Source organism: Curtobacterium sp. SL109, assembly GCF_026672405.1.
In the GTDB taxonomy this organism is placed as follows: domain Bacteria; phylum Actinomycetota; class Actinomycetes; order Actinomycetales; family Microbacteriaceae; genus Curtobacterium.
In genome coordinates this window covers 2,843,413-2,958,755 of sequence record NZ_JAPPRB010000002.1, presented here as the reverse complement: position 1 = coordinate 2,958,755, position 115,343 = coordinate 2,843,413, and the positions used below count along the sequence as shown (strand labels likewise).

Here is a 115,343-nt window from a genome sequence, read left to right as displayed (position 1 = left end):
TGACGCGTGACGGCATCTCGCCGCTCGAGCTGCGCAAGCTCGGTCGCACCGAGGTCGAGCAGTACCCCGAGGCGACGGTCGTGCAGGCGATCGTCGACCGGGTGCACCCCGACGACGCGGGGTGGCGGTTGCACGGCACGTGGCGTGGCGCCGAGGTCGACGCGGTGGCACGCACGGTGGTCGTCGCCACGGGGCTCCGCGAGGAGTTCCCGGCGCTGCCGTCCCTCCGCGCCTTCTACGGCAGCGCGATGCACAGCTGTGTCGAGTGCGACGGGTACGACAAGGCCGGGCAGCCGCTGGCCTTCATCTGCGAGACGCCCGACCTGGTGGACCGCGCCCTGCTCATCGCCTCGTGGACGGACGACCTCGTGGTGTTCACGAACGGCGTCGCGCCGCTCGACGCCGACGGCCGTGCGCGACTGGCCGCTGCGGGCGTGCGCGTCGAGGAGCGTCCCGTGGCCGACCTCGAGGGGGACCGGTCCGGGATGACGGGTGTCCGGCTCGCAGACGGGCACGTGGAGCCGCGCACGGGGGTTTCGTCCGGCCCACGTGGCACGTCGACCTCGACTGGGTCGACGCCGCGCTCGACCGCGACGCCGAGGGCCTGGTGGTCGTCGACCGGGCAGGCCGGACCAGCGTGCCCGGGCTCTACGCGGTGGGGGACGTCACGCCGCCCGGACCCGAGCAGCTCATCGTCGCGGCGGGCCACGGCGCGACGACGGCCGCCGCGGTGCACCGCGACCTCGTCGGTGGTCTCACGGACCTCCGGGATCATGTACAGTAGATGACCGTGCCCCGGACAACGGGGCGCGAGGCCGACAGGCCTCTTGGGGTATGGTGTAATTGGCAACACAGCGGTTTCTGGTACCGTCGTTCTTGGTTCGAGTCCAGGTACCCCAGCCAGACTGACGAACAGCCCCCGGGTCTCCCGGGGGCTGTTCGCGTTTCTGCCGCCAGATCCTCCGAGCGACCGGTCGCCTCCGTCACGGCGCCCGAGTCTGCGCGATCTCGCAGCCCGTTCTGCGCTGTTCCGAAGGCCGTTCTGGCACGACCGCAGCGATGCGCAGAACCGCAGGATGTCCGCACGGGCCTCGGTACCCCTGGAACGAGGGTGACGATCCGACCTAGTGTCCGTTGGAGTGAGCCGGAGCGACCGGTCTCCTGACGATCCCTGAGGGCACCTCCTTGACGACAACAGCACCCGAGACCCGACACCCCTGGGCGTACACCGCTGCCGTCCCCGCCGCCGCGGACCACTCCGTCGTGGACCGCTGGGCGCGGGTCGTGGCAGCACACCCGGACGCACCGGCACTCGCGGGCGAGGGTCGGCAGCTGAGCTTCGTGCAGGCGGACGGGCTGGCTCGTTCGCTCGCGCTCCACCTCGGGGAACGCCTGCGCCCGGACGACCACACCGGCACCGGCACGGGCCCGACCCCGGGTGGCGCCCCGGTGCCGATCGGCGTGATGGCGGGTCAGACCACCGAGGCGGTCGTCGGGATCCTCGCGCTCGTCATGGCCGAGCGCCTCGTGGTGGTCCTCGACGACCACCTCCCCGCCGCCCGCCTGCGCCACGTCGTGGAGCTGGCCGGGGTCACCGAGGTGCTCGCCGACGGCGACCGCTCGGCTGCGGCTGCTGCCGTGCTCGGCGCCGACGGCGTGGTCCACGACCTGCACACGCTGCTGGCCGACGCCGAGGCCGGCCGGCCGGAGTCCACGGGCGACACGACCGTCGCCCCGATCGCCACGACCTCCGTGAGCGACGACGGGTCCCTCACCATGACCACGACACCGACCACGACCACCAGCACGACCACGACCACCAGCACGACCACGGCCGCGGGCCGCCCCGGCGCGAGCGACCCCCTCGTGCTCGCGTTCACCTCCGGCTCCACCGGGATGCCGAAGGGCGTCGCGATCACCCACCAGCAGCAGCTCGACAACGTCGAGCAGGACGCCGTCGCGATCGGCACCGCCCCCGGCGACCGGCTGGCGCTCGTGATGCCGCTGTCGTTCGCCGCCGGCTTCCTGTTCGGCTTCAGCACCCTGCTCAACGGCGGCGCGGTCGTGCTCCTCGACCCCCGCGACCTCGGCACGGACCGGGTCCTCGAGCGGATGTCCGCCGAGGACGTCAACGTCCTCGTGTGCACCCCGCACCTGCTCCGCTCGATCGTGTCGAGCGTGACGCAGGACCGGGTCCTGCAGGGCCCCGGCCAGGAGACCCGCATCGCCGCGACGAAGGCGCTCCGCGTCGTCGTCACGAGCGGCGAGGCCATCAGCGGCTCCGACGTCGTGGCCGCTCGTCCCGTCCTCAGCGACACCACGACGGTGTGGAACGCGCTCGGCGCGAGCGAGATGGGCTGTGTCGCGTTCTTCCCCGTGGCCCCCGGTGACGTCGCCCCGTCCGGTGTCGTCCCCGCCGGCTACGCGCTGCCGAACAAGCACGTGACGATCGTCCGCGAGGACGGCACCCCGGCACCCGTGGGGGAGGCCGGTCAGATGCTCGTCGAGTCCGCGGGCCTGACCGCCGGCTACTGGGGTGCGCCCGAGAAGACCGCGGAGCACGCCGGCGTCAGCGCCGACGGCGTCCCGACCTGGCGGCAGGGCGACCTGGCCCGCATGGAGCCCGACGGCTGCATCGTGCTGCTCGGCCGTGCCGACGACGCCGTCAAGGTGCGCGGGTACCTCGTCGAACCGAGCGAGATCGAGGCCGCCATCCGCGGGCTCGAGGACGTCCACGACGTGGCCGTCACCGCGCTCGTCGAACCGCCCGCCGTGACCCGACTGGTCGCCTACGTCGTGGGCCGTCCCGGACGTCGTACCCCGTCGCCCGCCGCGATCCGCCGAGCGCTCCGCGACGTCCTGCCCGAGTACATGGTGCCCGCGACGATCGTCCCGATGCCCGCACTGCCCCGCACCGAGCGCGGCAAGGTCGACCGGACGGAGCTGCCGAGCGCGCCGGCGATCGAGGTCGAGATGGTGGAGGGCGAGTACGACCAGTGGGAGCTCGTCGTCGGCCAGATCTGGGCCGAGGTCCTCGGCCTCCGCGGCGTGCACCTCGACGAGGACTTCTCCGCGCTCGGCGGTGACTCGCTGTCCGCCGAGGAGATGCTCGCGATCGTGCAGCAGCGCCTCGGCGTCGACCTCCGCGCCTCGGAGCTGCTCGAGCACCCGACGCTGCGCTCGTTCGCCCGGCACGTCCGATCCGGCGCCAGCGCCCTGCCGAGCCACCCCGACATCGTCAAGGTCGCCGGGGCCAGGAACCCCGGCCACCCGCCGGTGTTCTGCCTGTCCGGTGGCGGGGCCCTCGCGCTCACGTTCCTGCCGCTGTCCCGGTACCTGCCCGACCACGACGTCTACGCCCTGCAGCAGCACGGCATCGAGCGTCGCGGCCTGCCGGACTGGAGCATCGCCCGCGCCGCCCGTCGCTACATCGCCCTGATGCGCATCGTGCAGCCGCACGGCCCGTACCTGCTGGTCGGCCACTCCCTCGGCGGGCTCATCGCGCTCGAGGTCGCGACGATGCTGACGGAGGCGGGGGAGCAGGTCGACCACGTCGCCCTGCTCGACACCTACCTGCCGCGCACCCGCTCCGAGAGCGCGCAGCTGCACTTCGGACGGATCGAGCAGCGGGAGCCCCAGAACACGACAGTGCGGACCGTCAAGCGCGGGCTCGACCGGGTCACCAAGCGCATCATGCCGTCCGGCCTGCCGTGGGGCGGCCTGTTCGGTCGCCGCCTGCGGGCGTACGGTGCGGGCGTGCTGCGCTTCGGCGGGCAGAAGGACTTCGACGCCTTCTTCGACCAGGCGGAGCTCGTCACCCGACGGCACACGGCCACGCCGTACCACGGGCGGTCGACGTTCGTCCTGGCGGACGGCAACCCCGACGTGCAGGGCTGGTCCGCCGTCCTGCGCGGGGACACGCGCACCGTGCGCATCCAGAGCGAGCACAGCTCGCTCCTGCGCGAGCCGCACGTGGCCGAACTGGCGGCGGTGCTCCGCGAGGCGCTCGCGCCGGCTGACGCGCGGTCCTAGGGCCCACACAGCGCGGACTGGAGGCTCGTGGCGGCGCCGCCACGAGCCTCCAGTCCGTTGGTCGCGCCCCGCGCCCCGCGGGCCGTTGCGGGTTTCCGTATCCGCACTCGGTGGTCCGCAAGGGACCGCACATCGCATTGACCCTCACCTCCGCCGCCGCGATGGTGGGAATCACCAGGGAACGGCGTACCCCCGTTCCTGACCACCAGGCGGGGGCACTCGACTCCGCAGGCATCGTCGCCGACGTCTCAGCGTCTCGTCCTCCGTCACCCACGGACGACCGTTCGCTTCCCACGAACTCATCCGTATGCCCCCTGAACCCGACAGGAGCACCATGTCCGCCAGCACCTCCCGACCCCGAGACCCCCGCGTCTCAGTCGTCATCCCCGCTCGGAACGAAGCGAGGAACCTCGAGATCATCCTCCCGAAGCTCCCGCCCGTGTACGAGGTGATCCTCGTCGACGGCAACTCGGTCGACGACACGATCGCCACCGCCCAGCGCCTGATGCCGTCGATCAAGGTCGTGCAGCAGACCCGCAAGGGCAAGGGCAACGCCCTGGTCTGCGGTTTCGAAGCCGTCACCGGCGACGTCGTCGTCATGTTCGACGCCGACTGCTCCGCCGACCCCGACGAGATCCCGCGCTTCGTCGACGCCCTCGTCGCCGGCGCTGACGTCGCGAAGGGCACCCGCTACGCCCTCGGTGGCGGCAGCGACGACATCACGATCGTCCGAAGCCTGGGCAACCGTGGCCTGAACGTCGTCAGCAACGTCCTGCTCGGGGCGCGCTACACGGACCTCTGCTACGGCTACAACGCCTTCTGGGCCGACACGCTGCCGAAGATCGGCCTGCTGTCCTCGACGCTGCCGAAGCCGACCGACGGCTCGATGCTCTGGGGCGACGGCTTCGAGATCGAGACCATCCTCACCTGCCGCTGGTCCGCCGCGGACCTGGTCATCTCCGAGGTCCCGAGCCACGAGAAGCTCCGCGTGCACGGCACCAGCAACCTCAACGCCATCACGGACGGCATCCGCGTCCTGAAGTCGATCATGCACGAGCGTCGTCGGGCCACCGCTGCCCAGACCCGCGCGCGCATGGCTCCCATCACCCGCGCCGTGCCGACCGCCGTGCCGGCGCTCGACGAGGAAGCGGCGTGAGCGCCCCGACCGTCGCGGTCGTCATCTGCGCGTACACCCAGCAGCGCTGGGGCGACCTGCAGGACTCCGTCGAGTCGGCCAAGCGCCAGCCCGAGGCGACCGAGGTCGTCGTCGTGATCGACCACGAGCCCGAGCTGTACCTCCGCGCGAAGGCCCGCTGGCCCGAGCTGCGCGTCGTCGAGAACTCCGAGGACCGCGGCCTGTCCGGGGCCCGCAACACCGGTGTCGCCCTGACGGACGCCGACGTCGTCGCGTTCCTCGACGACGACGCCACGGCGGACGCCGACTGGCTGCAGCACCTCGTCGCAGCGCTCGAGCTCCCCGACGTCGTCGGCGTCGGCGGCCGTGCCACGCCGTCCTGGCCCACCACGACCGGTGCCGGCCCGTACCCCGCCGAGCTGCTCTGGATCGTCGGCTGCAGCTACGCCGGTCTGCCCACCGCGGCCGGCGACGTGCGCAACGTCATCGGGTCGAGCATGGCCTTCCGTCGCGACGTGCTGCTCGCCGCCGGTGGGTTCCGCTCCGGCATCGGCCGCGTCGGCAACCAGCCGCTCGGCTGCGAGGAGACGGAGCTCTGCATCCGCATCGCCCAGGCGAAGCCGTCCTCCCGCATCCGCTACGAACCGCGCTCCAACGTCTCGCACCGTGTGTCCCCGGACCGGGTCGAGATGCGCTACGTCCGTCGTCGCAGCTACTACGAGGGCATCTCCAAGGCCGTCCTCAGCCGTCGTGTCGGCACGGGCGACTCCCTCTCGAGCGAGTCGACGTACCTGACGAAGGTGCTCCCCGGCGCGCTGCTGCGGGAACTCGGTGGGCTCGGACGCGGCGGTGGGACCCGTGCGTTCGCGATCGCCCTGTCCGTGGCGTCGACGATCACCGGCTACGCCGTCGGTCGGGTCCTCGGTGGCGTCGTCGTGTCGCCGGCCGCCCCGGTCACGGCGCCGCAGACCGTCGGTGCACCGTGACCCGTTCCACCCTGGCGATGGTCATCTCGCCGGTCGTCCAAGGGCCGCTGTTCCCGACGTGGGACGGCGCCGTGTGGGTGGGCGAGGTCGACCGTGCCGACGTGCACGCCTCGAGCCACCGGGACGTCATCGCGCTCCGCGGGGCCGAGGGCTACCGGCGCGCACGGCTCCTCGTGCGTGACCACGGCGAGCCGCTCGGCTTCGTCGAGACGGAGGTCACCGAACGCCGACGCATCGGCGCGACGATCGACGTCCGCACGCTCCAGCGCGCGATCCGCCCGATGTCCGCACCCGTGACACGGCCGGCAGCAGACCAGGTGCTGCCGTCCGTCACCGTGGTGCTCTGCACCGACGGCGCCGCCGACCAGACGATGCGCTCGCTGCTCGCGGTGCGCCACGACGACTTCGACGTGCTCGTCGTCTCCCACGCGGCCGAGGCCGGGGACGCCACGGTCGTCACCATCGACGGTCGCCGCGTCACCACGATCGCCGCGCCGACGGGTGGCCTCGCCGCCGCCCGCAACGCCGGACTCCTCGCCGCGACCGGTGAGGTCGTCGCGTTCCTCGACGAGGGCGCGATCGTGGACGAGGGATGGCTCTCGGCCGTCACCGCCGCCTTCGCCGCCGACGCCGACGTGGCCTGCGTCACCGGGCTCGTCCCGAGCGCCGAGCTGCGCACCCCCGCGCAGCGCTGGCACGACGACCGCACACCGGCCGCCCGCACCGTCCGCCGCCGGGTCATCCGTCGCGACGACGAGCAGGACGACGGCCCGCTCCACCCCTTCGCGGCCTCTGCCTACGGCACCGGCGGCAACCTCGCCGTGCACCGCGCGACCGTCCTCCGGATGGGTGGGTTCGACACCGCCTTCGGTCCGGGGACCCGCGTCGGCGGTGGCGACGACCTCGACCTCTTCACCCGACTGCTGTTCGCGGGCTCCGCGATCGCCGTCGAACCGGCCGCCATCGTCTGGCAGCGCTCAGCGGACGACGTCGCGTCGCTCCGTGCGGCAGCTGCGGCGCACGGCCACGGACTCGGAGCATGGATGACCAAGAACGCCTTCGACCGGGAGACGCTCACCGCGTCGGTCGACGCCGCGCCCGGGGCCGTCAGCGCCTTCGCGCGGCTCGGTCTCGAGCAGGGTGACCACGCCTCCGACCTCGGCGCGCTCGCACGCCGTGCGACGGGTGTCGAGCCGGACGCCGACACCGGCGCCGTGCCGGCGGACGCCGTCGACGCGGAGTTCCGCGCGACGAAGCACCGCCTGCGCGGTGTCGAGCGACGCTCCGTGCTCACCGCACCGTTCCTCGCGCTCCGCGAACGCCTCGGAGGCGCCGGCACGATCGACCGCACCGCCCGCGGTCGTCACGAACTGGAGCGCGGCCTGAGCACGGCCGGTCCCGCACGGACCACCGAGAACGGTGCCATGGGCCCCATCGCGCGCCTCGTCGCCGCCGGCATCGTCCTGGCGACGCTGCTCCTCGCCGCGATCGGCACCCTCGCCGGGCTGCCGGTGCTGCGCGCCAGCGCCATCGCCGTCTACCTCTTCGCACTGCTCGGGGTCGCCCCGCTGCTGCTCGTCCGTCCGATGCCGCTGGCCCGGTTCGCGGCGTTCGCCGTCACCGCGTCGCTCGTCGGCACGATCGGCATCGGGTACACGATGGCGACGTTCCACATCTGGGCACCCGTCGTGCCGTTCGTCGGCGTCACGGTGCTGACGGCCCTCGCCCTCGCGATCGCCGTCCCGCGCGACGTCGCCGACCTCCGCCGCAGCCGCCTCGCCACTCCCGAGGGCACCCTCCGCGCCCGCTGGGGCACCACGGCGACGGTCACCACGCTGACGCTCGTCGGCCTGGCGATCGTGGTCGTCTCCGCACTCACGCACGTCGGCGACCCCGTCCCGGCCGGCCTGTTCGGCTCGCTCGGCCCGGGACTGGCCATCGGGCTGCTGGTGATCGTCGCGGCGGCCGTCGTGGCGCTCGTCCGTGGGCGTGGCGTGGCCGTGCCCGTCGTGGTCCTCGGCGGCGTCGTCCAGCTCGCCCAGGCGATCACGTACGGCATGCCGACCGTGACCGCGGCAGCGCGCCACATCGGCGTCCTCGAGTACATCCGTCGGTTCGGCGGCACGAACCCGACCGCCGACATCTTCCAGACCTGGTCGGGGCTCTTCGCCGCCGGTGCCTGGGTCGCCGACGTCGGCGGCATCGTCAACACGATGCTCATCGCCGCGTGGTTCCCCGTGCTCCTGGCGTTCACCACCACGATCGCCGTCGGCGTCCTCGCAGCCAGCTGGCTGCCCGGTGCCCGTCGCCCGTGGATCGCCGCGTTCCTGACCGCGATGACCGGTTCGCTGAACACGACGTACTTCTCCCCGCAGTCCACCGGCATCCTGATGTCGGTCGTGATCCTGGTGCTCGCCACCGGCCAGCTCCGCACCGCGGTCCTGACCGGACCCGACGGCGAGCCCGTGGAGACGCTGCGTGCCCGCAAGGTCGGGCTGTCCCGGCTCATCGCGATCGGCGGCATCGCGATCGTCCTCGCCGTGACGCACCAGATCTCGCCGTACCTGACGGTCGCGGCGCTCGTCACCCTGGTCGTCTTCCGCCTGCTCCGTCCGTGGTGGCTGCCGGTCGTGGTCCTCGTCCCCGCCGTGGTGTTCGCGCTGCTCAACGACGACGTCCTCGGCAAGTTCCTGTCGCTCGCCGCCGTCGGCCGGGTGCTCGACAACGTGCAGCCCCCGTCGCACGACATGACGGTCCTCCCGAAGCCACTCGTCACCCGCCTGGCGTTCGACATCCCGGCCGCCGCGCTCATCGTGCTCGGGCTGATCGCGCTCCTCACCGTCCTGCTCCGTCGGGACCGGCTGCACTGGGGCCTGCTGGCCGCAGCGGCGAGCCCGATCTCCCTGCTCGTCGCCACGAACTACGGCCAGGAGGGCATCTTCCGCGTCGTCCTGTTCGCCACCCCGTGGATCGCGATCCTCGCCGCGGCGCTCCCGGCTCCGGCCGGCCGCCTCGCCTGGTCGGGACGTCTGGTGGAACGCTCGATGCGTCCGACCGCCGTCAAGTACGCGGTGGCGGCCGCCGGGGTCGCGGCGCTCGTCGCGGTCGGGGCGTTCGGCCAGACCGCGCTCGACTGGAACCGCGTCCCGACGCGCAGCCAGTCCGAGGCGACGCAGCTCTACGACCGGACGGCACCGAAGGGCTCCCTGATGCTCCTGACGGGCTCCGCGAACGCCGTGCCGAGCAACACCGGCTCCCGGTACTTCGACGTCAACTACCTGTCGCGGGAGGTCCTCGGGGCGTACCCGGACCCGACCGGCTCGTACGACGCCACCGCTGACGTGTCGAAGATGACCCGGGACCTCGTCAGCACCTGGCCGGCCACGAAGTACTACGCCCTGGTGGCGGAGCCCTTCGGCGCCTACGACGAGCGCTACGGGTACCAGAGCGACGCCGACTACCAGCAGCTCGGCGCGGCGATGGAGAAGTCCCCGTACTGGGAGCGCGTCTGGTCCTCCGGCACCACCGCGATGTACCAGCTGACCCCGGCGGGACTGCGTCATGGCGCCGAGTAGGGCCAGGCACCGACGGGCTCGGCGAGGGATCGCCGCGCCCGTCGCGGCCGTCCTCGTCGCCGCGGTCGCCGTCGTCGGCCTGGTGGTCGGCCCCGTGGCCGCGAACGCGTGGACCGGTGCGACCAGGACGTCGTCAGCGTCGACGACGTCCGGCTCGACCACGTACGGCACGGCAGCGGTCACCCGGGCGACCGGCACCACGGCGAGCGGCGCGGCCGACTGCAGCGCCGGCCGTGTGCTGACCGTCGTGGCCCACGCCGACGACGACCTGCTCTTCGACGGCACCGCGCTCCGCACGGACGTCGACGCCGGGCGCTGCGTGCGCTCCGTCGTCGTGACCGGCGGCGACGCCGGCAAGCCCGCCTGGTACTGGCAGGGTCGCGAGGACGGCCTGATGGCCGCGTACGCGAACCTGGCCGGCGTCGCCCCGCAGTGGGCGTCCGGCACGCTCACCGCCGGCGGCAAGACGCTCCGCACCGCGACGCTCACCACGAACCCGCGTCTGAGCCTGGTCTTCCTGGAGCTGCCCGACGGCAACGTCGACGGCTCCGGCTTCGCCGCCGACGGCAGCGAGAGCCTGCAGAAGCTGTACCAGGGCGGCATCACGACGATGCACACGCTCACCGGAGCGGCCCAGCCCACGACGTACACCCTGCCGCAGCTCAAGGCCACGCTGCTCGGGGTCATGCAGGACTTCGCCCCGACCGACGTCCACACCCTCGACCACGTGGGCGGCTACGGCGACGGGGACCACAGCGACCACCACACGATCGGCTACCTGACCGACCAGGTGCAGAAGCAGTACACCGGCACGCACGCCTTCACCGGGTACATGGGGTACCCGATCGCGAACCGTCCGTCGAACCTCACCCAGGCGCAGACCGACGCCAAGGGCGCCGTGTTCTACACGTACGCCGCCCACGACGGGGAGACCTGCGCCTCGTGGCAGGCCTGCTCCTCGAAGCCGGAGGGCTCGTGGCTGAGCCGCCAGTACACCGCCGGTTCGAGCGTCCCGACGACCCCCGGCAACCCCACGAACCCGGGAGGCACCACGCCGACCGAGCCGACGAGCCCGACCCGCGGCACCGACGTCACCGGCACGGCCACCGTCACGGCCAGCGGCGAGAACGCGGCCGACGGGCAGACGGCGAAGAAGGCCGTCGACGGCGTCTTCAGCGGCTACCCCGACGCCCCGACCGCCGAGTGGGCGGTCCCGTGGGGCGGTGTCGGCACCTGGATCCAGCTCGGCTGGTCCGGCGCGACGACCATCGGCGAGGTCGACCTGGCCGACCGTCCCAACGCCGACGACCAGGTCACCGGCGGCACCCTCACGTTCTCCGACGGCTCGAGCCTGACCGTCCCGACGCTCGACAACGGCGGCGCCGTGACCCGCCTGGCGTTCACGGCCAGGAAGGTCACGTGGGCCCGGTTCACGGTCACGGCCGTCAGCGGCAGCACCCGGAACGTCGGCCTCTCCGAGATCCGCGTCTACGGTCCGGCCACGTCGTCCACGCCGAGCCCGACGCCGACACCGACCCCCACGTCGACCCCGACCTCGACGCCCACCGCGACCCCGACGTCGACCCCCACCGCGACGCCGACGGGGACGCCCACCGCGACACCCACCCCGACGCCCACGCCGACGTCCGCCGACATCACCGGCAGCGCGACCCCGACCGCCGCGTGGGACAACCCCGCCGACGGCCAGACCGTCGCCAAGGGCGTCGACGGCATCGTGTCCGGCTACCCGAAGAACTCGGCCGCCGAGTGGGTCGCACCGTGGGGCCGCACCGGCGTCTGGTTCCAGCTCGACTGGTCGTCGTCGGTCTCCCTGCAGCGCATCGTCCTGAACGACCGGCCGAACCTGTCCGACCGGATCACGAGCGGCACCCTGACGTTCTCGGACGGCAGCCAGGTGCAGGTTGGTTCCCTGCCGGACGACGGCTCGGCCCTGACGGTCGACTTCAGCGCACGGAACGTCAAGTGGGTCCGCTTCACCACGACCGGGGTGTCGAACAGCACCACGAACGTCGGGCTCTCGGAGATCCGCGCGTGGGGAGTCCGGTGACGGACACGTCACTCGACGACCCACCGGTCGACGACGACGCCGCCGCGGCGCACGGAGCCGCACCGGCCCACGGTGAGGGGCTCGCACGCCACCGCCCGACGCACCGCCCGACACACGGTCGCGGCGCCCGGCGTCTGGCGCTCGGCGTCGGCGCCCTGGTGCTGGTCGCCGGTGTCGTCGCCGCGTCGGTGACGAGCACCGCCGACCAGGACAGCCACGACCCGAGCGGAGTGACGATGCCGACCACCGACGGTGACGGGTGGAACCGCGTGTTCTCCGAGGACTTCGCCGACACCACGCCCACCGGCGCCTTCGAGGGCACGTACGCCGACCGGTTCTCCGTCTACCACGGCTTCGCGGACACCGCGGGGACCGGCCGCTACCAGGCCGACGTGCTCACGGCTCACGACGGCATGCTCGACATGCGGCTCCGCACCACGAAGGCCGGCACACCGCTCGCCGGCGGCGTCGTCCCGCTCATCGACGGCCAGTGGGGCGGCCAGACCTCCGGCCGCTACACCGTGCGCATGCGGAGCGACGAGGTCGCCGGGTACGGCGTCGCGATGCTCCTCTGGAGCGACCAGAACGTCTGGTCGGACGGCGAGATCGACTTCCCCGAGGGTGCGCTCGGCGCGCCGGCCTGGCTGAACGTGCACTGCCTCGCCGACCCTGCCGAGAAGTGCGTCCACCTCGAGACCGGGGCGTCCCTGGCCGACTGGCACACCTACACGATCGAGTGGACACCGACGCGGATGTCGTTCCTCATCGACGACGAGGTCGTCGGCTCCACCACGGAGAACATCCCGACGGCGCGGATGCACCTCGTCATCCAGGCGGGCTCCAACGACGGCAACCCACCGGCCGACGCCGACGGGTCCCTGCTCATCGACTGGATGACGATCGACGTCCCGGCCGACGGTGCGGCGCCGGAGGCGACACTGCCGACGCAGCCGGCGGCCGGCTGAGCGGTCACCGCGTCACGGACGGGAGGCTCGGTGCCAGCTGGCACCGAGCCTCCCGTCCGTCGTGTGGTGGCGACACGACGAGGTGGCCGGCCCCGACGGGACCGGCCACCTGACTGTGTCGTGCGTCGGGCTCGCGTCAGCGGCGTCCGTGGGCCCGGAGCGCGCGGAGCAGCCCGGTCAGGTGCGGCTCGGGGCCGTAGTGCTCACGGACCCACTCGCGGCACCGTGCGCCGAGGGAGGGGTCGTGCACGGCCTCGTCGAGGACGTCGAGCACCTTCTTCGCGAGCGCCGCGGTGTCCTCGGGGTCGACGGTGAACCGTGCCCACTCGCCCGCGAGGATCTCGCCGGTCCCACCGGAGGCGGCCGCGACGACCGGGCGTCCGGCGGACATGGCCTCGACGACGACGCGGCCGAAGCCCTCCGGCTCGATCGAGGGCACGACGACCAGGTCGGCCGCGTGCAGGAGCGGGACGACGTCGTCCCGCTCGGGCAGCACGAGGACCGAGCCGTCGGGGAGCGCGTCGATCGCCCGCTGCACGGCGGGGGCGTCGGCGGGGTAGAGCGCGCCGGCGAGCACCAGGAGGGGCTCTAGGCGCGGGGCGCTGGAGCTGCTGGAGCTGCTCGAGCCGCTAGAGCCGCTCGTGACGGTCGTCACGGGCAGGCGGTCGGAGGCCGCGGCGAGGACGCGGCCCCAGGCCTCGAGCAGGGCGAGCACGCCCTTGGACGGGGTGAGCCGTCCGTAGTACAGGACCGTGGGCGTGGCGTCGTCGATGCCGAGCGCCACGCGGGCGGCGTGCACCTGCGTCGGCGTCGACGCGGGGAAGGCGTCGGTGTCGACCCCGTTCGGGACGACCGTGATGCGCTGCGGCGGCACACCGGCTGCGGCCCAGGCACGCGCCATCGCGTGCGAGACCGCGAGGTACTCGGTGCGTCCGCCGGCCAGCAGCCCGAGGCGTGCGTAGTTCGGTGCGTGGTGCAGGTGGACCACGAGCGGGACGCGGGCGACCGTCGAGACCAGCCGACCCCACGGCAGGAACTCCGGCCGGTTCAGCCAGAGCACGTCGAGGCGGGCCCGGCGCAGTGCGAGGCCCTGGCGGACGAAGCGGACGGCGTCACCGAACGCGGACCGCAGCGTGAAGCGGTAGTCGCTCGCACGGTGCAGGCGGACGCCGAGACGGTCGTAGGGTGCACGGCCGGCGTCGGCGGGACCGGTGAGCGCGGGGCGGTGCCAGACCTCGACGTCGAGGCCGGCGGCGACGAGGTCGCGGGTGTCCTCGAGGACGCAGCGTTCCACACCGCCCGTGATCGCGAGGCCGTTCGTCACGACGCCGACCCGTGGGGGACGCGTCGCGGTGGTCTGGTGCCGTCGGCGCGGACGCCGACGGTCGATGCCGCGGTGGCTCATGCGACACCGCCGCGAGCCGCGCGCAGGCGGCGGAAGAACCAGGGCATGCAGGCGAGGACACCGGCGACCCGGACGCAGTTCCAGAACAGGTCCTGCGGCACGAACACCGAGATGCCGGCGACGAGGAGGGACCCGAGGACGACGAGGACCACGCGGAGCTGCGGGCCACGCCACTCACGGCGGTCGGACAGCGCCCACTGCTGCATGGCGGCGAGCCCGGCGTACGCCACGACGGTGGCGACGCCTGCCCCGGCGATGCCGAGGACCGGCACCAGGAGCAGGTTGGCGCCGATGTTCACGGCGCCGGCGATGGCACCGATCACCCCGACGGCGACACCGCGGCGCTCGACCAGCAGGAGCCTGCCGGTGGCACCGCTCGCGACGACCGGGAAGGCGGTGATGGCGACGACGAACACCACGACGGTGAGGTCCTGCACGCGGTAGGAGGCCGGCGCCAGGATCGGCAGCGCCACCGGCGACACCAGGGTCACGGCGAGGAGCACGGGGGCGAGGAGCTTGTACAGCTCGTCGCGGGAGTGCATCGCGAGCTGCCGACGGGCGACGCCGTCCCGGAGGGCGGCGAAGTGCGGCGCCCAGGCCTGGTTCGTGAAGGTCAGCAGGAGGATGACGGCCGACCCGACGACGTAGGCGATCTGGTAGCGGGCGACCTCGTCCGGGCCGAGCAGCCGCTGCACGACGAGGCGGTCCCCGGCGTTCAGCACGAAGTAGGACAGGCTGCCGAGGGCGATCGGGATGCCGAGGCGGAACGCCCTGGCGGTCGTCTTCCGGTCCAGGAGCCCGGCCAGGCGCGGCTTCGTCGCCGCGATGCCGATGACCATGGCCGCGCCCTGCGCGACGACGCCGCCCCACGCGTAGGTGGTGGCGTCGGCGCGCACGAAGGTGAGCAGCCCGAGCCCGATGATCGAGCCGCCGATGGAGGAGAGGAGGCTCGTCACGGCGAAGACCTTGATGCGGTCCTGCGCGACGAGGAGCGCGAGGGAGATCTGCACGATCGCCGCGGGGCCGGTCCACAGCACGGCGACGAGGAGCAGCGGGTGGTTGCCGATGAACCCGGCGGCGTCGCCCCAGAGCGGGATGGTCGTCAGGGCGATGACCGTGACGATGCTCGCCGTGATCATGCCGACGGCGAGCAGCCCGCGGGCACGGGTGTCGGCACCGTCCTCGGCGCGCTGGAGCACCGACGCCTGGTCGATGCCCATCACCGCGAGGACGACGAGCGCCTGGTACAGAGCGATCGCGGACGCCAGCACGCCGAACTCCGCGGGCGGCATGAGGTGCGCCAGCACGGGGGAGATGAGCGAGGAGACGACGAGCTGCATCGACCAGACGACGACGTACAGCAGGCCGCGGCCGAACAGGACCGACGCGCCCTTGCGGACGGCGACGCTGCCCGTGTCGAGGGACGCCGTCGCGTCCTCGGTGGGAGCGAGGTCCGGGACGGTGATGGTGCCGGTCGCGGTGGCGCCGGGGGCAGGAGCAGCGGCGGCACCGGGTGCCGGGGCAGCGGTCGGTGCAGCAGTGGTGGGGGTGCCGGCGGCGGCGTCGCGGGCGGCGCGGGCTTCGCGGCGGGTCTGGGGGCGCTCACGGTGCGACCACCTCGCGGGCGGCCGCGGTGCGCAGGTCGAACGCGGCGTCGACGACGTCGAGCAGGTCGGAGCTCACGGCGGTGGAGAACTTCCGCGCGAACACGTGCTGGGGCTGTTCGCCCGGCTCCGTCCGACGCTCGAGCAGGCGCCCGGCGTCGGCGGTGGTCAGCCACGGCGGGCTCTTCTGCGCGGTGCCGTCCCACCCGATCCACCAGAGGGCGTGCGGGACGTGCTCGTCGGCGAAGTCCGGCACGAGGGCGGGGGAGCGCAGCACCGACGGCACGAAGGTCTCGTCCGCGATCCACACGCGCTTCCAGAACCGGACCAGGTCCGGACGGCTGTCGACGACCTCGACGACGGCCTCGGCGTGGTGCCTGGCGAGGACCTTGAGCTGCGAACCACCGGCGAAGACCACGTCACGCGGGACCCGGCGCGGCAGCGGCACGCGGAGCATGTGCTTGCGCCACGCCCAGTGCGGGAAGCGGATCCGCGAGGTCCCGCCGTCCCGACCCCACGCGGGGTGCGGCAGCGGGCGGGCGTCGACGAACGACTCCTCGGGGTGCGCCGCGAGCAGGTCCCGGATCTCCGACGCGTTCGCCAGCGGGTAGTCGCTCCCGGTCAGGAGCGCGACGTGCGAGGCGTCCGTCTCGGCGAGTGCCGCACGGTACCCGGCGACCTCGGCGGCGACGTTCTCCCACTTCGCCCACCCGGTGCGGATCCGGGGCAGCACCCGGACACGGTCGGGCAGGCCGTCCGTCATCTCCCGGAAGACGGACTCCGGGGTGCGCGCGTCGCAGTGCAGGAACACCGGGAACGGATCGAGCGCCTCGACGAGTCGGCGCACGTGCCGTGGGTCCTCATGGGCGAGGACGATGCACGCGAGAGCGGCTGGGGAGATGGCCATGGACGCGACGCTAACGGCGGCGTTCCCGCGCCGACAAGGCGATCAGGGGCCGACTGCGGGGAAGCGGCGGTTTCCCGCACCCACCCGCCGATCCGGGGTGTGATCAGCGTTTCTTGCGGAACCGGGGGCAGTCGCACAGCGCGCAGTCACTGCCGCGTCGGTAGTGCTCGTGCGCCGCCTGCTGGTGGCCGCAGACGCAGGTCGCGGTGTCGGCCGCCAGGTCCAGCACGACGGGGGCGTCGTCGGACGCGCGGTCGGTGCCGTCGGTCGTGCTGATGACGCCGAGCTCGGTCGTTGGGCCCAGCGGCATGCGTCCTCCTCGTGCCCGACGTGCTGCCGTCGGGTCGTACGCTGATTCTAGGGGGAACACGCCGCTCACGTAGCGGCAAACCGCAAGAGCCGCGACCGTCGCCGCAACCGCCCGCCAGCGGCGTTGACCCCGCCCCCGGCCACCGGAGCATCGACGACATGACCGACCCCCAGGCGACCACGACCCGTGTGCTCACGATCACGCCCGCCATGCCCTCGCCCGACGCCCCGGCGTGGGCCGGTGCGGCCTGGGTCGGCGCCGTCGACCGGCAGGAGGCGCTCGCGGCGTCCGCCGTCGAGCTCGCCGGTGCCGCCGGCTTCCGCCGGGCCCGCCTGCTCGTCCGTGACGGCCGCGAGGTCGCCGGCTTCGTCGACGTGGCCGTCGACGCCAGCGGCGACGTGGACCTGGCCGAGCTGGGACCGGCCCTCGACGCGCTCCGCACCACGAGCCTCCCGTCCGGCCCCGCCGGCACGCCGGTCGGCCGCGTCTCCGTCGTCATCGGCACCCGCGACCGTCCCGACGACGTCCGCACCTGCGTGCAGTCCGTCCTGGCGTCGGCGTACGACGACTTCGAGGTCTTCGTCGTCGACAACGCCCCGTCCACCACCGCGACCCGCGACGTGGTCGCGTCGTTCGCGGACTCGCGCGTCCACTACGTCCTGGAGGCCCGACCCGGCGTCTCCCGCGCACGGAACGCCGGTCTCGCCCTCGCCTCCGGCAGCGTGGTCGCCTTCGTCGACGACGACGTCGTCGTCGACCGGTCCTGGCTCGCCGGCGTCGCCGACGCCTTCGCCCGCGACGCGGACGTCGTCTGCGTGACCGGACTCGTGCCGAGCGGCGAGCTGCGGACCCCCACGCAGCGGTACTTCGACGAGCGGGTGACCTGGGCGCGGAACCTCGAGCGCCGGGTGTTCCGCACCGCGACGCCGCCGGCCGACCTGCCGCTGTTCCCGTTCTCCGTCGGCGCGTTCGGCACCGGCGCGAACATGTCACTCCGACGCGAGCCCGCGCTCGCCCTCGGCGGGTTCGACGTCGCCCTCGGCCCGGGGACCCCGTCCCGCGCGGGCGAGGACCCCGACCTGTTCACCCGCGTGCTGCTCTCGGGCGGGGCGCTCGCCGTGGAGCCCTCCGCCTTCGTGTGGCACCGGCACCGTTCCGACCGGGCGGCCCTGCGGTCGCAGGCGCTCGGGTACGGCACCGGGCTCGGCGCCTGGGTCACGAAGCTGATGCTCCGCCCCGCGACGGCCCTCGCCGTGTTCCGCCGGGCCACCGGTGCGCTGAAGCAGCTCGGGGCGCTCGGCCAGGGTGCCGGGACCGACCAGGTGTCGGCCGCCGTGGACGCCGTGGGCGGGTGGCCCGTGGACGAGGAGTTCCGCGCTGCCACCGCCGGGCTCAAGCGGGTCGAGCTCGTCGCGGCGCTCGGCGGGCCGTGGCGGTACCTGCTCGGCCGACTGCGGTCGCGGCGGGGCTGAGGCGCGGGGCGGTCCGTCCGTCCGTCCGTCCGCTGACGGTCTGACTCGCTGGTCCGACTCGGAACGACATCGTGGTCGTCGTACGACAGCGATGGTGTCGTCTGATGCGTGCGCATGTGGTGCGTGCGCATGGTCCGACAGCGCACGCGTCATTCGACTCGTGCGATGTCGTCTGATGCGGGCGCATGTGGTGCGTGTGCATCGTCCGACACGGCATGCGTCGTTCGACTCGTGCGACGTCGGAGCATGCGCCCGGATCGACTCCGCGCGACATCGTCGACGTCGCACGACAGCGGTGGTGTCGCTGGCGTCAGGGGCCCGCAGCGCGATCCCCGCCGCGCGACATCGTGGACGTCGTACGACAGCGATGATGTCGCACGCGCGCGGCGCCCGCCGTCACGCCCGTGCCGGTCTCGACTCGGAACGACACCGTCGTCGTCGAACGACAGCCCAGCGCCACCGCCCGCCCCATGCACGACGACGCCGGGGTCACGAGGACCCCGGCGTCGGCCGGTCTACGCAGGGGCAGCAGCAGCGCTGCACGCGCCCTACGCGCGGAAGCGCCCGGCCTCCACGTCACGCCAGCGGCGACGGCTGCGGTACCAGGCGGCGGGACCGGCCGGGAAGCCGCGGAGCTCGTGGTACGCCAGGGACCGCGGGATGCGCGTGGTCGAGGCCTCGTTCGTGGTCTCGGCGGCCGCGTCACGACGACCGGCGAGCCGCGACGCCATCTGCTTCGCCTTGACCTTCGCGGCGAGCGGCATCAGGCGCGCGAGCACCGTCAGGTGGCGCTTGTCCTTCGCGGCGAGCGCGCACATGAGCGCGGTGAACCCGACGCCGTTGCCGTGGAGCTGCTTGTGCAGGTCCTCGACGGTCTGGCGGTGCCGGTGGTGCACGACGGCCTTCGGCTCGAAGCCGATGCGGCCACCGCGCCAGAGCGTCTCGATGAACATCGCCAGGTCCTCGCCGCCGCGGGCGGGGGAGCCGGCACCGAGCGTGGTGTCGAACCCACCGACGGTGTCGATGAGGGAGCGGCGGTACGCCATGTTCGCGCCGGCACCGTACGCACCGATGCCGTACACGGCGAAGGTCTTCCGGACGGTCCCGTCGGGACGCACGGCGGAGACACGGGCGTGCCGCATCGCGCCCTTGACGTCGTCGGGGACGATCGTGACGGGGGCGAAGGTGCGCTCGGCGCTGAAGCCGCCGTAGTACGCCTCGTACCAGATCTGCGCCGGGGTGGTCAGCTCGACGGGCAGGATGACACCGGTGACCGCGTCGAGGCCGGGCTCGCGGACGAACCGGGTGCCGATCGCGCGGAGCCACTGCGGGTCGACGCGGACGTCGTCGTCGGTGAACGCGATGACCTCACCGGTCGCGGCGGCCACACCGGCGTTGCGCCCGGCGGAGAGCCCCGGGCGTCGCTCGGTGACCAGACGGACGTTGCGGCCCTCGAGCATGCCGGGCAGCGCGTCGATGTCGGGGAGCTTCACGCGGTTGTCGACGAGGACGACCTCGTGGCGCGGGTAGTCGAGGTGCTCGAGCACGTCGAGCAGCTTCCCGAGGTCCTCGACGCGGTCGACGACGGTGGAGACCACGACGGAGATCGTCGGCAGGTCGTCGTCGGACACGGGGGCGTGGTCGTCGAAGGCGCCCTCCTCGACCATGGAGGAGATCAGCGGCGCGAGCGCACGGGAGGCGTCGGCCGGGTCCGCGGTGAGCAGGAGGTCGAGGGTGGTGACCGGGTACCCGTCGCGGTAGCCGATGACCAGCGCGGAGGCACCGGTCTCGTCCGCGACGAGCTCGGGCAGGGGAGCGTCGAGGTTGATGCCGATGACACGGCGCGGGCCGGGCACGTTGACGGCTGGGAGGGAGACCATGAGGGGGACGCTACGGTTCCCCCATCCTGCGGACAACGGAAGGCGGAGTCCGTGGCGGGGTTCATGCGGGGTTCCGCAGGCCCGTCCGTGGAGTGAGCGCTCACCGGCGAACTCCCCGCCGATCCGAAGGTCACACTCAGGTCACAGACCGCATGCAACCGGTTGCGCAGGGTGTGGACCGGGCGTAGCGTCACCGCCCAGCAGGCAGCGTCGCCTGCTCCAGGCCGGTGCCGTCGCGACTCGACGGGCGCTGCCTGGTGATCTCGATGAGGAGACAACGCCGTGAAGAACACACGCGAGAAGATGCGTCTTGCATCGGTGGCCGGGGTCGCCGTGATCGGCCTGGCACTGGCCGGCTGCTCGAGCGGGAGCTCGGCCTCGGACGACGCGAAGACCGGTCAGGACAGCCGCGGTCCGATCACCTACGTGCAGGGCAAGGACAACTCGAACGTGGTCCGTCCGCTGATCGCCAAGTGGAACAAGGCCCACCCCGACGAGAAGGTCACCTTCAAGGAGCAGTCCGACCAGGCCGACCAGCAGCACGACGACCTCGTGCAGCACTTCCAGGCGAAGGACGACGGCTACGACGTGGTGGACGTCGACGTGGTGTGGACGGCGGAGTTCGCCGCGAAGAGCTGGCTCACGCCGCTCACCGGCGACATGGCGATCGACACGTCGAAGCTGCTGCCGTCGACCGTGAAGACGGCGACGTACAACGACACCCTCTACGCGGCCCCGCAGACCTCCGACGGTGCGCTGCTCTACTACCGCAAGGACCTCGTCAAGACCCCGCCCACCACCTGGGCGGAGATGATGAAGGACTGCTCGATCGCGAAGGACGCCGGCATCGGCTGCTACGCCGGCCAGTTCGCCAAGTACGAGGGCCTGACGGTGAACGCCTCGGAGGCCGTGAACGGCTCCGGCGGCTCGATCCTGAACGCGAAGGGCGCCCCGGACGTCGACACGTCGAAGGCCAAGGCCGGCCTGCAGAACCTGGTCGACGCGTTCAAGGACGGCAACATCCCGGCCGAGGCGATCACGTACCAGGAGGAGCAGGGCCGCACCGCGTTCGAGGACGGCAAGCTCCTGTTCCTGCGCAACTGGCCCTACGTCTACAACCTCGCCAAGACCGACGGCTCCTCGAAGGTCAAGGACACCTTCGGCATCGCCCCGATCCCGGGCGCGGACGGCGTCGGTGCGTCGACCCTCGGCGGGCACAACGCGGCGATCAGCGTCTACTCGAAGCACAAGGCGACGGCGCACGACTTCCTCGAGTTCCTGATCTCGAACGACACGCAGAAGTTCTTCGCGACGCAGGGCTCGCTCGCCCCGGTCGTCGGTGACCTCTACACGGACTCCGAGCTGACGGCGAAGCTGCCGTACCTGCCCACCCTGCTGGAGTCGATCAAGAGCGCCGAGCCCCGCCCGGTGACGCCCTTCTACCCGGCGGTGACCAAGGCGATCCAGGACAACACGTACGCCGCGCTCAAGGGCTCGAAGAGCGTGGACGAGGCCATGAAGGACATGGACGCCGCCCTGAAGTCGGCGACCAGCAGCAACTAGCGGCTCACGCCGCATCGGACTGGAGGCTCGTGGCGACGCCGCCACGAGCCTCCAGCCCGGCCCCCACAGCGTTCCGACACCGGCAAGGAGGCCGTCAGTGTCAGCAGCAACCGAGATCCCCGCAGCCATCCCGAACCCCCAGGGGCTGGAGCCGCGGAAGCGGCGGAAGGGCGGGCTCAACGCGGAGCACGGCCGGTGGGCCGTGTACCTCATCGGCCCGACGATCCTGCTCCTCGCCATCGTCATCGGCTACCCCGTCGTCAGCGCGGTCATCCAGTCGTTCCAGCTCGACGCCGGCCTGGACAAGGCGACCGGCCTGTTCGTCGCCGGCGGCTTCGCGGGCGTCACCAACTACGTGCACTGGCTCGGACAGCGGTGCGGCGACGTCACCTGCCCACCCGGCAGCCTCGGCTCCCAGTTCTGGGTGGCGTTCGGCAACACGTTCTTCTTCACCGTCGTCACGGTCGTGCTCGAGACCGTGATCGGGCTGTGGATGGCCATCATCATGAACCGGAACTTCAAGGGCCGCGCACTCGTCCGTGCCGCGATCCTGGTGCCGTGGGCCATCCCGACCGCCGTCACCGCGAAGCTCTGGTACTTCATCTTCGACGCGAACGGCGTGCTCAACCACGTCATCGGGCACCAGGTGCTCTGGTTCTCCGACGAGTGGGCGTCCCGGTTCGCGATCGTCATCGCGGACACCTGGAAGACGACGCCGTTCATGGCGCTGCTCATCCTGGCCGGGCTGCAGCTCATCCCGGACGAGGTCTACGAGGCGAGCAAGATGGACGGCGCCTCGACGATGCAGCGCTTCCTGCTCATCACGCTCCCGCTCGTCCGGCCCGCGCTCATGGTGGCCGTGCTGTTCCGCGTGCTCGACGCGCTCCGCATCTACGACCTCATCGCCATCATGACCGGCGGCGGCGGTGGTTCCGGCAACGCCACGGTCTCCCTCTCGGTGCTCGTCGTGGACCAGATCCGGCAGGGCTTCAACGCCGCGTCGGCACTGTCCACGATCACCTTCGTCATCGTCTTCCTCGTCGCGTTCGTGTTCGTCCGGTTCCTCGGGGCGAACGTCGTGCAGACCCAGGCAGCCCAGCAGAAGGGTGAACTCAAGTGACCCTCGCAGCAGACCGACCCCGCGCCTCCGCCCGGTCCCGCGACCGCGCCGTCGACACCAGTGACGTGCGCGTCAAACGGCACACGGGCCCCCGGGTCCGCACGGCGATCCAGGCGCTCGTCATCGCCGTGTGGTGCCTCCTGCCCTTCTACTGGATGATCGTCACGAGCTTCCGGGACGTCGGGTACACGTTCGACCCGACGCCGTGGTTCACGCACGTGACGCTCGACAACTACGCGACGGCGTTCTCGACCGCCCTCGGCAACCACCTGGGCCGCGCGCTGCTCAACAGCGTGTTCATCGGCGCGGTCGTGACGGTCATCGCGCTGCTCGTCGGCACCACGGCCGCCTACGCCCTGGCCCGACTCGAGTTCCGCGGCAAGTCCCTCATCGCCGGCGCGATCCTGGCCGCGTCGATGTTCCCGGGCGTCGCGCTGATCTCGCCGCTGTTCCAGCTCTTCACGGACATCGGGTGGATGGGCTCGTACCAGGCGCTGATCCTGCCGAGCATCTCGTTCGTGCTGCCGCTGACGGTCTACACGCTGGCGTCGTTCTTCCGCGAGATGCCGTGGGACCTGGAGGAGGCCGCACGGATCGACGGCTGCACCCGCGTGCAGGCGTTCCGCCGGATCATCCTGCCGCTGGCCGCCCCCGCGGTGTTCACGACGGCGATCCTGGCGTTCATCTCGTCCTGGAACGAGTACCTCATCTCGTCCCAGCTCTCGAGCGACGCCACCCAGCCGGTCACCGTCGCGATCGCGTCCTTCGCCGGGTCGCAGCCGCACCAGGAGCCGTACACGGCGGTGATGGCCGCGGGGACGATCGTCACGATCCCGCTCGTCATCCTCGTGCTCGTGTTCCAGCGGCGCATCGTGGCGGGGCTCACCGCCGGCGGCGTGAAGGGCTGACGGCCGTGGCGCTGAAGGCACCCCGTCGCCCGACGGCAGCGATCGAGGAGGCCATGGGCTTCGTCGGCTTCTTCGGAGTCGTGTTCCTCGTCGTCACCGTCGCCTGCGAGCTGACCGGTCGGCCGGCGCTCGGTTGGGCGCTGACGCTCCTCGTGCTGGTCCTCGTCGTCGTCGTGCTCGACCGCTGGCGGGTCCGGGTGCTCCGGCGGACGGTGGTGACGTCGGACCCGTCGCCGGCGGCCGTGAGCCGGGTCGCCGCGGGCACGACGCGCGCGTCGGACGGCTGACGAGCCTCCCGGTCGGGGCACCGCGTGGGGATCCAGGAGATCGCGACCGTCACCGGACTGTCGAAGGCGACGGTGTCCCGCGCACTGCGCGGGCTGCCGTCGGTGGCGGAGACGACCGTCGACCACGTGCGGCGGGTCGCCGACGAGCTCGGGTACGTGCCGAGTTCCGCGGCGGCCGGCCTGGCCACCGGACGGCAGCGCGCGGTCGGCGTCGTCGTACCGGTCATCGACCGGTGGTTCTACGCCAAGGCCATCGGCGGCGTCGACGCCGAGCTGCGCCGAGCCGGGTACGACCTGGTGCTCTACAACCTCGGCGGCCCGGGCGGTGACCGGGACCGGGCGTTCCGACGGTCCATGCTGCGGCACCGGGTCGACGCGCTCGTGCTGCTGTCGCTCGTGCTCGACGAGACGGAGCGCTCCGAACTGGAGCTCACCCGGCACCCGATGATCGTGATCGGGGGACCGGCACCCGGACTCCGGAACGTCGGGGTCGACGACGTCGCGGTCGCGGCCACCGCGGTCGGGCACCTGCTCGGACTCGGACACCGGCGCATCGCCTACGTCGGCGGGCAGGACGAGGCCGGGATGAACGTCGCGGTGCCGTTCCGACGGAGGGACGGGTTCCTCGACGCCATGGCCGGCGCCGGCCTGCACGTGCCGCCGTCGTGGCTGGTGGACGGACGGTTCTCGTTCGCCGGGGGAGCGGCAGCCGGCGGGCTGTTGCTCGCAGGGTCTGGGTCCGGGTCCGGGTGCGGGTCTGGATCCGGATCCGGATCCGGGGCCGGGGCCGGGGCCGGGGCCGGGGCCGGGTCCGCGTCCGTGTCCGCGTCCGCGTCCGCGTCCGCGTCCGCGTCCGCGTCGGAGCGTCCCACCGCGGTGTTCTGCGCCTCGGACGAGATGGCGCTCGGGGTGCTGCTCGCGGCACGGCGACTCGGGATCGCGGTGCCCGGTGAGTTGTCCGTGATCGGCATCGACGGACACGAGTACGGCGCTGCCGTGGGTCTGACGACCATCGCGCAGGACCCCGAGGCGCAGGGGCGGACGGCTGCGTGCGCGGTGCTCGCCGAGGTCGACGGGGCTCGGCCCGGAGTCGTGCCGCCCGCGCTCGCGACGCTGGTGGTGCGGGGGACGACCGGGCCGCCGCCGCGGTAGGGCGTGGGCGTGGGCGTGGGGTGCCGGGGCCGTGGCGCGGGGTGCCAGGGTCGTGGCCGTGGTCGTGGCCGTGGCCGTGGCGCGGGACGGCGTCGCACAACCGAGGTCGGCTCGCGCCACCGAAGACCGTGGTTCGAGCCGACGCTCGTGGTGCGGCGCCAGCCAGCGCCACGGAGGCCGCAGGCAGCGCCGCGGCCGCCCGCCGCGCGTACGCTCGCCCGCCGCAGGCAGCCCCGCGGCCGCCCGCCGCGCGTCCGCGCCGCGTACGCTCGCCCGCATGGAGGTCACCAAGCTCGAGCACGCCTGCCAGGTCGTCAGCATCGGCGACGCCCGCCTGGTGATCGACCCCGGCGGCTTCACCCGCCCGGTCGAGGCCACCGGGGTCGTCGCCGTCGTCGTCACCCACGAGCACCCCGACCACGTCACGCCCGAACAGGTCGCCGGGATCCTCGAGCGCAACCCCGGCGCCGTCGTCCTCGGCCCGGCCGGGGTCGCCCGGGTGCTGCCCGACGTCGCCGTCGAGGTCGTCACCGACGGCGACCACCGCGCGGTCGGCCCGTTCGAGCTCACCTTCCACGGCACCCGCCACAACGTCATCCACAGCTCGGTCCCCGTCGTCGACAACACCGGGGTGCTGGTCAACGGGCACCTCTTCCACCCCGGCGACGCGTACACGGTCCCCGACGTACCCGTGGAGGTCCTCGCCGCACCCGTCGGCGCCCCGTGGCTCAAGGTCGCCGAGATGATGGACTTCGTCGTCGCCGTCGCACCCCGCCGCGCGTACCCGGTGCACGAGGCCACCCTCTCCGACGTCGGCTTCGCCATGCACCTCGGCCGCCTCCGCGACGCGGCCGCCCCGACCGGCTCGGTCGTCGTGCTCGCACCCGGCGAGTCGCTCACGATCTGACGCGGGTCGCCACCAGGACGGACTGGAGGCGCGGGCCGGCTCCGTCAGTCGACCCGGCTCCGCAGGCGCTCGCCGACGATCCGGTCGAGGGCGAGCGCGTCCCAGGGGGCGTGGCGCTCGGCGTCGTTGTCGAAGAAGACGTAGGTGTCCCGTCCGGCGTCGAGGTGCTCGAGGACCGTCGTCGCCCACGTGCCGAGCGCCTGCGCGGAGTAGCCGTCGTGGTACGTCCTGGGCGCTCCGTGCAGCCGGAGGTACGCGATCGGTGCACCGGTGTCGTGCCGGTGCCGCGGGAAGTCGCCGGCGTGTGAGTCCACGAGTGCGACGCGGTGCCGACGGAGGACCTCGAGGTGCTCGTCGGTGACGGCGTCCGCCGCGGCTGACCGGATCTCGAGCGCGTGCTGGATGGTGGTCTGCGGGGCGACGACCGGGTCCACCGAGGCCGTCGGCACCTTGTCGTCGTGCTGTGCGGCGAGCGCCGCGGCGGCAGCGTGGGTCGTCGGGAGCTCCGCGAGGAAGGTGTCGAGGAGCTCGGGGCTCGGCGCCAGACGCTCGGGCAGCTGCCAGAGCACGGGGCCGAGCGTGTCGCCGAGCTCGAGCGGCCCCGAGGCGAAGAAGTTCGCCAGCGCCGTGTGCACGTGCCGGAGCCGGAGCATGTGGGTCACGTAGCGGCCGCCCTTGACCGCGAACCGGAAGGGCCGGGCGCCCGTCGCCGTCCGCCAGGCGCGGTACCGCTCCGGCCGTTGCAGGGAGTAGAAGGAGCCGTTCAGCTCGACCGTCGGGAAGCGCTCCGCGACGTGCTCCAGCCACCGGCGCTTCGCGAGGCGCTCCGGGTAGAAGTCGCCGCGCCAGCCGTCGTACTGCCAGCCGGACAGCCCGATGCGGAGCATGGCCGGACGGACGCCGTCGACGCGGACCGCGTGTGCGCGGGCGTCCCGGTCCACCGTCATCGATCCACCGTAGGCGCTCGCCGCACCGTGGCGCACCCGGGCGACACACCGCGTTTTGGCAGGTTGCGCCGCTTGTGCCATACTTGTCGAGTTGTCGGAACGGCCCCATCGTATAGCGGCCTAGTACGCTGCCCTCTCACGGCGGTAACGCGGGTTCGAATCCCGCTGGGGTCACCACAGGTGACTTGCTCCGAGTCCGACAACAGGCATGGGAACACTGTTCCTCCGTGCCAGCCGCGGCCCCATCGTATAGCGGCCTAGTACGCTGCCCTCTCACGGCGGTAACGCGGGTTCGAATCCCGCTGGGGTCACCAGCACTGAACGCCCTCGTCCACACGGACGGGGGCGTTCGTCGTCCCGGGTGTCTCCGGTCGCGTGTCGATCAGGCGCCGACGGTGACGCTCCGCACGACGAAGCGCGGGACCTCCACGGCGAGCGTCGCCCGGCAGGTCGTGTACGTCGCAGCGGTCCGCACCCGCTCGAGGTCGACGCGGACCCTGTGCCCGTCGGTGTCGAGGTCGACGGACCAGTCGGTGCCGTCCATCGTCGGTTCGGACACCGAGACCGGTCGGAAGGCGTCGATGCGGTCGTCCCCGGTCTCGGCGACGGCCGCCGCGATCGCCGCCTGTTCGACGTGCGTGTGCGTCGACCGACCACGGAACCCGAGGGGCGCGATGCGTCCGCGGAGGTACTGGTCGGCGATGACGACGGGGTCGTGCTCGTCGACGCGGCCGTGGTTCAGCCCGTGCGGGAAGACCATGGTCGTCGCCGCGAACCGGTCCCCGCCGAGGTGGGAGCACTCCCACGTCTCGTCGGGGTACGCGGCAGCGAGCCGTTCCACCACCGAGCGCCCGCGGACCGCGCAGCACTCGTCGTGGCGGCCGTGGGCGCACACGGCGAACACCGGTCGCTCGGACAGCTCGCCCGTGCTGCCGTCGAGCGGGAGCGTCAGGAGGTCCCCGGGCCCGTCGACCTCACCCCAGCGCACCGTGGGCCGTGGTGCGTCCGAGTCGACCACGGCCCACCGCCAGCGTCCTGCACCGCGGAGGCGGCCGGTCCGACGGATCGCGAGGATGCGCATCCCCGCCCGCTGGGCACGGCGCGCCAACGCCGTCCCGATCTCGGGCGGGAGCGCCGGCGACTGGGTCCAGACGTCCCAGCCCCAGGCGCTCGCGACCTCGACGAGGAGCCACCGCCTCCCGGGGGAGGCGGTGGCGACCAGGTCCTCGTCGCTCGCGCGGGAGCGCGCGCTGCACGCCGGACCGCCCTGCGACCGGGGTGGTCCGAGCGCAGGGCCCGTTCGGCGCCACTCGGTCACGGGACGGGTACCAGGACGCCTTCCCGGAGGAGCCGGCGGACCACGACGACGGCGTCGTCCTCGTCGAGCGCGGGGAGCGACCCGACCGCGAGCGTCTCGCCGCCGTGCAGCGCCTGGACGGCGGAGAGTGCCACGACGGGCAGTCGGACCGTCTTCGACGGCAGCACGATGGCGACCTGTCCGGCGTCTTCGCGGACCACGGCGTGGAGTTCGTCGCGCCAGCGGACCCGGTCGGAGCCCGCCAGCCCTGCTGCGACCTCGACCGTGTGGAGCGGACGGACCGGCTCAGCACGGGTCGACCGGCGGAACCGGGACCCGACGCGCACCGCGACCTCGTCCACCGAGGACCCGTCGGCTGCACCCTGGAGGGACGCGATGAGGTCCTCCGCGGCTGCCCGGACGTCGTCGGCGATCTGGGCCGGGTCGGCGAGGTCGATGCCGAGGGGCAACGACGCACGCAGTCGGTCCGACCGGAGCGCTCGGCCGATGAGGTCCCGCGCCAGGTCGGCCCGGGTGACGGCGGGCATGCCGATCGTCAGGTGGATCGTGGTGCCGACGAGCGCCGTCGCCGAGTGCAGCCACCCGCGCGGCAGGTACAGGGCGTCGCCGGGGGAGAGCACGGTGTCGATCGCGGGTTCGCCGGCGGCCTGTGCGGCCACCGCGTCCCGTCGGTCGCCCCACGGCTCGTCGGCGAAGGGCAGCTCGTGGACCGGCTCGTGGATGACCCAGCGCTTCTGGCCCGCGATCTGCAGCACGAACACGTCGTGCACGTCGTAGTGGGGGTCGAAGCCGCGGGACGACGCCGGGGTGATGTAGGCGTTGACCTGCGCGGGGTGCCCGAGCTCGGCGACGAGCCGTCGGGTGAACTCCTGCAGCGGCGGCCACGTTCGGTGCAGCCCCTGGAGGACGATCGTCGACCCGGCGGCGAACTCCGCGAGCACCTTCTCGGAGCTGACCTGGTCACCGACCTCGGCGCCGTAGCCGCCCGGAGCGGTGAAGGCACTCGGTGCCAGCACCGAACCCTCCTTGGCCATCCGGATGAACGGCGTACGCAGGCCCCGGACCGAGAGCAGCTCGTCGGCGGCCTCGGTCGAGAAGAGGTCGTCGAACGTCGTCCCGAGGTCCGCGGCACTGCTCAGCAGCGCGCGCTTGCCCCAGTGGTCCGCGGCGAACTCCGCGACGGAGACGGCGATGCACCGGTCGAGGGCGCTCACCGTCTCCGTCGTGTCGGACTCTCGGCTCACGCCGAGCCGTCCGCGCCGCCGTCGTGGCCGTTCGGGTTGGCGCCGCCGTCGGCCGGGCCTTCGCCGGCGTCGGCCGAGCCGTCGGCGCCGCCGTCGTGGCCGTTCGGGTTGGCGCCGCCGTCCGCGGGGCCTTCGCCGGCGTCGGCCGAGCCGTCGGCGCCGCCGTCGTGCCCGTTCGGGTTGGCGCCGCCGTCAGCCGGGCCTTCGCCGGCGCTCTGGGTGTCCGTCGTGATGTCGTCGTCGTTGATGCTCATGGAGGTCCCTCTCGTCAGCCGGCCGGAGTGCCGTCTGCGCCCGAGAGTAGGACGTCCGCCTGGCCACGGTCCAGGATTGGTCGGGTGAACGACGAGCGACCACCACACCACCGCCTGGGGCTCATCGGGCTGGTCGCGCTCGGGGGCGCGCTCGGCACGGGCCTCCGTGCCGTGCTCACGGACCTGGTGCCGGCCGTCGACGGCGTGAGCTGGGCCGTCCTCGGCATCAACGTCGTCGGGGCGTTCTGCCTCGGGCTGCTCCTCGACGTCCTGGCGCGCCGTGGGCCGGACGTCGGACATCGGCGCACCGTCCGGCTGTTCGTCGGCACGGGGGTCCTCGGCGGCTTCACGACGTACAGCGCGCTCGCCGACGACACGGCGCGGCTGCTCGACGCGGGCCGGTGGGCCGCGGGGAGCGGGTCCGCGCTGCTCTCCGTGCTGCTCGGGCTCGCGGCGGTCGTCGCGGGACGCTGGACGGCCGGGCGCCTGCGTGGACAGGAGCGCGCACGATGAACGCCGTCGAGCTGCTGCTCGTCGCCGTCGGGGGCGGTGTCGGTGCCGCGCTGCGCTTCGTGCTGGACGGCACGGTGAAGGCGCGCGTCGCCGGCTTCCCGCTCGGCACGATGGTCATCAACGCCTCCGGGTCGTTCGTCCTCGGCCTGCTGACCGGGCTCGGCGAGGCGGGGACGCTGCCGATCCCGGCAGTCGCCGTGCTCGGCACGGGCATGATGGGTGGGTACACGACGTTCTCGACGGCGAGCGTCGAGACCGTGCAGCTCCTCCGATCCGGCAAGACCCGGCTCGCCGTCCTGAACGGCCTCGGCATGCTCGTCGTCTCGGTCGGCGCAGCTGCGCTCGGCCTCTGGATCGGAAGGAACCCATGACCTCGGAACGCCCCGGCGAACTCGTCCTCGTCCGCCACGGCGAGACGGAGTGGTCCAAGAGCGGCCAGCACACCGGCCGCACGGACATCCCGCTCACCGACAACGGCATCGAACAGGCCGAACGGGCCGGTCGGTACCTCGCCGACCGCGAGTTCGCGCTCGCGCTGTCCAGCCCGCTGCAGCGCGCCCGGGCCACGGCGACGCTGATCGGCGTCGACCCCGAGCTCGACGACGACCTGTACGAGTGGGACTACGGCGCCTACGAGGGCCTGACCACGCCGCAGATCAAGGTGCAGCGCCACGGGCCGTGGGACCTCTGGACCGACGGGGTCCCGGCCGGGGCCACACCGGGGGAGAGCGCCGCGGAGGTCCGGGTCCGGGCGGAACGCGTGCTGAACCGAGCCCGGCCGTTCCTCGCCGAGGGGCACGACGCCGTCTTCATCGCGCACGGACACGTCCTGCGCGCGATCGGTGCCGCCTGGATCCGCCTCGCCCCGCAGGACGGTGCCGTGTTGAAGCTCGGCACGGCCTCGGTCAGCATCCTCGGCTACGAGCACGGCCGCCCGGTCATCGACGCCTGGAACCTGCAGCCGCGCTAGTCGTCCGCCCCGAGCACCATCGCCATCCCGAGGCTCGGGGCGACGTCGTCGAACCCGAGCGTGCGGTACAGCCGCTGCCCGGGGGGATCGCCGACGAGCGACAGGTACGCCCCCTCCGGCGCCCGGGTTCGCACGTCGGCGATCAGCCACTCCACGACCCGCCCGAGTCCCTGCCGTTGGTGGCCGGGGTCGGTGGCGACGTCCACGAGGTGGAAGTACCACCCGCCGTCGCCGATGACCCGTCCCATGGCGACCGGCACGCCGTCGGCGTCGACCACGTGGCACGCCGACCAGCTGCCGGTGACCGCGGCGGCACCCTGGTCGGCGCGCACCGGCGTCAGCCCGGAGTCGCGGCGGAGCCGGAGGTAGTGCTCGAGCGGCGGCGGCCCCTCGACGAGGCGCAGGGCGTTCGTGTCCATGGACCCGATCCTGCCCGAGACCGCCGGTCAGACGGTGCGGATCGCGCTGGTGGCCCCGAGCGCCCGACCACGCCGCCGCTCGATGCCCCGCCCGACGACGAGCAGCGCGACGCTGACCAGGGCGCCGAGGGTCGTCTGCGCGATCCGGTCGAGCGCCAGGAGCTCCGGCGCCTCGGGCAGGCTCAGCCACGACACGGCGAGCGCGAGCGGCGTCAGGAACAGCAGGCTCACGGCGTAGTGCCGCGCCACGAAGACCTCGGCGAAGAACTGCCCGACCACCGCGATCACGACGATCCACCACAGGCCCGGCTCGAGCAGCAGGATGCCCACCGCGATGACCGTGCCGCCGGCCGTCCCGACCAGGCGTTGGACCGCGCGGACGACCGTGTGGCGCTGTCGCAGGGCCGGCAGGATCGACACCACCGCGATGACCGCCCAGTACGGGTGCCCGAGCCCGGGGATCGTCTCGGCGACCGCGCCGGCGACGAGGGCGCCGACGGCGTTGAGCGCGACGGTCTCCCAGAGCGCAGCGGTCCGGAGCACCGACAGGTCACGGTGCTTCCGGTCGCCGAGCGGACGGAAGGCGTGCGGGGCGCGCGGGTGACCGACCCGCCGCACCACGGCGCCGGACATCGCGACGAGCCACGCCCACGCGACGGACCCGAGGATGACCACGGTCACGAGGGGCAGGTCGGACGGCCGGAGCGGCACGAGGGCCGAGACCACGAACGCGAACACCGGGAAGATCGGCTGCGCCGGGATCGCCCGCAGTGCGCTGAGCGTGCCGATCGCGACGACGAGCACGACGACGAGCACGACCGCCTGCAGCCACAGCGGCGACCCGACGAGCGCGACCCCGATGCCTGCGAACATGCACAGCGTCTGCAGTGCCCCGGCGACCCCGGTGGTGACGGCGCGCTGCCGGTAGGGCTCGGTCTGCCCGAAGACCGCCGTGAACCCGGCGAACATCGCGAAGGCCGCGTAGCCCGGCATGCCCAGGGCGATGAGCAGCGCGAGCGGTGCCCCGCCGGCGATCGCGGCGCGCGTCGCGCCCTCGAGGTTGACGGTGCGGGACGAGTGTGGCGGCTTCTGCATGACCCGGCCATCCTCTCACCGCGACACGTGTCGGCGAACGGCGGGTGAGCCTCCCGGCCGTGCGGAGGCGGCCACGGGGCGGGGTGGGCCCGTTGGTATACCAGTGGTAGCATCGCTGCACCGCACCGCGACAGCGGGGTGGACGGACACGAACCGAAGGGTCGAGAGCATGGGCAGGACGCTCGCCGAGAAGGTGTGGGACGACCACGTCGTCGTCAAGGGCGAGGACGGCAACCCCGACCTCCTCTACATCGACCTCCACCTCGTGCACGAGGTGACGAGCCCGCAGGCCTTCGACGGGCTGCGGCAGGCCGGTCGTCCGGTGCGCCGCCTCGACCTGACGATCGCGACCGAGGACCACAACACCCCGACGCTCGCCATCGACCGCCCCATCGCGGACCCGACGAGCCGCATCCAGATCGAGACGCTCCGCCGCAACTGCGAGGAGTTCGGCGTCCGCCTGCACTCGCTGGGCGACGAGGAGCAGGGCATCGTCCACGTGGTCGGCCCGCAGCTCGGGCTGACCATGCCGGGCATCACCGTCGTCTGCGGCGACTCGCACACCTCGACGCACGGGGCCTTCGGCGCCATGGCCTTCGGCATCGGCACGAGCGAGGTCGAGCACGTCCTGGCGACGCAGACCCTGCCGTTGAAGCCGTTCAGGACGATGGCCGTCACGGTCGAGGGCACGCTCCGGACCGGCGTCACCGCGAAGGACATCATCCTCGCCGTGATCGCGCAGATCGGGACCGGCGGCGGCCAGGGCTACGTGCTCGAGTACCGCGGCTCGGCCATCCGGGCGCTCTCGATGGAGGGCCGCATGACGATCTGCAACATGTCGATCGAAGCCGGTGCCCGCGCCGGCATGGTCGCCCCCGACCAGACCACGTACGACTACGTGCAGGGCCGCGACCACGCCCCGACCGGCGCCGACTGGGACGAGGCCGTCGCGTACTGGGACACCCTCGCCACCGACGACGACGCGGTCTTCGACGCCGAGGTGTTCATCGACGCGGACACCCTGGAGCCCTTCGTCACCTGGGGCACGAACCCCGGCCAGGGCGTCTCGCTGTCGCAGTCCGTGCCCGACCCGGCCAGCTACGCGGACCCGAACGACCGCGCTGCGGCCTCGCGGGCGCTGGAGTACATGGACATCGCCGCCGGCACCCCGATGAAGGACATCGCCGTCGACGCGGTCTTCATGGGGTCCTGCACGAACTCCCGGATCGAGGACCTCCGGGCCTTCGCGTCCGTGATCAAGGGCCGCGAGAAGGCGCCGGGCGTCCGCGTCATGGTCGTGCCCGGGTCCGCCCGTGTCCGGCTCGAGGCCGAGGCCGAGGGGCTCGACAAGGTCTTCACCGACTTCGGTGCCGAGTGGCGCTTCGCCGGGTGCTCGATGTGCCTCGGCATGAACCCGGACCAGCTGGCGCCGGGGGAGCGGTGCGCGAGCACGTCGAACCGCAACTTCGAGGGACGCCAGGGCAAGGGCGGTCGCACGCACCTCGTGTCGCCGCTCGTCGCCGCGGCGACCGCGGTGCGCGGGACGCTCTCGAGCCCCTGGGACCTGACGAACGAGCACGAGGCCGCACTCGAAGGAGCCGTCTGATGGACGCCATCACCACCGTCACCGGGATCGCCGCACCGCTGAAGCGGTCGAACGTCGACACCGACCAGATCATCCCCGCCGTGTACCTGAAGCGGGTCACGAAGACGGGCTTCGAGGACGCGCTGTTCTCCGGCTGGCGGCAGGACCCCGAGTTCGTCCTGAACCAGGAGCGGTACCAGGGTGCGAAGGTGCTGGTCGCCGGACCGGACTTCGGCACCGGGTCGTCCCGCGAGCACGCCGTGTGGGCGCTCCGCGACTTCGGGTTCTCAGTCGTGGTCTCACCCCGTTTCGCGGACATCTTCAAGGGCAACGCGGGCAAGCAGGGCCTGGTCACCGCGATGGTCACCGAGCCCGACGTGGAGCGGCTCTGGGCGGAGATCGAGGCCAAGCCGGGGATCGAGGCCACGGTGGACCTCGTGACCCAGCGCGTGTCGCTGGGCGATGTGGACGTGGCTTTCGAGATCGACGCTTACACTCGTTGGCGGTTGATGGAAGGGCTCGACGACATCGGGCTCACCCTCCGTGACGAGACCTCGATCACGGAGTTCGAATCCCGCCGGGCAACTTGGCGGCCGAAAACATTGCCGGTGAAGTAGTGAACTCTCTCGTACAGGACGCAGCAGCAGCAGGAGCGCGCGTGGGACTCAAGTCGGACGAGATCGTCATCCGCGGCGGCAAGCCGCTGGTCGGACGCATCGAAGTCCGTGGGGCCAAGAACCTCGCGACCAAGGCCATGGTGGCCTCCCTGCTCGGCGACACCCCCTCGATCCTCAAGGACGTCCCGGACATCTCCGACGTCAAGGTCGTCCGGGCGCTGCTCGAGGTGCACGGTGTGCGCATCACGGACCCTGCACGAGGCGAGCTCATCCTCGACCCGTCGAACGTCGAGTCGGCCCACTTCGCCGAGATCGACGCCCACGCCGGCTCGAGCCGCATCCCGATCCTGTTCTGCGGCCCGCTGCTGCACAAGCTCGGCGAGGCGTTCATCCCCGACCTCGGCGGCTGCCGCATCGGCGACCGTCCGATCGACTTCCACCTCGACGCCCTGCGGGCCATGGGCGCGGTCGTCGACAAGCAGATCTCCGGCATCCACATCACGGCGCCGAACGGCCTCAAGGGCGCGGACATCGAGCTGCCCTACCCGAGCGTCGGCGCGACCGAGCAGGTCCTGCTCTCCGCCACGCTCGCCGACGGCACCACCGAGCTCCGCAACGCCGCGATCGAGCCCGAGATCATGGACCTCATCGCGATCCTGCAGAAGATGGGCGCGATCATCACGGTCGAGCCGAACCGCACGATCTTCATCGAGGGCGTGAAGTCGCTCCGCGGCTACACCCACCGTGCGATCAACGACCGCAACGAGGCCGCTAGCTGGGCCTCCGCCGCACTCGCGACGAACGGCGACATCTTCGTCGAGGGCGCGAAGCAGCAGGAGCTCATGACGTTCCTCAACGTCTTCCGCAAGGTCGGCGGCGGGTTCGACATCCAGGAGGACGGCATCCGGTTCTACCGGGAGCTCGAGGTCCTGAAGCCCGTCGTCATCGAGACCGACGTGCACCCCGGCTTCATGACCGACTGGCAGCAGCCGCTCGTCGTGGCGCTGACGCAGGCCGAGGGCCGCAGCGTCGTGCACGAGACCGTCTACGAGAACCGCTTCGGCTTCACCGACGCCCTCAACGAGATGGGTGCCGACATCGTCGTGCACAAGGAGGGGCTGCCCGGCCACGACCGCCGCGTCGCCCGCCGTCCGTTCGAGCAGGCCGCGGTCATCACCGGCCCGACGAAGCTGCACGGCGCGAACGTCCGCGTCCCCGACCTCCGCGGCGGCTTCAGCCACCTCATTGCGGCGCTGACCGCCGAGGGCGAGTCGCACATCACGAACGTCGGCATCATCAGCCGCGGGTACGAGCACTTCATCCCGAAGCTGCGCAAGCTCGGGGCGGACTTCGACTTCGCCGGCTGAGATGGCTGCACGATCGCACGGGGACGGTTCCGACCGCTCCGACGACGGCCGAGCGCTCAACGGCTCCGACCGCCTCGGCGGCGGCGCTCTCGACACCGTGACCACCGGCCTGCCCAACCCGGGCCGGCGGTGGAAGCGGGGCGAGCGCAACATCGCCTTCCGCATCACCTCGGTCTTCGTCATCCCGCTGTTCCGCTGGGTGTCGGCCTACCGCTGGCACGGGCCGAACCGCCTGCCCGAGCGGGGGGCGTTCGTCCTCGCGCCGAACCACTACACGAACATCGACCCCCTGGTGGTCGGCACCGCGGTCTGGGTGTCCCGACGCCTGCCGCGGTTCCTCGCCAAGGCGTCGATCTTCCGCGTGCCGGTCGTCGGGCGCCTGATGACGGGCATGGGCCAGATCCCCGTCGAGCGGTCGGGGCGCACGCGCCTCAACGACCCGCTCGGCGGCGGCCGCAGCCTGGTCGAGCAGGGCGGCGCGGTGATCGTCTACCCCGAGGGCACGCTCACCCGTGACCCCGACCTGTGGCCGATGCGCGGCAAGACCGGCGCCGCACGGATCGCGCTCGAGAACGACGTCCCGCTCATCCCGATGGCCCACTGGGGCACGCAGCGGATCATGCCGCGGTACTCCAAGAAGCTGCACCTGTTCCGGCAGGCGCACGTGGACGTCATCGTCGGTGAGCCAATGGACCTGTCGGCGTACCGCGGCAAGCCCCTCGACCAGCAGCTGCTGGCCGAGGTGACGGCGGAGCTGATGGCGCAGATCACCGCGCTCGTCGAACAGCTGCGCGGCGAACGGGCACCCGAGCAGCGCTGGGACCCGAGTGCGAACAACCAGAAGGAGACCGGCAAGTTTGAGTGACGCAGCCGACCGGACCACCGCGCCCGGCCTCCGCCCGCACGACGACCACCCGGACCCCTCCGTCGCCGCGCGCGGCGCCGTCGACACCGCGGCCATCCGCGTCGTCATGCAGTCCACCGACAAGCCGCGCGTCGCCGTCATCGGTGCCGGCAGCTGGGGCACCACGTTCGCGAAGGTCCTCGCCGAGGGCGGCGCGGAGACGGTCCTCTGGGCCCGCCGTCCGGAGATCGCCCGCGAGATCACCGAGACCAAGCGCAACTCCGAGTACCTCCCCGGCATCAACCTGCCCCGCACCCTGACCGCCAACACCTCGCTGGCCCGGGTGCTCGAGGGCGCCGAGCAGGTCTACGTCTCGGTGCCGTCGCAGACCCTGCGCTCGAACCTCGACGCGATCCGCGAGCTGCTGCCAGCCGGCGTCCCCGTCGTCAGCCTGATGAAGGGCGTCGAGAAGGGCACGGGCCTCCGGATGAGCGAGGTCCTGCTCCAGGGCCTCGGCATCGACCAGGACCGCATCGCCGTCGCGAGCGGGCCGAACCTGGCGCTCGAGATCGCCCGCCGCCAGCCGACCGCCGCCGTCATCTCGTCGTCGAGCGTGGACACCGCGACCGCCGTCGCCGCGGTCGCCACGAACCCGTACTTCCGGTCGTTCATCAACACGGACGTCATCGGCACCGAGTTCGGCGGTGTGCTGAAGAACCTCATCGCCGTGGCGATCGGCATCGTGGACGGCGTCGGCTACGGCGAGAACACCAAGGCGTCGATCATCACGCGCGGCCTCGCCGAGATGACCGAGTTCGCGGTGTCGCTCGGTGCGCAGCCCTCGACGCTGTCCGGGCTCGCGGGCCTCGGCGACCTCATCGCCACGTGCCAGTCCCCGCTCTCGCGCAACAACACCGCCGGTCGGCTGCTCGGCCAGGGGTACCGCTTCGACGAGGTCGTCCGGCAGATGAACCAGACCGCCGAGGGGCTGGCGTCCGTCGCGCCGATCCTCGAGCTCGCCGCGGCGAACGGCGTCGACATGCCCATCGTGGGCCAGGTCGCCGAGGTCCTCGCCGGTAGGCTCGATCCGCGCAACATCGCACCGCACCTCACCGAGACCGACGAGCCCCAGGGCGAGTGACCGGTCCGGCCACTCTGCAACCAGGAGCGTCCATGACCAGCACCACCACCGTCGTCGTCCTGTTCGGCGGCCGCTCCAGCGAGCACGAGATCAGCTGCGTCACCGCCGGCGGCATCATGGACGCCGTCGACCGGACCGCGTACGACGTCGTCCCCGTCGGCATCACCAAGGACGGCGACTTCACGCTCCAGCCCGACGACCCGTCGGCATGGGCCCTCGACGGCCAGCACCTGCCGGTGGTGCCGGACAACGGCACCCGCGTGCGGTTCCCGAGCGCGGCCGAGCCCCGCGAGCTCACGGTCGAACACCCCGACGGCTCTGTCACCACCGTCGCCGTCGACATCGTCTTCCCGATCCTGCACGGACCCTTCGGCGAGGACGGCACCATCCAGGGCATGCTCGAGATCGCCGGGCTGCCGTACGTCGGGGACGGCGTGCTCGCCAGCGCCCTCGCCATGGACAAGCACGTCGCCAAGGCGGTCCTCGAACACGCGGGCCTCCGGGTCGCCCCGTGGTCCACGGTGCTCCGCCGCGAGTGGGACGCTGACCGCCTCGGCATCGCGGAGAGCATCGCGATCCACGGCTGGCCGCTGTTCGTCAAGCCCGCCCGCGCCGGGTCGAGCATGGGCGTCTCGCGCGTCGACGAGCCGTCCGAGCTCGGCGCCGCGATGGACCTCGCCTTCGAGCACGACAGCAAGGTCATCGTCGAGCCCCGGGTCCTCGGTCGCGAGGTCGAGGTCGCCGTGCTCGAGGGCCGTGACGGCGTCCCGCGCACCAGCCTGCCCGGCGAGATCGTCGTCGCCGAGGACGGCTTCTACGACTTCGCCGCCAAGTACCTCGGCGGCGACGAGCAGCTCCTCTGCCCGGCGCCCCTGACCGAGGACGAGACCGACGCGATCCGCTCCATCGGGGCCCGCGCGTTCGAGGCCATCGGCGGCTCGGGCCTGGCCCGCGTCGACTGCTTCCTCACCGACGACGGCTTCGTCGTGAACGAGGTCAACACGATGCCCGGCTTCACGCCGTTCTCGATGTACCCGCGGTGCTGGGCGGCGACCGGGGTGTCCTACCCCGAGCTCGTCGCCGAGCTCATCGAGCTGGGGCGCGCCGCCATCCGCTGACGCGCCGGTGGTTCTCCCGCGCGCGGTGAGTCGTTTCGCGCGTAGGGGGTCGGAAGTTCTGACCTGCAACGCGCGTTCCGACTCGCCGACGCCGCGTCAGCAGGTGGGAACGCGCGTTGCATCGGACGGGAGGCTCGGTGCCGGACGTGCGCCGAGCCTCCCGTCCGGCGGCTAGTCACGACGCACCGCTGTGCTCCGAATGGTCACCAGTCGTCGCCTGCGGCGCCGTCAGGCGACGGGACCTGACCGCTCAGCAGACGTGAGCGGGGTGTCCTGACCGGTCAGCCCTGCACCTGGGACGGGTCGAGGCACTCGTGGCCGTCCTTCGGCAGGGAGTCGACCGCGTTGCCGACGTCCTGCAGCACGGACGCGGTCGTCTTCGACGTGTCGATGACGACCTGCACGGCCGGGTCGCGCCCGAACGTCGTGTAGACGACCTGCTTGCCGCGGTCGTCGCGGATCCAGTCGACAGACCCCTGCGAGAAGCACGGCAGGTCGGAGACCGTCGGGACGGCCACGCCGCAGTGGTAGACCGCGGCCGAGGGGTCACCCCATGCGGCGGTCGACTGCGCGTTCGTGTTGCGGAGCGCGTACTTCGTGTCGACCGTCTCCGGGAGCCGGACCTGCGCGTTCGCGCACGCCGCGGCGTTCGCCGACGGGGCGGCCGTCATCGGGACCGCGTTCGTGCACCCGGTGAGCACACCGGCCACGGCGACGAGCAGCGCGAGTCCGGCGGTGATCCGGGTGGTGCGGCGCGCGGTGTCCATCGTCGACCAGGCTACCGTTCTCGTGTGGACGAGACGGACGAGTCGAGCGGACCCGTGGACCCCTGGACCGGACCGACCGTGGGGGAGCTGGGCGAACTCGTCGTGCTCGACCGGGTGGTCTCCAGGCTGCCGACGGGCTCGCCGCTGGTGGGCCCCGGGGACGACTGCGCGGTGGTGGCCGCGCCGGACGGACGCTTCGTCGTCACGACGGACCTCATGGTGCACGGGCCGGACTTCCGGTGGGCGTGGTCCTCGCCCGAGGACGTCGGCTGGAAGGCCGCCGCCACGAACCTCTCCGACGTCGCCGCGATGGGCGCCGTGCCGTCCGGGCTCGTCGTCGCGCTGGCGGCGCCGCAGGACACCCCCGTGGCGGTGCTCGAGGGCATCGCGGACGGCTTCCGGCTGGCGGTCGCGGCACTCGCGCCCGACTGTGGTGTCGTGGGCGGGGACCTGTCGACCTCGTCGGCGTTCACGGTCGCGGTGACGGCGTTCGGCGACCTCGAGGGCCGGGCTCCGGTGCTCCGGTCGGGCGCCCGGGTCGGGGACGTCCTGGCGGTGTCCGGTGAGCTCGGCGCCGCGGCCCGGGGACTCGGGCGGCTGTTCCGCGACGGCGTCGACGTGCACGGGGAGCCCTCGGCCGCAGCGGTGCGGACGTCGGGACTGGACACCGACCCGGACGTCGGACGGCAGCGTCGCCCGGTGCCGCCGATCACTGACGGTCCCGCCGCCGGTGTCGCCGGGGCCACGGCGATGCTCGACCTGTCGGACGGGCTCGCGATCGACGCCGGGCGGCTCGCGCGGGCAAGTCGGGTGACGCTCGAGCTCGACGCCGGTGCCGGTGCCGGTGCCGCTGCTGGTGTCGGTGTCGTCTCGGATGAGATCGCGCTGCACGGGGGCGAGGACCACGGCCTGCTCGCGACCTTCCCCGCGGACGTCACGCTGCCCGGGGGCTTCCGGCGCATCGGGGTGGTGGTCCCGCGTGGCGAGGCGGACCTGCTGCGCGCGGGCGAGCCGGTGCCGACCACGGGATGGGACCCCTACGCGGACTGGGACGGCGTCGCGGGCTGAGGAGGCGGTGTGGTGCGGCGTGGTGTCGTTCCGGGTCGTGCGCCGCGGGCACGGGCGTCTGCTGGGGCGGTGCGCGACAACGTCGAGGTCGTACGACAGCGATGGTGTCGTTCCGGGTCGGGTCGCAGCCCGTCGCGGATCAGGCCGCTGCGACCACGGCCTCCCACGCGACGGTCTCGCCGTAGCTGCGCTTGCTGAAGGGTTCGAGCCCCGCGGGCCAGCTCGGCTCGGGGGAGCGCTTGCTCCGCTCCACGACGACCACGGCGTCCGCGGTCAGCCGCGGCACCAGGGCCTCGAGCACCTCGGCGATCTCGTGCTCGGTGACCTCGTACGGCGGGTCGATGAAGACCAGATCGAAGGTCCGGACGGTCCCGCGCAGGAACCCGAGCGCGGGCTGCGCGTGCACGTCGATGCGGACACCGGGCACCCGCTGCTTCACGATCCGCGCGTTCTCGCGACAGGCCGTGGCCGCGGCGGCCGCGCGGTCGACCAGGACGACCTCCACCGCGCCGCGCGACGCGGCTTCGAGCCCCAGGGCGCCGGTGCCCGCGTACAGGTCGGCCACCGCGGTGTCGTCGACGAGCCCGCGGGACTCCAGCGAGGAGAACAGCGCCTCGCGCACGCGGTCGCTGGTCGGGCGGGTACCCGACTTCGGCACCCGGAGCGTCGTGGAGCCGGCGGCGCCGGCGATGATGCGGGTCATGCAGCAACCGTAGCGGCCGCCCGCGGGCCCGCAGCGGTTGTCCACAGGCCGGATCGGAGGCTCGGTGCACGTCGGCCGTCCCGGGTACCGTTGCCGTGTGGTCACCTCACGAGCCGCTGCGCGCACGAGCGCGTCGTCTGCCGCCGCCCCCGGTGCGGCGGATGCGTCCGCAGCCGACGCCTCCGCGGCGACGGACCTGCCCGCGGGCACCGCATGGGCGCCGGCGCCGCTCGACACCCGCCTGGCGAACGTGCTCGGCGGCCGCACCGCCAAGGCCGTCGAGAAGGCGTTCGGGCACCGCACGGTGGGCGACTTCCTCGAGCACGCGCCGCGTCGGTACGCCGAGCGCGGGGCCCTCACGGCGCTCGACTCGCTCGCGATCGGGGAGGCCGTCACCATCGTCGCCGAGGTCGTCGACGTCCGGGAACGCACGATGCGCCAGCGTCGTGGCTCCATCCTCGAAGCCAAGATCGGCGACGGCAAGGGCCTGCTCACGCTGACGTTCTTCAACCAGGGCTGGCGGACCAAGGACCTCGTGGTCGGTGCCCGCGGGATCTTCGCGGGCAAGGTCGGTGACTACCGCGGCGCTCGACAGCTGGCCCACCCGGACTACGAGCTGTTCGACGCCGACGACCCACGGGCTTCGGCGGACCCCGAGTCCGACGAGGCGATCCGCTTCTCCCGCCAGCCGATCCCGATCTACCCGGCCACCGCGTCCCTGTCGTCGTGGCAGATCGCCAAGGCCATGGCCGTGGTGCTCGACACGCTGCCGGAGATCGCCGACCCGGTGCCCGCATCGGTGCGGGCTCGGCTCGACCTGGTGCCGTTCCGCCGTGCCCTCGAGCTGCTGCACCGCCCCGAGAAGGTCGCCGACTTCAAGCGGGCCCAGGACGCCCTCCGGTACCGCGAGGCCTTCGTGCTGCAGACCGCCCTGGTCCAGCGCCGCATCGCCGCCCGCGCGACCGCCTCGACCCCGCGCACGGCGTCCCCGGGCGGGGTCCTCGAGCGCTTCGACGCCACGCTCCCCTTCACCCTGACCGAGGACCAGCGCTCCGTGGGCGACGAGATCGCGCACGACCTGGCCGGGGACTGGCCGATGCACCGGCTCGTGCAGGGGGAGGTCGGCTCGGGCAAGACCCTCGTGGCGATCCGCGCGATGCTCACCGTCGCGGAGTCCGGCGGGCAGTCCGCGCTCATCGCCCCGAAGGAGGTGCTCGCCGCCCAGCACCTGCGGTCCATCGTCAAGTTCCTCGGCCCCGACCTCGCCGCGGAGCTGCGCCCGGTGATCCTGACCGGGTCGCAGTCGACGGACGAACGCCGACGCTCCCTCCTCGCCGCGGCCTCGGGTGGGTCGCGGTTGGTCGTCGGCACGCACGCGCTCCTCGGCGACCGTGTGGACTTCGCCGAGCTCGGCCTCGTCGTCGTCGACGAGCAGCACCGGTTCGGTGTCGAGCAGCGCGAGGCCCTCCGGACGAAGGGCCAGGCCCCGCCGCACGTGCTCGTGCTCACGGCGACGCCGATCCCGCGCACCGTGGCGATGACGGTGTTCGGCGACCTCGACGTCTCCACCATCGCGGGCATGCCGTCCGGCCGTGCCGGCGTCGAGACCTTCACGGTGGGCCTCGCCGAGCACCCGGGCTGGGAGTCGCGCATCTGGACCCGGATGGCCGAGGAACTCGCATCCGGCCGCCAGGCCTTCGTGGTGTGCCCGGCGATCGACGACGCCCACGCCGAGGACGACGGCGAGCCCGACCCGGAGACGGACGAGGACGCCCCGAAGCGCACCCCGGCGACGGTGCTGGCCACGGCGGAGCGCATGCGCGGGATGCCGGTCCTGCAGGGCCGGCGGATCGAGGTCCTGCACGGCCGGATGTCCGGCGACGAGAAGGACCGCGTGATGACCGCGTTCGCCGCCGGCGACGTCGACGTCCTCGTCGCGACGACCGTGATCGAGGTCGGGGTGGACGTGCCGAACGCGTCGATGATGGCGATCCTCGACGCCGACCGCTTCGGGGTGTCGCAGCTGCACCAGCTCCGCGGACGCATCGGCCGTGGCCAGTACCCGGGCGTGTGTCTGCTCGTGACCGCCGCCGAGGACGAGACGACCTCCCGCGAACGCGTCGACGCCGTGGCGGCCACGGACGACGGCTTCGAGCTGGCCCGGGTCGACCTCGAGCTCCGGCGCGAGGGCGACGTGCTCGGCGAACGACAGTCCGGCGGGCGCTCGTCGCTCAACCTCCTGCGGGTCGTGCGGGACGCCGACGTCATCGTCGATGCGCGAGAAGAGGCCGAGCGCCTGCTCGAGCGCGACCCCGACCTCGCCGACCAGCCCGAGCTGCGCGACGCCCTGGCCCGGCGGCTCGACGAGTCCGACGCGGCGTTCCTCGGCAAGAACTGACCCGGGCTCCCCACGACCCGAACGCACCCCGAACGCACCCCGAACGCACCCCGACGGGCACCGCCGGTATCGTCGACGCCATGACGCAGATCGCGGTGGTCCCCGGCTCCTTCGACCCCGTGACCCTCGGGCACCTCGACGTGATCGGGCGTGCGGCGGGGCTGTTCGAAGAGGTCCACGTCCTCGTGGTCCACAACCCGGCGAAGTCGACGGCGATGTTCGAGGCCGTCGACCGGGTCCGGCTCATCGAGGAGTCCTTCGCCGAGGTCGGCGCGCCGAGCAACATCCGGGTCGGGGAGTGGACCGCCGGGCTGCTCGTCGACTACTGCCGCCAGGTCGGAGCGACGGTCCTGGTGAAGGGCGTGCGTTCCGGGGAGGACGTCGCCTACGAGACCCCGATGGCGATCATGAACCGGCACCTCGCTGACGTCGAGACGGTGTTCCTGCTGCCGGAGGCCTCGCGGGCCCACGTCTCCAGCTCGCTCATCCGTCAGGTCGCCACGCTCGGCGGTGACGTGACGCCGTACGTCCCCACCGTGGTGGAGCGGGCACTGCACGACCGCCTCCGCTGATCCCGGCGGACGCCAGCAACACGCCACGCCTCGACACGGCACGCCGCTCCTCGACGTGGGAGCGGTCCCGCGCTAGGATGGTCGATCGTGTCTTCCCCCGTGAACAGCCCCTACGCCCTGCGCGTGCGTGACCTCGCGCACCGACCGGGCGAGATGCGCGAGCACACGCTCGACCTCGTCGTTCTGGAGGACCTCGGAGCCGGCGTCGTCGCCGTCCGTCAGGGCGACGAGATGCACATCGAGCTCCGCCTCGAAGGCCTCCACGAGGGCGTGCTCGTCTCCGGGCACGCGTCAGCCGAGGCCACCGGACAGTGCTCGCGCTGCCTCATCGACATCTCCGAACCCGTCGAGGTCGATTTCGCCGAGCTGTTCGCGTATGATCCCTCGGAGGATTTCGACTTCCATGTTCACGAAGACCACGTGGATTGTGAACCGGTCGTTCGAGACGCAGTGGTGCTGTCACTGCCGTTCCAGCCGGTCTGCCGACCGGACTGCCCAGGCCTCGACCCGGTGACGGGCGAACGTCTGGCAGACCTCGGTGACCGTCCCGCTTCCGGGCCCACGGATCCCCGTTGGGCCGCGCTGGACGGGCTCCGGTTCGACGACAGCAGCACGACGCACAGCACCACCACCGCCCCCGATGCCACCGATGGCGCGGCGCGGACCGAAGCCGACTCGGCTGAGTGACCGCACCCCCACCGACTGACCACCGACCAACCGAAAGAGAACCACCATGGCCGTTCCGAAGCGCAAGCAGTCACGTTCCAACACGCACGCCCGTCGTTCGCAGTGGAAGGCCGCACCGGTCCAGCTCGTGAAGACGATCGAGAACGGTCAGGTCACCTACAGCCTCCCGCACCGCGCGAAGGTCGTCGAGGACTCGGCCGGCACGCCCCTGTACATGGAGTACAAGGGCCGCAAGGTCGCCGACGTCTGATCCGGACTGAACGCATGACAGCGACGTCCGGCTCCGCGGGGTCCAACCCGGTGGGGTCGGACGTCGTTCGTCTGCGTGCGCTCCTCGGGGTGGACGTCGACCTCGACCTGCTCGAGCTCGCCCTCACCCACCGCTCGTACGCGTACGAGCACGGCGGCATCCGACACAACGAGCGCCTCGAGTTCCTCGGCGACTCGATCCTCGGGCAGGCCGTCACCGTCAAGCTCTTCCGCGACTTCCCCGACCTCGACGAAGGCGACCTGGCCAAGCGCCGGGCCAGCCTGGTGTCCACGGTCGCCCTCGCAGAGATCGCCCGTCTGAACGGACTCGGCGCCTGGCTCCGGCTCGGCAAGGGCGAGGAGCAGACCGGCGGCCGCGACAAGTCCTCGATCCTCGCTGACACCGTCGAGGCCATCATCGGCGCGACGTACCTCTCGGCCGGACCGGACCCCGCGACCGCGCTCGTGCTGCGACTCGTCGACCCGCTGCTGATCGACCCGGACCGCTTCGGCGCCGCGATGGACCCGAAGACCAGCCTGCAGGAGCTCGCCGCGTCCCTGACGCTCGGCAACCCGGCCTACCGGGTCACCGAAGAGGGCCCCGACCACGACAAGACCTTCCACGCGACGGTCGTGCTGCAGGGCGAGGACGTCGCCACCGGTTCGGGCTCGAGCAAGAAGGCCGCCGAGATGTCCGCTGCCCTCGAAGCCTGGACACGTCTGTCCGGCCGGGCCGACGAGACAGCCGACCCGACGTCGACGTCGACGACGAGCGCCCCCGGAGCCTGACCAGGTGCCGGAACTCCCCGAGGTCGAGGTCGTCCGCGCCGGCCTCGAACCCGCGGTCAGCGGTGCCCGGGTCCTCGCCGTCCACGTCCTCGACGAACGGGCACTCACCCGGCACGACGGCCCCGGCGAGGACTTCGCCCACCGGCTGACCGGTCGGATCATCGCCGCAGCTGTCCGGCGTGGCAAGTTCCTCTGGATGCCGCTCGAACCAGCACCGAAGCCCGAAGCCTCCAGCACCGAGCACACCGAGCACACCGAGCACACCGAGCACGCCGAGCACCCTGAGGCCCTCGTCGCCCACCTCGGCATGAGCGGCCAGATCCTCCTCGGCCGAGGTGACCGACCCGCGGCGAAGCACCGCCGCATCCTGCTCGAGGTCCAGCCCGCCGGCACCGACCGCGACGGCACGCAGGAACCCCCGGTCGAGCTCGAGTTCGTCGACCAGCGCACGTTCGGCTCGATGGCGATCGACACGATGGTCCCCACGATCGACGGTGCCGCGGCCGGCTTCGCCGGGCACGTCGACGACGAGCACCCGGACGCGTCCTGGCGCCGGAGCATCCCGAGCCAGGTGTCGCACATCGCCCGCGACCCGCTCGACCCCGCGTTCGACGACGACCGCTTCATCGCGATGGCCCGGAAGCGCGCCAGCGGCATCAAGCGCGTCCTGCTCGACCAGGGCGTCGTCAGCGGCATCGGGAACATCTACGCCGACGAGTCGCTGTGGGGCGCGAAGCTCCACTACGACCGTCCAGCGGAGCGGCTGACCCGGGCTGACCTGCGCCTGCTCCTCGCCGAGGTCCGCGCGGTGCTCGGCCGCGCGCTCGAGGACGGCGGCACGAGCTTCGACGCCCAGTACGTCAACGTCAACGGGCAGTCCGGCTACTTCTCCCAGCGCCTCGCGGTCTACGGCCAGCAGGGCAAGCCGTGCCCCCGCTGCGGCACCCCGATCGTGCGCGAGGCCTTCATGAACCGGTCCAGCCACCGTTGCCCCGTGTGCCAACCGCGTCCGCGGGCCACCAGGCGTTAGCCTTCCGGCAACGAGGGAGCCCGGAGACCGCATGTACTTGAAGAGCCTGACCATCAAGGGGTTCAAGTCCTTCGCGCAGCCGACGACGTTCGCGTTCGAGCCCGGCGTCACGTGCATCGTCGGGCCGAACGGCTCGGGCAAGTCCAACGTCGTCGACGCCCTCGCCTGGGTGATGGGGGAGCAGGGGGCGAAGACCCTCCGCGGCGGCACGATGGAGGACGTCATCTTCGCCGGCACCTCGAGCCGTGGTCCGCTCGGCCGCGCACAGGTGCTGCTCACCATCGACAACGCCGACGGTGTGCTGCCGATCGACTACACCGAGGTCACGATCGCCCGGACGCTGTTCCGCAACGGCGGCAGCGAGTACGCCATCAACGGCGAGAACTGCCGGCTCCTCGACGTCCAGGAGCTCCTCAGCGACACCGGCCTCGGCCGCGAGATGCACGTGATCGTCGGGCAGGGCCAGCTCGACAAGGTCCTGCGCGCCACCCCGGAGGACCGGCGCGGCTTCATCGAGGAGGCCGCCGGGATCCTCAAGCACCGCCGCCGCAAGGAGAAGACCCTCCGCAAGCTCGCCGCGATGCAGACGAACCTGACGCGCCTGTCCGACCTGGCGGGGGAGATCCGCCGCCAGCTGAAGCCCCTGGGCCGCCAGGCGGAGGTCGCCCGCAAGGCCCAGTCCGTCGCCGCCGTCGCCCGGGACGCCAAGGCCCGCATCCTCGCGGACGACGTCGTGCGTCTGCGCCGTGAGCTGCACGAGCACCAGGAGGTCGAGGCCGGCCGGAAGTCCGAGCGGATCGTCCTGTCCGAACGCCTCGACCAGACCCGCACGCGCCAGCAGCAGGTCGAGCAGAGCATGGTCGGCGACGACGTGGACCGCGCCCGCACGGTCGTGCACCGGCTGGAGAGCGTGCAGGAGCGGCTCCGCGGCCTGTCGAGCCTGGCGAACCAGCGCCTGATGCTCCTCGCGCAGCAGGCGGACACGCCGCAGCAGGGCCCGACGATCACGCCGGAACAGGTCGACGGGGTCCGCGCCGAGGCCACCCGGCTCGATGCCCAGGCCGCGGAGATGGCCGGCGGGATGGTCGCGACCGCCGAGACCGTCCGTGCCGCCAGGGCCACCCTCGACGCCCTCGACGAGCGGATCGCCGCGCAGGCGGCCCTCGTCACCCAGCACGACCTCGCCGCGCAGCGTCTCACGAGCGCCGTCGAGGTCGCGCGGTCGAAGCGCGGGTCCGTCGTCGCCGACCGCGAGCGCCGTGAGCGTGCCCTCGCCGAGGCCGCCGAGCGCGCCCGCACCGCCGAGGCCGCGTTGGCCGAGGTCGGCACGGACCCGTCGGCCGACGCCGACCCGGACGCCCTCCAGACCGCGCTCGAGACCGCCAGGGCCGGTCTCGAGCAGGCGCAGACCGAGCGCGACGCCCTCCGTGACCGCCTGCACGGGCTCGAACGTGAACGCGACGCGCTCGACGCACGCGTCGCCGCCCTCGCCATGTCGATCGACGTCCGCGACGGCTCGCAGGCCCTCATCGACGCCGGTCGCGCCGGCATCGTCGGCCGCCTGGCCGACCGCCTCCACGTCACACCCGGCCACGAGGGCGCGATCGCTGCCGCCCTCGACGGCCTCGCCGACGCGGTCCTCGCGGAGGACCGCTCCGCCGCGCTCGACGCCGTCACCCACGCCAGGTCCGAGGACATCGGCCGCATCGACGTCGTCGTCGCCGACGCAGCCGGCACACGCTCCGCCGGCCCCGTCCCCGACGGCGTCCGTCCGGCCCTCGACCTCGTCACCGGCCCGCCCGCCCTCGCCGCGATCCTCGCCGACACGTTGGTCGTGGTGTCCGACGACGTCGACCTGGAGGCCGTGCTCACCGCCGCCCCGCAGGCCACGGTCGTGACACGGTCGGGTGACCTGGTCCGCGCGGTCCGTGTCACGGGTGGCGGTGCCCGCACCACGTCCCGCATCGAGCTCGCGGCCGAACGCGACGACGCCGTGGTCCGACGTGACGCGGTCGCGACCGACGCCGAGGACGCGGCCACGAGCCTCCAGGCCGCGCGCAGCGCCGTCGACGACGCGCGCCGCCAGCTGGACGACGCGGACCGGGCGAGCCGTGCGCACGCCGCCGCGGTGGCGGAGTACGACCGCACCAGTGCGTCGGTCCGGGCACGCGCGGAGAACGCCGCTGCCGAGGTCGAGCGCCTCCGGGCGGCCCTGGGGGAGACGGACGGGGCGGTGGCGGCCGCGGAGCAGGCCCTCGCCGACGCCGACCGCGCGCAGCAGGAGCACGCTGCGCAGCCGCGACCCCGCGTCGACGCCTCGGAGCGGCAAGGGCTGCTCGACGCGCTCGAGGCCGCTCGTGCGGCGGAGATCGAACAGCGCATCCAGGTCGAGACCGTGCGCGAGCGCGCCCGTTCCGAGCGGACGCGCGCCGACCAGCTCGACCGGCAGCTCGCGTCCGAGCGGGCCGCCGCCGCTGAGGCCGCACGGCTCGCCGTGATCCGGCGCGGACAGATGGCGACGGCCGAGCGCGTGCTCGCCGACCTGCCCGAGGTGCTCGGCGCCGTGGACCGCTCGCTCGCCGAGGCCCGGGTGCGCCTGGCGACCGAGGAGTCGGAGCGGGCGAAGCGGAACACCGAGTTGCAGACCATCCGCACCGAGGAACGCGAGCTCCGCGACCGGCTGCAGCGGATCACCGACGGGGTGCACTCGCTCGAGATGGAGATCTACGAGAAGAAGCTGCACGTCTCGGGCGTGGTGGACCGGGCGCTGAGCGAACTCGGTCTGGTGGAGTCCGTCCTCGTGGCTGAGTACGGGCCGCACGTGCCGGTGCCCGTCGACGTGCTCATCGACCCCCGGGTGCTCGCGCGACGGCACCGGGACGCCGAACGGGCGGCAGCGGCTGCGGGCGGCGACGGCGACGTGGCGGACAGCGACGACGCGGACAGCACCGACACGCAGACCGACGAAGACACCGACGGGTTCCTGCCTGCCGAGTCCACGCTCCCCGGTGGCCCGGCGCTGCCCGAGTTCGACGCCTCGGACGAGGTCGACCCCGCCGACGTCGAGACGGTGCCCTACGTCCGCGCGGAGCAGGAGCGCCGGCTCGCGGCAGCCGAACGCGACCTCGGGCAGCTCGGCCGGGTGAACCCCCTGGCGCTCGAGGAGTTCCAGGCGCTCGAGCAGCGGCACGCGTTCCTGACCGACCAGCTCGAGGACCTGCAGAAGACCCGCACGGACCTGATGACGATCATCGAGGAGCTCGACGCGAAGATGCAGACGATCTTCGAGTCGGCGTTCAACGACACGAAGGACGCCTTCGACGTCGTGTTCCCGATCCTGTTCCCCGGCGGATCGGGGTCGATCACGCTGACGGACCCCACGGACATGCTCGCGACGGGCATCGAGGTGCAGGTGAAGCCCGCCGGCAAGAAGATCGACCGGCTGACCCTGCTGTCCGGCGGGGAGCGGTCCCTGGCGGCGGTGGCACTCCTCGTGGCGATCTTCACCGCCCGGCCGTCGCCGTTCTACATCATGGACGAGGTCGAGGCGGCGCTCGACGACGCGAACCTCGGCCGGCTTCTCACCGTGTTCGAGCGGCTCCGCGACACCTCGCAGCTCATCGTGATCACGCATCAGAAGCGCACGATGGAGATCGCCGACGCGCTGTACGGGGTGTCGATGCGCCAGGACGGCGTCTCCGCCGTGGTGGGGCAGCGCGTGCAGCGCCGCGAGGCCGAGCCGGCCGACGCGGTCGCGGTCGCGTAGCCGCGGGCGCCGGTCCGGCCGCCCGGCGGCCGCGCCGAGACTCGCTCCCGCGGACAGGTCCGCGCCGGAACCGGCCGCAGGGTGTCCGCATGGCCGAGACTCGGCGCGTCGCCGCCAGGGCGGGCGTGCGGCGGCCCGACGGCCGGACCGGCCACAAACGGGCGGGAGGCGCGGTGCCAGCTGGCACCGCGCCTCCCGTCAGCTGGTCGCGTTACTTCGCGTCGGTCGTCTCGACGGTGCGCTGCGAGCCGGTCGGGGTGAGCCCGCGCTCCTGGCGCTTCTTCGAGACCACCAGGGAGGCAGCGGTGGCGACCGCGATCGTCAGCATGATGAACCCGAGCGAGAACCAGATCGGGATCTCCGGCGCCCACTCGATGTGCTCGCCGCCGTTGATGAAGGGCAGCTCGTTGACGTGCATGGCGTGGAACACGAGCTTCACGCCGATGAAGCCGAGGATGACCGCGAGGCCCTGACCCAGGTAGATGAGGCGCTCGAGCAGCCCGGCGATGAGGAAGTACAGCTGGCGGAGCCCGAGGAGCGAGAACGCGTTCGCGGTGAACACGATGAAGGCGTCCTGCGTCAGACCGAAGATCGCGGGGATGGAGTCGAGCGCGAACAGCACGTCGGTGAGGCCGATCGCGACCATGACGAGCAGCATCGGGGTGAAGAGGCGCTTGCCGTCGACGCGGGTGGTCAGGCGGTCGCCGTCGTAGTGGTCCGCGGTCGGGATGACGCGCTTGAGGATGCGGATCAGGCGGGAGTCACCCTCGTCGGCACCGTGGTCGTTGCCGCTGCGGGCCTGCGACCAGGCGAGCCAGAACAGCAGCGCGCCGAAGAGGTAGAACACCCACGAGAAGTTGTCGATGATCGTGACGCCGAGGGCGATGAACACACCGCGGGCCGCGAGGGCGATGGCGACACCGACCAGCAGGACCTTCTGCTGGAACTCCTTCGGCACCGCGAAGGAGGACATGATGATGAGGAAGACGAAGAGGTTGTCGACCGACAGGGCCTTCTCGGTGAGCCACCCGGCGAAGTACTCACCGCCGGCCTGCCCGCCGCCGAAGACCAGGATGCCGATGCCGAACACGATCGCCAGCGCGATGTAGACGGCCGACCAGATCGCGGACTCGCGGATGTGTGGCACGTGCGGCGTGCGCACGTGCGAGTAGAAGTCGAAGACCAGCAGCGCCAGGATGCCGGCGATGGTGATGAGCCAGACTGAGGTGGGGACGTCCACGGATGGATCCTTCAGGTGTGTGGGCGAGTGGGTACGCCGAGGCCTGAAGGTCTCTTCCGCCGATGTCGCCCGAGTGGGCGACACGCGACCGGCGCCCCGGGACCGGATCGTTCCGGCCCGTACTGACGGGGACACCGAGAGGGAATACTCCCCTTCGTGATGCCCATGGTAGCGGGGCACGGCCACATCCGCGGCGCTCTAAGCTGGGAGCATGGCGAGTACTTGGTCACTGTCCTCCCGTCTCCGGGGCCTCTTCCAGCGGAAGACCATCGACGACACGACGTGGGACGACCTCGAGACCGCCCTCATCGGCGCCGACTTCGGTCCTGACATCTCCGAGGAGATCATCGAGGACCTCCGCGCTCGGGTCGAGCGGTACGCCACGACGGACCCCGCCGACCTGAACCGCATGCTCCGCGAGGTCCTCGAGGAACGGCTGTCGAAGCTCGACACCACGCTCAAGCTCAGCGCCCGGCCGGCCGTCGTGCTCGTGGTCGGGGTGAACGGCGTCGGCAAGACCACCACCATCGGCAAATTCGCCAAGTTCCTGAAGACGTACGACCGCACCGTGGTCGTCGGCGCGGCCGACACCTTCCGCGCCGCAGCGGTCGAGCAGGTCGCGACGTGGGCCGCACGCGCCGGGGTCGAGGTCGTCCGACCGTCGCAGCCCGGGCAGGACCCGGCGTCGGTCGCGTACCAGACCGTCGAGAAGGCCATGCGCGACGGCACCGAGATCGTCGTCATCGACACCGCGGGCCGGCTGCACACCAAGGCCGGCCTGATGGACGAGCTCGGCAAGATCAAGCGCGTCATCGAGAAGCAGACCGAGATCTCCGAGGTGCTGCTCGTCCTCGACGCCACCACCGGGCAGAACGGGCTCGCACAGGCCCAGGCCTTCATCGAGGGCGCCGGGGTCACCGGGCTCGTCATCACGAAGCTCGACGGCTCGGCCAAGGCGGGCTTCGTGCTGAGCGTGCAGGAGAAGACCGGCATCCCGATCAAGCTCATCGGGCAGGGCGAGGGCATCAACGACCTCACGGGCTTCACCCCGCACGTGTTCGTGCAGAACCTCGTGGGCTGAGCGCGGGTACCGTCTCGGCAGTACACGGATCGTCCAGGTACGTCGGAAGGGGTCCCCACATGCCCGCACTGCTCATCATCGCCATCATCATCGGCATCGTCCTGCTCGTGACCGGGATCGTCAGCGCCGCGCTGAAGTTCCTGCTGTTCATCGGCCTCGTGCTCATCGTCCTGGCCGTCATCGGCTGGATCGTGCGCCGCGTCCGCGGCGGCGCCTCGCGCGTCTGACGACTCGGCCACATGACGAACGGGAGGCTCCCCACCAGCTGGTGGGGAGCCTCCCGTTCGTCATGGGCCCGGCCGACGTGCGGCGACGCCGCGGCTCGGCGGCGGGCCGCTTGCGCATGCTCTGACGGTCAGAGTATCTTCGTCACATGAGCACCACGGAGATGCGGGAACCGACCCTGCTCGTGCTGACGTCACTCGCCGGAGGGCGGAAGCACGGCTACGGCCTGATCGGGGACGCCGCCGACCTGTCCGACGGACGTGTCCGACTCAAGGTGGGCACGCTCTACGCGGTGCTCGACCGGCTCCTGGACCAGGGGCTCGTCGCCCCGGCCGGCGAGGAGGTCGTCGACGGACGACTCCGGCGGTACTTCGAGCTGACGGACGCTGGTGCCGGCGCGCTCGACGCCGAGGTCCGCCGCATCGAGGCGAACGCCGCCGCGGCACGGACGCGGCTCGCCGCATGGCGACCGGGAACCGCCACACGCAGCATCCACATCCGACTGGGGGGAGTGTCGTGACGAACACGAGGCTGGGACAGGGCACGCGGCTGGAACGCGAGTACGGGCGAGCCCTCGGGTGGTACCCGGCTCGCTGGCGGCGGACGCACGGGCCCGCGATGCTGGGCACGCTGCTCGACGTGGCGGAGGGGGAAGGCCGGACCCGACCGGTCATCGGCGAGTTGGCCGACCTCCGGTGGCAGGGCATCCGAGAGCGGGTGAACTCCGTCGTGCCGACCGACGTCCGGGCGCTCGCCGCCTCGATCGGGACCGGTTCGGCAGCCGGCTTCGCGCTCGTCTACCTCGTGTGGGTGTCGTGGGCTCCGTGGGACCCCAGGCCGCTGTCGGTCCCGGACGGTGTGGACACCTTCGGGCCGTTCTGGAACGCCGGCATGCTGTTCTGCATCCCGCTCCTGCTCAGTGCCCTCGCGGCCCTGACCGGGGCGCGGTGGCTCGCGCACCTCTTCGTCGTGGTGGGGCTCGTCGCGCTGCCCGTCACCGCCGTGTTCGTCCGTGCGACGGAGGCGTGGAACGGGCCGCGTTCCACCACGCTGGGCCTCGCAGCGCTCCTCTGCCTGGTCACGCTCGTCGGCGATCCGCGGCGACGGCGGGCGCTCGGGTGGAGCGCCGGTGTCGTCGGGGGCGCGCTGTCCCTCTTCGCCGTGTTCCAGCCAGGTGCCGGGCACGGCTTCGTGGTCCGGACAGTCGACGACGGCGGGTTCTGGCAGTTCGTGGCCTCGGCGTGGATGCTCGCGGCCGCGGCGTTCCTGGTGGTCGTGGTCGTGGTGGTCCTCGTCTCGCGGGGCCACGCCGTCGTCGGCGCGGCGGTGGCGCTGGCCTGGTTGCCCTGGGGCGGCGCCGGTACGGTCGCGCTGTGGTGGTTCGCGGGTGAGGAGGCGGACGCCGTCGTGATGGCGGCGGGCACCGGGGCGCTCGTGGTGCTCGCACTCACCGCTACCCGCTGGCAGGCTCAGCGCTCCCGGCGCGAGCAGGCATGACCGGCACCGCTCCGAGGGAGCAGGAACCGTCGAGAGCCGTCCGCGGGCCCGACGATTCCTGCTCACTCGACGACCGCGGCCGCGCGGCCCTGTAGAATTCTCGGACTATGGCGCAATTCGGATCGCTTTCTGATCGGCTCACCGAGACCTTCCGCAACCTGCGGACCAAGGGACGGCTCACCCCGTCGGACGTGGACGGCACGGTCCGCGAGATCCGCCGGGCCCTGCTCGACGCGGACGTCGCCCTCGAGGTCGTCAAGGCCTTCACGGCGGCGGTGCGCGAGCGTGCCCTCTCCGACGAGGTCAACCGGGCGCTGAACCCCGCGCAGCAGGTCGTCCAGATCGTCAACGAGGAGCTCGTCGGCATCCTCGGCGGGCAGCAGCGCCGGCTCGAGTTCGCCAAGCGTCCGCCGACGGTCATCATGCTCGCGGGCCTGCAGGGTGCCGGCAAGACGACCCTCGCGGGCAAGCTCGGCAAGTGGCTCAAGAAGGACGGCCACACTCCGATGCTCGTCGCGGCGGACCTCCAGCGCCCGAACGCCGTGCAGCAGCTCCAGGTCGTCGGCGAGCAGGCCGGCGTGCACGTCTTCGCCCCGGAGCCCGGCAACGGCGTCGGGGACCCGGTCAAGGTCGCCAAGAACGCGATCAAGGCCGCGGTCGACCAGCAGTACGACACCGTCATCGTGGACACCGCCGGTCGTCTCGGTGTGGACGCCGAGCTGATGAAGCAGGCCGCCAACATCCGCAAGGCCGTCGACCCGGACGAGGTCCTCTTCGTCATCGACGCGATGATCGGTCAGGACGCCGTCACGACGGCCCGTGCCTTCCAGGAGGGCGTCGACTTCACCGGCGTCGTCCTGTCCAAGCTCGACGGTGACGCCCGCGGTGGTGCGGCCCTGTCGGTCGCCAGCGTGACCGGCCGTCCGATCATGTTCGCGTCCACGGGCGAGGGGCTCGACGACTTCGAGCCGTTCCACCCGGACCGCATGGCGAGCCGCATCCTCGACCTCGGCGACATCCTCTCCCTCATCGAGCAGGCCCAGGGCGCCTTCGACGAGGAACAGGCGATGAAGGTCGCCGAGAAGATCGCGTCCGACACCTTCACCCTGAACGACTTCCTCGAGCAGATGCAGCAGCTCCGCAAGGCGGGGTCCATCAAGGGCATGCTCGGGATGCTCCCCGGTGCGAAGGGCATGCGTGAAGCCCTCGACAACTTCGACGAGCGCGAGATCATCCGCACCGAGGCCATCATCCAGTCGATGACGCCGCAGGAGCGCGAGCTGCCCAAGCTCCTCAACGGCTCCCGTCGGCTCCGCATCGCGCGGGGTGCCGGCTCGACCGTGACCGAGGTCAACCAGCTCGTCAACCGCTTCGAGCAGGCGGCGAAGATGATGAAGACCGTCGCCCGCGGCGGCGTGCCGCAGATGCCGGGCATGGGTCCGATCCCGGGCATGCACGGCGGCAAGAAGGCACAGCAGCAGGGCAGCAAGAAGAAGAAGGTCGGCAACCCGGCCAAGCGCGCGGCCCTCGCCGCCGGCACCGCTGCGCCGCAGCCGCAGGCGCCGAAGGGCTCCGGCCTCGGGCTCGGCGGCGGCAAGAACGGCAAGGCACCGACCGAGGAAGAGCTCGCGAGCCTCCAGAAGTTCCTGGGTCGCTGACGCGCGCGCTCCGCTCAGAGCGACGCGCCAGCGGCGCGCGGCGCCAGCGCCGAGCGAGCCTGCGAGGTCGGTCCGACAGACAGACGGGAGGCCCGTGGCGGATCCGCCACGGGCCTCCCGTCTGTCTGTGGTGCGTTCTGACCCACCGGGCCGGACTCAGCGAGTCGAATCGCGCGTCGAGGGTCGGAAATCGTGACCCCCTACGCGCGAAACGACCCCCTACGCGCGAAACGACCGCCTACGCGCGGGGCCGCCCGCGTCAGAGCGAGTCGCTCAGCTCCGCGACCAGGTGTCGGACGACCGCGCGCAGGTCGCCCCCGTGCTCCTGCGCCACCTTCAGCTGGCGCTGGTAGGACGCGCCCCGCTCGATCATCGTGTCGAGGTGGTGCAGTTCCTGCTGGCAGCCGAGGCGCTCCGCGACCGGGTCGAGCCGCGTGACGAGGTCGTGGACCTCGTCGGTGACCAGGCGTTCGTCGCCGGCGACGTTCGTGATGATCTCGGCGTCCATGCCGTAGCGGGCGGCACGCCACTTGTTCTCGCGCACGAACCAGGGCTGCATGGTCGGCAGGGTCTCGCCGGCGTCGAGCCGGTCCGAGGACGCGGTCACCAGGCACTGCACGAGCGCGGTGACGGCGCCCACCTCCTGCAGGGTCGAGATGCCGTCGGAGACCCGGTTCTCCAGCGTGCCCCACCCCGGCGAGGGGCGGATGTCCCAGCGGAGGTCCTTGACGCCCTCGATCACCCCGGTGTGGGTGAGGTCACCGACGACCTCCTCGAAGTTCGCCCACGCGCCGAGCTGCGGCGGGAGCCCGCCCGTGGGGAGCTGCTGGAACATCAGGGCACGGTTCGACGCGTACCCGGTGTCGGTGCCGGCCCAGAACGGGCTCGACGCGGTGAAGGCCTGCAGGTGCGGCACGTAGGCGAGCATGGCGTTCATGATCGGGACGGCCTTGTCGCGGTCATCGATCCCGACGTGCACGTGCACGCCCCAGATGAGCATCTGGCGGCCCCACCAGCGCGTGCGGTCGATGAGCTCCGTGTAGTGCTCGCTGTCCGGCGTGATCTCCTGCTGGTCCCACACGGCGAACGGGTGCGTGCCGGAGCACATGACCTGGGCGCCGAGCGGTTCGGCGGCGTCGATGACCTCACCGATCGTGGCCGACAGCTCCGACGTGGCCCCGTGGACGGTCTCGTGCACACCGGTGACGACCTCGACCGTGTTGGTCAGCAGCTCCTCGGTGACCTTGTCGTGGTCGCCGAGGCGCTCGTGCACGGCGGCGATGACGGCGGGGGCGCGGGGAGTCAGGTCGCCGGTGTCGCGATCGACCAGCGGGAGTTCCCACTCGACGCCGATGGTCGAAGGGCGGGACTCGGTGAAGCGGATGTCCATGCTGTACATCCTGCCGGGGAGGTTGTCGGACACGCACAAGGAACCGTTGTCCTGATCGTGCTGATCAGTTTCCCAGGTGCTTCACACCAGGACTACCGTAGAAGCGCCGAACAGGGAAGAGGTACGCATGCAGCTGGTCGTCCGCGGTTCGTCCGCACCGCTCGTCGGAGAACTCGACATCCCGGTCTCGAAGTACCACGCGCACCGCGCCCTGGTGCTCGCCTCCCTGGCGAAGGGGACGAGCATCGTCTCCGGGATCAGCGCCACCCGCCAGGTCGAGTGGACCGTCGGCACGCTCCGTGCCCTCGGCGTCGACGTCAAGCGCCGCGGCAACGAGTACCACGTCACCGGGCTCGGCGGCCGGTACGAGGCCACCGACGTCGTCGACCACGGCTCCCGCGGGGCCGACGGCCTGCTGAACATGGGGTCCTCCGGCACCACCCTCTACTTCATGACCGGCCTGGCGTCCCTGGCCGACAAGCCGATGACGCTCTCCGGGATGAAGTACTTCCAGCGTCGTCCGATCAAGGCCCTGCTCACCTCGCTGACCCAGATGGGCATCCAGCTCGAGGCCACGCACGACTGCCCGCCCGTCACCGTGCAGCCGGGGCGCCCCCGCGGCGGCGACGTCTCGATCGCCGGCACCCTGTCGCAGTGGGTGTCCGGGCTGCTGCTCGTGGCGCCCTTCGCCGAGCAGGAGACCCGCATCCACATCACCGGCGGGCGGCTCAACGAGCAGCCCTACGTCGAGCTGACGGTCCGGATGATGCGACAGTTCGGTCTGCGCGTCGAGGTCTCCGACGACTGGCTCGAGTACCGGATCCCGGCGAACCAGCAGGCCACCCCGCACGACTACGTCATCCCGCCGGACATCGGCTCCGCCGCGTTCGGCATCGCCGCCGCCGGCATCCGCGAGTCGAACGTGCTCCTGCGCGGCATGACCGCGTTCACCACGGCGGAGACCGACCACCCGGAGAGCGAGTTCCTCGACCTCGCCACCGCGATGGGCGTCCCGATGCGCATCGACGAGGAGACCGGCTTCGTGCGCATCGAGCACGACGGCTCCCCGCTGCGCCCCCTCGACATCGACTGCCAGCCGATCCCGGACCTGCTGCCGGTGCTGTCGACGATGGCGACCTTCGCCGAGGGCACGACCCGGCTCTGGAACGTGGCGCACATCCGCCTGAAGGAGTCCGACCGCGTCGCCGCGATGCTCCAGCTGAACCGCATGGGTGGCCGCGCCGAGCAGGGCGCCGACGAGCTCCGCGTCACCGGTGTCGGCGCCGGGACGCTGCAGGGCGCGTCGATGTCCTCGTTCAACGACCACCGCGTGCTGATGTCCCTGGCCGTCGCCGCGACCCGGGCCGAGGGCGTCTCCGCACTCACCTACCCCCGGGCCTACCGGATCTCCTACCCGACCTTCCTCGAGGCGATGAACTCCGTCGGCCTGGACATGCAGGTCGGCGACGCCGAGGCCGCGATGGCCGCGGCCGACGTCCGCGCCGACCGGGCCGAGGTCATCGACCAGCGCACGGACCTCGGCGAGGACACCGCCTCCGTCGCCCGTGCCGAGGACCTGCCGGCGCTCGCCGGGGTCGACGCCGAACCCCTCGTCCTCAGCGAGAAGGTGCGCTCGCTCGCCGAGACGGACCCCGACGGCCTCGCGGTCATCGAGGTCGGCGGTCCGGAGCCGGTGAACACGACCTGGCGGGAACTGCAGGACGAGGCCGACCAGGTGTCCGCCCTGCTCCTCGAGCTCGGGGTGCGCCGCGGCGAGTCCGTCGCCATGCAGCTGCCGAACTGGCGCGAGTTCGTCTCGATCACCCTCGGGGCGATCCAGATCGGCGCCGTCGCGACGCCGATCATGCCGGTGTTCGGTCCGCGCGAGACCACCATGACGCTCGCCCGGTCCCGCGCCCGCGTGGTCTTCCTGCCGAACGTCTTCCGCAAGCGCCGCCCGGCCCTGGAGCTCCTCGACGTCATCGACGAGGCCGCCGCCCAGAAGCGCCGGCTCGCCGTCGAGCACGTCATCGTGCTGCGTTCCGAGGCCCGCGGCCCGGGGGAGACCCCGACGAACCAGCCGCCGCTGCCGGCCGACGCGTCCGCGCGGGTCGCCGCGAGCGAGTGGAACTGGCGCTACTGGGACACCGCGCTCGGGTCGGTGCAGGTCGACGTCGAGCAGATCCGCTCGCATGCCCCGACCCCGGACGACGTCTGCCAGCTGCTCTTCACCTCCGGCACCACCGGCGAGCCGAAGGGCGTCCAGCACCCGCACCGCACCCTCGGCCTGGCCACCGCGATGCACGTGGCCCAGTCCGGGCTGACGAGCGAGGACCGGATCTACATCCCGTCGCCGCTCGCGCACCAGACCGGGTTCCTCTACGGCATGCTGCTGGCCTTCCGGCTCGGTGCACCGCAGGTGATCCAGCCCGTGTGGGACGGCCGCGCCGCCCTCGAGCAGGCCTTCGGCGCAGCCGGAGCGACGTTCGTGCAGTGCGCGACGCCGTTCCTCACCGACCTCGTCGACCTGGTGGAGGCCGGTGCCCCCGCGCCCGAGAGCCTGCGCATCTTCGTGCCGACCGGAGCCGCGGTGCCCCGTGCCCTCGCGCAGCGCGCCGCCACGGTGCTCGGCACGGCGATCCTCGGCGCGTTCGGCACCAGCGAGACGTGCCTCGGCGCGCTCTCCAGCCCCAGCGACGACCCCGCCGCCGCGTACGGTCACGACGGCCGGGCGCTCCCCGGCATCAGCATCCGCATCGTCGACGACGAGGGCACCGAGCTGCCGGCGGACACCGAGGGCAACTTCGAGCTGTCCTCGCCGACGATGTTCGACGGCTACCTCGACCGCCCTGACCTGACCGACGACGTCTTCACCCCGGACGGCTGGTACCGCACCGGCGACCTGGCGAAGGTGGACGCCAACGGCTTCCTCTCGATCACCGGTCGTGTCAAGGACGTCATCAACCGCGGCGGTGAGAAGATCCCCGTCGTGGAGATCGAGAACCTGCTCTACCAGCACCCGCTCGTGACGGACGTCGCGATCGTGGCCATGCCCGACGAGCGCCTCGGTGAGCGGGCCTGCGCGTACGTGGTGTCGGCGCGCGCGGACGAGCCGCTCGACTTCGACGGCATGCAGCAGTACCTGGAGAACGCCGGCGTCAGCAAGTACTACTGGCCCGAGCGGCTCGAGTACATCGACGAACTGCCGCGCAACGCGGTCGGCAAGGTCCAGAAGAACGTCCTGCGCGAGCAGGTCGCCGCGCTCGTGAGCACGAAGGAGAACTGAGACGATGACGATGGTCATGGAACCCGCGACCGAGCAGGACCTCCAGGAGCTCAAGGCCGAGGTCACCGAGTGGGTCCGCACCCGCGGCGAGGACTGGGCGAACGAGATCGAGCGCACCGGCCAGGTCGCCCCCGAGCTGTTCCAGGAGCTCAAGGACCGCGGCTGGCTGAGCCTCGCGGCACCCGTCGAGCTCGGTGGCCGGGACATCCCCTTCTCCCGCTACCTCGAGGTGATGGAGATCGTCTCGCGCTCCCACGCGTCGATCCGGATGCTCGTGCACGTCATCAACGGCACCTGGCGGGCCATGGCCCCGTACGCCTCCCCGGAGCAGATCGAACAGGTCGTCAAGCCCTCGGTCGCCGGTGAGAAGCTCGTCGCCTTCACCCTGACCGAGGCCACGGCCGGCACCGGCGCGGACATCCGCACGACGGTGCGCCGCGAGGGCGACACGTACGTGATGAACGGCGAGAAGCACCTCATCACGTTCGGCGTGAAGTGCGACTACTGGCTCATCGCCGCCCGCCTCGAGGGCACCACGGGCCAGGACGGCACCGTCGCGTTCCTCATGCCGAACACCGGGCTGCCCGGTGCCGAGGTGATCGACGACTCCGACACCATGGGCATCCGCGGCACCGACCACGCGATCCTCCGCTTCACCGACACCCCGATCCCGGCCAGCGCGCGTCTCGGCGAGGAGGGCCAGGGCCTCGAGGTCGCCCTCGGCGGCTTCCTGCTCCCGAGTCGCATCTCGGTCGCGATGAGCGCCGTCGGCCTGGCCGAGCGGGCCAACGAGCTCGCGGTCGAGTACGCGAACGAGCGCGAGACCTTCGGCAAGAAGCTCTCCACGCGCCAGGCCATCCAGTTCTACCTCGCCGAGAACTACGCCGACATCGCCGCCGCCCGGGCCCTCGTGCTCGAGGCCGCGCGCGCCTACGAGGAGGGCCGTCCCGACGCCGGCACGCTCTCCAGCGCCTCGAAGATGATCGCGGTCGACATGCTCGCTCGCGTGACCGACAAGGCCCTGCAGGTGCACGGCGGGCAGGGCTACTGGAAGCGCAACGCGATCGAGCGGGTCTACCGCGACGCCCGCGCGCAGCGCTTCGAGGAGGGCACCAACGAGATCCAGAAGCTCATCGTCGGCCGTGCCGTCGTGACCGGCCAGGCCGGGTTCTGAGACACCACCGACAACCGGCCGGGAGGCCCGTGGCGGGGCCCGCCACGAGCCTCCTGTCCGCCCCTGCACACGCAACAAGAGGACTGACGTGACCGACCCCACCACCGCACCCATCGCCCTGATCACCGGCGCGTCGCGCGGCATCGGCCGCCTGCTCGCGCAGAAGCTCGGCGCGCGCGGCGTGACCGTGGTCATCAACTACAAGAAGAACGCCGACCTGGCCGAGGAGTCGCTCGCCGACGTCCGGGCCGCGGGTGGCGACGGCATCACGGTGCAGGCCGACATCGAGGACCCGGCGTCGCTCGACGCCATGTTCGACCTGGTGCGGGACACCTACGGCCGCCTCGACATGTTCGTCGCGAACGCCGCGGCCAGCGCCTTCAAGCCCGTCGCGGACCTGAAGCTGCACCACCTGGACCGCAGCTACGCCACGAACGCCCGGTCGTTCGTGCTCGGCGCCCAGCGTGCCGCGGAGCTGATGGACCGCGGCGGCCGCATCGTCGTCGTCACCTCGTACGGGTCGCTGCGCGCGTTCCCGACGTACGCCGCCCTCGGTGCCGCCAAGGCGATGACCGAGTCGTACATGCAGTACATGGCGGTGGAGTTCGGTCCGCGACAGATCACCGTGAACGCGGTCAACGGCGGGCTCATCGACACCGACTCGCTCGACTACTTCTACAACGCGGTGCCGGGCATGGCGCCGATGGAGTCCGTGCTGTCGAAGGTGCCGCTGCAGCGCCCGGGCACCGCGGACGACATGGCCGACGCGGTCGACTTCCTGCTCTCCGACAAGGCGTCGTACATCACGGGGCAGATCCTGTCCGTCGACGGGGGCATCACCGTCGTCGCGCCGCCGTTCTGGTCGGACACGACCTCGCCGCTGCGGGACGCCGTCCTGCCCGGTGACGACGCTGACGGTCCCAAGGGCCCGTCCGTCATGGGCGACGTCGGGGAGTAGTCGTGACCCTCGCCGCTCCCGACACCGCCGTCGCCACGGTCGCGTCCGCCTGGACGCTCGGCCCCCTGCACCTGGGGAACCGGGTGGTCATGGGGTCGATGCACACCGGGCTCGAGGTCCACGACGACGGCGGTGTCGGCATGGCGGCGTTCTACCGTGAACGTGCCGCCGGGGGAGCGGCCTGCATCATCACCGGCGGCATCGCGGTCAGCGACGAAGCCCGCGGCGGCCCCGACTTCGCCGTGTTCGGCGTGGACGGTGCCGACGAGCGCTTCCGGGTCGCGGTCGACGCCGTGCACCAGGAGGGCGGCACGATCCTCGCGCAGCTCTTCCATGCGGGGCGGTACGCGCTCGTGGGCGGCATGGTCGACCGACACGGTGCCCCCCAGCGCGCGGTCGCGCCGTCCGGTCTGCCCTGGGCGGCTGCACGCGGCGTGGTGCCGACCGAGCTCACCGCAGAGGAGATCGAGCGGACGATCGAGGACTTCGCCGTCGCGGCGCGGTCCGCCCGTGACATCGGCTTCGACGGCGTCGAGATCATGGCGTCCGAGGGCTACCTGATCAACCAGTTCCACTCGCCGCTGACGAACCTGCGTGACGACGCCTGGGGCGGCTCGCCCGAGCGGCGTCGGCGGTTCCCGGTCGCCGTCGTCCGGGCCGTGCGTGCCGCCGTGCCCGACCTCGCCGTCACGATCCGGTTGTCCGGCGCGGACCTCATGCCCGGGTCCTCGACCCCGGAGGACGTGGACGCCCTGGTGCACGACCTGCTGCCGCTCGGCCTCGACGGCATCTCGGTCGGCATCGGCTGGCACGAGTCCCGCACCCCCACCGTCCAGGCCGCCGTGCCGCACGGAGCGTGGCTGTCCTACGCGCGGCGCATCGCCCGGGTGGTCCGCGACTCGTCGTACCCGGACGTCCGGGTCATCGCCTCGAACCGGATGACGGACCTGCGCGACGGCGAGGCCGTGCTCGCCGACGGACTCATCGACGCCGTGGCCCTGGCGCGCCCGTTCCTCGCCGACCCCGCCATCGTGTCCCGCTCGCTCGCGGGCCGCTTCACCCTGGTCAACACCTGCATCGGCTGCAACCAGGCCTGCCTCGACCGCTCCATCGTCGGTCAGCCCGTCTCCTGCCTGGTCAACCCCCGCGCCGCACGCGAGGTCGCGTTCCCGCTCCGTCCGACGACCGAGCCGAAGCGCGTCGACGTCGTCGGTGGGGGACCGGCGGGACTCGCTGCCGCCGTGGACGCCGCCCGTCGTGGCCACCGGGTGACCCTGTGGGAGGCCGCCGGCCAGCTCGGCGGCCAGTTCGGGCTCGCCGCCGTCATCCCGGGCAAGGAGGACTACGCCGGACCGGTCCGGGCCGCCCGCGCCGAGCTCGACGAGCGCGGTGCGACCGTGCACCTCGGCCGCCGGGCCGCCGCCGCGGACCTCCTCGACAGCGACGCCGTCGTGCTCGCCCCCGGGGTCCTGCCCCGCGTGGTCGACGTCCCGGGCGCCGACCTGCCGCACGTCGTGTCCTACGAGCGGGCGCTCACCGAGGGTGTCCCCGCCGGCACGGTCGCCGTCATCGGCGGTGGCGGCATCGGCGTCGACACCGCCGCCTTCCTCACCGAGTCGCCGGACGAGGCCGTCCGTGCGGGGGAGTTCGCCGCCCGCTGGGACCTCTCCGTGGCGCGGGACGTCGTCGGGGACCTGCCGCAGCGAGAGCCCGCCGCCGCGCGCACCACCCGTCCCGGTGACCAGGTCACGGTGCTCCGGCGCACGGGCAAGTTCGGCCAGGGCGTCGGCCTGACGTCCCGGTGGGTCGCACTCGGTCGTCTCCGCGACGCCGGCGTGCGCATGGTCGGCGGTGTCCAGGAGTACCTGCGCATCGAGCCGGGAACGCTGTGGATCCGTGACGAGGACGGCGAGGAACGGGCGATCCCGGCGGACCACGTCGTGATCTGTGCCGGCCAGGAGAGCGCGACCGGCGCGGACGGTGACGACCCCACCGGACTGGTGTCGGGCCTCCAGGACGCCGGCGTGCCGTTCGCCGTCGTCGGCGGCGCACGTGACGCCCGGAGCGTCGACGCCGTCCGTGCGACGACCGAGGCGCTGGAGGCCGTGCGGTCCCTTGCGCCGTGACGGCGCGCCCTGGCTCGCTTCTCGCTCGGAAACCTGCAAGAATGAACGGTCGAAACGTGTCCGCTCGACCCTCTATCCAGCGGATCACGTATCTCTCGAGCTTCCACCGTGTGTGCCCCCACGCCCGCGGTTCCGGTTCAACCACAACAACACGCAACAGGAGCATTTGTGGCTGTCAAGATCCGTCTCAAGCGTCTCGGTAAGATCCGGGCGCCGTACTACCGTGTCGTCGTCGCCGACTCGCGCACCAAGCGCGACGGTCGCGTCATCGAGGAGATCGGTCAGTACCACCCGACCGAGGAGCCCTCGGTCATCAAGATCGAGTCGGAGCGCGCGCTCTACTGGCTCGGCGTCGGCGCGCAGCCGACCGAGCAGGTCGCCGCACTCCTCAAGCTCACCGGTGACTGGGCCAAGTTCAAGGGCGAGGCCGACACCACCTCCAAGGTGAAGGTCGCCGAGCCGAAGCAGCCCTTCACGGTCGACTCGACCAAGAAGGCCGTCCTCAAGCCGAAGGCGGAGAAGAAGGCCCCGGCCGCTCCCGTCGAGTCGGCCGACGACGCCGAGACGACCGAGGCGTAACGACCTTGCTCGAATCTGCGCTGACGCACCTCGTCAAGGGGATCGTCGATCACCCTGACGACGTGCGCGTCGCCAGTTCCACCTCCGCGCGGGGCGAGGTCCTCGAGGTGCACGTGCACCCCGAGGACCTCGGCCGCGTGATCGGACGCGCCGGTCGGACCGCCAAGGCGCTCCGCACCCTCGTCACGGCTCTGGCCGATGGCAAGCGGGTGCGGGTCGACGTGGTCGACTCCGATTCCTGACGAGGCGACCCAGGTCCGGGTGGGTCGCATCACCAAGGCGCACGGGCTCAAGGGCGGTCTCAAGCTCGAGCTCTACACCGACGACCCGGATCGTCGGTTCACCCACGGAGCGGTCTTCACGCTCCAGGTCCCCGAGGACTCTCCCTGGTCGGGCAAGACGCTCGCCATCGACGAACTCCGCTGGTACAACGGCCACCCGGTCGCCTTCTTCGAGGGCATCACGGACCGGTCCGGCGCCGAGACCCTCGCACGGGCCATCCTCTGGGTCGACCAGGACCCCGACGAGGAGACGGGCGAGGACGACGCCTGGTACGACCACCAGCTGGTCGGCCTCCGGGTCCTCCGCGACGGCGTCCAGGTCGGCACGGTCGCCCGCGTCGACCACATGCCGGCGCAGGACCTGCTCGCCGTCGACACCGCTGACCGCGGCGAGGTCCTCGTGCCCTTCGTCTCCGCGATCGTCCCGGCGGTCGACATCGCCGCCGGCACCGTCACCGTGACCCCGCCGACCGGGCTCTTCGAGGACCCGGTCGCCGAGATGGCGACGCCCGAGCCGCCGTCCGCCGTCGCGTCGAGTCCCGCTCCCGACGACGAGTCGTAGCGCCGTGCGCATCGACATCGTCACGATCTTCCCGGAGTTCTTCGGCGTCCTCGACGTCTCGCTGCTCGGGAAGGCACGGCAGGGCGGGCTCCTCGACCTGCACGTGCACGACCTCCGCAGCTGGACCACCGACCGGCACCGCACCGTCGACGACACCCCGTACGGCGGCGGGGCCGGCATGGTGATGAAGCCCGAGCCGTGGGCCCAGGCGCTGTCGTCGATCCTGCGGTCGGACGGGTCATCGACGCTGGTCGTCCCGACCCCGGCCGGCACGCCGTTCCGGCAGTCGATCGCCCGGTCCCTGGCGGACCACGAGCACCTCGTCTTCGCCTGCGGGCGGTACGAGGGCATCGACGCCCGCGTGTTCGAATGGGCAGCGTCGCGCTGCTCGGTCGTCGAGCTGTCCCTCGGTGACTACGTGCTGAACGGCGGCGAGGTCGCGGCGATGGCCATGATCGAGGCCGTCGGACGCCTGGTCCCCGGCGTGGTCGGCAACCCCGAGTCACTCGTCGAGGAGTCCCACGAGGACGGCCTGCTCGAGTACCCCTCGTACACGAAGCCCGCTGCCTGGCGTGAGCACGACGTGCCCGAGGTCCTGCTCTCCGGGCACCACGGGCGCATCGCCGCGTGGCGGCACGAGCAGCAGGTGGAGCGGACGCGGCGCGTCCGCCCGGACCTGCTGCCCGACGCGTAGGGCGCGCTCCCTCCGTCTTCTCCCGCTTTCCCCGCGGCGCGGGTCGAATCGCGCGTGGGTGGTCGAATCGCGCGTAGGGGGTCGGATCTTCCGACCCCCTACGCGCGTTGTCGCGTGCCATCGCACGTGGTGTGGGTGGGACCGTGCGCCGGACTGGAGGTTCGGTGCCGGGCCGCCCCGAGCCTCCCGTCCGTCAGGTGCGCGCGTCCGCGCGCAGGGTGAGGACCTCGGGGCCGGTCTCGGTGACCGCGACCGTGTGCTCGACGTGGGCGGCGCGGGAACCGTCGACGCTCCTGAGCGTCCAGCCGTCGGCGTCCTGCACGAGCTCGTCCGTGCCCTGCATCAGCCACGGCTCGATCGCGACGACCAGGCCAGGGCGGAGCTTCAGGCCGCGCCCGGGCCGGCCGTCGTTCGGGACGTGCGGCTCCCCGTGCATCGTACGACCGACACCGTGACCGCCGAACTGCAGGTTGACGTCGTAGCCCGCCCGGCGCTCGACGGCCCCGATCGCGGACGAGACGTCGCCGAGCTTGTTGCCCGGGCGCGCCTGCGCGATTCCCGCGGCGAGGGCACGTTCGACCGTGTCGATGAGGCGCTGGTCCTCCTCGCGGGGCGTGCCGACCTGCACCGTCACGGCGGAGTCGGCCACCCAGCCGTCGACGCTCGCGGCGAAGTCGAGGCTCACGAGGTCACCGTCCGCCAGCACGCGGTCGTGGGGGAGCCCGTGGAGTGCGGCGTCGTTGACGCTCGTGCACAGGTTCCGGCCGAACGGCGAGTTGCCGAACGACGGGTGGTAGTCGACGTAGCAGCTGACGGCACCACGGTCGGCGATCATCTGCGCGGCCACCCGGTCGAGGTCGAGCAGGTTCACACCGACGTCGACCGTGCGGAGCAGCTCGTCGAGGACATCGGCGACGAAGCGACCGGCCACGCGGAGTCCGTCGAGTTCGGTCGGGGTGCGGAGTTCGATCATGGGACCATCCTCCCCGGTCCGCCCGTTGTGCGGCCGACCGGAGCTGTGGCAGTATGGACAGCTGTGCCCTGGCTGGACTCTGCCACGGGGGAGTCGCCGACACCGGGCACACCACTTCGTTCCCACCACCGATCCGCGGCGACCCGTGCGCGTCCGCAGAGAGTGAACTGACTCATGAGCCAACTCCTCGACAACGTCGACGCAGCATCGCTGCGCACCGACGTCCCGGACTTCCGTGCGGGTGACACCGTCAAGGTCCACGTCAACATCATCGAAGGCACGCGCTCGCGTGTCCAGGTGTTCCAGGGCGTCGTCATCGGCCGCCAGGGCCACGGCATCGGCGAGACCTTCAAGGTCCGCAAGGTCAGCTTCCAGGTCGGCGTCGAGCGCTGGTTCCCGGTGCACTCGCCGATCATCGACCACATCGAGATCGTGACCCGCGGTGACGTCCGTCGCGCCAAGCTGTACTACCTGCGCGAACTGCGCGGCAAGGCGGCTCGTCGCAAGATCAAGGAGAAGCGCGACAACTGATCGCCTTCACAGTGAGCGTCGCGAGCCGACGCCACTGACGGCCCCTCGTCCATGTACGGTTGTGCATCGGACGGGGGGCTCTCCCGTTCCCCGGTGCTGTTCCCAGAGCGGTTCCGGACGCTGGTTCCTGACGACGAGGGTGGCATGACCGACACGACCGAGAACGACGGGCGTCGGCCTCGTGCCAGCAAGCAGCGGAACGGTGTGCTCACCTTCCTCCGTGACCTGCTCATCATCTTCGTCGCGGCACTCCTGGTCTCGTTCCTGGTCAAGACCTTCCTGATCCGCTCGTTCTACATCCCGTCCGCGTCGATGCAGAACACGCTGCAGATCGACGACCGGGTCATCGTGAACGAGCTCGTCCCCAAGACCGTGTCGCTCAAGCACGGCGACATCGTCGTGTTCAAGGACCCGGGCGGGTGGCTGACCGGCGCCGAGGTGCCGAGCGTCACGCCCACCTCGCAGCCCGCACGCTCGATCGACTGGTTGCTGACCCAGGTCGGCCTCGGCACCGGCGACAGCGACGACCACCTCATCAAGCGTGTCATCGGCCTGCCGGGCGACAAGGTCGCCTGCTGCAACGACCTCGGGCAGATGACGGTCAACGGGGTGCCGCTCAAGGAGCCGTACCTCAAGCTCCCCGCGGGGGAGACCCGCGCCTCCGGCACCGACTTCTCGGTGACCGTGCCCAAGGGCACCATCTGGGTGATGGGCGACAACCGCTACGACTCCAAGGACTCCCGCTACAACGGCGACACCCCGTCCAAGGGCTTCGTGCCGCTCTCCGACGTGACCGGCCGGGCCTTCGTGATCTCCTGGCCGACCAGCCGGTGGACGTGGCTCGACGACTACCCGAACGTCTTCGCCGGCGTGGAGGAGAAGCGCCAGTGAGCCCGGTCCGTCCGTCCCTGCGCGTGGAGAAGTCGCTCTTCGCCGCCGGGAGCGTGACGGTCATCGGCGTCGACGAGGTCGGCCGCGGCGCCATCGCCGGTCCGGTCGCGGTCGGCGCGGCAGCGATCACGATCGACGTCCGTCGCGTGCCGCAGGGGCTGGCGGACTCGAAGCTGCTCTCCGCTGCCCGACGGACCGAACTCGTGCCGGTGGTGACGAAGTGGGCCCGAACCGCCGTCGGCATGGCGTCGGCCGACTACGTCGACGAGCAGGGCATCGTGCCAGCGCTCGGACTGGCCGGGGCGCGGGCGCTCTCGGCGCTGCAGGACTCCGGTGTGTCCTTCGATGGCGCCGTGGTCGTGCTGGACGGCTCCTCCGACTGGTTGTCCCGCGCGCTGCCGCCGACGCTGGTCGAGTCCTCGCCGCTCGAGGTCACGGTGCGGGTCAAGGCCGACCGGGACTGCGCCTCGGTGGCCGCGGCGTCGGTGGTGGCGAAGGTCGAGCGCGACATGCTCATGGTCGCCGCCCACGACGACGCTCCGCACTACGCATGGGCGTCGAACAAGGGCTACGGGTCGACGGCGCACTACGACGCCATCCGCGCGGTCGGGCCGCACGCGTTGCACCGCACGAGCTGGTTGCACGCGGTGTCGAGCGTGGCGCTGGACGGCTTCGACGAGCTGGCCGCACCGGTCGCGTGATCCGTCGACGGGCATGGTTCGCTGTGCGCGTCGTCGCGGTGGCGTCTGCGCCGTAGACTGTGGGCGCAATGGATGATGACGAATTCGACGACTACGACCGCGAGGTCGAGCTCGCTCTCTACCGTGAGTACCGCGACGTCGTGTCGCAGTTCCGCTACGTGGTCGAGACCGAGCGCCGGTTCTACCTCGCCAACGAGGTGGAGCTCGCGCGCCGGGACACCGAGCACGACTTCTACTTCGAACTGACCATGACCGACGTGTGGGTCTGGGACGTCTACCGTTCCGATCGATTCGTGAAGTCGGTCCGCGTGCTGACGTTCAAGGACGTCAATGTCGAGGAACTCACCACGCGTGAACTCGAACTGCCGAAGGAACTCGCGCTCGACGAGTAGACGCATTCCAACGTGGTCATCGTGAACCGCCGGGTGAATTGTGCGCATTTCCGGTCCGCCGGATACTGTGGAGGGGATTTCCACCCCCACGCAAGGAGCACGCAATGGCACAGAAGGTCACCGTCCAGCTCGTCGACGACCTCGATGACTCGCCCATCACCGCAGGCGATGGCCGCACCGTCGAATTCGCATTCGACGGCTCCACGTACGAGATCGACCTGTCCAACGACAATGTCGACAAGTTCCGCGACGCGATCTCCGACTACATCGCCGCGGCGCGGAAGGTGAGCGGCCGTCGCACCACTGGTGGGACCGCCGCTCCGAAGTCGGCGCCGAAGCGCGGCAACTCCGAGGAACTCGCAAAGGTCCGGGAATGGGCCAAGGAGAACGGGTACGAGGTCTCCAGCCGTGGTCGCATCTCCACGCAGGTGCAGGAAGCGTACGCCGCAGCGCACTGATCCTCACGTTCTTGGAGAACCCGGTCGACCGAATGGTCGGCCGGGTTTCTTCGTTCCACCACAGGTGCGAAATCGTTGTCGTTCTCCACAGATGACCACGGATTGCAGATCCGCGGTCGACGTTTCCCGAGCATCAACGGATGCGAACAGTCACTTTGGGAGCCCGCGGCGAAGCGATCGCCGCTGATTGGCTCGAACGGCACGGGTACGTGATCGTCGACCGGAACTGGCGATGTGCTCGGGGGGAGCTGGACATCGTCGCGCGTTGCGCCGACGACCTGGTCTTCGTCGAGGTCAAGACCCGGGCAGGGGCCTCGACCGGGCATCCGCTCGAAGCCGTCACGCCGCAGAAGCTCACGCGCCTCCGCCGACTCGTGCCGGCCTGGTTCGCCGCACACCCGGACCACTCGGCGCGAGCGATCCGCATCGACGCCATCGCCGTGCACGTGATGGGCGACCGATCGGTGGTCGAGCACGTGGAGGCGGTCGCATGACGGACATCGGACGTGCGTCGGCCGTCGCGCTCCTCGGGGTGAGCGGCCGGCTGGTGGAGGTCGAGGCCCACCTCACCAGCCAGTTGCCCGCCTTCAGCATCATCGGGCTGCCGGACACGTCGCTCGGCGAAGCCCGCGAGCGCGTGCGGTCAGCGGCGGCGAACGCGGGGTGCCCGCTGCCCACCCGACGGATCACGGTGAACCTGACGCCCGCTGCCATCCCCAAGCGCGGGTCGGGCTTCGACCTCGCGATCGCGATGGCGGTCCTCGCCGCTGCCGGCAGTGCGCCTCGTGCCTCTGCGCGGGTCGCCTACGTCGGCGAGCTCGGTCTCGACGGGCGGGTCCGTCCGGTGCCGGGGGTGATCCCGATGACGGTCGCCGCGCGCGACGCCGGCATCGAGCGGGTGGTCGTCCCCGTCGGCAACCTGGAGGAGGCCCGGGCGGTGCCCGGCGTCTCGGTGCAGGGCGTCGACTCGCTCCGTGGTGCCGCCATCGACGCCGGCGCCCTCCTGCCACCGGTCGACGTGCAGCCGGTGCTCACGGACCTGCCGCCCGAGCGGCCCCAGCGTGCCGTCGACCTCGCCGAGGTCGTGGGGAACGAGGTCGGGGTCCACGCGATGATCGTCGCGGCAGCCGGTGGGCACCACGCGCTGCTGCTCGGGCCGCCCGGCGCCGGCAAGACGATGCTCGCCGAACGGCTTCCCGGGCTGCTGCCGGACCTCGACTCCGAGGCCGCGCTCGAGGTCGCCGCGGTCCGGTCGGTCGCCGGACTCGGTGCCCGGTCGTGGACACCGCGGCCGCCGTGGGAGGCCCCGCACCACTCCGCGTCGGCGGTCGCCCTGATCGGCGGTGGTTCCGGCACCATCCGACCGGGCGCCGTGTCCCGCGCCACCCGCGGGGTGCTCTTCCTCGACGAGGCGCCGGAGTTCCCCCGGGCCGTGCTCGACGCACTGCGGCAGCCGCTCGAGTCCGGGCGCATCACGGTGCACCGCGCCGCCGGTGCTGCCGAGTTCCCGGCGCGGTGCCAGGTCGTCCTCGCCGCGAACCCCTGCCCGTGCGGGAACGCCGGAGCCCGGCCCGGGTCCGGTGCGCCGCCCTGCGACTGCACGGCGATGACCCTCCGGCGGTACATGGGACGGCTGTCCGGGCCGTTGCTCGACCGGATCGACATCCGCGTGCAGGTCCAACGGGTCACCACGGGTGCGATCCGACGAGCCGCGGGCAGCACGCCGACGACCGCCGAGGCCCGGTCGCTCGTCACCGCGGCGCGGGCCCGGATGCACGCCCGGCTCGAGGGCACTGGGTGGACCACGAACAGCGAGGTCGCGGGCAGCTGGCTGCGTGGAGCGGGGCGCGCGGAACCCGGGTCGACGAAGGACCTCGACCGGGCGCTCGACCTCGGCACGCTCACCATGCGGGGCTGGGACCGGGTGATGCGGCTGGCCTGGACGTTGGCCGACCTCGGCGGGATCGACCTCCCCGGCGGGCCGCAGGTCCGCGCGGCCATCGGGCTCCGGAGCGCGCTGTGAGCGGCGTCGGCGGTGCGACGCGACCGGTGGACCTCGGTGCGGTGCACGAGGGCGCGCTCGACACCGAGGACTCCCTCGCCCGGATCGCGTGGGGCTCGCTCGTGGAACCGGGGGACTCCACCGCGGGCGTGCTCGTCGAGGCACTCGGGGCAGCCAGGGCGCTCGGTCTCGTGCTCGAGGCAGTCCAGCGCGACGTGGCCGTGCTCGTGAGTGCGTGTCTGGACGCGGGCGTCGTCGGCCCCGGCGAGGGTGCGGCGTTCGAGACCGCGCTCGTGGCGGCAGTGGCCCGGTGGCGCCCGCGGACCCAGGCCCTCGACGTCGCGGCGGTGGTGGCGTCCGCGCAGCGGGTCGGCGGTGCGTTGCTGCTGCCCGGGGACGCGGACTGGCCCGAGCGCCTGACCGACCTCGGTGCCCACGCCCCGCTCGTGCTCTGGGGACGCGGACGCCTCCGTGGCCCGGCCGGAGCGCTGCATCACCCGTGCCTGTCGGTCGTCGGCAGCCGCGCGAACACGCTCGCCGGCGCTGAGGCCACGGCGGAGATCACGTCGGCGGCGGCCGATGCCGGGTGCACGGTGATCAGCGGTGGGGCGTACGGCATCGACGCCGTGGCACATCGGGTCGCGATCGCCGCCGGCACGCCCACGGTCGCGGTGCTCGCGGGCGGGATCGACCAGCTCTACCCCGCCGGACACGTCGAGCTCCTCCGGACCGTCGGGCACCAGGGGCTGCTGCTCGCGGAGTCGCCACCGGGGACACGTCCCACGCGGTGGCGGTTCCTGGCCCGCAACCGCCTGATCGCGGCGCTCGGGCACGCGACCGTCGTGGTCGAGGCCGGGGCACGGTCGGGGGCGCTCAACACCGCACACCACGCGGCGCAGCTGGGACGACCGGTGCTGGCCGTGCCTGGTGCGTTCTCCTCCCCGGCGTCCTTCGGGTGCCACCGGCTCGTCGCGCAGGGTCGGGCGCAACTCGCGGTCCAACCGGACGACCCGGTGCGCGCGGCGCTCGAGGCAGCCGGGGAACCGTCGGTGCAGCCGGAGGACGCCGTGCCGCTGCGATCGGCGTCGGAGGACCCCGAGGTGGTCAGGGCCGTCGACGCCCTCGGGCGACGTCCCGCGCCGGTGACCGAGGTCGCTCGGCGGTCCGGGCTCTCCGTCGCCGCCGCCACGGACGCCCTGGCGCTGGCCGAACTGCAGGGGCTCGTCGTCCGACGGCCCGACGGATGGGCAGCGCGGTGATGCCCCGGTGCCTAGGATTGGGGCATGGACGGTCGCGGCGACTCACTCGGTGGCGCGGTCTCGGCGTTCCTCGGCGGCGCGCTGCACGTGCGGGGGCTGAGCGAGCAGACGGTTCGCGCGTACCGGGGCGACCTCGAGGACCTCCTGCGGTTCACCACGGCCCGCAGGCTCAGCGACGTGCAGGAGCTGTCGCTCGAGGTGCTGCGGGACTGGCTCTGGGAGTCGAACGAGCGTGGCCTGGCGCGGTCGAGCATCGCGCGGCGGTCATCGTCGGTCCGGGCCTTCACGCGGTGGGGGAGCGAGAACGGCGTCCTGCTGAACGACCCCGGTGTGCGACTGCGGGCTCCGAAGGGCGCCTCGCACCTGCCGAGGGTGGTCTCGGCCGACCAGGTCCGGGAGCTGCTCGACGGGCTCGCCGGGCGCGCGAGCGGGGACGACCCCGTGGCGCTGCGCGACCTCGCGCTCGTGGAGCTCCTCTACGCCGCGGCGATCCGGGTCAGCGAGCTGGTGGGCATCGACGTCACCGCGGTCGATCGTGGACGTCTGACGGTGCGGGTGCTCGGGAAGGGCGGCAAGGAGCGGGTCGTGCCGTTCGGCGTGCCGGCACAGGACGCGATCGAGGCCTGGCTCGCGCGGGGTCGTCCCGTGCTCGTCGCCCGGGCAGCGGGGACGGCGTCGCCGGCGCTGTTCCTCGGCGACCGGGGTGGGCGCCTCGGGGTGCGGAGCGCGTACCGCGTGGTCGCGCGGCTGCTGCAGGACCTGCCGGGCGAGGGCCCGAGCGGCCCGCACACCTTCCGGCACACGGCAGCGACGCACCTGTTGGACGGGGGAGCGGACCTGCGGGCGGTGCAGGAGCTCCTCGGGCACGCGAGCCTCGGCACGACCCAGATCTACACGCACGTGTCCTCGGCGCGGCTCCGTGAGGTCTACCGAACGGCGCATCCTCGCGCCTGACGAGGACTGCCCCGCGTCACCCGGGCCAGGCGGACTCGGGGAGCAAGACCGGCCACGCGGCCGCGGACAGGTACGGCATGGGGTCGACGTAGCGGTCGTCGAGCCTGGCACCGAGGTGGACGCACGGGTCGTCCGTGGGGCAGTGCCCGACGGCCACGAGTCCCACGGGGTCGCCCTGCTCGACGACGTCGCCCCGCGCGACCGAGGGCTGCACCGAGTCGAGCGTGCTCACCAGTCCGCCGCCGTGGTCGATCGTCACGACGGGCCGGCCGCCGACGGCACCGGCGAACGTCACGACGCCGTCGTCGACCGCGACCGCCGTGGTCCCGAGCGGGGCAGCGACGTCGATGCCGCGATGCCCGGCCGCGTAGTCGTCCGCGGGTGGCTCCCACGGCCGCTCGACCACGCGTGACCCGGTCGGCCACACCCACGGCGGAGCCGCACCCCGGGACCCGCACCCCCGGGACCCGCACCACCGAGATCAGTCCCGGCGGCGCCAGGAGCGCGTACCGGAGTCGGAGCGAGTGCCGGAGTCGGAGCGAGTGCCGTCGTGCAGGCGAGCCCGAGCAGGGCGAGCACCAGGGTGAGGCGGTCCATGGGACCAGCGTGGCGGTGGGGCGGCGACCGGTGACGGGCGCTGGCGGATCTGTGGAGGGTGGGGCGAGCCTCCCGGCTGTGGTGGGACGGCGAAGGCGAGCCGAGCCCTTGCGCGACAAGATCGACGTCGTGCGACAGCGACAGTGTCGTTCTGGGTCGAGAACGGGACGGTCGCCGCGCCGCCCCCGGCCTGCCGGAGCTCGAACGACATCCCGGACGTCGTACGACAGCGACCTTGTCGTTCCGAGTCGGCAGCGGAAACACCGGCGCCAACGGACACGACACCCGCCTCACGAACCTGGTTATGACCACCAGCCGCTCGGGGAGTATCGTCGAGGCCGCTCCGGACCACGCAACGCCGCCCGGCCGGCGAACCAGTCGACCGCCGGGGCACCGTGCACGATCCCGCACGGCGGCAGAACCCAGGAGCATCGTGTCGAACACAGCAACCGGGCACGGAGAAGACCGTGCGTTCAAGGGGAAGGTGACCCTCTTCGCCATCGCGGCGGCCGTGGGTGGCTTCCTCTTCGGATTCGACTCGTCCGTCATCAACGGCGCCGTCGAGGCCATCAAGGGCGAGTTCGACCTGTCCGAGGGCGCCAGCGGCTTCGCGGTCGCCTCGGCCCTCATCGGGTGTGCGTTCGGCGCCTACTTCGCCGGCCGTCTCGCTGACCGCTGGGGTCGCACCCGGGTGATGTTCTGGGCAGCCGTGCTGTTCTTCGTCTCCTCGATCGGGTCCGGCTTCGCGTTCGCCACGTGGGACTTCGTCCTGTGGCGCCTCATCGGCGGCCTCGGCATCGGCACCGCGTCGGTCATCGCCCCCGCGTACATCTCCGAGGTCTCCCCGAAGGCGATCCGTGGGCGGCTGGCCTCGTTCCAGCAGCTCGCGATCACGCTCGGCATCTTCGCCGCCCTGCTCTCCGACCAGTTCTTCGCGGTCACGGCGGGCAGCGCCTCGGCCGAGGTCGCCGGGCTGCCGGCCTGGCGCTGGATGTTCCTGGTCGGCGTGATCCCGTCGATCGTCTACGGCATCCTGGCGATCACGCTGCCGGAGTCGCCGCGCTACCTGCTCACGAAGGGCCGGAAGGACGACGCCCGCGAGGTGATGACGAAGATCGTCCCGCGCGACACGGTGAACACGAGCCTGGAGGAGATCCAGGACGGCATCGAGAAGGAAGCCAACGAGAAGAAGGGCTCCATCCGCGGCAGTCGCTTCGGCCTGCAGCCCATCGTCTGGGTCGGCATCATCCTGGCCGTGCTGCAGCAGTTCGTCGGCATCAACGTGATCTTCTACTACTCGACCACCCTCTGGCAGGCCGTCGGGTTCAAGGAGAACGACTCGTTCCTCATCTCCACGATCACCTCGGTGGTCAACGTCGCGGTGACGTTCATCGCGATCTTCCTGGTGGACAAGGTCGGTCGGAAGCCGCTCCTGGTCGCCGGTTCCGCGGGCATGTTCGTCTCGCTCGCCATGGTCGCCATCGCGTTCTCGCAGTCCGTGATGGTCGACGGCGAGCCGAGCCTGCCGGGCGCGTGGGGCATCATCGCGCTGATCTTCGCGAACCTGTTCGTCGTGTCGTTCGGTGCCACCTGGGGTCCGCTCATGTGGGTGCTCCTCGGCGAGATGTTCCCGAACCGCATCCGTGCGACCGCGCTCGGCATCGGGTCGGCCGCCAACTGGGTCGCGAACTTCATCGTCACGATCTCGTTCCCGGTCCTGTCGGGCTTCAACCTCACCGTCACGTACGGCATCTATGCGCTGTTCGCCCTCATCTCGTTCTTCTTCGTCATCGCGAAGATCCCCGAGACCAAGGGCCGCTCGCTCGAGGAGATGGGCATCTCCGCCGAGGGGGAGACGAGCGCCGCCAAGGCCTAGTCACCACGGCCAGGAGGCACGGCGCGGGTCCGACCCGCACCGTGCCTCCTTTCTGTTAGCATTTCCCCAGCAGCGCGCCGTGGCGCGCTGACTTCGCGTGTCCACGCAACGCACCCGGTCATCGGTCCCCTCTCACGAGCGGGCGGTCGGGTGTCAGGGCACCAGGGACCTCGACCTCCGGTCGTGGTCGACACAACCGCACCAGGTGCACGGTCATGCCGTGCGCCGAGAACCAGAAGGAGGACGGCACATGGCCGTCGTCACCATCCGCCAGCTGCTCGACAGCGGCGTCCACTTCGGACACCAGACCCGTCGGTGGAACCCGAAGGTGAAGCGCTTCATCCTCGCCGAGCGCTCGGGCATCCACATCATCGACCTCCAGCAGTCGCTGGCGTTCATCGACCGCGCGTACGACTTCGTCAAGGAGACGGTCTCGCACGGTGGCACGATCCTCTTCGTGGGCACCAAGAAGCAGGCGCAGGGCTCCATCGCCGAGCAGGCGACCCGCGTCGGCCAGCCGTACGTCAACCAGCGTTGGCTCGGCGGTCTGCTCACGAACTTCCAGACGGTGTCCAAGCGCCTCGCGCGCATGAAGGAGCTCGAGGAGCTCGACTTCGACGACACGACGAAGGGCTTCACCAAGAAGGAGCTCCTCATCAAGAAGCGCGAGCTGGACAAGCTCCACAAGACCCTCGGCGGCATCCGCAACCTCACGCGGACCCCGAGCGCGCTCTGGATCGTCGACACCAAGAAGGAGCACCTCGCCGTCGACGAGGCGCAGAAGCTCGGGATCCCGGTCATCGGCATCCTCGACACCAACTGCGACCCCGACGAGATCACGTACCCGATCCCGGGCAACGACGACGCGATCCGCTCCGTCGGCCTGCTGACCCGCATCATCGCGGACGCCGCAGCCGAGGGCCTCAAGACCCGCCACAACGGTGGCGACGACGACGAGGCCACCGAGCCGCTCGCCGAGTGGGAGCAGGAGCTCCTCGGGGGCGACAGCGCGACGCCGGCCGCCGACGCCGCCCCCGAGGGCAGCACGGTCGAGGAGAACAACGCGGACGCGCAGGTCGCGGACAAGGAGATCGGCGAGCCGATCCCCGACGCGGCGAAGAACGCCGAGCCCACCGCCGAGGCCGCGGCCGCAGCGGAGACCACCCCCGCCGAGTGAGTGTCCGAGGGCGCCGGGCCACACGGCCCGGCGCCCTCGACTCCGCTCGATCCCCACACACGCACAGTCCAGAAAGGACGCCAGCCAATGGCAAACTTCACCGCACAGGACGTGAAGAAGCTCCGCGAGGACCTCGGGGCCGGCATGATGGACGCGAAGAACGCGCTCGTCGAGGCCGACGGCGACTACGACAAGGCCGTCGAGCTGCTCCGCATCAAGGGTGCCAAGGCCGTCGCCAAGCGCGATGACCGCGCCACCTCCGAGGGCGTCGTCGTCGCGACCGCCGACAACGGTGCCGCCACCGTCGTCGAGCTCGCCAGCGAGACCGACTTCGTCGCGAAGAACGAGAAGTTCACCACCCTCGCCGACAAGGTCCTCGCCGCGGTCGCCGCTGCGGGCGCCACCGACGTCGCGTCGGCCAACCAGGCCCCGCTCGACGGCAAGACCGTCCTCGACGTCGTCAACGAGAACGCTGCTGCGCTCGGCGAGAAGCTCGAGGTCCGCACGGTCCGCCGTGTCGAGGGCTCCTCCTTCGAGATCTACCTGCACAAGACGAGCCAGGACCTGCCCCCGCAGATCGCCGTCGTCGTCGCCTACGAGGGCGACAACGCCGCCGAGGCCCGTTCGATCGCGCAGCACGTCGCGTTCGCGAACCCGACGTACCTGACGCGCGACGAGGTCCCGGCTGACGAGATCGCCAAGGAGCGCGCCACCGTCGAGGCGATCACGCGCGAGGAGGGCAAGCCCGAGGCCGCCCTCCCGAAGATCGTCGAGGGTCGGGTGAACGCCTACATCAAGCAGGTGTCGCTCCTCGACCAGGACTACGCGAAGGACAACAAGATCTCCGTCGCGAAGGCCGCGTCCAACGCCGGCATCACGATCCAGGGCTTCGCCCGCGTCAAGGTCGGCGCGTAACGAACCCGTGACGGGGCCAGGAACCACATCGGTTCCTGGCCCCGTTTCTGCGCGCTGCGGCGCGTACCGGTCCGGAGGCTCGACGCGCCTCCGCCGGACCGGCTGCGGCCGGGTAGATTCCCACGAGACATTCGACGAAGGGTGCGACACATGACCGACGAGACGACCGGACGCCGACGGGTCCTGCTGAAGCTCTCCGGAGAGGCGTTCGGCGCCGGCTCCCTGGGGGTCAACCCCGACGTCATCGCCACCATCGCGAAGCAGATCGCCGACGCCGCGCGCGAGGTCGAGGTCGCGATCGTCGTGGGCGGTGGCAACTTCTTCCGCGGCGCCGAGCTCTCGCAGCGCGGCATGGACCGCGGACGTGCCGACTACATGGGCATGCTCGGGACGGTCATGAACGCCCTGGCGCTGCAGGACTTCCTGGAGCAGGCCGGTGCCGCCACCCGGGTGCAGTCCGCGATCAGCATGACCCAGGTCGCCGAGCCGTACATCCCGCGGCGTGCCGAGCGGCACCTCGAGAAGGGCCGGGTCGTCATCTTCGGCGCCGGCGCCGGGCTGCCCTACTTCTCCACCGACACGGTCGCCGCGCAGCGTGCGCTCGAGATCGGCGCGACCGAGGTCCTCGTCGCCAAGAACGGCGTCGACGGCGTGTACTCCGCCGACCCGAAGAAGGACCCGACCGCGGAGAAGCTGCACCACGTGACGTACCAGGACGCCCTGCTGCAGGGACTCAAGGTCGTGGACGCCACCGCGTTCTCCCTCTGCATGGACAACGGCATGCCGATGCACGTCTTCGGCATGGAGGGCGAGGGCAACGTCGCTGCCGCCATCCGGGGCGAGCGCATCGGCACCGTGGTCAGCAACTGACCCGAGCGCCTGACTAGACTCGACGACGTACCGAAGGAGAACCACCGTGATCAGTGATGTCATGACCGACGCGACCGCGAAGATGGCGAAGGCCGTCGAGGTCGCCAAGGACGACTTCGCCACCGTCCGAACCGGGCGCATCAACGCCGCGCTCTTCCAGAAGATCCCGGTCGACTACTACGGCTCGCCGACGCCGCTCGCGCAGCTGGCGTCCCTCCAGACGCCGGAGGCCCGCACGCTCATCGTGACGCCCTACGACAAGACGGCGCTGAAGGAGATCGAGCGGGCCATCGCGACCTTCCCGAACCTCGGTGCCAGCCCCACGAACGACGGCGAGATCGTCCGCGTGACGATCCCGGAGCTCACCCAGGACCGCCGCAAGGAGTTCGTGAAGCTCGTGCGCGGCAAGGGCGAGGACCACAAGGTCGTCATCCGCAACATCCGTCGCAAGGCCAAGGACGACCTCGAGGCCCTGAAGGGGGAGGTGTCGGACGACGACATCGCCCGCGGCGACAAGGACCTCGACGCCCTGACGAAGAAGCACGTCGACCTGATCGACGAGTCGCTGAAGAAGAAGGAAGCCGAACTCCTCGAGGTCTGATGCGGCGTCACGACGAGGGCGCCGACCGCCCGACAGCAGCAGATGACCCCCGCCCGTCGGCGAAGGGCTTCCGGCAGGACTTCGATGCCAGGGCCCGCGCCGCACGGACAGATTTCGAGGCCCAGCTCCGGCAGCGGCGGGCGTCGTTCGACGCGCGCCGCGCCTCCTTCGACGCCCGCAACGAGGCCCTGACCGCGCGCACCGGGCGGAACCTGCCCGCGGCGATCGCGATCGCCCTGGCCTTCGCCGTCGTGATGCTAGGGTCGCTGCTGCTCTGGACGCCGTCCTTCATGGTCGTCGCCGCGTTCCTCCTCGGCTTCGGCGTGTGGGAGCTCGCGGGGGCCATGCGCTTCGCCGGTCGCGACGTCCCGCGCATCCCGAGCGTCGCGACGGCGGTCGCGATGGTCCCGGCGGCGTTCCTCGGCGGGCAGGTCCAGGCCCTCTTCACGATCCTCGGCGGGATCGTCGTCATCTCCGTGTGGCGTCTCGTCGAGGTCGCCGTGGCACGGCCCCGCCCGTCCAGGGGCAACGTCGTCCGTGACCTCACCAACGGCCTGTTCGTCCAGGCCTACGTCACGCTCCTCGGCGCCTGCGTGGTGCTCCTGTCGACGCTCGAGCGCGGCAACTTCTGGGTGGTCGGCTTCATCCTCGTCGTCGTCGCGGTCGACACCGGCGCCTACGCGACCGGGCTCAACCTCGGCAAGCACCCGATGGCGCCGCGGATCAGCCCGAAGAAGACGTGGGAGGGCTTCGCCGGCTCCGTCGCCGCCAGCATCGTCATGGGCATCCTGGTGTCCTGGCTCATGCTCGACATGCCGTGGTGGTTCGGCATCATCCTCGGCGTCCTGATCTCCGGGTCGGCCACGCTCGGCGACCTGACCGAGTCGATGATCAAGCGCGACCTCGGCATCAAGGACATCTCGTCGTTCCTCCCCGGGCACGGCGGGCTGCTCGACCGGATCGACAGCATCCTGCCGTCCGCTGCCGTCGGCTACGTGCTGTACCTCATCGTCAACCACTGACCCCGCTCAGGCGGCAGCGGCTCCCGAGTCCGCGCGTCCAGCCGGTCCCAGGGTGGTGTGCTGGCAGAATGTCGCCGTGCCCACGACGTTCCCGACAACTCCCCGCTCGGTCCTCGGCTACGACGTCGACGAGGTCGACCGTTTCCTCGAGGACGCCCGCCGCGCCTACACGGCGAACGACAGCGCCCCGGGGCTCGAGGCCGCCAAGATCCGCGCCACCGCCTTCTCGATGAAGAAGGGCGGGTACTCCACGCAGCACGTCGACGCCGCACTCGAGCGGCTCGAGGACGCCTTCGCCGCCCGGGAGCGCGAGCGCGAGATCGCCGACGTCGGGCAGAAGACCTGGTACGCCGACGCCCGCACGAAGGCGTCCGACGTGGTCGAGCGCCTCGACCGGCCCGACGGCCAGCGCTTCCACCGCGTGAACGTCCTGGCCACCGGGTACCACCCGAAGGACGTCGACGCGTTCGCCAAGCGCCTGGGCGGCTACTTCCGCGAGGGCAAGCCGCTGAGCCTGACCGAGGTCCGCTCGATCGTGTTCCGGCCCAAGCACGGCGGGTACCGCGAGGCCCAGGTCGACGCGCTCCTCGACGCCGTCGTCGAGGTCATGCTCGCCGTCCGCTGACCGTCGCGACGCGCTGGCCCCGGGTGCTTCGCTTTCCGTGATCGTTCCGTTATCCTGGTCAGACTCATGGGCAGGCACACGGCAGACCTCAGCTCCGACCGCGCATCCCGGCAGCACCTCGACGACCACGTCGTCAGTGAGCGCCGCGCGGCACTGAACCGAACCCGCACGGCGGAGACCCCGGTGCAGTCGGTGGACCCGACCGCAGCGACTCCAGCGCAGCAGGGCCAGGCAGCCGCGCCCGTCGCGCCGAAGTCGGTGGCGGCGAACCGGGTCAGCCCCGCGACGCCGTCGGACCCGCGCGTCGTCAAGCAGCGCCGCGGTGCCGTGGCGCGCACCAGCCCGAAGAACCGCATCGCCACGGCGGCGCGTCGTCCCGCGACGGACGCCACGCTCAACGGCTTCATGCGCCGCCGCTCGAACGTGCCGGCGCTCTCGTTCTTCGCCGTGGCACTGCTGGCATGCGGCTCCCTGTTCAACCCGCTGCAGGCCGACGTGGCCCAGGCCGCCGTCGACACCCCGGTGCTCACGAAGGCCCCCGCGGCGCCGCAGCAGTTCAGCGCGCACGGCACCTACGCCGCCTTCGACGTGACCCGCGACGGCTACGAGATCGTCAAGCCCGTGCCGAAGAAGGTCGTCAAGCCCGCGCCGGTCGTCACCGCCACGGACACCACGACGACCGACGCTGCGAAGCCGGCCGCCGCTGCTGCGGTCACCCCGTCGAACAGCATCGCCGCCGTCGCCGCCACGCCGGACCCGGGCAGCGCCCAGGCCATCGCGCTCGACCTCGTCACCGCACGCGGCTGGGGCACCGACCAGTACAGCTGCCTCGTCTCCCTGTGGAACAAGGAGTCGGGCTGGCGCGTCAACGCGTACAACCCGAGTGGCGCCTACGGCATCCCGCAGGCCCTCCCCGGCGCGAAGATGGCGACCGCCGGTGCCGACTGGCAGACGAACCCGGCCACGCAGATCACCTGGGGCCTGAACTACATCTCCGGCGTCTACGGCACCCCGTGCGGCGCCTGGGGCCACAGCCAGTCCTTCAACTGGTACTGATCGGCAGCCCCCACCAGTGCCGCGCAGCAACCGGCCGCGGCGACCGAAGGGTCGAACCGACGGCGCTCGGGTCGAGGACGTCGAAGAACCCTTCGGCCTCGACCGCCTCATGAGCGGCTGGAAGCGCACGGAGGTCCGTCGTGGTCGCGAGTACGCCGTCCAGCCGATCTCGGCAGCGTCCGCGCAGAAGGAGTACCTCTGCCCGGGCTGCGGTCTGACGATCGAGCCCGGCGTCGCGCACGTCGTCGTGTGGCGCGCTGACGGGGTCCTCGGCGATGCCGCCGACCTGGCGTCGCGCCGGCACTGGCACAACCACTGCTGGAGGACGGCATGACCGACGTCGACCCGGCCGCCGCGGACACCGAGATCCGGTCGGCGACGGTGCTGCCCGCCGTCCGGACCGACGTCGAGCTCGTCACCGACGACCACCTCACCCTGGTGGGGGAGCTCGCCGAACCGCAGGGCCGCCCCGCGCGCGGCACGATCGTCACCCTGCACCCGCTGCCCACCGCGCAGGGCTTCATGGACTCGCACGTCCTGAAGAAGGCGGCAGCTCGGCTGCCCGAGCTCGCCGACATCGCGGTGCTCCGCTTCAACTTCCGCTCGGTCACCTCACCGCGTGGCACCTCCGAGGGGACCTTCGGCGAGGGCGTCTCCGAGGGCTTCGACCTCCGCGCCGCCGTTGCCGACGTCACCGCACGCGGGCTCCCGACGCCGTGGCTGGTCGGGTGGTCCTTCGGGACCGAGGTGATCCTCAAGCACGCGCTCGAACACGTCGAGGGCGGCACCGTCGCCGGGGTCGTCCTGCTCTCGCCGCCGCTGCACCGCACGAGCGACGCGGAACTCGCCCGCTGGGCCGCCGTCGACGTGCCGGTGGTCGCCCTGGTGCCCGAGCACGACGACTTCCTGCAGCCCGACGACGCCGCCCGGCGGTTCGCCGTCGCGCCGAACGTCCGCGTCGTGCCGGTGGCGGGTGCGAAGCACCTCTGGGTGGGGGAGCGGTACGTCCGCGTCGTCCTCGACGCCGTCGCGGACCTGGTCGTCCCGGGGTCGGCACCGCTGCCGACCCACTGGCCGCGCTGAGCACCGCACCACGGTGCGGAGGTGCGCCGACCTGGAGGACCGGGTCGGGCCTCCAGGTCGGGTCGCCTCAGGAGTCGGTCGCGACCACCCGCGTCGGGGCGTCCTCGACGACGCCGGCGGCGTGCGACAGGACGCCTCGCAGGTTCTCCAGGTAGCCGGCGACCGCTTCGCGCTCGGTCCGGATCGCGGCGAGCCGGTCCTCGGCCTCGGCGATCTGGTTGGCGGAGCGCTCCTCGGCCTCGGCGACGAGCTGGTGCGCGCGCTCCTGCGCGTCCGCCAGGAGCCGGCGGGCGTGCTCCTCGGCGTCGGAGGTGCTGGTGCGCTCGAGGTCGTTGGCCTCCTGTCGGAGCTGCTCGGCGCGTTCGCGGGCCTCGGTCGCCCGACGGGTGGCCTCGGCGAGTTGCAGGTTCGCCTCGTCGAGGTAGCGCTGGGTCTCCGTGACGGTCTCGTGGTGCTTCTGCAGGTAGTCCTGCTCGGCGTCGTCACGACGGGCGGCGAGCTCGGACTCCAGGGTCGTCCGGGCCTCGTCGCGCTCACGGGCGATCTCGGCGAGGGCCTCGTCGCGCTCCTTCGCCAGGCCGGCCCTCGCGGTGTCGATCTCCTGCCGCAGGGCGGTCCGCTCGGCTTCGAGCGTGCCGAGTTCGGCGCTGCGACGCTCGGCGATCTCGGAGTCGACCTCGGCGTGCTCGCGCTCGCGTCGGGCGGCCAGCTCGGCGTCGTGGTCCTGGGCGGCGCGTTGGGCGGCGGCGAGGGCCTCGGCGCGCTCGCGGTCGATGCGCTCGCGGTGCTCCTCGGTCTCGCGGGCGATCCGTGTCGCGGACTCCTGGAGCAGGCGGTCGTTCTCGGCGGCGGTCTGCTCCTGGTCGACCTGCAGCTGCGCGTGGACGGCATCGGCTTCCTGCGCGAGGGCGGCGCGCGCCGAGGCGAGCTCGCGCTCCCACCCGGCGCGGGCGGCGGCGAGGTCCTCGTCGTGCTCCCGGCGGCGGTCGGCCAGTTCGGCGGCGAGCTCGGCGCGCCGGGCCTCGACCTCGGAGGCCAGGTCGGCGCGCCCGGTCTCGAGCTCGAGTTCGAAGGCACGGTGGCGCTCCGTGTGCTCGTGCTCCCAGGCGGCGCGGCCGTCGGTGACCTCACGCCCGAGGGCTTCGCGGCGGGTGCGCTCGTCGCGGTCGAGGTCCTCGACGCGGCGGGCATGGTCGGCCTCGAACACGCTGCGACGGTGCTCGGTCTCGCGGTCGAGGTCGGCTGCGGCGCCACGGGCGGCGGCCGCCTCGCGCTGGGCGAGTTCGCGCAGTTCGGCGACCTCGTGCTCGGCGCGGGCGCGGAGTGCGTTCGTCTCGCGGATGGCGACCGAGCGGGTCTCGGCGGCCTCGGTGACGGCGGCGCCGCGCATCGCGGCGGCCTCGTTGCGGGCGTCCTGGGTGAGCATGCCCGCTTCGGCGCGGGCACGCTCCACGGTGTCACCCGACTCTGCGCGGGCGCGGGCGAGTTCGTTCGTCGCACGGGTCCTGGCGTCCTCGAGCGTCTCGCGCGCCTCTTCCTGGGCTTCGCGGACGGTGCGGTCGGCCTCGGAGCGGCTCGAGGCGCGGAGGCGCTGGGCATCGATGTCGGCCTGGGCGATGAGCCGCGTGGACTGCTCCTCGGCGACGCGGAGGGTCGACTCGAGGCGGGTGCCGAGCCCGCTGTACGTGGGGGTGCCGGCCTCGTCGAGCTCGCTCTGCATGTCCGAGACGCGGGACTGCAGGAGACGGATCTCCTTTGCGGCCTCGGCGCGGTCGGTGTTCGACTTGATGAGTCCACGACGGAGGTCGTTCAGCGCCCGGTCGACCTCGTCCTTGCGGTAGCCCCGCAGCTCGGTCCCGAACTCTGCCTCGTCGTTCGCCACGTGTCGCTCCCACTGGTCCACTCGGGCGGCCCGGTGCCGCCCGCGCCCCGATTGTAGTGGTGCCCCGATGAGCAGGGCTGTGCTCGCGGACAGCGTGACGGGATGCGCCTCCCAGTGGTTCTCGCGTACCCTGGGGCGTTGATTCGCGCCGATCCCCCCACCCCGGCGCGGAGGGAGAGAGTTCCGTGCGATTCGTCCTGGCGATCGTCAGTTTCGTGATCGGGCTGCTGCTCGTCGGCCTGGGGGTCGCCGAGCGGACGGTCTTCGCTCCGCCGTCCTCGATCGTCGCGCAGACGTCCTCGACCACCAAGGCCCCCGTGACCGTCATCCCCGGGTCCGTGCTCAACGCGAACCCCGGCTACCAGCGGATCACCGTGTCCGGCTCCGGCAAGGTCTTCGCCGCCTACGGCAAGACGTCCGACGTCGACGCCTGGGTGGGCGACGCCCGCCACCGGACCCTCCGCTACGACGCCGACCAGTCCCGACTGATCGCCAGGACCGCCGGCAGCGACACCACCGTGCCGGACCCGAAGGGCAGCGACCTCTGGTACCAGGAGTACGACGACGCCGGCCAGTTCACCGTCCGGCTGCCCGACGACGTCTCCGTGCTCATCGTCGGCGAGGGGTCGTCGGCAGCGCCGTCGGACGTCTCGGTCACCTGGCCGCGCGACACCTCCACCCCCTCCGTCGGACCGCTCATGACCGCCGGCGGCGTCTTCGTGCTCGGCGGCATCGTGCTGCTGGTCTGGGCGTTCCTGCACCAGCGCCGATCCCGCGGGCCGCGCCGTCGCAGTGGCGGGACGCGTCCTCCCCGCGTCCGAGCCTCGCGCCGCGCTGCCGCCGCCGGTGCCCAGGTGCCCGCCAGGTCCCGTCGGGGCCGTCGGTCGCTGATCGCGGTGCCGATCGTCCTGGTCGGTGCGCTGTCGCTCGCCGGGTGCTCGTCGGAGTACTGGCCCCAGGGCGGCGTCGCGGCGACCCCGACCCCGAGTGCCTCGGCGACGGGAGCGGCCGAGCAGGCCGAACCGACCGCCGCCACCCGGCAGCAGATCACCCGCGTCGTCCAGCGCGTGGCCGAGGTCGCGTCGAAGGCGGACACCGACAAGGACGCTGACCTCGCGGCCACCCGGTTCGGCGGGCCCGCGCTCGACCTCCGCAAGGCCAACTACACGATCCGCGACGCCGACCAGGACGTCCAGGCCCCGCCGACGATCTCGGCCGCCGACGTCTCGGTCGCGCTCCCGCAGCAGACCGACAGCTGGCCCCGCACGGTGTTCGTCGTGACGTCGGACCCCTCCGACCAGAAGACGGCGCCGCAGGCACTCACGCTCGTGCAGGAGTCGGCACGCGACGACTACAAGGTCATGTACGACGTCTCGCTCGAGGCCGACGCCACCCTGCCCTCCGTCGCGCCCGTGTCGATCGGCACCGCGCAGCTCAAGTCGGACTCCCCGCTCCTGACGATCGCCCCCGACCAGGTCGCCACGGCCTACGGGGACGTCCTGTCGAAGGACGCCGACAGCGAGTACGCCGACCTGTTCCAGAGCGACGGCGACGACCTGCGGCCCAAGATCGGCAAGGACTACAAGGACAAGAAGTCCGAGGCCCTGCCCGACACCGCCAAGATCGAGTACTCGTCCGAGTCGCCGGACGGCAGTGCGATCGCCCTGGCGACGAACGGCGCCGGCGCGCTGGTGTCGGTCAGCCTCGACGAGATCGAGAAGGTCACGCCGACGGCCTCCGGAGCGTCCGTCAACACCGAGGGTGCCGTGAAGGCCCTGTCCGGTGTCGACTCCAGCAAGAAGGGCGTGAGCGCCACCTACGGCGTCCAGCTGCTCTTCTCCGTCCCGGCCGTCGGGTCGGACGACAAGATGGTCCTGCTCGGGTTCACCCAGGGCCTGATCGCAGCGAGTGAGGTGCAATGACGAACGTCCCCCCGACCCCGTCCGGACTCCGCGGAGCCGTCGACCTGTCGTCCCTGGTCGAGCGTGCCCAGCGACCGGCAGGACAACCGACCGGTGCAGCAGGCCCCGGTGCCGTTCCCGGTGCCGCCGGTACCGGAGCCCCCGGTGCCGGCGTCCCCGGCAGTGAGACCGCCGGTGACCTGACCGTCCCGTCGCTGGTCATCGACGTCACCGACCAGAGCTTCCAGGACGTCCTGCAGCTCTCGACCGTCGTCCCCGTGATCGTGGACATCTGGGCCGAGTGGTGCGGGCCGTGCAAGCAGCTCTCGCCGATCCTCGAACGGCTGACCGCAGAGTACGACGGCCGCGTCCTGCTCGCCAAGGTCGACGCCGACACGAACCCGCAGCTCGTGCAGGCCTTCCAGGCGCAGTCGATCCCGACCGTGGCCGCCGTCATCGCCGGACGCCCGCTGGGGCTGTTCGTCGGGGCGTTGCCCGAGGCCGAGGTCCGGGACGTCTTCGAGCAGGTGCTCCAGGCCGCCGAGCAGAACGGCGTGTCCGGGCGCGTGACCGTCGACGGTGCCGGTGTCGACCCCGAGGCCGTCGAGCAGGGCGAGCCCGAACCGGAGCCGCTGCCGCCGCACCACCAGGCCGCGTACGACGCCATCGAGCAGGGCGACTACGCCACCGCGATCCAGGAGTACAAGACCGCCATCCTGCAGGATCCGCACGACCAGATGGCCGTCGCGGGACTGGCGCAGGTGTCGCTCCTCGACCGGCTCGCCGGCCGCACCGCCGACGACATCCGCGCTGCCGCGGGCGCCGGGCCGCACGACGTCCAGGCACAGCTCGCCGTCGCCGACCTCGACATCAGCGGTGGGCATGTCGAGGACGCCTTCGGGCGGCTGCTCGACCTGGTGCCGACGGTGTTCGGCGACGAGCGTGAGTCGCTCCGCGTCCGGCTCGTCGAGTACTTCGAGCTGATCGGTGCGGAGGGCCCGCGCGTCGTGGCGGCTCGCCGCCGCCTGGCGAGCGCGCTGTACTGACCCCGCGGGGGCGTCCCGCGGTGTGCACCAGTGACGGACGGGAGGCTCGGTGCCAGCTGGCACCGAGCCTCCCGTCCGTCGCGGTGGACGGTTGGACCCATGACGGGTGCGATGGGATGTGAGAACGCGCGTGGGGGGTCAGGTGTCCGGGCTGTCCACGTGCGATCCGACTCGCCGCGCCTGAGACGACCTGCTGCGAGACCTCCGCAGGGCGCACTGCGGTACACAGACGAACGCGCGGAGGGGGTCGGGGTACCGACCTCCTTCGCGCGTTCGCGGCTGCCCTGGTGGGCTACTGGGCGAGCTTCAGCCAGACGGCACCGAGCGGGGGCACCACGAGGTTCGCCGAGGCCGGGCGACCGGCCCACGGGACGTCCTCGGCGGTGACGACGCCGAGGTTGCCCACCCCGGACCCGCCGTACTCCGCCGCGTCGGTGTTGAGGACCTCGTGCCACTCGCCAGCGGTCGGCAGTCCGAACCGCCGTTCGACGGGCACGCCGGAGAAGTTCACGAACACCGCGAGGCGCTCGTCACCGGCCTTGCGCAGGAACCCGATCGTGGCGTGGGGAGCGTCGCCGCCCTCGAGCCACTCGAAGCCCTCGGCGGTGCTGTCGTGCGTCCACAGCGCCGGGGTGTCCTTGTACACGCTGTTGAGCTCGGCGACGAGGTCCTGCACGCCACGGTGGCCCGGGTCGTCGAGGTGCCACCAGTCGAGCCCGCGGGCTTCGGACCACTCGCCGATCTGGGCGAACTCCTGGCCCATGAACAGCAGCTGCTTGCCGGGGTGCGACCACATGAACGCGAGGTAGGCGCGCACGTTGGCGAGCTTCTGCCACTCGTCGCCGGGCATCTTGCCGTAGAGGGAGCCCTTGCCGTGCACGACCTCGTCGTGGCTGATCGGCAGCGTGAACTGCTCACTGAACGCGTACACGAACGAGAACGTCAGCTCGTCGTGGTGGTACGAGCGGTAGGCCGGGTCGCGCTGCACGTACTCGAGCGAGTCGTGCATCCACCCCATGTTCCACTTCTGCCCGAAACCGAGTCCGCCGGCGCTGGTGGGCTGGGTGACGCCCGGCCACGAGGTGCTCTCCTCGGCGATCATGACGATGCCCGGGTAGCGCTTGTACGCGGTGGCGTTGGTCTCCTGCAGGAACGAGATCGCCTCGAGGTTCTCGCGTCCGCCGTGGATGTTCGGCAGCCACTCGGTGCGGGAGTAGTCGAGGTACAGGATCGAGGCGACGGCGTCCACGCGGAGGCCGTCGATGTGGAACTCCTCCATCCAGTACAGCGCGTTCGCGACCAGGAAGTTCTTCACCTGCGGCTGCCCGAAGTCGAACACGTAGGTGCCCCAGTCGAGCTGTTCACCTCGGCGGGGGTCCGGGTGCTCGAACAGCGCGTGGCCGTCGAACTTCGCCAGCGCCCACTCGTCCTTCGGGAAGTGCCCGGGGACCCAGTCCATGATCACGCCGATGCCGGCGGAGTGCAGCCGGTCGATCAGGTAGCGGAGGTCGTCGGGCGTGCCGTAGCGGGAGGTCGGGGCGTAGTACCCGGTGACCTGGTACCCCCACGACCCACCGAACGGGTGCTCGGACAGCGGCAGGAACTCGATGTGCGTGAAGCCGAGGTGCTGCACGTGCCCGATGAGCTCGTCGGCGACGTCGCGGTAGGACAGGCCCGGACGCCAGGAGCCGAGGTGGACCTCGTAGACGCTCATGGGCCGGTCGTGCGTGGTCGTGGCGGCGCGGTCGGCCATCCACTGCCGGTCGCCGTCGGACCAGGCGTAGGAGGAGCTCGTGATGACCGACGCGGTGAGCGGGGGGACCTCGGCGCGACGGGCGAAGGGGTCGGCGCGCTCGACCCAGCCGCCGTCGGTGAGGATCTGGAACTTGTACCGCTGCCCGTCGAGGGCACCCGGCCAGAACAGCTCCCAGACGCCGAGGTCGTTCAGGCGGCGCATCGCGGTGGTGCGGCCCTCCCAGCCCTCGAAGTCGCCGATCACACGGACGGCGGTGGCACGCGGTGCCCAGACGGCGAAGGCGACGCCGTCGACGCCGTCGACGGTCGTGACGTGGGCGCCGAGGTGGTTCCAGAGCTGCTCGTCGCGGCCCTCACCGAACAGGTGCAGGTCGAGTTCGCCGAGCGTGGGCGGGAACCGGTAGGCGTCGTCGCTGGTCCACGTGGTGTCGTCCGCGACGTACTCGGACTCCACGCGGTAGCGGCCGAGTTCGCCGGTCGTGGCGCCGGACCACAGGCCGTCGCCCTCGTGGGTCAGCTCGATGTCGTCCCCGTCGGGGCGGACGATGCGGACGGCTTCGGCGAGGTGACGGACGACGCGCACGCTGGCGCCGCCGTCGACCGGGTGCGGGCCGAGCACATCGTGGGGCTGGGACCAGCGGCCCTCGGCGACCTGCTGGCGCAGCCACTCCTCGAGGGGAGCGGGTCGGGGCTCGACCGGCGCGGAGGCCGCATCGGTCGTGGTGCTGGTGCTGGTGCTGGTGGCGCCGGACGGGTCGGAGGCCGCCGCCGAATCCGCCACGTCCTGCGCGGTGGTCGCAGGGGTGGTGTCCTCGGCGTCGGCGTCGGCGTCGGCGTGGCGGGGGTGCGTCGTGTCCAGCCCACCGGCGAGCGTCGCCGACTCGGGGACGTCACGGTCGGGGGCCTCGCGACGCGGCAGACGCGCACCGGGGAGGTCCTCACCGGGGGCCGAGGTCCTCGGTTCGGTGCGCGGCGTCGCCTGGGGAGCACGTGACGGCACCGGCGCGGGGACCGGACGGCTCGGGACCGGGGACCCGGCGCTCAGGCCGGCCGCGTCCGCAGCGTCGACGGGGTCGAGCGCGTCGACGTCCGCAGCGGGGTCGACGTGCTTCGCCGGGTGCTGCTGGCGTGCTGGCGGGGGCGGCGGCTGGACCGGGGGCACGCTCGGCCCCTGGCCGCGGTCGCGGGGCTCGGGCAGCTCGGGGGTGTGGGGGTCGGTCATCGGTGGGGTCCTTCCACGACGAGCAGGTGCACGGGCTCCTGGAATGCGTCCAGGCGGACGTAGTTCGACGATCCCCAGACCCAGCGCGCACCCGTGACGACGTCGCGGACGTCGAACGACTGCTCGGGGTCGAGTCCGAGTGCAGCGAGGTCGAGGTGCACCGTGGTCTCACGGGCGGAGTGGGGGTCGACGTTCGCGACGACGATCACGGTGTCGGCGCGGCCCGAGCGGATGAACTGCCCGGGGAGGTGCTTCGAGTAGACGACGATCGCGTCGTCCTCGCTGTCGTGCACGTGCAGGTTCCGCAGCTGGCGGAGCGCGGGGTGCGCCTGCCGGAAGCGGTTCAGCATCGTGACGTACGGCGCCAGGCTCGCGCCCTCGGCCTCGGCGAGGGCGAAGTCGCGGGGCTTGTACTCGTACTTCTCGTTGTCGATGTTCTCCTCGGAGCCCGGGCGTGCGACGTCCTCGAAGAGCTCGTAGCCGGCGTACATGCCCCACGTCGGGGCGCCCGTCGCGGCGAGGGCAGCGCGGATCTTGTACCCGGCGCGGCCGCCGAACTGCAGGAACTCGGTGAGGATGTCCGGCGTGTTCACGAACAGGTTCGGACGGAGGTAGTCCGAGGTCTCGTGGGCGAGCTCGTCGAAGTAGTCGGCGATCTCGTCCTTCGTGTTGCGCCACGTGAAGTACGAGTACGACTGCTGGAAGCCGGCCTCGGCCAGGGCCCGCATCATCGCCGGGCGGGTGAAGGCCTCGGCGAGGAACACCGTGTCGGGGTGCTCGTCGCGGATCTCACGGATGACGCGCTCCCAGAACCAGAGCGGCTTGGTGTGCGGGTTGTCGACGCGGAAGATCCGGATGCCGAACGCGATCCAGTGACGCAGGACCCGCTCGACCTCGACGACCAGGCCCTCGGGGTCGGAGTCGAACTGGATCGGGTAGATGTCCTGGTAGCGCTTCGGCGGGTTCTCCGCGGTCGCGATGGAGCCGTCGGCCCGGGTGGTGAACCACTCCGGGTGCTCGGTGACCCACGGGTGGTCGGGGGAGCACTGCAGCGCGAAGTCGAGCGCCACTTCCATCCCCGTGTTCTTCGCCGTCTCGACGAAGTCGCGGAAGTCGTCCTCGGTGCCGAGGTCCGGGTGGATGGCGTCGTGGCCACCCTCGGCCGACCCGATCGCCCAGGGGCTGCCGGGGTCGTTCGGACCGGCGTCGAGCGTGTTGTTCGGGCCCTTCCTGGCGGTGTGCCCGATCGGGTGGATCGGCGGCAGGTAGATCACGTCGAAGCCCATCCGGGCGACGGCGGGCAGGCGCCGGGCAGCGGTGCGGAAGTCGCCGCTCTTCCAGGAGCCGTCGGCGTTCCGCTTGGCGCCTTCGCTGCGGGGGAAGAACTCGTACCAGGCGCCGACACCGGCACGAGTGCGCTCGACGTCGAGCAGCTGCACGGGGGAGTCGGTGCGGAGCGAGGTGACGGGCGACTCCTCGACCTCGGACAGGATGCGCGGGTCGTCGACCGCGGCGAGGCGTTCGGCTGCGTCGAGCTCGGTGTCACGCATGCGGGCGGCGGCACGGGTGGCGGCGGGGGAGTCGGTCTCCTCTGCCAGCCGGTCGAGCAGCACGGCGCCGTCGAGCAGCGTGGCCTCGGTGTCGACGCCGGCGGCGATCTTCAGCCGGGCGCCGTGGAGCCAGGAGGCCCAGTCGTCGGAGTAGGCCTCGACGTGCCAGGTCCAGACGCCGACGTGGTCGACCTGGACGGTCGCCTCGTAGCGGTCGGTGCCGGCGGCGGCGAGGCGCAGCGGGACGGTCCTCGTCCCGCCGTCGGGTCGTTCCAGGACGACGTCGGCGCCGATCACGCCGTGGCCCTCCCGGAAGACGGTCGCGCCGAACGTGATCACCTCGCCGTCGAAGGCCTTGCCGGGGAAGCCGTTGGGCGTCCTCGGGGTGAGTTCGGTGATCGGGATGCGCCCGATCTTCGGACGCCGGGGTCGGTCTGCGGTGGCCACGGAGCAGACGCTACCCGGCGCGGCCCTCCGTGTTCCCCGGAACGCGTGTCCCTGTGGACGGATCGGCGCGTCGGACACCCCGTGGAGGACCCGCCGACCGCGCCAACTGCGCCAACCGGTCGCGCCGACCGCGCCGACCGCGCTCGCCGCCCGGCCCGACCCAGGTCCCTCAGACCACCTCGAACACGTGGATGCCCGGCCCGTACGCCGTGAACACCGTGCCGGCGGGACGGTGCCGGTCGTGGTCGCGGTGCTTCTCGCTCGACCAGGCCAGCCGGTACGCCAGCACGTCCTCCCGCACGGTGAGCGTCAGGTCCCGGGTCCGCCCACTGCCGTGCACCACGACGAGCACCCGGTCGTACGGCTCGTGCTCCGGCGTGGACTCGATGAAGGACTGCAGCGCGCGGTGGATCGGCTGGTCCCACCACTCGCCGGTCATCGGACCGCCGTCGGGCCCGTACCAGGTCATCCGCGACGCAGAGGGCGTCACCTGGCCCTCGACCCCGAAGCGCGACGGTCGCAGCGCCGGGTGCGCGGCACGCAGCCGGGTCAGCGCGGCCACGGCCTCGGTCATCGACTCGGCGTCCTCGTCGTCCGACCAGTCGACCGGGGCCAGGTCGCCGGAGACGACGTACGCGTTGTTGTTGCCGTGCTGGGTGCGGCTCCGCTCGTCGCCGGCGGTGAGCATCGGCACGCCGGCGGACAGGAACAGCGTGCCGAGCAGGTTGCGCATCGACCGCCCCCGGGCCGCCCGGACGCCGCGGTCCTCCGTCGCGCCCTCGTGGCCGTGGTTGAACGAGCGGTTGTCGTTCGAGCCGTCGCGGTTGTCCTCGCCGTTGGCCTCGTTGTGCTTGCCGTCGTACGACACCAGGTCGTGCAGGGTGAAGCCGTCGTGCGCGGTGACGAAGTTCACGCCGGCGAGCGGCCCGCGCGTGACGTCGAAGACGCTCCGCGACCCCGTCAGCGAGTTCGCGAGCGCGCCGATCCCGGCACCCGGGACACCACTGCGACGCTCCTGCCCGACGTCGGCCAGCCAGAACTGCCGCACCGTGTTGCGGAAGCCGTCGTTCCACTCCAGCGTCCCCGCACCGAACGCCCCGGTGCGCCAGCCGTCCGGACCGACGTCCCACGGCTCGGCGATGACCAGGACGTCCTGCAGGTCCGGGTGCTGCCGGATGCGCTCGAGCAGCGGGTGTGCCGGGTCGAAGACGTGGTCGGCGTCGCGGGCGAGCGCGGCCATCAGGTCGAAGCGGAAGCCGTCGACCTGCATCTCGCGCGCCCAGTACCGCAGGCTGTCCACGACGAGGTCGGCGGTGGCCTCGACCGAGGTGTCGAGCGTGTTCCCGCAGCCCGTCGTGTCGTAGTAGGTGTCGTCCTCGGCGAAGCGGTACCGGTTCGCGCCGTCGATGCCGCGGAGCGAGGAGGTCGGACCCCCGAGCCCCTCTTCCGCCGTGTGGTTGTAGACGACGTCGAGCACGACCTGGATGCCGGCCTCGTGCAGCAGCCGCACCATGCCCTTGAACTCGCGGAGCACCCCGTCCGCTCCCGCTCCCCGCGCGGACGACGACGCGTACCCGGCGTGCGGGGCGAAGAACCCGAGCGTGTTGTAGCCCCAGGCGTTCTCCCGCTCGGCCTGCTGCAGCCAGTGCTCGGTGTCGAACGCCTGCACGGGCAGGAGCTCGAGCGTCGTCACGCCGATCCGCTGCAGGTGCGCGATTGTGCTCTCGTGTGCCACCCCGGCGAAGGTCCCGCGGAGGTGCTCCGGCACGGCGGGGTTCGCGCTCGTCAGGGTCCGGACGTTGGCCTCGTACAGGACGACCCGGTCGAGCGGCACCGTCGGCTTCGGCACGTCACCCCAGTCGAAGGCGTCGTCGACCACCACGCTCGTCCACCGGGCAGCCGCGCCCTCGGGAGCGCGGACGACGCCGCGGGCGTACGGGTCGAGCAGCGGGCGCTCGCCGTCGAAGTCGTGTCGACCGCCGGTCGGGCCGTCGACGAGCAGGTGGTAGGTGTCACCGACGCGGACGTCCGCCACCTCGGCGTGCCACTGGTCGGAGTCCGGCTCGTGCGTCAGCGCGACCCGTCGCTCCGCCACCGAGCCGTCAGGACGGGGGTCCAGCACCAAGGTGGCGGCCGTCGCCGTCGCCGAGCGCATCGCGAAACGCGCGACGTCCTCACCCAGGTGGAGGCCCTGGACGGTGTCGATCGCGATCTCCTGCACCCGACAAGGGTACGAGGACACGCAGGTATCCTGAAAACGCTCTCGAAGGGAGTCCTCCAGTGCCGGTCTACCTCGACCACGCAGCGACGACGCCGATCCTGCCCGAGGCGCTCGCCGCCTTCACCGACGCCCTCGCCACGGTCGGCAACCCGTCGTCGATCCACAGCGCCGGGCAGCGCGCCAAGATGCTGCTCGAGGACGGTCGCGCCCGCGTCGCCGCCTCGCTCGACGCCGAACCCGTCGAGGTCGTCTTCACCTCCGGTGGCACCGAGAGCGTCAACCTCGCCGTCAAGGGCCTCTTCTGGGCACGACAGGTCGACCGCCCGCGGCCCCGCATCGTCGTCGCGGCCGGGGAGCACCACGCCACCGTCGACACGGTCGACTGGCTCGAACGCCACGACGGCGCGGTCGTCGACGTGGTCCCGCTGGACGCGCAGGGTCACCTCGACCTCGACGGCCTGGAGGCCCGGCTCGCCGCCGCCACGGACGTCGCCCTGGTCACGTTCCTGTGGGCGAACAACGAGGTCGGCACGATCCAGCCGGTCACCCGGATCGTCGAGCTCGCCCACGCGGCGGGCGTCCCGGTGCACGCCGACGCGGTCGCCGCCTACGGCCAGGTGCCGCTGTCGTTCCGTGCCTCGGGCCTCGACGCCATGAGCGTGTCCGCCCACAAGATCGGGGGACCGGTCGGCATCGGCGCGTTGGTCCTCGGTCGCCGCGCCACGGTCGAACCGCTCATCCACGGCGGCGGACAGCAGCGCCAGGTCCGCAGCGGCACGCAGGACGCCCCCGCGGCGATCGCGTTCGGCATCGCGGCTGCGACACCACACGCCGACGTCCGCGCCCTGCGCGACCGGCTGGTGGCCGGTGTCCTCGAGGCCGTGCCCACCGCCGTGCTCCGCGGCGACCCGGTCGACCGGCTGCCGGGCAACGCCCACTTCACCTTCCCGGGGTGCGAGGGCGACTCGCTCCTGTTCCTCCTCGACGCCGCCGGGGTGGCCGTCTCGACCGGCTCCGCGTGCCAGGCCGGCGTGCCCGAGGCCTCCCACGTGCTGCTCGCCATGGGCCTGTCCGAGGACGAGGCCCGCGGTGCCCTCCGGGTGACGCTCGGGCACACCTCGACCGACGCGGACGTCGACGCCTTCCTGGCGGCCCTGCCCGACGCCGTGGCGCGGGCGAGCGCGGCGGGGATGGCGTCCCGCGCGCCGCTGCTCGGTCGCTAGGCGTCTGCCCCCAGTTCGGGGCTGACCAGGGCTTCTCTGGCGTCCCGCCCGTCGCTGGCCGCGTGCTGGAGACCTGTCCCCAGTCCGGGGCTGACCTGTTCGAAACGCTGTCGGAGCGCACTTGAGCGCCCGTACAGTACCGATCGTTTCAGTCGGTCAGGGGCAGGGAATCACCACATGGACATGCAGACGAACACCGGTGCGGAGCGGGGACGAGCGGGCGTCGGGACGGTCCTCGCCCGTGGGCGCGCACGCCGACGCCTCGCCGTCGTCATCACCGTCGCGGCGGTCGTCGCCGCGACGCTCAGCGCGTCCCCGGTGCTCGCCGCGAGTGCGACGCCGACGGGCTCGATCGACGGCGTCGGCGCCGGCCTGGGCAAGGTCACGGTCCGCGGCTGGGCGCTCGACCGGGCGAAGTCGGCGACGTCGACGAGCGTCCGGGTCACCGTCGGCGGCAGCGTCGCCGGCACCGTGCCCGCCGCGGCGGCGCGGGCTGACGTGAACCGCCGTCTCGGCGTGCGCGGGAACCACGGGTACAGCAGCTCCCTCGTCACCACGAAGTACGGCAAGCAGTCGCTCTGCGTCACGGCCCGCAGCCTGACCCGCGGCAAGGACGTCTCGCTGGGGTGCCGGACGGTCACCATCGGGAACCCCTCCCCGGTCGGCGCGTTCGACAGCGTCACCGCGACGCCGGGCACGGTGACGGTCAGTGGGTGGGCGTTCGACCCCGACACGTCGTCCGCCTCCAGCGACGTCACCGTCACCGTCGGCGGCACCAGGATCGGGACCGTGCGCACCGACGTCACGCGGAGCGACGTGAACCGGGTCCACCGCGTCACCGGCGCCCACGGGTTCGCGACCTCGCTCGCGACGACGAAGACCGGCACGCAGTCGGTGTGTGTCGTCGCGGTGAACGTCAGGAACGGGGCCGACAAGCAGCTCGCGTGCCGGAAGGCGACCATCCCGGCAGCACTGCCGGCGCCCGCGCCGTCGACCGAGCCCACGACCGCACCGTCGACCGCGCCCACGACCGCACCCGTGCCCTCCCGCCCGACGACACCGGACAGCGGTGCCGGGTCGGACCAGCAGGACGGCGGTGCCATGCCGGCCGCCGCCTCGGGGTGGACGCGCACCTTCGGTGAGGACTTCACGACCCCGGCAGCCTCCGGTGCCTTCATGAAGATCTACGGGGACCGCTTCGTCGCCTACGACGGGTTCAACGACACGAGCGGTGCGGGCATGTACCGACAGTCCGCCATGTCGGTGGCCGACGGGACGCTCGACATGCACATGCACACCGACGCCTCGGGGCAGCCCACCGGCGCCGCGTTCATCCCGCTCGTCGACGGTCGGTGGGGCGGACAGACCAGCGGCCGGTACGACATCCGGCTCCGCGCCGACCCGGTCAAGGGGTACGGGCTCGCCGGACTGCTGTGGTCCGACACGAACACGTGGGAGGACGGGGAGGTCGACTTCCCCGAGGGCGCCCTCGACGGCAACGTCACGCTCTCGAACCACTGCCCGGGCAACCCGGCCGCGAACTGCCTGCACCGGGACCTCGGCACGACGTTCTCCGCCTGGCACACCTACTCGATCGAGTGGACGCCGACGAAGCTCACCTTCCTCGTCGACGGCGTGGTCGTGAGCTCCACGACGCAGAACATCCCGAAGAAGCCGCTGCACCTCGTCCTGCAGGCCGCGACCGTGTCCCCGCAGAAGCCGCCGCGGGACGCTGCCGGTGACGTGCAGGTCGCCTGGGTGAGCATCTCGCGCGCCGGATGACGGTCCGCCGCGGTGGGCCTGCCGGGCCGCCCGCCGTCGTGACGAGCGAGACGGAGCCGCGCCGGGCCTCCCGGTCGGCCGTGTCCTGGCCGCGCCGGTAGGATCGGTGACCATGGTCGAACTGGACTACACCGAGCAGCTCTCCGCCCTCCGAGAGACCTTCGGCAACATCCGCTCGGTGGTCGACGTCGACCGCCTGCAGCGCGAGATCGCCGACCTCAGCGAGCAGGCCGGGGCCCAGGACCTCTGGGACGACGTCGACCACGCGCAGCAGGTGACGAGCGCGCTCTCGCACCGGCAGACGGCGCTGAAGAAGATCACCGACACCGAGCAGCGCATCGACGACCTCGAGGTCCTCGTCGAGATGGCGAACGAGGGCGACGACCAGGAGTCGGCCGACGAGGCCGCCTCCGAGCTCAAGGCGATCACGAAGACGATGGGCGAGCTCGAGGTCCAGACGCTCCTCGACGGCGAGTACGACGACCGCCCCGCGGTCATCACCATCCGCGCCGGGGCCGGTGGCGTCGACGCCGCGGACTTCGCCGAGATGCTCATGCGCATGTACCTGCGGTACGCCGAGCAGCACGGCTTCAAGGCCACCGTGATGGACACCTCCTACGCCGAGGAAGCGGGCATCAAGTCCGCGACGTTCGAGGTCGACGCCCCGCACGCGTTCGGCACCCTGTCGGTGGAGGCCGGCACGCACCGCCTGGTCCGGATGTCGCCGTTCGGTGCCGCGGGCAAGCGACAGACGTCCTTCGCCGCGGTGGAGGTCATCCCGCTGATGCCGGAGACCGCCGTCATCGACATCCCCGAGAACGACATCCGCGTCGACGTCTTCCGGTCGTCGGGCCCGGGCGGCCAGTCCGTCAACACGACGGACTCCGCGGTGCGCCTCACCCACATCCCCACGGGCACCGTGGTGTCGATGCAGAACGAGAAGTCGCAGATCCAGAACCGCGCGGCAGCCATGCGCGTGCTCCAGTCGCGACTCCTGCTCCTGAAGAAGGAAGAGGAGAACGCGAAGAAGAAGGAGCTCGCCGGGAACATCACGGCGAGCTGGGGCGACCAGATCCGCTCCTACGTCCTGGCGCCGTACCAGATGGTCAAGGACCTCCGGACCGAGCACGAGGTGAACAACCCCTCAGCCGTGTTCGACGGCGACCTGGACGGGTTCATCAACGCCGGCATCCGCTGGCGCAAGCAGTCCGTCGAGTCCTGAGCCGCGCGCCTGGCAGCCATTCCGAGCCGGGCGACCTACCCTGATCCGGTCATGATCAAATTCGACCAGGTCACCAAGCTGTACTCGGGCAACCCGAGTCCCGCCCTCGACAACGTCACCCTCGAGATCCTCAAGGGCGAGTTCGTCTTCCTCGTCGGTGCGTCCGGCTCCGGGAAGTCGAGCTTCCTGCGCCTCGTGCTCAAGGAGGAGAAGCCCTCGCGCGGGCAGATCCACGTGCTCGGTCAGCGCCTCGGCGCGCTCTCCTCGAGGAAGGTCCCGTACTTCCGCCGGAACCTCGGCGTGGTCTTCCAGGACTTCCGCCTGCTGCCGAACAAGAACGTGTTCGACAACGTCGCGTTCTCGTTGCAGGTGATCGGCAAGAGCAAGGGCTTCATCAGCGAGGCCGTGACGGACGTGCTCAAGCTCGTCGGGCTCAACGGCAAGGCGAACCGCATGCCGCACGAGCTCTCCGGTGGTGAGCAGCAGCGCGTGGCGATCGCCCGTGCCGTGGTGAACAAGCCGTCGGTGCTCCTGGCGGACGAGCCCACCGGCAACCTCGACCCGACGACCTCGGCCGGGATCATGGCGCTCCTCGAACGCATCAACCAGGGAGGCACCACCGTGCTGATGGCGACCCACGACGCGAGCATCGTGAACCAGATGCAGCGACGGGTGATCGAGCTGTCCGGGGGCGTGGTCCTGCGCGACGAGCAGTCCGGCGGCTACCAGACCCAGGCGCTCCCGATCCAGCACCCGGCCGGCGTCTCGAACACCACCGGCATCCAGACCATCCCGGGGCTCATCCGATGAGGCTCGGACTCGTCATGGGCGAGGTCGGTTCCGGCCTCCGCCGCAACGCCTCGATGGTCGTCTCGGTCGTCCTGGTCACCTTCATCTCGCTGACCTTCGTCGGCACCGCGATCCTGCTGCAGATGCAGATCAACCAGATGAAGGGGTACTGGTACGACCGCGCCCAGGTCGCCGTCTACCTGTGCACCGACACCGACACCACCGGCAACTGCACCGGGGCGAAGGCCACCGATGACCAGCGCAAGCAGATCGAGGAACAGCTCAAGGGCCCGACGCTGGCGCCGTACATCGAGAAGACGTACTTCCAGGACCAGCAGCAGGCGTACGTCCGCTTCAAGCAGCAGTTCAAGGACGCGCCCACCACGGAGTTCGTCAAGCCCGAGTACCTCAACGAGACCTTCTGGGTGAACCTGAAGAACCCGTCGCAGGCGGACGTGCTGCAGGAGAGCCTGTCGAAGGTCGCCGGCGTCCAGAGCGTCATGGACCAACGCGGGTACCTCCAACCGATCTTCAACCTGTTGAACGCGTCGTCCTACACGGCCATCGGCATCGCGGCGCTCATGCTCATCGCCGCCGTGCTGCTCATCGCCACGACGATCCGCCTGTCCGCGTTCTCGCGGAGACGGGAGCTCGGGATCATGCGTCTGGTGGGGGCGTCGAACCGGTTCATCCAGACGCCGTTCGTGCTCGAGGGCGTCATCGCAGCGGCGATCGGTGCCGTGCTGGCCGGCGGTGCGATCACCGCGGTCGTGTGGTTCTTCGTCCGCAACTACCTGACCAGGCGGTTCAGCGGTGTGGCGTTCATCGGGATGAGCGACGCGGCCGTGGTCGTGCCGGCGGTGATCGTCATCGGGGTGGTCCTGGCGGCGGTGTCGGCGTCGATCGCCATCCGCCGCTACCTCAAGGTCTGATCGTCCGATAGACTGTGGGGCTGCGCACCCGCAGCGAAGGGTCGAGAGGAGACGCGCATGGCGAAGGAACGCGGCGAGAAGATCGTGGCGACGAACCGTCGGGCGCGCCACGACTACCTGATCGAGTCGACGTACGAGGCCGGCATGGTGCTCTCGGGCACCGAGGTCAAGTCCCTGCGGGAAGGCCGTGCGTCGCTGGTCGACGGCTACGCCTTCGTGGACGGGGGAGAAGCCTGGCTGGACGCCGTGCACATCCCCGAGTACACCGAGGGCACGTGGAACAACCACGCCCCGCGGCGCAAGCGCAAGCTGCTCCTGCACAAGCAGGAGATCGTGAAGATCTCGCACAAGACGGCGCAGGGCGGCTACACGCTGGTTCCCCTGCAGATCTACTTCCACGACGGCCGCGCCAAGGTCGAGATCGCGGTGGCCAAGGGCAAGCGCGAGTTCGACAAGCGCCAGGCCATGCGCGAGAAGACCGACAAGCGCGAAGCCGAGCGGGCCATGCGGACGCGGAACCGCGTCGGCGAGTAGCGGTGTCAGCCGATCCTCGGTAGACTGAACAGCTGCCTGCGGAAACAGGCGCAACAACTCCACAGTGTGACAGCGGCTCGCTGCTCGGCCCGTACGGGGATGATCGGTTTCGACATTGCCTGTGTGCCGACGGGAAGCGGGCCGAGGATCCACGGTCATCTCGTCAACGATCCGTGGAAAACAACAAGTGCCAATTCCAAGCGCACTGACTTCGCTCTCGCTGCGTAAGCAGCCCAGCACATGAAGTCCGTCGGCCAGGTGATCGTCTTCTAACCTGAGTTCCGGCGTCATCCAGAGGACTTGCTGCACGGTTGCGCCTCAGGGCCGTGCGGGACTTGCACTGAGACTGGGCCCGTCGTCCTAGAAGCCGGTAGCAAAGGACGGGGCCGAGCAGAACGAATCATCCGGATACGCCCGTAGAAGACGTCGAATTGCAGCGATGGACGGGGGTTCGATTCCCCCCATCTCCACCATCGCCGAGCGGCGCAGCTGCTGTCACACGTGGCCTGAGCGATCAGGACCGAACGCCCCGTCGGTGTCGAAGGACACCGACGGGGCGTTCGCTGTTCGTGCACGCTCGAGGACTACGCTCCGGGGCAGGCGCGGGAAGACACCCGCGCCCGAACCCGAGTGGAAGGTCCCGCTGTGCAGGAGATCGCGATCCGAGTCCGGCTGCGAGAGCAGGAACGAGTCGGCCTGGCCGAGTACGAGCGGATCGTGGCGTCGGTCGCCACCGTCGCCGCGCTGACGGCCTGGCTTCCCACCCCCGATGCCCGACTGGTCGTCCGCGGCCGTGGCGCCGAGCCCGTCCGCCTGGAGACCGTGTCGTACGGCTCCACGTTCGAGATGCTCGTCGTGCTCGACCAGCGCAGCGCCGCCGTCGAGCGCGCCGCAGCCACCGTCGCCGCACTCATCGAGTCCGTGCGACACGAGCACGTCGAGGACGACGTCGCCGGCGTCGCGGGCGAGATCGACCGGCTGGACCGCTCGGCACCCCGAGGCCGTTCGGCGGTCGAGCGGTCGCTCCGCACCTTCCTCGAGGGCGCTCGTGCCGACGTGCTGGCCCGCAAGAGCACCACGCGCCTCCGTGCCGCGCAGGCCCTCGTGCGCCTCGCCGAGGACGCCGCCGAGCTCACCGTGGAGCGGGTCGAGGACGCGCTCGCGTCCGAGCTGACCGAGCAGCCCGTGGACGTGCTCGAGGACACCGGGTCCGCGGTGGTCGTCGAGCCGGTCGACGGACTCGAGCCGAGCGAGCCCGTCGTGCCGACCGTCCCAGCCGTGCCGCCCGTGCCCGAGGCGCCCGAGGTGCGCGAGGCACCTGCGGACGAGGCCGGCACCACGACGAAGAACTCGTCGAAGAAGCAGGACGACGAGGAGAAGTCGTCGAAGAAGAAGAAGTCCGCCAAGAAGGACGACGACAAGAAGAAGTCGTCGAAGAAGAAGAAGAAGGACGAGAAGAAGAAGTCCTCGAAGAAGCAGGACGACGGCACGAAGAAGAAGTCCAAGAAGTAGTCTGAAGGCTTATACAGGACTGATGTTTCAGTCGTGTGAACAATCCTCCCGAAGTCGCCGCACGGTGCCAGAGTCGGTCACGACCCCCGAACGGGGTCGCGACCGACTCGACAGGAGCACCCCGTGGCAACGACGAGCGCACCGACGCTTCCGGATTCCGGACTCAAGCGGAACGTCGGCTTCATCGGACTGATCTGGGCCTCGACCGGCTCGATCATCGGGTCCGGGTGGCTGTTCGGGTCGCAGGAGGCCCTGAAGACCGCCGGACCCGCCGCGATCATCTCGTGGCTGATCGGCGGCGTCGCGATCCTCGTGCTCGCGCTGGTGCACGCCGAGCTCGGCGGCATGTTCCCCATCGCCGGCGGCACCGCCCGGTTCCCGCACATCGCGTTCGGTGGCGTCGCCGGGGCCTCGTTCGGGTGGTTCTCCTGGCTGCAGTCGGTCACGGTCGCCCCGATCGAGGTCGAGGCGATGATCAAGTACGCGCAGCACTGGCAGTTCGCCCACCCCTGGTTGCACACGACGACCGTGGACGGCGAGACCCAGCAGCTGCTCACCGGTGCGGGCATCGCCGTGGCGGTGCTGCTCATGGCAGTCGTCACGGTGATCAACCTGCTGAGCGTGAAGATCCTCGCGAACACGAACTCGGCGGCGACGTGGTGGAAGGTCGCCATCCCCCTGCTGGTCATCATCGTGCTGGCGTTCAGCGGCTTCCACGGCTCGAACTTCACCGCGGCCGACGGCTTCATGCCCCAGGGCGCGAAGGGCGTCCTCGCGGCGGTGTCCACGTCGGGCATCATCTTCGCGTTCCTCGGCTTCGAGCAGGCGGACCAGCTCGCCGGCGAGGCGAAGAACCCGAAGCGCGACATCCCCCGCGCCGTCATCGGTTCCGTCGTGATCGGCCTGGTCATCTACCTGCTGCTGCAGGTCGTGTTCCTCGGCGTCCTGCGCTCGGACGCGATCCAGGGCTCGTGGGCGACGGCGGACTTCACGAAGTACACGGGGCCGTTCGCCGACATCGCGATGGCGGCCGGTCTGACCTGGCTGGCGGTCGTCATCTTCATCGACGCGATCATCTCGCCGGCGGGCACCGGGCTGATCTACGTCACGGCGACGTCGCGCATCTCCTACGGCCTCAGCCGCAACGGGTACTTCCCGAAGGCGTTCGAGTGGACGACGAAGGCGGGCGTCCCGTGGGTCGGGCTCATCACGGCGTTCGTCGTCGGCTGCGCGTGCTTCGCCCCGTTCCCGTCGTGGCAGGGCCTCGTCAGCCTCATCACGAGTGCGTCGGTGCTCATGTACGCCGGTGCCCCGCTCGCCCTCGGCGCGTTCCGGAAGCGCATCCCCGAGGTGGAGCGCCCGTACCGGATGCCCGCGGCCGCGGTGCTCTCGCCGCTGGCGTTCGTCGTCGCGAACCTCATCATCCTGTGGACGGGGTGGGACACCGACTGGAAGCTCGGTGTCGCCATCCTGATCGGCGCCGTCGTGATCATCGCGAACAACGTGTTCCGCGGCCAGACCAGCGTCCGGCCGCGGTGGGACTGGAAGGCGGCGCAGTGGCTGCTGCCCTACCTGGTCGGCATGGGGCTCATCGTGTTCCTGAGCGACTTCGGACCGCTCACGCACCCGGTGTTCCCGCTCTGGGTCGACATCGTCGTGGTCGCCGTGTTCTCGGTCATCGTCTACTACTGGGCGATCAACTCGGCGTCCCCGCGGGAGGAGATCCTGCGCACCGCCGACGACGTCCGCGAGGTCGAGGAGTCGGCGGTCGTCGAGCCCGTCCGGCACTGACGCGCGGACGCAGCAACGCGCAGCCAGACGCGCAGCAAGTGGCCTAGCTGCAAGCGGTCTGGCTGCGAGCGGCCTAGAAGTCGAACAGGTTCGCCCGCAGCCCGCCCGAGCCGTACTCGCGCCGGAGCAGCCCCCGCTGGCGCAGCACCGGCACCAGGTCCCCGAACATCCGGTACACCTGCGCCGGGTGGAGGTCGCCCGAGAAGACGATGCCGTCGTTGTCCGCGTCCGCACCGAGCTCCTCGATGAAGTCCGCGAACTCGCCAGCGGTGCCCACGAACCCGGAGCGTGAGGACACCCGCCCCTTCCTGGCCTTCCTCGTCAGGAGCTCCCGCAGCGGTGCGTCGGGCGTGTCCCCGAGCAACCCGCGGATCGTGCCGGCGGAGACGTGGTCCCCGAAGGTGCCGGCGGGGACGGGCGCGTCGAGGTCGAGCGCGAGCAGGTCGGTCTCCGAGTCGCTCGACCACGCGATCGCGGCGGTGCGCAGGTCGTCGTCGGAGGGGTGCCTCGATGCCGAGACGATCCGGTCCGCCTCGTCCGTCGAGACGGTGATCTCGGGCTTGAGGACGAACAGGATCCGCAGGTCGTCGGCCGTCCGACCGGCGTCGAGGGCGGCAGCGATGACACGAGCGCGGTAGTCCCGCACCGCCGCCGCCGACAGCGGTGCCAGTGCGAGCTGCACGTCCGAGTGCGTGCCGGCGAACCCCAGGCCACGTCCGGACCCGCCGGGGGAGACCACGACCGGGTCGGCCTCGAGCGGCAGCGCGTTCAGCGGGCCGTGCGCCGTGAAGTACGCGCCCTCGTGATGGAACGCGTCGAGGGCGTCACCGTCGGCGAAACTCCAGTCCTGGCTGTTGCCGATGTAGGCATCACCCCACGAGTGCCAGAGGCGCCGCAGCAGGGTGATCCACTCCTCGGCCCGGTCGTAGGCCTGGTCGTGGGGAAGCGGCGGCAGCCCCGCGTGCCTGGCGCTGCCGACGTCCGTCACGACGTTGATGCCGAAGCGCTCCGACGACAGGTGCGCGAGCGTGGCGAACTGCCGGGCGGCCAGGTACGGCGGGGTGATCCCCGCGTTCACGGTCGGCGCGATCCCGATGTGCGAGGTCGCGGCGAACAGGTACGGCGCGAGCAGGAGCGGGTCGTGCTTCGGACCGCCGTACGCCTGGCGGATCCGCAGGTCGAGGGTCGAGGGGTTGCCGAGGGAGATCGCGTCCTCGGCGATGACCAGGTCCATCCCCGCCTGTTCCAGCGCGCGCACGGACTGCTGGTACAGGTCCGGCTTGGTCCAGTCGTGACCCCAGTCCCAGTCGGACCGCCCCCACGCCTGCGGGCCGAACCCGCGTGAGAAGAAGTACCCGAAGTGCTGCAGGTCGGCCATCGTCAGATCTCCTCGGCGATCACGTGCTGTGCCGGGACGGTGTGTCCCAGGACGGCGAGCTCCGTGGCGAACGCGGTCCGGGCCTCCTGGCCGTCCCTGGTGCCACCGCGCACGGCGGCGAGCCCGCGCGCCAGGTCGCGGAGCAGGTCCGCGACGTCCTCGATTCCGACGGACAGTCGGACCAGGCCGTCGCCGATGCCCTGTTCGGCACGCTCCTCGGGCGTCCGCCCGGCGTGTGTCGTCGTGGCCGGGTGCAGGATCAGCGACCGCACGTCACCCAGGTGGGTCATCCGGCTGAACAGCTGCACCGCGTCGATGAACGCGCGCGCGGCCGGCTCGCCGCCGGCGAGCGTGAAGGCGAACACCGAGCCGGCTCCCCGGGGCAGGTACCGCTCCGCCAGGTCGTGGTACGGACTGGAGGCCAGACCCGCGTGGTCGACGCTCGTCACCTCCGGCTGCTGGTCCAGCCACTCCGCGATCGCGAGCGCGTTCGCGCTGTGGCGCTCGATCCGCAGGCTCAGGGTCTCGATGCCCTGGCGGAGCAGGAAGGCGTTGAACGGCGAGGGGGTCGGGCCGATCCGGGAGCTGATGACGTCGCGCGCGTAGACGACCCAGGCGCGGGTGCCGTACCGCTCGACGTAGCTCTGGCCGCCGAGGGACCGCTCCGGGCTCGTCAGGTGCGTCCAGCGTTCCGGGGAGGCGGACCAGTCGAACGTGCCGCCGTCGACGACCACGCCGCCGAGGCCCGAGCCGTGTCCGCTGAGGAACTTCGACGCCGAGTGCACCACGATGTCCGCGCCGTGCTCCACCGGACGCACGAGGTACGGCGTCGCCAGGGTGTTGTCGACGACGAGGGGGACGCCCGCCCGGTGCGCGGTGTCGGCGACCCCGGCGATGTCGAGCACGTCGTTCTTCGGGTTCGGGATGGTCTCCGCGAAGAACGCCTTCGTGTTCGGCCGGACGGCGGCGGCCCACGCGTCGAGGTCCCGGGCGTCGCCGACGAAGTCGACCTCGATGCCGAGCCGCCCGAGGTTCTGGGTCAGGAGCCCGCGGGTGCCCTCGTAGATGCTCCTGGCGCTGACCACGTGGTCGCCCGCCTGCAGCAGCCCGAGGAACGCCACGGTCGCCGCAGCCTGACCGCTGCTGACGAGGATCGCCTCCGCGCCGCGTTCGAGCAGGGCCACCCGGCGTTCGACGTCGGCGTTCGTGGGGTTGCCGAGGCGCGTGTACGTGTAGCCGTCGTCGGTGCCGGCGAAGCGGTCGCGGGCCTGGTCGAAGTCGTCGAAGAGGAAGCCCGAGGACATCTGGATCGCGGGCACCCGGGCGCCGTGGCCGGCGTCGGGCACGAACCCGCCGTGGACCTGCTCGGTCGCGAAACCGTGGTCGTCGTTGGACATGGGCACCTCCGGGACGTGGTGTCCGTACTCTCGCAGGCCGCGCTCCGTGGACAGCCCAATGCGGCGTCCGGTTACGTCACGCCGCCGTACGCCGTCCCGGGGAGCGTCCGGATGCGCGGCGACGACTTCCTCGACCCGGCGCGGTCCCACCACCGGTCGTCCGACTGGGACGGCGTCGAGCGGGTCCGGCTCCGCGACACCGTCCTCCGGCCCTTCCGTTCCGGCACCGGTGGCACCTTCCAGCGGTTCGACTGGTCCACGCGGGACCTCGGCGAACCGGAACCGGTGCCGGTGGGACGCGTGCTGGTGGTCGACCTGATCGGGTTGTTCCACCCCGAGGTGCTCGACGACCTCGACCTGACGGTGTGGTGCGACGTCGACCTCGACACCGCCGTCGCCCGGGGGCTGGCCCGAGACCGGGCGCTCGGGCGGTCCCACGAGCGGCTGTGGCACGACGTGTGGGTGCCGAACGAGCGGGACTTCGCCGAGCGGTTCGCGCCGCGGTCGATGGCGCAGGTGCTCGTGCCGAGCGGCGGTCAGCCCGCGGACTGATCGACGACGCCGGGGATGGGCGTCGTGCCCACGAAGTCGTCCCGCATCGTGTCGACGCCCACTGCGGGCGAGCGTCGTCGACGAAGGACTGACGGTCGCGGCGCTTGCCGTCGGTGTCGAGGTGCATCTGCGTGTCGCGGTCCTGCTTCATGGCCGACGCCGACGTCCGTTTCCGGCGATGACGGATCCGGTCGGCGATCCTCGGAGGTCGCGGACCGGATCCGTCACGTCCCGGGACGAAGCGGTACTTCCGCCGGTCAGGACCTGGCCGTGTCAGGAAGGAAGGCAGGACGCGGCTTCAGATGCGAGCGCGGAACGCCACGAGGACACCGGCGAGGCGGTCGGCGAAGCCCGGGGGCAGCGACGCGGGCAGGGCGTCGACGGGGAACCAGCGGACGTCGTCGCTCTCGTCGCTCACGCTCGTGGCGACGTCGGGCCGGGCGATGGCGACGAAGCCGACGTCCCAGTGCGCGGCGCAGGCGAAGCCGCCGTGCAGGTCGTGTCGGTCGAGGTCGACGATCCGCGGCGTCGCCAGGTCGAGGTCGGGGACGCCGGACTCCTCGCGGGCCTCGCGACGAGCGGCGTCGGCGAGCGACACGTCACCGTGCTCGAGGTGTCCGCCGAACTGCACCCAGAACCGGCCCTTGCGGTGCAGGCAGAGCAGGACGTGGGACAGGTCGGGCGACAGCACGAAGCAGGACGCGGTGAGGTGCTCGGAGCCACCCTCGCGCCACAGTGCGGCGTCGCCGTGGGACACGACGAAGGCGGTGAACGCGTCGCGGTCGGCGCCGGGCGGAGCGGTGCGGAGTTCCGTGAGGGCGTCGGGCGCGTGCATGGGGTCCATCGTGGCAGGGTCTGCGCTGCTCGCGGACGCACGCCTGCGTCACACCAGGCTGCTGACGCCCGTCGCGACCGTGTCCCACACGGCGAGCAGCGGGTCGCGGGCGAGCCACACCGCGACGCCGTTGACGAGCACGAACAGGACGAACCACACCGCGGCGGGCAGCCGCATCTCGGCGGCGGCGATGTGGAAGTCCGTCTGCACGCGAGCCCCGGTCCCGAGCCACCGGGCGACCTGCACGACCGACCGCAGCCCGTCCACGACGAACAGGGCGCCGACGCCCGCGACGACGAGCACCGTGGCTTCCGACGGCCGGAGCGCCACCCAGAGCGCGAGCGCGTCGAAGCCGACGACGACGAGCAGCCCGAACCAGTTCCGGACGAAGACCAGGGCGACGAGGCCGATGACCCCGAGCACCACGACGGGGAGCCACCTGGACCCGTGCAGCACCCCGGTCACGAGCAGCGTGCCGGCCCAGAGCGGTGCGCTGTAGCCGGCGTACAGGTTGAGCACGCGGACGAGCCACCGGATGCTGCCGGGGACACCGCCGAGCTGGACCCAGGCCTCACCGGAGCCGTCCGGGCGCAGGTCGATGCGGCGGATCCGTCCGCCGAAGGGCACCACGACGACGCAGTGGCCGACCTCGTGCGCGATCGTCGCGGCGATCCGTGCCACCCGCCCGACGACGGGGACGAACGGGAGCACGGCGCCGACGAGGATCGCGACGGGGACCAGGGAGGCGGAGGACATCGTCCGCCACCCTGGCAGATCGGCCTAGGAGTGCACCGAGGGGAGCAGCACGACGGCGAGCAGCGTCGCGGGGACGGCCACCGAGGTGAGGATGACGAGGAACATCGTCAAGCGGTTCATGCGGGTCTCCCTGGCTATTCGACCGTCACCGACTTGGCGAGGTTCCTCGGCTTGTCGACGTCGCAGCCGAGCTGCAACGCGAGTTCGCGGGCGAGCATCTGGAGGGGCACGACGGCCTCGAGCGGACCCCAGGGCCCGGTCTCGCCGAGCGCGGGGATGTCCGAGCCCGGCCCTCCGATGGTGATGACGAAGCCGCCACGGGCACGGACCTCGGAGATCGCGGCCTGCAGGCGGTGCTCACCGTGGTCGATGACGACGACGGGGGTGCCCTCGTCGACGAGGGCCAGCGGTCCGTGCTTCAGCTCGCCGGAGGGGTACGCCTCGGCCCAGCGGTAGCTGAGCTCCTTGAGCTTGAGCGCGCCCTCGGCGGCGTAGGGCAGGCCCACACCCCGACCGAGGAACAGGAAGCCCGTGGCGTCCTTCACGCTCGACACGAGCAGCGGGATGCGGTCGGCGGCGACCTGTCCGGCCGTGGCGAGGCGGGCGGGGAGCTCGCGCAGCGAGGCCACGAGGGTGGCGGCGTGCATCGGCTCGATGCGGCCCGACGCGACGAGGGCGGAGATCATCGCGGCGACGCCGACGACGACCTGGGCGGTGAACGTCTTCGTCGCGGCCACCCCGATCTCCGGTCCGGCGTGGCAGTCCAGCACGGCGCTGGCACGACGGGCGAGCGAGGAGTGCACGTTGTTCGTCAGGGCGAGCACCGGGAAGCGGTCCTCGAACCGGTCGAGGGCCCGCAGCACGTCCGCGGTCTCACCGGACTGGCTGATCGCGACGACGAGGGTGCCCGGGCTGAGGACGACCTGGTCCGCCTCGCTGGCGACGACGATGTCGGTGGGGACGCCGCCGATGCCGCGCAGCGCGGTGGCGATGACCTGTCCGGCGTTCAGCGAGGTGCCGCAGGCGACGATCGCGAGCCGGTGGAACCCGGGGAGCCCGAGGCCGACCCACATGCTGCCGTCGGCGGCGCGGGAAGCGATGCGCTCGACGATGCCTGCCACGACCTCCGGCTGCTCCTCGATCTCCTTCGCCATGTGGTCCGGGTGGTCGCCGAGGTCGAGCGCGGCGGCCGCGAACGGCGAGGGGGTCGGGAAGGGCACGGCGACCGAGACGCCGTCGGAGGACCAGGACCAGGACTCGCCGAGCTCGACGACGTCCCCGTCGCGGAGCGCCACGAAGGTCTCGCACCACTCGGCGATCGCGCCGATGTCGCTGGCGACGAAGTCCCCGCGGGGGGCGCGGGCGACGACGAGCGGGGAACGCTCGGCGGCGACGACCATGCGGCCGGTGCGGGAGTCGAGGACGACGATGGCCCACGACCCCTCGAGCTGCGCGGCGGCGATCTGCACGGCGAGCATCAGGTCGTGGTCGACCGCCAGGGCACGCTCGACGAGGTGGCTGATGACCTCGGAGTCGACCTCGGACCGGAAGACGTGGCCCTGCGCCTCGAGCATCGTGCGGAGGCGCTCGGCGTTCTCGATGATCCCGTTGTGCACGACGCTGATGCGGCCGGAGCAGTCCTGGTGCGGGTGGGCGTTCGCCTCGCACACGCCGCCGTGGGTGGCCCAGCGCGTGTGGCCGATGCCGGTGCCGGTCAGGGCGTCGCCGGAACGGGCGGCGACGAGCGTGCGGAGGTCACCGACGCGGGAGACGGACCGGATGGTCTCGGTCCCGCCGGAGGCCGTCCGCACCGCGATGCCGGCGGAGTCGTAGCCGCGGTACTCGAGTCGTTCGAGGCCGTCGAGCAGGTACGGGGTTGCGTCGTCGGAGACGCGGGCCGCGATGATGCCGCACATCGTGGATCCCTTCGGGTGGGAGGGGGTGGAGGGAGCGGGTCGGCACCGACCGCCGCTCGGGTCGGCCGCGCGATCGGGGTGTGTCGACCCGGACCGCCGCCCGTCCTCGGATCAGGCGAGGACGGACGACGGCGTCCATGGGTCGACGCTTCGGGTACCGATCGGGGTACCGTGGCCGGCCTCCTGGGGAGGCGCGGCGGTCGGTGCAGTGACAGCATCACCGGCGGGG

The 115,343-nt window shown here is 71.8% G+C and carries 100 protein-coding genes, 3 tRNA genes, 1 other RNA gene and 1 pseudogene (1 of these 105 running past the window's edge); 79 read left to right on the top strand and 26 right to left on the bottom strand.

Annotated elements, in window-relative coordinates:
- The 9 genes and pseudogenes from OVA28_RS19155 to OVA28_RS15440 all read left to right on the top strand — a co-directional run.
- Positions 1-236: pseudogene (locus tag OVA28_RS19155) on the top strand (NAD(P)/FAD-dependent oxidoreductase) (its annotated part extends 160 nt beyond the left edge of the window); the annotation flags it as partial.
- Positions 122-784 (top strand): FAD-dependent oxidoreductase, encoded by a 663-nt coding sequence (locus OVA28_RS15475; protein ID WP_326493771.1) that lies wholly within the window; start codon positions 122-124, stop codon positions 782-784. The pseudogene OVA28_RS19155 and the gene OVA28_RS15475, both read left to right, overlap by 115 nt.
- Before the next feature lie 44 nt (positions 785-828).
- Positions 829-903, top strand: a tRNA-Gln gene (locus OVA28_RS15470).
- A 282-nt stretch (positions 904-1,185) separates the two neighbouring features.
- Positions 1,186-4,032, top strand: a complete 2,847-nt coding sequence (locus tag OVA28_RS15465; protein WP_268097572.1) for a non-ribosomal peptide synthetase — start codon at positions 1,186-1,188, stop codon at positions 4,030-4,032.
- Between the two features lie 334 nt (positions 4,033-4,366).
- A complete protein-coding gene (locus tag OVA28_RS15460; RefSeq protein WP_194660204.1) occupies positions 4,367-5,188 on the top strand; it encodes a glycosyltransferase family 2 protein in 822 nt (273 codons plus the stop codon).
- A complete protein-coding gene (locus OVA28_RS15455; protein ID WP_194660205.1) occupies positions 5,185-6,153 on the top strand; it encodes a glycosyltransferase family 2 protein in 969 nt (322 codons plus the stop codon). Before OVA28_RS15460 ends, OVA28_RS15455 begins: the two co-directional genes overlap by 4 nt.
- Complete coding sequence (locus OVA28_RS15450) at positions 6,150-9,728, top strand: glycosyltransferase (RefSeq protein WP_268097571.1); 3,579 nt, start codon at positions 6,150-6,152, stop codon at positions 9,726-9,728. The genes OVA28_RS15455 and OVA28_RS15450 overlap by 4 nt, the downstream gene beginning before the upstream one ends.
- On the top strand, positions 9,715-11,796 hold the full coding sequence (locus tag OVA28_RS15445) for a DUF7402 domain-containing protein (RefSeq protein WP_268097569.1): 2,082 nt from the start codon (positions 9,715-9,717) through the stop codon (positions 11,794-11,796). The genes OVA28_RS15450 and OVA28_RS15445 overlap by 14 nt, the downstream gene beginning before the upstream one ends.
- Entirely contained in the window at positions 11,793-12,761 is a 969-nt protein-coding gene (locus tag OVA28_RS15440) for a glycoside hydrolase family 16 protein (protein ID WP_194660208.1), read from the top strand. The genes OVA28_RS15445 and OVA28_RS15440 overlap by 4 nt, the downstream gene beginning before the upstream one ends.
- A 136-nt stretch (positions 12,762-12,897) precedes the next feature.
- On the opposite strand, the gene OVA28_RS15435 is transcribed toward OVA28_RS15440, so the two are convergent.
- The 4 genes from OVA28_RS15435 to OVA28_RS15420 form a co-directional block, all read right to left on the bottom strand.
- Entirely contained in the window at positions 12,898-14,166 is a 1,269-nt protein-coding gene (locus tag OVA28_RS15435) for a glycosyltransferase family 4 protein (RefSeq protein WP_268097568.1), read from the bottom strand.
- Entirely contained in the window at positions 14,163-15,506 is a 1,344-nt protein-coding gene (locus OVA28_RS15430; RefSeq protein ID WP_228504876.1) for a lipopolysaccharide biosynthesis protein, read from the bottom strand. The genes OVA28_RS15435 and OVA28_RS15430 overlap by 4 nt, the downstream gene beginning before the upstream one ends.
- 262 nt (positions 15,507-15,768) lie before the next feature.
- Positions 15,769-16,677 (bottom strand): beta-1,6-N-acetylglucosaminyltransferase, encoded by a 909-nt coding sequence (locus tag OVA28_RS15425; RefSeq protein ID WP_268097567.1) that lies wholly within the window; start codon positions 16,675-16,677, stop codon positions 15,769-15,771.
- A 103-nt stretch (positions 16,678-16,780) separates the two neighbouring features.
- Complete coding sequence (locus OVA28_RS15420; protein WP_268097566.1) at positions 16,781-16,987, bottom strand: hypothetical protein; 207 nt, start codon at positions 16,985-16,987, stop codon at positions 16,781-16,783.
- A 158-nt stretch (positions 16,988-17,145) separates the two neighbouring features.
- On the opposite strand from OVA28_RS15420, the gene OVA28_RS15415 reads away from it, so the two are divergent.
- A complete protein-coding gene (locus tag OVA28_RS15415) occupies positions 17,146-18,459 on the top strand; it encodes a glycosyltransferase family 2 protein (RefSeq protein ID WP_268097565.1) in 1,314 nt (437 codons plus the stop codon).
- A 548-nt stretch (positions 18,460-19,007) separates the two neighbouring features.
- On the opposite strand, the gene OVA28_RS15410 is transcribed toward OVA28_RS15415, so the two are convergent.
- Positions 19,008-20,339 carry a glycosyltransferase gene (locus OVA28_RS15410; RefSeq protein WP_268097564.1) on the bottom strand — a complete coding sequence of 444 codons (1,332 nt, stop codon included), beginning with the start codon at positions 20,337-20,339 and terminating at the stop codon, positions 19,008-19,010.
- Between the two features lie 303 nt (positions 20,340-20,642).
- Between OVA28_RS15410 and OVA28_RS15405 the strand changes: the two genes are divergently transcribed.
- The 6 genes from OVA28_RS15405 (at position 20,643) to OVA28_RS15380 (ending at position 26,276) form a co-directional block, all read left to right on the top strand.
- Positions 20,643-21,902, top strand: coding sequence for an ABC transporter substrate-binding protein (locus tag OVA28_RS15405; protein ID WP_268098227.1), 1,260 nt, complete (start codon positions 20,643-20,645; stop codon positions 21,900-21,902).
- 97 nt (positions 21,903-21,999) lie between these two features.
- Positions 22,000-23,022 carry a carbohydrate ABC transporter permease gene (locus tag OVA28_RS15400; RefSeq protein ID WP_442780803.1) on the top strand — a complete coding sequence of 341 codons (1,023 nt, stop codon included), beginning with the start codon at positions 22,000-22,002 and terminating at the stop codon, positions 23,020-23,022.
- Between the two features lie 65 nt (positions 23,023-23,087).
- Positions 23,088-23,930, top strand: a complete 843-nt coding sequence (locus tag OVA28_RS15395) for a carbohydrate ABC transporter permease (RefSeq protein WP_071273062.1) — start codon at positions 23,088-23,090, stop codon at positions 23,928-23,930.
- A gap of 5 nt (positions 23,931-23,935) precedes the next feature.
- Positions 23,936-24,217: a hypothetical protein gene (locus tag OVA28_RS15390; protein WP_268097563.1), complete on the top strand. Its 282-nt coding sequence runs from the start codon at positions 23,936-23,938 to the stop codon at positions 24,215-24,217.
- A gap of 24 nt (positions 24,218-24,241) precedes the next feature.
- Positions 24,242-25,369 carry a LacI family DNA-binding transcriptional regulator gene (locus OVA28_RS15385; RefSeq protein ID WP_268097562.1) on the top strand — a complete coding sequence of 376 codons (1,128 nt, stop codon included), beginning with the start codon at positions 24,242-24,244 and terminating at the stop codon, positions 25,367-25,369.
- 277 nt (positions 25,370-25,646) lie between these two features.
- Positions 25,647-26,276, top strand: coding sequence for an MBL fold metallo-hydrolase (locus OVA28_RS15380; RefSeq protein WP_268097561.1), 630 nt, complete (start codon positions 25,647-25,649; stop codon positions 26,274-26,276).
- Between the two features lie 44 nt (positions 26,277-26,320).
- Here the strand turns inward: OVA28_RS15380 and OVA28_RS15375 are convergent, their stop codons facing one another.
- Positions 26,321-27,223: a DUF72 domain-containing protein gene (locus OVA28_RS15375; protein WP_268097559.1), complete on the bottom strand. Its 903-nt coding sequence runs from the start codon at positions 27,221-27,223 to the stop codon at positions 26,321-26,323.
- Between the two features lie 101 nt (positions 27,224-27,324).
- Here OVA28_RS15375 and OVA28_RS15370 point away from each other — a divergent pair.
- Positions 27,325-27,400: transfer RNA gene (locus OVA28_RS15370), tRNA-Glu, on the top strand.
- Positions 27,401-27,461: 61 nt separating this feature from the next.
- Positions 27,462-27,537: transfer RNA gene (locus tag OVA28_RS15365), tRNA-Glu, on the top strand.
- A gap of 68 nt (positions 27,538-27,605) precedes the next feature.
- On the opposite strand, the gene OVA28_RS15360 is transcribed toward OVA28_RS15365, so the two are convergent.
- From OVA28_RS15360 to OVA28_RS15350, 3 genes are read right to left on the bottom strand one after another with little or no spacing between them, the layout of a single operon-like run.
- The gene (locus tag OVA28_RS15360; RefSeq protein ID WP_268097558.1) at positions 27,606-28,541 is read right to left on the bottom strand and encodes a sucrase ferredoxin; all 936 of its coding nucleotides are present in this window, start codon (positions 28,539-28,541) and stop codon (positions 27,606-27,608) included.
- Positions 28,538-29,785, bottom strand: coding sequence for a cupin domain-containing protein (locus tag OVA28_RS15355; RefSeq protein WP_268097557.1), 1,248 nt, complete (start codon positions 29,783-29,785; stop codon positions 28,538-28,540). The genes OVA28_RS15360 and OVA28_RS15355 overlap by 4 nt, the downstream gene beginning before the upstream one ends.
- Positions 29,782-30,039: a BatC protein gene (locus OVA28_RS15350; protein ID WP_267424957.1), complete on the bottom strand. Its 258-nt coding sequence runs from the start codon at positions 30,037-30,039 to the stop codon at positions 29,782-29,784. The genes OVA28_RS15355 and OVA28_RS15350 overlap by 4 nt, the downstream gene beginning before the upstream one ends.
- An 84-nt stretch (positions 30,040-30,123) precedes the next feature.
- Between OVA28_RS15350 and OVA28_RS15345 the strand changes: the two genes are divergently transcribed.
- The 3 genes from OVA28_RS15345 to OVA28_RS15335 are packed head-to-tail and all read left to right on the top strand — an operon-like array spanning position 30,124 to position 31,522.
- Entirely contained in the window at positions 30,124-30,552 is a 429-nt protein-coding gene (locus OVA28_RS15345) for a fluoride efflux transporter FluC (RefSeq protein ID WP_268097556.1), read from the top strand.
- Entirely contained in the window at positions 30,549-30,923 is a 375-nt protein-coding gene (gene crcB, locus OVA28_RS15340; RefSeq protein WP_194660227.1) for a fluoride efflux transporter CrcB, read from the top strand. The genes OVA28_RS15345 and crcB overlap by 4 nt, the downstream gene beginning before the upstream one ends.
- Positions 30,920-31,522, top strand: coding sequence for a histidine phosphatase family protein (locus OVA28_RS15335; RefSeq protein ID WP_194660228.1), 603 nt, complete (start codon positions 30,920-30,922; stop codon positions 31,520-31,522). Before crcB ends, OVA28_RS15335 begins: the two co-directional genes overlap by 4 nt.
- Here the strand turns inward: OVA28_RS15335 and OVA28_RS15330 are convergent.
- Together OVA28_RS15330 and OVA28_RS15325 are read right to left on the bottom strand one after the other, a co-directional pair.
- On the bottom strand, positions 31,519-31,941 hold the full coding sequence (locus OVA28_RS15330) for a GNAT family N-acetyltransferase (protein WP_268097555.1): 423 nt from the start codon (positions 31,939-31,941) through the stop codon (positions 31,519-31,521). The two genes, OVA28_RS15335 and OVA28_RS15330, sit on opposite strands and share 4 nt — an antisense overlap.
- 27 nt (positions 31,942-31,968) lie before the next feature.
- Positions 31,969-33,036, bottom strand: coding sequence for an FUSC family protein (locus tag OVA28_RS15325; RefSeq protein ID WP_268097554.1), 1,068 nt, complete (start codon positions 33,034-33,036; stop codon positions 31,969-31,971).
- 169 nt (positions 33,037-33,205) lie between these two features.
- On the opposite strand from OVA28_RS15325, the gene leuC reads away from it, so the two are divergent.
- From leuC to OVA28_RS15295, 6 genes are all read left to right on the top strand, one after another.
- Positions 33,206-34,642 (top strand): 3-isopropylmalate dehydratase large subunit, encoded by a 1,437-nt coding sequence (gene leuC, locus OVA28_RS15320; protein ID WP_268097553.1) that lies wholly within the window; start codon positions 33,206-33,208, stop codon positions 34,640-34,642.
- Complete coding sequence (leuD, locus tag OVA28_RS15315) at positions 34,642-35,238, top strand: 3-isopropylmalate dehydratase small subunit (RefSeq protein ID WP_194660232.1); 597 nt, start codon at positions 34,642-34,644, stop codon at positions 35,236-35,238. Before leuC ends, leuD begins: the two co-directional genes overlap by 1 nt.
- Entirely contained in the window at positions 35,238-36,605 is a 1,368-nt protein-coding gene (murA, locus tag OVA28_RS15310; protein ID WP_071273028.1) for a UDP-N-acetylglucosamine 1-carboxyvinyltransferase, read from the top strand. The genes leuD and murA overlap by 1 nt, the downstream gene beginning before the upstream one ends.
- Before the next feature lies 1 nt (position 36,606).
- Positions 36,607-37,470 carry a lysophospholipid acyltransferase family protein gene (locus OVA28_RS15305; RefSeq protein WP_268097552.1) on the top strand — a complete coding sequence of 288 codons (864 nt, stop codon included), beginning with the start codon at positions 36,607-36,609 and terminating at the stop codon, positions 37,468-37,470.
- Between the two features lie 106 nt (positions 37,471-37,576).
- On the top strand, positions 37,577-38,590 hold the full coding sequence (locus OVA28_RS15300; RefSeq protein ID WP_194660785.1) for an NAD(P)H-dependent glycerol-3-phosphate dehydrogenase: 1,014 nt from the start codon (positions 37,577-37,579) through the stop codon (positions 38,588-38,590).
- A gap of 32 nt (positions 38,591-38,622) precedes the next feature.
- Complete coding sequence (locus tag OVA28_RS15295; protein ID WP_268097551.1) at positions 38,623-39,708, top strand: D-alanine--D-alanine ligase family protein; 1,086 nt, start codon at positions 38,623-38,625, stop codon at positions 39,706-39,708.
- A 281-nt stretch (positions 39,709-39,989) separates the two neighbouring features.
- On the opposite strand, the gene OVA28_RS15290 is transcribed toward OVA28_RS15295, so the two are convergent.
- Entirely contained in the window at positions 39,990-40,475 is a 486-nt protein-coding gene (locus OVA28_RS15290) for a DUF3515 family protein (RefSeq protein WP_268097550.1), read from the bottom strand.
- 24 nt (positions 40,476-40,499) lie between these two features.
- On the opposite strand from OVA28_RS15290, the gene thiL reads away from it, so the two are divergent.
- Positions 40,500-41,543, top strand: a complete 1,044-nt coding sequence (gene thiL, locus OVA28_RS15285) for a thiamine-phosphate kinase (protein WP_268097549.1) — start codon at positions 40,500-40,502, stop codon at positions 41,541-41,543.
- Positions 41,544-41,682: 139 nt separating this feature from the next.
- Here thiL and OVA28_RS15280 read toward each other — a convergent pair whose 3' ends face one another.
- On the bottom strand, positions 41,683-42,246 hold the full coding sequence (locus OVA28_RS15280; RefSeq protein ID WP_194660237.1) for an RsmD family RNA methyltransferase: 564 nt from the start codon (positions 42,244-42,246) through the stop codon (positions 41,683-41,685).
- Positions 42,247-42,442: 196 nt separating this feature from the next.
- Here OVA28_RS15280 and OVA28_RS15275 point away from each other — a divergent pair, with 196 nt between their 5' ends.
- The 7 genes from OVA28_RS15275 (at position 42,443) to OVA28_RS15245 (ending at position 51,737) form a co-directional block, all read left to right on the top strand.
- Entirely contained in the window at positions 42,443-44,644 is a 2,202-nt protein-coding gene (locus OVA28_RS15275) for an ATP-dependent DNA helicase RecG (RefSeq protein WP_442780829.1), read from the top strand.
- A gap of 80 nt (positions 44,645-44,724) precedes the next feature.
- Positions 44,725-45,216, top strand: a complete 492-nt coding sequence (coaD, locus tag OVA28_RS15270) for a pantetheine-phosphate adenylyltransferase (protein WP_268097548.1) — start codon at positions 44,725-44,727, stop codon at positions 45,214-45,216.
- A 99-nt stretch (positions 45,217-45,315) separates the two neighbouring features.
- The gene (locus OVA28_RS15265; protein ID WP_268098225.1) at positions 45,316-45,903 is read left to right on the top strand and encodes a DUF177 domain-containing protein; all 588 of its coding nucleotides are present in this window, start codon (positions 45,316-45,318) and stop codon (positions 45,901-45,903) included.
- Positions 45,904-45,949: 46 nt separating this feature from the next.
- Positions 45,950-46,153: a 50S ribosomal protein L32 gene (gene rpmF / locus OVA28_RS15260; RefSeq protein WP_071273047.1), complete on the top strand. Its 204-nt coding sequence runs from the start codon at positions 45,950-45,952 to the stop codon at positions 46,151-46,153.
- 14 nt (positions 46,154-46,167) lie between these two features.
- Complete coding sequence (gene rnc / locus OVA28_RS15255; RefSeq protein WP_194660239.1) at positions 46,168-46,941, top strand: ribonuclease III; 774 nt, start codon at positions 46,168-46,170, stop codon at positions 46,939-46,941.
- A gap of 4 nt (positions 46,942-46,945) precedes the next feature.
- Complete coding sequence (gene mutM, locus OVA28_RS15250; RefSeq protein ID WP_268097547.1) at positions 46,946-47,971, top strand: bifunctional DNA-formamidopyrimidine glycosylase/DNA-(apurinic or apyrimidinic site) lyase; 1,026 nt, start codon at positions 46,946-46,948, stop codon at positions 47,969-47,971.
- A gap of 31 nt (positions 47,972-48,002) precedes the next feature.
- Entirely contained in the window at positions 48,003-51,737 is a 3,735-nt protein-coding gene (locus tag OVA28_RS15245; RefSeq protein ID WP_268097546.1) for a chromosome segregation SMC family protein, read from the top strand.
- A 211-nt stretch (positions 51,738-51,948) separates the two neighbouring features.
- Here OVA28_RS15245 and OVA28_RS15240 read toward each other — a convergent pair whose 3' ends face one another.
- Positions 51,949-52,977, bottom strand: a complete 1,029-nt coding sequence (locus tag OVA28_RS15240) for a TerC family protein (protein WP_194660242.1) — start codon at positions 52,975-52,977, stop codon at positions 51,949-51,951.
- Between the two features lie 211 nt (positions 52,978-53,188).
- Here OVA28_RS15240 and ftsY point away from each other — a divergent pair, with 211 nt between their 5' ends.
- The 5 genes from ftsY (at position 53,189) to ffh (ending at position 57,438) form a co-directional block, all read left to right on the top strand.
- Positions 53,189-54,058, top strand: coding sequence for a signal recognition particle-docking protein FtsY (ftsY, locus tag OVA28_RS15235; RefSeq protein WP_194660243.1), 870 nt, complete (start codon positions 53,189-53,191; stop codon positions 54,056-54,058).
- Positions 54,059-54,117: 59 nt separating this feature from the next.
- Entirely contained in the window at positions 54,118-54,285 is a 168-nt protein-coding gene (locus OVA28_RS15230; protein WP_194660244.1) for a hypothetical protein, read from the top strand.
- 146 nt (positions 54,286-54,431) lie between these two features.
- Positions 54,432-54,803: a PadR family transcriptional regulator gene (locus OVA28_RS15225; RefSeq protein WP_194660245.1), complete on the top strand. Its 372-nt coding sequence runs from the start codon at positions 54,432-54,434 to the stop codon at positions 54,801-54,803.
- On the top strand, positions 54,800-55,780 hold the full coding sequence (locus tag OVA28_RS15220) for a hypothetical protein (RefSeq protein WP_194660246.1): 981 nt from the start codon (positions 54,800-54,802) through the stop codon (positions 55,778-55,780). The genes OVA28_RS15225 and OVA28_RS15220 overlap by 4 nt, the downstream gene beginning before the upstream one ends.
- Before the next feature lie 107 nt (positions 55,781-55,887).
- Positions 55,888-57,438, top strand: coding sequence for a signal recognition particle protein (gene ffh, locus OVA28_RS15215; protein WP_268097545.1), 1,551 nt, complete (start codon positions 55,888-55,890; stop codon positions 57,436-57,438).
- Positions 57,439-57,697: 259 nt separating this feature from the next.
- Here ffh and OVA28_RS15210 read toward each other — a convergent pair whose 3' ends face one another.
- The gene (locus OVA28_RS15210) at positions 57,698-58,837 is read right to left on the bottom strand and encodes a glutamate--cysteine ligase (protein WP_268098224.1); all 1,140 of its coding nucleotides are present in this window, start codon (positions 58,835-58,837) and stop codon (positions 57,698-57,700) included.
- 118 nt (positions 58,838-58,955) lie between these two features.
- Here OVA28_RS15210 and aroA point away from each other — a divergent pair, with 118 nt between their 5' ends.
- The 8 genes from aroA to trmD all read left to right on the top strand — a co-directional run bounded on the left by aroA (position 58,956) and on the right by trmD (position 68,488).
- Entirely contained in the window at positions 58,956-62,114 is a 3,159-nt protein-coding gene (gene aroA / locus OVA28_RS15205; protein WP_268097543.1) for a 3-phosphoshikimate 1-carboxyvinyltransferase, read from the top strand.
- 4 nt (positions 62,115-62,118) lie between these two features.
- Positions 62,119-63,288, top strand: a complete 1,170-nt coding sequence (locus OVA28_RS15200) for an acyl-CoA dehydrogenase family protein (protein WP_228504800.1) — start codon at positions 62,119-62,121, stop codon at positions 63,286-63,288.
- Between the two features lie 88 nt (positions 63,289-63,376).
- Entirely contained in the window at positions 63,377-64,246 is an 870-nt protein-coding gene (locus OVA28_RS15195) for an SDR family oxidoreductase (protein ID WP_268097542.1), read from the top strand.
- A gap of 2 nt (positions 64,247-64,248) precedes the next feature.
- The gene (locus tag OVA28_RS15190; RefSeq protein ID WP_268097541.1) at positions 64,249-66,372 is read left to right on the top strand and encodes an oxidoreductase; all 2,124 of its coding nucleotides are present in this window, start codon (positions 64,249-64,251) and stop codon (positions 66,370-66,372) included.
- 168 nt (positions 66,373-66,540) lie between these two features.
- Positions 66,541-66,951 (top strand): 30S ribosomal protein S16, encoded by a 411-nt coding sequence (gene rpsP, locus OVA28_RS15185; protein ID WP_268097540.1) that lies wholly within the window; start codon positions 66,541-66,543, stop codon positions 66,949-66,951.
- 5 nt (positions 66,952-66,956) lie between these two features.
- A complete protein-coding gene (locus OVA28_RS15180; protein WP_071271248.1) occupies positions 66,957-67,193 on the top strand; it encodes an RNA-binding protein in 237 nt (78 codons plus the stop codon).
- Between the two features lie 19 nt (positions 67,194-67,212).
- Positions 67,213-67,794 (top strand): ribosome maturation factor RimM, encoded by a 582-nt coding sequence (gene rimM / locus OVA28_RS15175; RefSeq protein ID WP_326493759.1) that lies wholly within the window; start codon positions 67,213-67,215, stop codon positions 67,792-67,794.
- Positions 67,795-67,798: 4 nt separating this feature from the next.
- Positions 67,799-68,488 (top strand): tRNA (guanosine(37)-N1)-methyltransferase TrmD, encoded by a 690-nt coding sequence (trmD, locus tag OVA28_RS15170; protein ID WP_268097538.1) that lies wholly within the window; start codon positions 67,799-67,801, stop codon positions 68,486-68,488.
- 193 nt (positions 68,489-68,681) lie between these two features.
- On the opposite strand, the gene map is transcribed toward trmD, so the two are convergent.
- Positions 68,682-69,461 carry a type I methionyl aminopeptidase gene (gene map, locus OVA28_RS15165; protein ID WP_268097537.1) on the bottom strand — a complete coding sequence of 260 codons (780 nt, stop codon included), beginning with the start codon at positions 69,459-69,461 and terminating at the stop codon, positions 68,682-68,684.
- 174 nt (positions 69,462-69,635) lie between these two features.
- On the opposite strand from map, the gene rplS reads away from it, so the two are divergent.
- From rplS to OVA28_RS15120, 9 genes are all read left to right on the top strand, one after another.
- Positions 69,636-69,992: a 50S ribosomal protein L19 gene (gene rplS, locus OVA28_RS15160; RefSeq protein ID WP_071271237.1), complete on the top strand. Its 357-nt coding sequence runs from the start codon at positions 69,636-69,638 to the stop codon at positions 69,990-69,992.
- A 144-nt stretch (positions 69,993-70,136) separates the two neighbouring features.
- Positions 70,137-70,883, top strand: a complete 747-nt coding sequence (gene lepB, locus OVA28_RS15155) for a signal peptidase I (RefSeq protein ID WP_194660254.1) — start codon at positions 70,137-70,139, stop codon at positions 70,881-70,883.
- Positions 70,880-71,584 (top strand): ribonuclease HII, encoded by a 705-nt coding sequence (locus OVA28_RS15150; protein WP_268097535.1) that lies wholly within the window; start codon positions 70,880-70,882, stop codon positions 71,582-71,584. Before lepB ends, OVA28_RS15150 begins: the two co-directional genes overlap by 4 nt.
- A gap of 68 nt (positions 71,585-71,652) precedes the next feature.
- Entirely contained in the window at positions 71,653-71,976 is a 324-nt protein-coding gene (locus OVA28_RS15145; protein WP_194625395.1) for a DUF2469 family protein, read from the top strand.
- 104 nt (positions 71,977-72,080) lie between these two features.
- Entirely contained in the window at positions 72,081-72,434 is a 354-nt protein-coding gene (locus OVA28_RS15140; RefSeq protein WP_071271225.1) for a histone-like nucleoid-structuring protein Lsr2, read from the top strand.
- Positions 72,435-72,574: 140 nt separating this feature from the next.
- Complete coding sequence (locus tag OVA28_RS15135; RefSeq protein WP_268097534.1) at positions 72,575-72,928, top strand: YraN family protein; 354 nt, start codon at positions 72,575-72,577, stop codon at positions 72,926-72,928.
- Positions 72,925-74,457 carry a YifB family Mg chelatase-like AAA ATPase gene (locus tag OVA28_RS15130; RefSeq protein ID WP_268097532.1) on the top strand — a complete coding sequence of 511 codons (1,533 nt, stop codon included), beginning with the start codon at positions 72,925-72,927 and terminating at the stop codon, positions 74,455-74,457. The genes OVA28_RS15135 and OVA28_RS15130 overlap by 4 nt, the downstream gene beginning before the upstream one ends.
- Positions 74,454-75,695, top strand: coding sequence for a DNA-processing protein DprA (gene dprA / locus OVA28_RS15125; RefSeq protein ID WP_268097531.1), 1,242 nt, complete (start codon positions 74,454-74,456; stop codon positions 75,693-75,695). The genes OVA28_RS15130 and dprA overlap by 4 nt, the downstream gene beginning before the upstream one ends.
- 24 nt (positions 75,696-75,719) lie before the next feature.
- A complete protein-coding gene (locus OVA28_RS15120) occupies positions 75,720-76,649 on the top strand; it encodes a tyrosine recombinase XerC (RefSeq protein ID WP_268097530.1) in 930 nt (309 codons plus the stop codon).
- Between the two features lie 16 nt (positions 76,650-76,665).
- Here OVA28_RS15120 and OVA28_RS15115 read toward each other — a convergent pair whose 3' ends face one another.
- Positions 76,666-77,055 carry a M23 family metallopeptidase gene (locus OVA28_RS15115; RefSeq protein WP_268097529.1) on the bottom strand — a complete coding sequence of 130 codons (390 nt, stop codon included), beginning with the start codon at positions 77,053-77,055 and terminating at the stop codon, positions 76,666-76,668.
- A 624-nt stretch (positions 77,056-77,679) separates the two neighbouring features.
- Between OVA28_RS15115 and OVA28_RS15110 the strand changes: the two genes are divergently transcribed.
- From OVA28_RS15110 to OVA28_RS15065, 10 genes are all read left to right on the top strand, one after another.
- On the top strand, positions 77,680-79,122 hold the full coding sequence (locus OVA28_RS15110; protein ID WP_268097528.1) for a sugar porter family MFS transporter: 1,443 nt from the start codon (positions 77,680-77,682) through the stop codon (positions 79,120-79,122).
- Between the two features lie 250 nt (positions 79,123-79,372).
- Entirely contained in the window at positions 79,373-80,299 is a 927-nt protein-coding gene (rpsB, locus tag OVA28_RS15105; protein WP_071271210.1) for a 30S ribosomal protein S2, read from the top strand.
- An 87-nt stretch (positions 80,300-80,386) separates the two neighbouring features.
- Complete coding sequence (gene tsf / locus OVA28_RS15100; protein WP_194660291.1) at positions 80,387-81,214, top strand: translation elongation factor Ts; 828 nt, start codon at positions 80,387-80,389, stop codon at positions 81,212-81,214.
- Positions 81,215-81,364: 150 nt separating this feature from the next.
- A complete protein-coding gene (gene pyrH / locus OVA28_RS15095; protein WP_194660292.1) occupies positions 81,365-82,084 on the top strand; it encodes a UMP kinase in 720 nt (239 codons plus the stop codon).
- Positions 82,085-82,130: 46 nt separating this feature from the next.
- The gene (gene frr, locus OVA28_RS15090; RefSeq protein WP_194660293.1) at positions 82,131-82,685 is read left to right on the top strand and encodes a ribosome recycling factor; all 555 of its coding nucleotides are present in this window, start codon (positions 82,131-82,133) and stop codon (positions 82,683-82,685) included.
- The gene (locus OVA28_RS15085; RefSeq protein WP_194660294.1) at positions 82,685-83,707 is read left to right on the top strand and encodes a phosphatidate cytidylyltransferase; all 1,023 of its coding nucleotides are present in this window, start codon (positions 82,685-82,687) and stop codon (positions 83,705-83,707) included. The genes frr and OVA28_RS15085 overlap by 1 nt, the downstream gene beginning before the upstream one ends.
- 76 nt (positions 83,708-83,783) lie before the next feature.
- Positions 83,784-84,332 carry a DivIVA domain-containing protein gene (locus tag OVA28_RS15080; RefSeq protein ID WP_194660295.1) on the top strand — a complete coding sequence of 183 codons (549 nt, stop codon included), beginning with the start codon at positions 83,784-83,786 and terminating at the stop codon, positions 84,330-84,332.
- A 66-nt stretch (positions 84,333-84,398) separates the two neighbouring features.
- Complete coding sequence (locus OVA28_RS15075; RefSeq protein WP_268097527.1) at positions 84,399-85,388, top strand: transglycosylase SLT domain-containing protein; 990 nt, start codon at positions 84,399-84,401, stop codon at positions 85,386-85,388.
- Between the two features lie 16 nt (positions 85,389-85,404).
- Positions 85,405-85,722 carry a hypothetical protein gene (locus OVA28_RS15070; protein ID WP_194660296.1) on the top strand — a complete coding sequence of 106 codons (318 nt, stop codon included), beginning with the start codon at positions 85,405-85,407 and terminating at the stop codon, positions 85,720-85,722.
- Positions 85,719-86,471, top strand: coding sequence for an alpha/beta hydrolase (locus tag OVA28_RS15065; protein ID WP_268097526.1), 753 nt, complete (start codon positions 85,719-85,721; stop codon positions 86,469-86,471). Before OVA28_RS15070 ends, OVA28_RS15065 begins: the two co-directional genes overlap by 4 nt.
- A gap of 67 nt (positions 86,472-86,538) precedes the next feature.
- Here OVA28_RS15065 and OVA28_RS15060 read toward each other — a convergent pair whose 3' ends face one another.
- On the bottom strand, positions 86,539-88,353 hold the full coding sequence (locus tag OVA28_RS15060) for a hypothetical protein (protein WP_268097525.1): 1,815 nt from the start codon (positions 88,351-88,353) through the stop codon (positions 86,539-86,541).
- Between the two features lie 185 nt (positions 88,354-88,538).
- On the opposite strand from OVA28_RS15060, the gene OVA28_RS15055 reads away from it, so the two are divergent.
- Both OVA28_RS15055 and OVA28_RS15050 read left to right on the top strand, forming a co-directional pair.
- Positions 88,539-90,275 (top strand): hypothetical protein, encoded by a 1,737-nt coding sequence (locus OVA28_RS15055; protein WP_268097523.1) that lies wholly within the window; start codon positions 88,539-88,541, stop codon positions 90,273-90,275.
- Positions 90,272-91,300 (top strand): tetratricopeptide repeat protein, encoded by a 1,029-nt coding sequence (locus OVA28_RS15050; protein WP_268097522.1) that lies wholly within the window; start codon positions 90,272-90,274, stop codon positions 91,298-91,300. The genes OVA28_RS15055 and OVA28_RS15050 overlap by 4 nt, the downstream gene beginning before the upstream one ends.
- Before the next feature lie 292 nt (positions 91,301-91,592).
- On the opposite strand, the gene glgB is transcribed toward OVA28_RS15050, so the two are convergent.
- The 3 genes from glgB to OVA28_RS15035 form a co-directional block, all read right to left on the bottom strand.
- Positions 91,593-94,277 carry a 1,4-alpha-glucan branching protein GlgB gene (gene glgB, locus OVA28_RS15045; RefSeq protein ID WP_268097521.1) on the bottom strand — a complete coding sequence of 895 codons (2,685 nt, stop codon included), beginning with the start codon at positions 94,275-94,277 and terminating at the stop codon, positions 91,593-91,595.
- Positions 94,274-96,274, bottom strand: a complete 2,001-nt coding sequence (locus OVA28_RS15040; protein ID WP_268097520.1) for an alpha-1,4-glucan--maltose-1-phosphate maltosyltransferase — start codon at positions 96,272-96,274, stop codon at positions 94,274-94,276. The genes glgB and OVA28_RS15040 overlap by 4 nt, the downstream gene beginning before the upstream one ends.
- A 169-nt stretch (positions 96,275-96,443) precedes the next feature.
- The gene (locus OVA28_RS15035) at positions 96,444-98,495 is read right to left on the bottom strand and encodes a glycogen debranching protein (RefSeq protein WP_268097519.1); all 2,052 of its coding nucleotides are present in this window, start codon (positions 98,493-98,495) and stop codon (positions 96,444-96,446) included.
- Positions 98,496-98,554: 59 nt separating this feature from the next.
- Between OVA28_RS15035 and OVA28_RS15030 the strand changes: the two genes are divergently transcribed.
- The 9 genes from OVA28_RS15030 (at position 98,555) to OVA28_RS14990 (ending at position 108,280) form a co-directional block, all read left to right on the top strand.
- The gene (locus OVA28_RS15030) at positions 98,555-99,718 is read left to right on the top strand and encodes a cysteine desulfurase family protein (protein WP_194660302.1); all 1,164 of its coding nucleotides are present in this window, start codon (positions 98,555-98,557) and stop codon (positions 99,716-99,718) included.
- Between the two features lie 177 nt (positions 99,719-99,895).
- On the top strand, positions 99,896-101,500 hold the full coding sequence (locus OVA28_RS15025; protein WP_268097518.1) for a glycoside hydrolase family 16 protein: 1,605 nt from the start codon (positions 99,896-99,898) through the stop codon (positions 101,498-101,500).
- Between the two features lie 112 nt (positions 101,501-101,612).
- On the top strand, positions 101,613-102,722 hold the full coding sequence (gene prfB, locus OVA28_RS15020; RefSeq protein WP_194660304.1) for a peptide chain release factor 2: 1,110 nt from the start codon (positions 101,613-101,615) through the stop codon (positions 102,720-102,722).
- Between the two features lie 51 nt (positions 102,723-102,773).
- Positions 102,774-103,532 (top strand): cell division ATP-binding protein FtsE, encoded by a 759-nt coding sequence (gene ftsE / locus OVA28_RS15015; RefSeq protein WP_194660305.1) that lies wholly within the window; start codon positions 102,774-102,776, stop codon positions 103,530-103,532.
- Positions 103,529-104,443, top strand: a complete 915-nt coding sequence (gene ftsX, locus OVA28_RS15010; RefSeq protein ID WP_268097517.1) for a permease-like cell division protein FtsX — start codon at positions 103,529-103,531, stop codon at positions 104,441-104,443. The genes ftsE and ftsX overlap by 4 nt, the downstream gene beginning before the upstream one ends.
- Positions 104,444-104,500: 57 nt before the next feature.
- Complete coding sequence (smpB, locus tag OVA28_RS15005; protein ID WP_071271162.1) at positions 104,501-104,977, top strand: SsrA-binding protein SmpB; 477 nt, start codon at positions 104,501-104,503, stop codon at positions 104,975-104,977.
- Between the two features lie 95 nt (positions 104,978-105,072).
- Positions 105,073-105,450: a transfer-messenger RNA gene (gene ssrA / locus OVA28_RS15000) on the top strand.
- Positions 105,451-105,622: 172 nt separating this feature from the next.
- Entirely contained in the window at positions 105,623-106,489 is an 867-nt protein-coding gene (locus OVA28_RS14995) for a hypothetical protein (RefSeq protein WP_268097516.1), read from the top strand.
- 123 nt (positions 106,490-106,612) lie between these two features.
- Positions 106,613-108,280, top strand: a complete 1,668-nt coding sequence (locus tag OVA28_RS14990) for an APC family permease (protein WP_268097515.1) — start codon at positions 106,613-106,615, stop codon at positions 108,278-108,280.
- A 73-nt stretch (positions 108,281-108,353) separates the two neighbouring features.
- On the opposite strand, the gene OVA28_RS14985 is transcribed toward OVA28_RS14990, so the two are convergent.
- Both OVA28_RS14985 and OVA28_RS14980 read right to left on the bottom strand, forming a co-directional pair.
- Positions 108,354-109,658 (bottom strand): LLM class flavin-dependent oxidoreductase, encoded by a 1,305-nt coding sequence (locus OVA28_RS14985; RefSeq protein WP_268097514.1) that lies wholly within the window; start codon positions 109,656-109,658, stop codon positions 108,354-108,356.
- A 2-nt stretch (positions 109,659-109,660) separates the two neighbouring features.
- Positions 109,661-111,055: an O-acetylhomoserine aminocarboxypropyltransferase/cysteine synthase family protein gene (locus OVA28_RS14980; RefSeq protein ID WP_268097513.1), complete on the bottom strand. Its 1,395-nt coding sequence runs from the start codon at positions 111,053-111,055 to the stop codon at positions 109,661-109,663.
- A gap of 18 nt (positions 111,056-111,073) precedes the next feature.
- Here OVA28_RS14980 and OVA28_RS14975 point away from each other — a divergent pair, with 18 nt between their 5' ends.
- Positions 111,074-111,607: a uridine kinase family protein gene (locus OVA28_RS14975; protein ID WP_268097512.1), complete on the top strand. Its 534-nt coding sequence runs from the start codon at positions 111,074-111,076 to the stop codon at positions 111,605-111,607.
- Positions 111,608-111,905: 298 nt separating this feature from the next.
- Here the strand turns inward: OVA28_RS14975 and OVA28_RS14970 are convergent, their stop codons facing one another.
- The 3 genes from OVA28_RS14970 to glmS all read right to left on the bottom strand — a co-directional run bounded on the left by OVA28_RS14970 (position 111,906) and on the right by glmS (position 115,114).
- Positions 111,906-112,451, bottom strand: coding sequence for an NUDIX hydrolase (locus tag OVA28_RS14970; protein ID WP_268097511.1), 546 nt, complete (start codon positions 112,449-112,451; stop codon positions 111,906-111,908).
- A 39-nt stretch (positions 112,452-112,490) separates the two neighbouring features.
- Positions 112,491-113,198: a M50 family metallopeptidase gene (locus OVA28_RS14965; protein WP_268097510.1), complete on the bottom strand. Its 708-nt coding sequence runs from the start codon at positions 113,196-113,198 to the stop codon at positions 112,491-112,493.
- 134 nt (positions 113,199-113,332) lie between these two features.
- Complete coding sequence (glmS, locus tag OVA28_RS14960; RefSeq protein WP_194660311.1) at positions 113,333-115,114, bottom strand: glutamine--fructose-6-phosphate transaminase (isomerizing); 1,782 nt, start codon at positions 115,112-115,114, stop codon at positions 113,333-113,335.
- Between the last annotated feature and the right edge of the window lie 229 nt (positions 115,115-115,343).

Coding starts and splice junctions, on each gene's coding strand:
- OVA28_RS15335 (WP_194660228.1), top strand. CDS start 30,920: ATGACCTCGGAACGCCCCGGCGAACTCGTCCTCGTCCGCCACGGCGAG.
- ftsY (WP_194660243.1), top strand. CDS start 53,189: ATGGCGAGTACTTGGTCACTGTCCTCCCGTCTCCGGGGCCTCTTCCAG.
- OVA28_RS15300 (WP_194660785.1), top strand. CDS start 37,577: ATGCAGTCCACCGACAAGCCGCGCGTCGCCGTCATCGGTGCCGGCAGC.
- OVA28_RS15145 (WP_194625395.1), top strand. CDS start 71,653: ATGGATGATGACGAATTCGACGACTACGACCGCGAGGTCGAGCTCGCT.
- OVA28_RS15140 (WP_071271225.1), top strand. CDS start 72,081: ATGGCACAGAAGGTCACCGTCCAGCTCGTCGACGACCTCGATGACTCG.
- aroA (WP_268097543.1), top strand. CDS start 58,956: ATGCAGCTGGTCGTCCGCGGTTCGTCCGCACCGCTCGTCGGAGAACTC.
- OVA28_RS14970 (WP_268097511.1), bottom strand. CDS start 112,451: ATGGACCCCATGCACGCGCCCGACGCCCTCACGGAACTCCGCACCGCT.
- OVA28_RS15375 (WP_268097559.1), bottom strand. CDS start 27,223: ATGACGGTGGACCGGGACGCCCGCGCACACGCGGTCCGCGTCGACGGC.
- OVA28_RS14965 (WP_268097510.1), bottom strand. CDS start 113,198: ATGTCCTCCGCCTCCCTGGTCCCCGTCGCGATCCTCGTCGGCGCCGTG.
- OVA28_RS15350 (WP_267424957.1), bottom strand. CDS start 30,039: ATGAGCATCAACGACGACGACATCACGACGGACACCCAGAGCGCCGGC.
- rnc (WP_194660239.1), top strand. CDS start 46,168: ATGACAGCGACGTCCGGCTCCGCGGGGTCCAACCCGGTGGGGTCGGAC.
- OVA28_RS15075 (WP_268097527.1), top strand. CDS start 84,399: ATGGGCAGGCACACGGCAGACCTCAGCTCCGACCGCGCATCCCGGCAG.
- OVA28_RS15065 (WP_268097526.1), top strand. CDS start 85,719: ATGACCGACGTCGACCCGGCCGCCGCGGACACCGAGATCCGGTCGGCG.
- tsf (WP_194660291.1), top strand. CDS start 80,387: ATGGCAAACTTCACCGCACAGGACGTGAAGAAGCTCCGCGAGGACCTC.
- glgB (WP_268097521.1), bottom strand. CDS start 94,277: ATGACCGACCCCCACACCCCCGAGCTGCCCGAGCCCCGCGACCGCGGC.
- OVA28_RS15230 (WP_194660244.1), top strand. CDS start 54,118: ATGCCCGCACTGCTCATCATCGCCATCATCATCGGCATCGTCCTGCTC.
- OVA28_RS15420 (WP_268097566.1), bottom strand. CDS start 16,987: ATGCCGCTGGGCCCAACGACCGAGCTCGGCGTCATCAGCACGACCGAC.
- OVA28_RS15460 (WP_194660204.1), top strand. CDS start 4,367: ATGTCCGCCAGCACCTCCCGACCCCGAGACCCCCGCGTCTCAGTCGTC.
- coaD (WP_268097548.1), top strand. CDS start 44,725: ATGACGCAGATCGCGGTGGTCCCCGGCTCCTTCGACCCCGTGACCCTC.
- OVA28_RS15290 (WP_268097550.1), bottom strand. CDS start 40,475: ATGGACACCGCGCGCCGCACCACCCGGATCACCGCCGGACTCGCGCTG.
- OVA28_RS15120 (WP_268097530.1), top strand. CDS start 75,720: ATGGACGGTCGCGGCGACTCACTCGGTGGCGCGGTCTCGGCGTTCCTC.
- glmS (WP_194660311.1), bottom strand. CDS start 115,114: ATGTGCGGCATCATCGCGGCCCGCGTCTCCGACGACGCAACCCCGTAC.
- OVA28_RS15050 (WP_268097522.1), top strand. CDS start 90,272: ATGACGAACGTCCCCCCGACCCCGTCCGGACTCCGCGGAGCCGTCGAC.
- ftsE (WP_194660305.1), top strand. CDS start 102,774: ATGATCAAATTCGACCAGGTCACCAAGCTGTACTCGGGCAACCCGAGT.
- OVA28_RS15130 (WP_268097532.1), top strand. CDS start 72,925: ATGACGGACATCGGACGTGCGTCGGCCGTCGCGCTCCTCGGGGTGAGC.
- OVA28_RS15380 (WP_268097561.1), top strand. CDS start 25,647: ATGGAGGTCACCAAGCTCGAGCACGCCTGCCAGGTCGTCAGCATCGGC.
- OVA28_RS15325 (WP_268097554.1), bottom strand. CDS start 33,036: ATGCAGAAGCCGCCACACTCGTCCCGCACCGTCAACCTCGAGGGCGCG.
- ffh (WP_268097545.1), top strand. CDS start 55,888: ATGGCGCAATTCGGATCGCTTTCTGATCGGCTCACCGAGACCTTCCGC.
- leuC (WP_268097553.1), top strand. CDS start 33,206: ATGGGCAGGACGCTCGCCGAGAAGGTGTGGGACGACCACGTCGTCGTC.
- OVA28_RS15445 (WP_268097569.1), top strand. CDS start 9,715: ATGGCGCCGAGTAGGGCCAGGCACCGACGGGCTCGGCGAGGGATCGCC.
- leuD (WP_194660232.1), top strand. CDS start 34,642: ATGGACGCCATCACCACCGTCACCGGGATCGCCGCACCGCTGAAGCGG.
- OVA28_RS15085 (WP_194660294.1), top strand. CDS start 82,685: ATGCGGCGTCACGACGAGGGCGCCGACCGCCCGACAGCAGCAGATGAC.
- OVA28_RS15280 (WP_194660237.1), bottom strand. CDS start 42,246: ATGACCCGCATCATCGCCGGCGCCGCCGGCTCCACGACGCTCCGGGTG.
- OVA28_RS15425 (WP_268097567.1), bottom strand. CDS start 16,677: ATGGCCATCTCCCCAGCCGCTCTCGCGTGCATCGTCCTCGCCCATGAG.
- OVA28_RS15210 (WP_268098224.1), bottom strand. CDS start 58,837: ATGTACAGCATGGACATCCGCTTCACCGAGTCCCGCCCTTCGACCATC.
- rplS (WP_071271237.1), top strand. CDS start 69,636: ATGAGCCAACTCCTCGACAACGTCGACGCAGCATCGCTGCGCACCGAC.
- crcB (WP_194660227.1), top strand. CDS start 30,549: ATGAACGCCGTCGAGCTGCTGCTCGTCGCCGTCGGGGGCGGTGTCGGT.
- OVA28_RS15135 (WP_268097534.1), top strand. CDS start 72,575: ATGCGAACAGTCACTTTGGGAGCCCGCGGCGAAGCGATCGCCGCTGAT.
- OVA28_RS15200 (WP_228504800.1), top strand. CDS start 62,119: ATGACGATGGTCATGGAACCCGCGACCGAGCAGGACCTCCAGGAGCTC.
- OVA28_RS15025 (WP_268097518.1), top strand. CDS start 99,896: ATGGACATGCAGACGAACACCGGTGCGGAGCGGGGACGAGCGGGCGTC.
- OVA28_RS14985 (WP_268097514.1), bottom strand. CDS start 109,658: ATGGCCGACCTGCAGCACTTCGGGTACTTCTTCTCACGCGGGTTCGGC.
- OVA28_RS14980 (WP_268097513.1), bottom strand. CDS start 111,055: ATGTCCAACGACGACCACGGTTTCGCGACCGAGCAGGTCCACGGCGGG.
- OVA28_RS15330 (WP_268097555.1), bottom strand. CDS start 31,941: ATGGACACGAACGCCCTGCGCCTCGTCGAGGGGCCGCCGCCGCTCGAG.
- map (WP_268097537.1), bottom strand. CDS start 69,461: ATGATCGAACTCCGCACCCCGACCGAACTCGACGGACTCCGCGTGGCC.
- OVA28_RS15295 (WP_268097551.1), top strand. CDS start 38,623: ATGACCAGCACCACCACCGTCGTCGTCCTGTTCGGCGGCCGCTCCAGC.
- lepB (WP_194660254.1), top strand. CDS start 70,137: ATGACCGACACGACCGAGAACGACGGGCGTCGGCCTCGTGCCAGCAAG.
- OVA28_RS15430 (WP_228504876.1), bottom strand. CDS start 15,506: ATGCAGCTCGTCGTCTCCTCGCTCATCTCCCCCGTGCTGGCGCACCTC.
- OVA28_RS15405 (WP_268098227.1), top strand. CDS start 20,643: ATGCGTCTTGCATCGGTGGCCGGGGTCGCCGTGATCGGCCTGGCACTG.
- pyrH (WP_194660292.1), top strand. CDS start 81,365: ATGACCGACGAGACGACCGGACGCCGACGGGTCCTGCTGAAGCTCTCC.
- OVA28_RS15410 (WP_268097564.1), bottom strand. CDS start 20,339: ATGGTCTCCCTCCCAGCCGTCAACGTGCCCGGCCCGCGCCGTGTCATC.
- OVA28_RS15225 (WP_194660245.1), top strand. CDS start 54,432: ATGAGCACCACGGAGATGCGGGAACCGACCCTGCTCGTGCTGACGTCA.
- ftsX (WP_268097517.1), top strand. CDS start 103,529: ATGAGGCTCGGACTCGTCATGGGCGAGGTCGGTTCCGGCCTCCGCCGC.
- rpsB (WP_071271210.1), top strand. CDS start 79,373: ATGGCCGTCGTCACCATCCGCCAGCTGCTCGACAGCGGCGTCCACTTC.
- OVA28_RS15415 (WP_268097565.1), top strand. CDS start 17,146: ATGACCGACCCCCAGGCGACCACGACCCGTGTGCTCACGATCACGCCC.
- rpmF (WP_071273047.1), top strand. CDS start 45,950: ATGGCCGTTCCGAAGCGCAAGCAGTCACGTTCCAACACGCACGCCCGT.
- smpB (WP_071271162.1), top strand. CDS start 104,501: ATGGCGAAGGAACGCGGCGAGAAGATCGTGGCGACGAACCGTCGGGCG.
- prfB (WP_194660304.1), top strand. CDS start 101,613: ATGGTCGAACTGGACTACACCGAGCAGCTCTCCGCCCTCCGAGAGACC.
- OVA28_RS15305 (WP_268097552.1), top strand. CDS start 36,607: ATGGCTGCACGATCGCACGGGGACGGTTCCGACCGCTCCGACGACGGC.
- OVA28_RS15245 (WP_268097546.1), top strand. CDS start 48,003: ATGTACTTGAAGAGCCTGACCATCAAGGGGTTCAAGTCCTTCGCGCAG.
- OVA28_RS15435 (WP_268097568.1), bottom strand. CDS start 14,166: ATGAGCCACCGCGGCATCGACCGTCGGCGTCCGCGCCGACGGCACCAG.